Raw genomic sequence first — 81,656 nt, forward strand, 5'->3', positions numbered from 1 at the left:
AAATACTGCAGATTCTTTTCGTCCGTGCCAAAAATGGCACGTCTTTTGCGTGATATGTCACAGAACTGTTCGCGTATTCCCGAAGTCTGGTTATTACGTTCATATCCTCTCAGATTTAGAGAATTGTCTGTTGTATGCCGTGGTCCGGCTTCGAAGGCAAACCAAAGATTATTACCAACCCTTCTGCTCTCATCATCGGTAAATAAAATTAGATTGGGGCCATGTAAAAAAAGTCCACATCTGCAAAGTCACGTAGGATTTATCATCTCCAACGTGAAATACTTCCTTTATTATACAGTACATGTGTTGAATATTGAAAGTTAAAAAGCATCTGCTTTCATTCAGCAGATGCCCTAATGATTTTAAATTGTCTTGATAATTTCTTGAACTCTGCCAATTTTTCCATCCTCAAGTCTTACTTTAATTCCCCTGGGATGTTTCTGGGAGTTTGTCAGGATATCTTTGACAATACCCCGGGTCCTTTTTCCTGTCCTTCAAATAAACCATTATCCTCTTCCTTAATTACGCCTCCTCAAACTCAAAAAACATCCCTTAGGATAGTTTAATTCCCTTTATAATCTAACAAATTGAATCTTTTTATATCCGTATCACTAAGTTCTACGACTAATTCAGCATTATATAAACGATCCTTGATCTCTTCTAAAACCTCCGGAGCAGGTGGGGGAAGATCAACATTATTTCCGTCCGGGTCAATGGATCCAATTGTATAGGTAAGAGTTATTTCCGTCTCCTTACCGCCGCCGGTAAATCCGATGCCCTCAGACTGATTAAAGATATCTTCTGAAAATAAGCTGCGCAATTTTTCTTGAGGTTCAACCTTTATCTTGAGATCTCCACCAGGTTGCCTGATAGATCTGACCGGCATATTCTCAAACTTCAAACGGTAATTAATCTCTGTGCGTATAAAGTAAACTGTATCCTTTCCATCGTTGACTAAATATCCGACTTGGTCATCATTTTCTACGATATCAGCTTGAACATCCACAAGCTTCATAGGATGAAGGAATCCGTTCAAAGCAACATAAAGTAAAGAAAACCCTAAGATAAGCAGGACAACGATTTTGGCAAGGCTATACTTAACTACAGGGACAGTGTTCTGTTCGATCTCTTTTTTGACAATCGAATTTAATAATATGTATCCGCAAGCTACTCCGATTAAAGTGGTTCCCATCATATTATACTTGAGATATACCCATCTAATTAATGAATTAAGCTGCGATGACACGGAGTAATAAAATAGGATACCTGAAGCACTGATTAACAGCATAGGTATTCCGAGAATCAAGATCTTTAACCAGTTAACAGATAACGTTCCTTTCAGGGCCATTCTCCTTATAAATCCAGGCAAAGCAATATACATACCAATCATCAGGGAATAAACATAACTAAACTGCATTAATGGAAACGGATCATAGTTTCTGCCTGCTTCAATATGCAGTACGTCCTGATAATTTAAACCATAATACACAAGCAGCATCAGACCCAATCCATAGCCTAGATAGGCAATCATTTTCCTCATCCAATCCCTCCCTTTTAACTTATTATGCAACTACTCAAGTTTTTTCAGACTAACATCTAATCTTAGCTTTTCTGATTTTTCTCCGGTTGGATGATAAACCACTGGATAAGACCGCAATTTGTACATACTAAAAGGGAAGCCGATTTATTCAGCCAGTCTAAACCTAAAAAAGTAGCCCCCTGTGTATTCATTTGAGCTTCACCTTTTTCGAATAAACCATTGCTGCAATGTGGACAGACAACTTGCTTCCCCCCTGCCCGAAACTCCCCTCTTCTATCCATGGCCTGCTGGATGGCATTTTTACCACGTTTCAGTCCGTCGATGAAATCACCCAACCCATTCCCTCCTTACCACCCTTATAGATTATCTGTATAAAATTCTTATGAGCATTATGCGCCATTTTGAACAAACAAAAATAGCACCGGCTGAGTCTTTATCTTAAATGCTCACCCGTCTCTATACCTACACAATAAATGTCTGAAACAGATTGTTCTTCCCCATAAAAAAGAGAGTCTGCCCCCGGGCTTGTACCAAGGGCCAAGTTCGCTTATTGCGGCGGCTCGTATAACGTCTTGAGAGAGCCCAGGCCGGAAACGGCGACCTCCCATTGACCGTCACTCGTTTGAAGCCATTTAGCAATCTTCCGCGCCGGATGGTCCTCCGGCAGGTCTTTCCGCATGACCGCATAGTAATTGATGGCAAGGGGGTACTCCTTGGCGAAAATCGTTTCCGGCGTCGGAGCAACTCCGTTAAAGGCAAGAGTTTTGATATTCATTTCGCCTACCACACTCTGGGAAAGCTGTATGTAGTAGAAAAGGGTATAACCCAACGCATATGCGTTTTCCTCGCTGTCGTGGGCGAAATACCGGTATTCCTCCACCATTTGCAGCATTCCGTTCATGTCCCGCTCCATATAGTTCTTCTCGACGGCAGGGTTTATCTTTTTGTCCCCGAGCACCAAATTCTCCAACTGCGCCTGGGAACCGGAATCGGCATTGCGACAAATTGGTACGATCCGCCCGTTTTTACCTCCCAGCTCGAACCAGTCGGTTATCGACATATCGCCATAGATTTTCTGCACCTGAGAGGCATCAATATTGCTTGCGGGATTGTCCTCGTGTGTGATAAACACAAGGGCTTCAGCACCGACAGGGATATATTCAAGCTCCGTTCCGGCCTTTTCCGCAACCTCCGCGACCTCTTTTGATGGATCCGGGACAAGGATTAAATCAACGTCTCCCGCGATGAGCAGCTCATATGACTTCATGGTTTTGGAGGCTTTTTCCGGAAGGCCCGGCCACCTGTCTTCCATGTTGTCAGAGGTATGGAACATCCTTTTGTAAATTCTCTGTACGAGGGGCAGCGTGGAAGTCGAGCCGTCGATGCGCGGATAATTTGCCTCTGTGATGCCGATGGCGGCGGCCTCCTCCGATGGGGTCAGAGTGATTGCCTTTGGAGCCGCGCTTGGCTCTGCCGGTATCTGAGACTGTGCCGATTCTCCCAAATTCCCGGTTTCCGAACAGCCCTGTGTCAGAAAGAGGAGTATCATTACAAGCATTAAGGATATTATAACTTTCAATACCCCAGGAATTTTTTGTTGGTTTATCATCTTCTTTCCCCCTTGGTCAGTGTTCTTTCTCCTTATAGATACATCATAATCCTATTGATTATATTATTTTAGGTGAGCTTGTGTTTTAGGCGATTGTCGAGGCTGAACTGTCGATTGTGACAGATACTGCGGCTGCATTAGGAATTCAAAGTTTTAAAAAAACTATAGCCGCTGCAAGTAAGAATCCATGATTGCAATAAAGCTATACATGGGTTGTTGTTAACCTCCAATATATGTGCCATAACTTATTTCCACATTTTTCCTCAATATCCTCCCCTCGTAATTAAAAAAATCTTGCTAACAATCTGTTGTTCTTATGCCCCATGATAAGGAAAGCCCTTCTCCCCATCCATCACGAACTCAGTTTAAAAATTCGGCGGTTTAGAGGTCACTAATCTAGATTAGTCAGACCTCAAAACCGCCGAATTTTTAATCTCCTCATATATAGAGGGTACGGGCCTTGATGATTTTCTACTTGCTGGTCAAATTCAACAAGGTATGATTGAATTTTTTCAAAAGCTGCCCGAATGCTTCGCAGTCTTCAGCAGACCAATCTTTGAGCAGTTCCCCCATATCGGCCAAACGTTTTTGCTTATAGTTCATAAGTTCTTTCATGCCCAGTTCCGTGATCTGAAGTGAATACGCCCTTTTATCTAAAGGGTCCGGCATACGATAGACAAATCCTTTTTTCTCCAGGGCTGCCGCTTGTCTGCTTACGGTGGAAATATCCAACTGGAACTCCTCCGCCAAAGCTTTGACACCGGCTGGACCCTGAGAAGTAATTTGTCCGAGCAACAGATGGGCGGACCGTTCAATGGTTCCGGGCTTTTTATATTTAGCTGCCGATCCAAGACTGCGGTGAAGGACGGCTAATTCAGATAGAATGGTCTCCAGCCAATTTTCATTCATTTCAGTATTGCCTCCTTACTGCCTCGCCGAATTTATAACACGACTTATTCTATCATAATGACAAGATTTTAAAAAACGAGGAAAATCTCATTAAAAATCAGGAATTGATCATCAGACAAGTTAGTTGTATAATACAATTACATAGTTTCATCATACAACTACATTAAAAAACCTACAAGCAAAGGTTAGGAGGATTAATTATGCAGGCTCATGAAATTATGATAAGTGATGTTTATACCGTTAAAGAAAGCGATACAGTCGGTGCAGTCATTGCTAAGTTCATTACTCACAGGATCAGCGGTGTTCCGGTAATCAACAGTAAAAATAAAATTGTTGGTTACATAAGCGACGGGGATATCATGCGCTATATCGGCACCCATGAACATCGAATCTTTGATTCACTCTACTACTTTACCGTCATTAAGGATGATGAGGAGTTCCCTGAAAGAATAAAACTTCTGCTGGATTTAGAGGTACTTAGGATTGCTCAGAGTAAGGTCATTAAAGTATCCTGGGACGAAGACGTTGAAACCATCGCTACTATTCTGGGGAAAAAGAAAATTAAGAAACTGCCTGTTGAGCGAAATGGAGTATTAGTTGGCATCATTAGCCGTGGGGATGTGATCCGCCACTGCTTCAAGGATCTTCTGCAGGGCTTTGACCATTAGGGACGCAGCCAGCTTCAAACTATCCACTACATAGAAATGGATACACCCGATTAACCAGTTAGAAAGAGCAAGGAGTTATAAGAATGAAACGAAAAATAGTGCTGTATGTCATTTTAGCCTTAATGGTTGTTGCCGGAGGAGGTATTGGTTACTACTACTGGTATGAAGGGTCCCATTACGTGTCTACTGAAGACGCCCGTATTGACGGGGATACTTACCGGGTTATGCCGCGCATATCAGGAAAGCTCCTCAGCCTTCAGATAAAACAGGGTGATACGGTAGTCGCAGACCAGATTGTCGGTCAGCAGGATACGAACAATCTGGCCACAGGCTTATTGGATAACGCCAGCCTCCGGGCTCCTATCACGGGAACCGTAACCAAAACCCTGGCCAGAGAAGGGGAAGTTCTTTCCCCCGGCCAGCCCATCGCTTTAGTGGTGGATAAAAGTAACTTATACATTTCCGCTAACATTGAGGAAACCTATATCAGCCGCCTGCAAAGCGGAGAAACAGCGGAATTTACCGTGGATAGTTTTCCTGGACATACCCTGACTGGAAAAATAATCGAAATCGGTGAAGGGACGGTTTCCAGCTTTTCCTTAATGCCTTCTCTCAGCAGCAGCGGCAATTTCACTAAGGTAACCCAGAGGATTCCCATCAAACTATCCATTGATGACCAACAGGGGCTTTCATTATCTCCCGGTATGAACGTCGTCTTAAAAATCCAAGCGAAAGGGTAACCAGGTGAAAGAAACATGAACAAAGGCATGATCAACAGACTATTAGCAATTACCCTCTTATCTTCAACATTGACTTTAATAGTGACCGGCTGCGCTGTAAAGACTACATCTTCCGGCACTCCGGCACCGACAGCAATACCGGTAAAAGTAATGAAAGTCGGCAGTACCACCAATAATGCCAATTTAAGCGGCAAGATTATTGTGGACCAACAAGCGAAAGTTTTCTCCAAGGTGGCTGGCAAGGTGAACGCAATAAACGTAAAGGAAGGCACCATTGTCAAAAAAGGCGACTTGCTTGTTCAGTTGGATACTTTTGATAGTGGGAATAAAGTGATCCAAACCCAAAGCTCGTTGGAAACTTTAAAACAAACCATTGTTCAGACAAAAATTGCCCTGGACTACGCCCAAACCAATTACGATCGAACCAAAGCCCTGGCGGAAGCCGGAGTCGTTCCGCAAAGTGATTTGGATGCTGTCAACACGAAGCTAAAGACAGCTGAAGCAGCCTACGAGCAAGCAAAGGCCGGATTGCCCGGAGCCGAAGCTTCTCTAGCCCTGGCCCAAAGTGCCGTACAGGATGCGTCCATCTATTCTCACCTTAACGGCACTGTAACCGAAAAGCTGATTAACCCAGGCGAAATGTCTTCTCCCGGGGTCTCAATGCTGACGATCGTTAACATGCAGGAAGTTCTGCTGCAGGTAAGCGTTCCTCAAGATAAAGTTTTTCAGGTCAAGCCGGGGACTCCTGTAGAAGTATTTGTAGACGGGATAGACCAGAAATTTAACGGAACCATCGACTTGATCAGCCCTGTATCCGATTCAACCAACAATACCTTCCCTGTAAAAATAAGGATAGACAATACTTCAGCTGTATTACGGGTTGGCATGATTGCCAGGATCTCCCTGGATTCCATGAACGGGAAAATCTCAGAACTACCTAAGTCCTCTATTATAGAGCAGGACCAGAAATATTATGTTTACAAGGTAGATAATGATGTGGCTCGTCTCGTCCAAGTGGAAGTTAAGGAAAAAGACTCTAACTGGAATTACGTCATAAACGGAGTTGCCAATAATGATGAGATCGTCATTAATCCAGGCTCCCAATTGACCGACGGGGTTAAAGTCCAGATTAATTAGGAGGGACGACAGAATGTGGTTAGCCTTGTGCGCAGTCATATTGGGAACCTTTGTAACGGTTCTCAATAATAGCTTGATTAATGTGGCCATTCCCGAAATGACCAATGTGTTTGGATCTACCACGGATACAATGCAGTGGGTTTTAACGGGATATTCCCTGGCTGCCGCAATTGTCATACCGCTCAGTGGTTTTCTGGGTGACCGGTTTGGGACTAAGAAACTATTCATCATCTCCTTAGCCGGCTTTACCTTAACTTCGGTATTATGCGGTTTGGCCTGGAGTGATATCAGCCTGATTGCCTTTCGGGTCCTGCAGGGCATATCAGGGGGGGTACTCTCCCCTTTAAGCATGACGATCATTTACGGGATTGTTCCTAAAAACAAAATCGGCACAGCCCTGGGCATATGGGGAATCGCGGCTATGGCAGCCCCGGCAGTTGGACCTACCGTCAGTGGCTATTTAATTGATTTCTTTAGCTGGCGCTGGCTGTTTTTCATCAGTGTTCCCTTTGGGATTTTTGCCGTTACGGCCGGGATATTCCTGCTTAAAGAATCACCCCTGAAGCAAGCCAGCTTTGATCTGGGGGGAGCGGTATTATCTGTTATTTTCTTTTCCACTCTTCTTCTGGCTTTAGGTCAGGGCAATAAAGAAGGCTGGACTTCCTTATATATCGTAGGCCTGTTGTTTGTTTCTTTCTTTAGCCTGCTGCTGCTGATCTGGGTGGAAGCCGGAGCGGAAGACCCCCTCCTCGATTTACAATTATTCAAAAATCCGATTTTTACCTTAAGTGTGATCTGCGGCGGTTTGGTCATGGCAGGGTTAATGGGAGGGTCTTTTCTTGTTCCCCTCTATTTACAAAATGTGCAGGGGTTAACTCCCATTGACACGGGGATTATTATGATACCTCAAGGTGTCTTAATGGCCTTAATGATGCCCCTCAGCGGCAGGCTATTTGATAAGCTGGGGGTAGTCCCTGTTGCTATAGCCGGTTTGCTTTTAATGAGTACGACCACCTATGAGCTGCAGCACCTGGCCATTAATACACCCATTCCCTGGCTGACTGTGATTCTGGCCCTGCGGGGAATGGGAATCGGGCTATGTATGATGCCAATTACCACCGCCGGAATGAATTCGATTCCTAAAGAACTTATCGGACGGGGATCCTCCTTATCCAATGTTTTGCGTCAGGTTGCGGGGACTATGTCCATTGCCATATTTACCACGCTCATGACCAATCGTCAGATTTTTCATGTCAGGAACATCGCAGACGGTATTCCCTCTGATTCCTATCTGGCGACACAAGCTCTTAGTCAGATTTCATCAGCCCTTGCCCAAATGGGTACGGATGCTGCCACAGCGACGGGTGGTGCCAGTGCTGTTTTAGTCGGTATTATGCAAAAAGAAGCCTTAAACTCTGCCATAGCGGATACTTTTCTGATCTCCGCTATACCTTTGTTTGTCTGTATTCCCTGTGTCTTTTTATTTATCAAAAGAAAAATAGCAAAGACGAAGCAGAAAATGGTTCCCGCGAAGGAAGCGGCTCTTTAAGCGGATGACTTGAAGCGGGTTCGTAATTCTACTTAACTTTTGCGGGTTTTTCGAGCCGCATGTTCGACATTATAAAAAAGAGAGAATGCTCCGGGGCTTGTACCAAGAATCTTACGCGCGTAAGATTCTTGGTACAAGCAGTGATCTTTATGACCCTCCCATTGTTCAGTCACCCTCGACCCAATTATTCAATCGATTAATGCATAATCTGCCGCAGCATCAGCATGTAAAAGCGCCGTGTCATATACTGGTAATATACTGTCTTCCTGCTTGATTAGTAGACCAATTTCAGTGCACCCCAGAATAACCCCCTGTGCGCCTTGCCTTTGGAGTGAAATAATAATTTTCTTGAAATACTCGCGCGATGACGCTTCAACTTTACCTAATATCAGCTCTTTGTTGATAATTTCGTGGATTTTTTCAATGTGATCCTTTTCGGGAATCAGGACATTGATACCGCGATCCTCTAACACCTTTTTATAGAAATCTTTTTCCATTGTAAAGCGTGTACCCAATAACGCTACTGTTTCTATGGCATCCAAACAAAGTCGATCAGCTGTAACTTCTGCTATATGTAAAAAAGGAAGCTCAACGGCTGCCTTGATTCTTGGGGCCACAATATGCATCGTATTGGTAGCCAGTATTATAAAATCAGCAACCACCCGCTTTCAGGGATAACGCCGCTTCCGACAGTTTATATTTTCTTAAATTGATTATCCTTTGTCTCAGAATCTATTTCATTTGGTCTTAGGAATTTTACAAGTCAGGAATGTGTATCATATTTATCACTCGTTGAAATATCAAAAATCCTTATTTCGATCCATTAGGTCGAAATAAGGATTTGATTTGTAAAACGAACTTTTCCTAATCAATTTAAGTAGTCTACCGATAAAAATATGCTTACCCCAGGGAATATGGTTGCTTCTTCTACCCTATTAACAACTTTCTCCGCAATTTCCACAACTCCCGCCACAGCCTCCAGCATGGCCTATAATCTCCTTGCGTATTTCAAAACCTCCGCCATCGTTAGACTCTGAATAATCTACAATAGCTCCCTCTAAAGCCGTTGCCAGTCCTATATCCGCGATTATTGATATTCCATATTCTTCATATATCATATCATCCTCAGTTATTAACTCCTCTAAAGTCATACCAAAATTAGGTCCGCTGCACCCTTCATTTAATAGATGGATTCTAAGAAATGCGGTTCCTTTCTTCTTTACTTTTTGCATTTCCTTGACTTTTTGGGCTGCAATTTCTGTTATTGTAACCATTACCTGTCACTCCTCTTCTGAAATAATGAAGTTGAGATTTTACTTAAGTATCTTTACATAACAAGTACGCTCACGTGGACCGTCAAATTCACAAAAGTAAATGCCCTGCCACCGGCCTAAGAGCAGTTTTCCATTATGAACAATGACAGTTTGGGACGTCCCTACGGTGCTTGTTTTCAAGTGAGCTGCGGAATTTCCTTCAAGGTGCCGATCTCTATTCATCTCCCACGGGTAAATCTCATCAAGCCTCCGCAGAATATCTTTCTGAACATCGGGGTCCGCATTCTCATTGATTGTGATCCCCGCCGTAGTGTGGGAAGAAAATATTACGACTTGACCTTCTAGGATATTTTCCTGCGCCAGAAGATTTTGGACTCGAGCTGTAATGTCGAGCATTTCGTCGCGTCTTTTGGTCTTCAGATGTATCTCATGAATCATAAAATTGCTCTCCAATCATCGCACCTACTTCTCGCACGATATATGGAATTATAGCTTATTCCATATATAACCATACAATATACTAATTCTTCATAATTATTTAAATTCCTTTATAAAACAGAAAGGGAAGACACAGGGGGACGGTTCGAAACCACTGAAAAAGTAAACTTTTCACGAGCTTTTTTCTTAGTTTTTTTTTCACTTAGAATCAATTTGGGGTTTTTTAAAAAAAGAGGATAATGAAGCTGGTTTTTTCCTTATGCCAACTATATTTCTAGCCCGATCTTCTTTTTGAAGGTGTTTATGTGTCCTAGATGATGATTACCGTGCCACGCGTAAAGACTTATAGCTTTTTTATACTTACGTTTCCGATATCAGGGTGATGAAATTCAGAGTCAAGTTTGCTACCGGTCAATGATCTTATTAATCGAACCCATCTTTTGTGTAACATTCCACAAGCCTCAGAGAAACATCGACCGGCATATTCACAGCATCCTCAAGTTCAACCCATTGAACCTCGTCGAATGGTTTGATTATAGGACAATCTTCCGTAAGCGCCAATCTGAACCTAATGTACCCGTTGATATGGCTATCAGTAATATGATGAACCACTTGTCTAATTGTCCATCCCTCTGGTCTATATGAACAGTTCAATTGTTCTTTAGATAAACCTTTAATGGATTTTGAAAGTAAATCTGGCAGTACCTCTATTTGTGTAACTAAGACTGGAATTTGCTCATCACTGACCTCTTCAGAAAAATCAAATTGACCAATGGGATATTTTAGCTCATCCATTTACTTGACCTCCTCCTCATGCTATTATTCACATCCGGTAAACCTACCCCGAAATGATATCGTGAACGGCATAACCTACAATGCGGGAATTGTAACGATCAAGAAGCTGTGCGACGGATTCGGAATCAGTGTACAGGATTTTTTTGATTCTGATTTATTTTCTGATCTAGAGCAAGAAATTAAATAACTTATCCCAAGAATCTTACACGCGTAAGATTCTTTTTGCTAAAGATTACAAATACAAAATGGTGTTACCAATTGCATCTGAATGATAACGTAAAGAATCGAATTCCCAGGCCCTCGACTTGGGAATTCGATTCTTCCTATCCTCGTCAATTCAGTGTGGTTATGGAGAACTCCCATAGTACCTTGATATAAATGATAAAGGTGAGGATTATGAAGGCGGCAGAAAAACCTGCCGCCTAAAGGGCGGGTTTTTTTAGACAATCACTTTTGCAATTCTCCAGCCAGGCTGTCATGGTATTACACGAGTACCTTAGATCCAATAGCTTTACGTTGGTACATTGGATCAAGCTTTAAAATAATGGGGAAGACTGAGATCTTGGATAAGTCCGAGCTGTGTTGGCTGCCATGCCAGTTGTTCCCTGGTAAGTTGACTCAAAGCCGGAACATCCATTGCGGCAAAATTCACGAACCAGCCAAAATGATTGGCAGCTTCCTGGGGGGTTATACTGACAACCGGCAGGTTTAATTGGCGGCCAATCACACCGGCAATTTCCCGGAATGGAATACCCTCCTCGGCGACGGCATGATATCGGCTGCCCGCCACGCCTTTCTCAAGTACGAGCCTGAACAGACGGGCAGCGTCGAGCCTGTGCACGGCCGGCCAGCAATTGCTGCCTTCACCTATATATGCGGAAATCCCCTTTTCTTTTGCTAACCTTATTAATATTGGAATAAAGTTGTGATCCCCTTCGCCATGAACTGTCGGTGCCAATCGAATCACGGCTACCCTTACACCATGCTTTCCGGTCATCATTGCCGCCTCTTCGGAAGCGGCACGGAGGTGCCCTGCCGGTCCTGAAACCGACAGGGTTTCTTCCGTCGCCAAATGTCCCTGGGGAAGAATTCCTAATGCCGAAGTTACAACCAGAGGACGCTCTGAACCGGCCAATACTGTCCCAAACAATTCAATGACACGTCTGTCTGTTCCGCAGCTATCTTTAAATTTCGAAAAATCATGGTTAAAAGCTGTGTGGATTATCCCATCTGCATTTGCTGCTCCCTCACGCAAGCTTGCAAGATCTTCAAGATCACCTTTATGCACCTGCGCTCCGGCAGCCATAAGAGACTTTACCGCCGCATCTGAACGTGCGAGGCCTATTACCTCATGACCGGCACCAATTAATTCCTTTACAACTGCCGCCCCAACGAAGCCTGTTGCTCCTGTTACAAAGATACGCATATGATTCTCCTTTTCAGTTATTTTCCTGCTGCCACTGTCAGACCATCCCCTATGAGTAATAAGGTACTTAGGAATTGAGCAATGTGATTAACTTTATTATATTTGATTTTATGGAAGGATCATTGCCTGATGTTCTGCTCTTTTTGCCTAATTCTCCAGATCTTTTTTTAATATCCGGATTTAAGAAATTTATTTCAGCAGTTGCATTATATATCTAAAGGATATATAATTCGTACATCTTTTAGATATAGGAGATGTAATTGAAATGATGAATGAACTTTTTATTTTAGGCGAATTGATGGAAGAGCCGCAAAGCGGTTATGATCTGCATAAAGCATTGCAAGCTTCACTGGGCCGCCATCGTAAAATCAGCTATGGTGTAATTTATCCCCTGCTTGAAAAACTGGAAAAGAAGGGTTTTTTGGCAATAGACACCATGGAAAGATCAGACGGAAAAAACAAGAAAGTTGCTGCGATTACGGAAACAGGGCAACGACGTTTTTTTGAATTAATGAAGATGCCTGTCCCTGATGGTGCACACAATAATGACATTTATTTGATTAAGCTTGATGTGATGCAGCATCTGGCTTTGGCAGAACAAATACAATTGCTGGAACAATTCTATCAGGAGCAAAAAGACATTATCGAAGATACGCAGAATGCGTTGACAAAATTAGCCGGTGAAAATTCCAAAGATCACTGGTATGCTAGCAAGAAGTTTGAACTGCGACTGCAGCAAGCTAAAATCGCCATTGAATGGATTGACAAATTCAAATACGAATTAAGAGATAAATTATGAACAGAATGTCAAAAGAAATAAAAATAGCCCTGTTAATGGCTGCCAGTCTCTTTATGGAGATTTTGGACGGAACAATAGTAACTACCGCATTACCTAAAATGGCTCAATATTTTCAGACGAGTTCGGCAACAATTGCTTTGACCGTCAGTGTTTATTTAATTACAGTTGCCATTTTTATCCCCTTGAGCGGTTGGATGGCGAACCGGTTCGGCAAAAAGAAACTTTGGATTATTGCTGTTATCATCTTTACCCTTGCCTCATTAGGGAATGCCTTAGCACCTAATTTTACGATCCTTTTGATGATGAGAATTGTCCAGGGAATCTCCGGTGCTTTGATGACACCTACGGCAAGACTGATCGTACTAGAAAAGACACCCGCCTCACGGCTCTTGAAAATGGCCAGTTATCTCATTTGGCCTGCATTGATCGCACCTGCAATAGCACCGCTGGTTGGTGGATATATTGTTACTTATTGGAGCTGGCATTGGATTTTTCTTATAAACATTCCCATAGGCCTCTTCATTGTCTTCTGTGGAATAAAATTAATTGAGGCAGATCAGCTCAATACGACAGCAGCCTTTGACCTTTTAGGCTTTATAGAAATTGCTTTAGCATCCGGCATAATTTTAGCGGGAGCAGAGCTGGCAACTTATGGAGAAACTTATTGGTCCGGTGCTTTGGGATTATTTGTTTTCGGCATAATAATAGGCCTTTTGGTTTACAGACACTTAAAAAAAACTGCCTTTCCCTTATTTTCCCTTGACGCCTTAAAAATAACTTCTTTTCGAATCTGTCAAACAAGCGGTTCAGTTTTATGGTTATGTGTTGGGGCATTACCCTATCTGCTGACGATTTTTTTGCAGACGGTCTTTCACTGGTCCGCATTAAAAGCAGGCAGTTATGTGCTGTTTATTTTTATTGGAAATATCGGAATCAAACCCTTTACTAATCCCATTATTCGTAAATTAGGCTATCGCGGCGCACTATTGATATCCTATGGAATGGTATTTATTACATCCATTGCTTTAGCATTTATTCAAATCAATACTTTGCCTGTTTGGCTAATCCTTTTAGCTTTAATTTCCGGTATAGGACGTTCATTGGCCTTAACTGCTTACAATGGTTTAAGTTTTTCTGAAATATCTCTTCAAGACCGGAATAGCGCTAATACTTTAAATTCCGTCGCATCAACATTAGCTCAAGGGATGGGAATATCCCTGATTACAGTTGTTGTAAATCTATTGCAAGTCTTATTCTCAATTACCGTCGCTTATGAATTAGGTTTTGTCTTTCTGGGTCTATTGATGATATTCCCAATAGCTGAAACGTTGTTTTTACCGAAAAATATCGGTCAGGCCACAATCAGCTGATAATTGAACATTTCTATCTTCACTGGTTGAATGGTCCTTAGGATATCTGCGGCCAATAAAATAAAACGGGAAAAGGAGTCGTTTTCGATACGATGAGCATAACCAATGATAATTCCCTTTCCATTGAGCCGGTTAACAGCGGGAAAACATTCGCTGCTGAAATGACCCGATTGTCAGGTTTGTTAATCAACAATGCTCCCAATGACGGTATTTCAAGCCTGCCCATTCCGGGTTTATATATTGCCCGTTATTCAGAGATTGAACCTGACTTCATAAAAACCTTTTATTTACCCTCTCTGGGGATTGTAGTACAGGGAGCCAAGTCCATCACTGTCGGGCAAGAGACATCCCAACTCGGTCAGAGTCAGATGATGATGTTTCCCGTTGCTTTACCCGTTGCCCTGAAGGTCATTAAGGCCAGCGAGTCCGAACCCCTCTTAACTGTCCGGCTGGATTTAGATCCACAAAGGATTGCAGAGCTGGTTTTAAGGGTATATCCTCACGGACTCCCTCCCGTGAAGCAATGGAGTGCCGGTTATGTAGTAAATGCCGATGCCGACATTATTAATGCGGTAGCAAGACTTCTTGAATGCCTGCAAAAGCCCGGCGACGCAGAATTGCTGGGTCCACTCATTCTGGAAGAAATTTTGATTCGCCTTCTTCGCAGTCCCATTGGTGTTCATGTTGCCGAAATGGGTTTTTCCGGCTCAAGTGTTCAGCAAATCGCCGGCGCAATTGCCTGGCTTCGCAAAAATTATTCCCTGCATATAAAAGTTGCGGAACTTGCAGAGCTTACCCATATGAGTGTTTCTTCTTTTCATGAGCACTTTAAAGCCGTTACATCAATGACTCCCAGGCAATATCAAAAAGCGCTCCGTCTACAAGAGGCAAGACGCCTCATGCTATCCCGTCAAATGGATGCAGCCGCTGCCTGCAAAATGGTAGGGTATGTCAGTGATTCTCAGTTTAGTCGTGACTACAGCAGCTTTTTCGGAGCCTCACCCGGAAGGGATATGACTATGCTGCGTAAATTATCTAAAGAGTGACGTTAAACGAAAAAACAGGTAAAATTTCAATCGGATGACTTCAACTTTTCAAAGTGATCAGTTTATCGAGAGCTGCTAGCTAATCCCTCGCCCTTTCGATTAGTCTTAGTTTTTCAGTGTCCCGAACTGGAGATGAACCGAAGAATCAGGAGTACTCCCGATTAAACTGTGAGGGACTCTGATAGCCAACTTGATATGCGGCACCGGCTACTGCATAGCCCTCAAAGGCAATGAGGTTTCTAGCCTCCAAAAGCCTTAATTGCTTTTGAAATTGAATCGGGCTTAAACCCGTTGCCCGTTTAAACTGACGATGAAACGTATTTATAGCCATACCGGATTTTGATGCCATCTCACCGATGTCTATTGCCCCCGTATAGTTATCGCGAAGCCATTTTACTGTCTGAGAAATCCTAGAGAAATTACTTTCTCGCAAGCCAAGTTGCCTCAGATACCATCCCTGGGGTCTCATCAGAACGCGATATAGGATTTCCCGTTCATAAGCCGGTGCAAGAGCTGGAATATCTCTTAATGTTTTCGTTAATCGCAATAAGCGCAGCCATGCCTCCATAAATTCAATGTCTATCTCACAAGCTGGGAAAAAATCTTCAGAAGCAGTTGGTATTAGATCTTCAGGAAGATCTCTTAATAAACTCTGAAGAACCTTCTGATTCAACTCAAGACCGAGGGACATGTAAGGACGACCGTCACTGTCTGGATGTACACTCGCCGTTGCGGGAACATGCAGCGGTAACACGTAATATGAAGGTCCTTCCATGGTAGTGCTGCGCTCCCCAATCGAAAGAATCTTTGTTCCTTGAACCGTAAAACCAATCATCGGCTTGTAGAGGGCTGCAAGTTGATGGGTGGGAATGTCTCCCTTAATCATGCTCAGCCCTGGTACTCCGGTTTCCATTGGTCGAGTGCCTGCACTTTTCATCAGATCGATAATTTCATCTAATACTTTATTCATACACATATTCTATCACACGACTTCCTATTTCCCAACACGATCCTGAAACCCATCGGCATTTTTAGGCTATTTATATAATAACACAGAGGATAATACAGGCATATAAAAATCATCATTGGTGGTTTTAGGCAATCAAAAGGCACCATTGGGTCTGGGTTATTTCAGCAGAATCGACTAAAATAGAATCCAGATCGGAAAACAAAAAGGAGGATCTTATGAAAATTACAATCGTAACAGGTGGAAGTAATGGCATTGGAAAAGCGACCGCCCTTGAGCTTGGCAAGCGCGGAATTAGCGTCATTCTCACCTACAATTCCTATAAGGATAGGGCAGAAGCTGTCGTTAAGGAAATTGAGACGAATAAAGGAGTTCGGGCTGCAGCACTGAAGTTGGATCTGACTCAAATATCAACATTCGAAGGTTTCGTTCTAGAAGTGAAAAAGACCCTCAAAGAAATTTGGAACAGAACGACGTTTGACTACTTAGTCAATAATGGCGGTGTTGGTGGGCCAATGATGTTCACTGAGATGAGCGAAGAGTACTTCGACAAGATTCTAAATACCAACTTCAAGGGGCCCGTTTTTTTAACACAACTCCTCGTCCAATTCATGGATGATGCCGGAGCCATCGTAAATACCACGAGCACATCCAAAAACCAATCATTTCCAGGGTACTCCGCCTACGGCTCCATAAAAGCAGCATTCTCATCTTGGACTCGCTACGTCGCCAAGGAACTTGCCCCTCGCAAAATTCGGGTCAACGCAGTTTCTCCCGGTCCTACCCACAGCAATTTTGGCGATGGAGTATTTGATAAACATCCTAAATTCATCACGCCGCTAGCTGAGCAATCTGTGTTTGGCAGAATCGGCCAACCCGAAGATCTTGCCAAGGTAATTGTGAACCTATTGTCCAATGATTTCGGCTGGGTTACAGCCCAGGACATTGAAGTGTCTGGCGGACATTTGCTTTAAGCATGGGAGGAAAAATTCGGCGGTTCCAGCTAGAGCAATAAAAAAAGCAGACTAAAAAACCTCAGTACGAGCTTTTAGTCTGCATATTACGCCAAAAAGACATTGGCAAAACGTATAACCTCAAATGGTTACACTTCACCCCTATCTATGTCTCAATTCGCAAAATAAGCACAGCAAAAAATCCACCATTGCGGATGATATTACCGCTTTTTTGACTGTTAGGTATTGCTCCTTGAAGGTTGACAGATAAAGCGGTTTTGCCACGTGTTCCAGCACAATTTGCACGGTGTTATTCATCTCCTTGAGACCCATGAAAACTTTTCTGTATATTTAACGAAGGATAAACACTTGGCGGGAGTTACTATTTATGTCAGGGAAGATGTGGGCTTATTTGTAGTCAAGACTTTAGCTCCTTTAGTTGTTTTTGCTATTAACGAAAGCAATATTACGGCTGCCTTTTGGGATTATTTGCAGGTTCTCTTAAATAAGGAATCAAAGAGTCCCCAAAAACGAAATTTTCCTCTTACAAAATTGAAGGAAGTTGCCCACCGTTTAGAAGGAATAAATTATCTACCCGGCCGACAAAATAATAATGACGCATAATGGCATAGCCAAGGAAATTATTAAGACAGACAGAACTTATCCTTTGATTTTAGGAATTTAAAATGTCAGCACTCGAAGAACAAGTTTAACTTTTGAAAAGCATTGGGAATCTTATGGTTAATTGTACATATTTACTACAACAAACTGGACATGACAGGGTAATCTACCTCTTCCCCCGTTCCGCCGGCCATAGGCTTTAATCCGGTTTGAATGAAAGAGGATCTGAAAATCGAATTCGAACCGTAACGCTGGCGAATGAGATCGACAGCCCGGTCAAGACGCTGTTGCTTTTCATCATATTCTTGGAAGAAAGCCGTTTGAATAAAATCCTTCCCGCATAATTCCGATACACTGACCCCCATGTGCCGGAGAGGATGGCCCTCCCATAGTTCATCAAAGAGCTCACAGGCCAGCTGATGAATGGCCCTAGTACTGTCCGTGGCCGTATAAAACTTGCGCTGATGGGAGCATTGATAAAATTCCCGGGTTCGAAAAGAGATGGAAACAAGTTTGGTACAATAAGCGGCAGCACGGAGCCTGGCGCTAACTGTTTCCACGAGGGACAGGAGCAAAAGGTGAGCAGACTGCCGGTCAATAAGATCAAAAGCCGTGGTGGTGGAGTTGCCCATGCTTTTGATGACAGGGTGCCGATTTACACGAACCAGAGAAATATCCCGGCCATTAGCATAATTCCAGACCAAGCGGCCGTGGGATTTGAGAAAGAGCTCCAACCACTTGGGATCAGAGCCGGCCAAACCCCCTATGGTTTTAACACAGCGATCCCGGAGCTTTTTCGCAGTAGCCCGGCCTACCATGAAGAGCTCTTCCACCGGCAGCGGCCACATTTTCTGCTCGACTTCTTCCGGGAACAGAGTATGTACTTTGTCGGGCTTTTTAAGCTCAGAACCCATTTTAGCCAGGATCTTGTTTGAGGAAACACCAACGTTAACCGTAAATCCCAGTTCATCACGAATACGATTCTTGATGCTGTGAGCTGCCTGAACAGGATCGCCAAAGAGCTTTTTGCTCTCCGTAAAGTCAAGAAAGTATTCATCCACCGAATACTGTTCTACAAAAGGAGAGTATTCCCTTAAGATATCCCCCATAGCGATGCTGCACTGCATATAGAGGGAATAGTTGGGGGGAACGACAAGTAAACCCGGGCATTTCATCCTGGCAGTGTATAAGGTTTCACCGGTTTGGATGCCGAAAGCTTTAGCAGGGGTGGATTTAGTGAGTACAATACCGTGGCGGGTCTGTTCGTTGCCGCCAACCACGGAGGGGACGGTACGGAGATCAAGGGAATCACCATGTTGAAGACGATAAACAGCTTCCCAGGAGAGATAAGCTGAGTTAGCATCTATATGCATAATAATTCTGTTTTGCATACATACATTCGCCTCCAATAAGAACATTTGTTCTAATTATAAGCCGAATGACGGAAAATTAGTAGAGGAAAGTTTTGGAGACTGAACAGTACTTCCTATTTCAACCGTTATGAAGGTCACGAATGATAGCCTTCTCTTCGGCTTGTACCAAGAATCTTACGCGCGTAAGATTCTTGGTACAGCCCGACGGATCAGCCCTTTATTTTTTGTTTAACAAATTGTGATACTCATCACATAATTACTAGACCTGGATCACACCTCTTTTTACTTCCAAGAGTTATTATGTATCTTTCCATCTCAAGTCAGAAGATGATTTTCTTTACCCATCTCTCATTATTTCTAAAGACGAAGATCTAAAGAAAATATCACTTTCATTTAATCAGGAAATGGGTCATATCGCCCAATCCTTTTCAGACTATAAAACCAAATATATGTCAAGCACTCGAATCAAGGAAGCATGTACACAATTTACAGCAGACACACGTTCAATTATTTCAGAGCTAAGGAATCGCTTGAATAAGGAAGACAAAAAACTATACCCTATCGTAGAGCAGTTCTAAAACAAGGCCTCAGCAATACCTAATTCTACAGGCAGTCGAAGGTTCACTATCGAATCTAAATATTACAACAGCACTCCCACTCGTAATTTTGAATTATTTATGATAGAACTTGATCCTATCCTGGAACTGAGCATACATCTGTTGGCCACTCTGAGAAATCCTACGAATATATTGCAGAACATCATCCATCCCTTTCTTATGATATACTGAAGAAGTCGTTAAAATCAAAGTACAAAACGATAATACCTGAACCAGGGTAAACTTTAATAGTCTTGAGCAGGAGGCGGGCGCAATCAAAACTATCTTGATTATCGAAGATGATCTATCCTTAAGTAACGGCATATCCCTGGCCCTCAAAGACAGCGAATTCACCTTTGTTCAAGCCCAGGATTTGCGTTGTGCAGAGCAGAACATGGAGAACCTTCCTTTTGATTTGATTATTCTGGATATCAATCTGCCTGACGGAAACGGCCTCGATTTTCTGAAAAAGCTTCGCCAATCATCCCCTGTCCCCGTAATCATCCTAACCGCCAACGATCTGGAAACCGATGTGGTGACCGGTCTGGAATTGGGAGCAGACGATTATATTACCAAGCCCTTTAGCTTGATGATCTTACGAGCCAGGGTCAATGCTTGCTTAAGAAAAAGCAAGCCTGCTTCATCCGATACCCTGCAGATCGATAGTTTTCTGTTTTCCTTTGGCAGGATGGAGTTTTCCAAAAATGATGCGCCCCTTGAACTCAGCAAAACCGAACAAAAGCTGCTCCGCATTTTGATAGAAAACAGAGGCAGCACTCTGACAAGGGCTCAATTGGTGGATTCAATTTGGACAGATGGTGCCGAATATGTGGACGAAAACGCTCTCTCAGTTACAATAAAACGCTTGCGCGACAAGTTGGAAGACACCCCCTCCTCGCCTAAATATATCAAAACAATTTACGGTACCGGCTACACCTGGGCGGTGAAGTAATGGACAAGTTGAATTCGATTTGGGAGATCGCTGCCGTTGCCGCCATTGCCGCCGCGCTTGCCATCGCCACGGTGGCGATTCTTCTTGAGCGCCGGAGAATGCAGCGGATCATGGATCAACTCACTATCATGCTGGACTCCGCCATGGACGGTGATTTTTCCGAGGGCTTGTTTGACGAATCCACTCTATCAGCCCTGGAAACCAAAATGGCCCGGTTTTTGTCCTCTTCTGCAGTGTCCTCTAAAAACCTGACTAAGGAAAAGAATAACATTAAAGGTCTGATTTCAGACATATCCCACCAGACCAAAACCCCTATCTCCAACATTTTGCTTTACTCCCAGCTGCTGAGCGAACATGAATTGCCGGAGGATTGTACCCTATGTGTAAAAGCCTTAGCTTCACAAGCTGAAAAGCTGAATTTCCTCATAGGAGCCCTGGTGAAAACTTCCCGCTTGGAAACCGGAATCATCACCATCAATCTTAAAAAGGAAGCAGTCCAAAAGTTGCTGGACGCCGCTATAGCGCAAATCAAGCCAAAATCTGAGGCCAAAGAAATCACCGTTGTCCTGGATTCAACGGACTGCACCGCCTATTTTGATGCCAAATGGACAACCGAGGCCGTCTATAATATCCTCGATAATGCGGTTAAATACTCCCCTGCCCAAAGCACCATCAACATTAAAGCTACTCCCTATGAGCTGTTTAACCGCATCGACATTACCGATCAAGGTATTGGGGTTACCGAGGAGGAACAGAGCAAAATCTTCGCTCGTTTTTATCGATCGGCGGCAGTAAGCGGCCATGAAGGAGTAGGAATTGGCCTGTTTTTAGCCCGCGAGATCATTTCCTCCGGCGGTGGCTATCTCAAAGTGTCCTCAAAATTGGGGCAAGGTGCTACTTTCTCGATTTTTCTCCCGACGGAAAAACGCTGAATCTTGCAAGGGTTGAAGTGATGTCTCATGATACAGCTTTGCATAAGCTTCTAAAATTGATTCCACCGCTTTCTCTACTTCAGATTCCTGCACCATCGAATAAACTATACATTCCAAACCCTTCTCGGGGATTGTAAACTTAGCAGCTGGCAACCCTTGAATGTTGTTTTTCAACCGCAGTTTAACTTCAGTTCCGCCGATTTGTTTTGTATCAAAATCAGAGTCTGGCGTTAACACCGGAGTCGGTTCTCCGAAGGGGTTGTCTCCCTTACCTATCTCTACATCTAAATATGATGCTCCTGCAGTAGTATAGGACAATGTAAAGACTTCTGACCTTTTGTCCCCTGGGGTGCTTATTTTGGAAGATGCGACTTGGAACTTATGCCCCTGGGGAACGACGATATCTCCCGGTTGAAGGGTTTTAAAACTTAACCCCTCAGAAGCTGTAGGACCCGTTTTATTAATATAAACGTTTGCAGGAGGGTTATTCACTGGAACAACTATACTTGCGCAGATTTTTTTCAAGTCATCAAGGGAAATGCCCTCATCATATCGGGTTCCGGCCGTGTACTCAATACCATTCTTTATGAATTGAATGGCATTTACTTTGGCAATTTCACTCTCATATAGTGTTGCTGACACATCACCAATTTTGATTTCAGTTTTTGTTCCTTGATCTATACCAGCAAAATGCAAAGGATACATCCCTTCCGGGCTTGTTGTCTCGTGGATCACAAAGCTATTGTTGCTGCCATAACTTGCCCGGTAACGACTAACATTATTGCTTGGAGGAGTAATTTCCTTAAATACTGTCGAATCTGTAAGCTGGTATCCTGCGGTATAACTTGGGAGTAAGGGGGTAAAAGAGAGGGACTTGTTATAATTAAAACTTCCATCCCTTACAGAAGATAACGGATCAGACTGGGACGTTTGTTTTGGAGTACCTGCTCCCGCTGCAGGAGTAGCGTTGGATATTGAGTTAGTAAAACCAACTAAACCTAAACAAAAGGCTATAACGATCGCAGTATATCTCCATTTCGAAGTGGGTTTCTGGAAAAACTTGATCATTTTGATTCTCCTCTTAATTTGCTGATTGTTTTTGTTCCCAAAGAAACCGGTTGTTCCTGGGAGCCATGAAGATTGAGCAGGAGTTACTAAACTGATAATGGATAAGCCATAGCTCTGATACTCTTCAGGCTTTAAAACACTTAAGCTATCGGCATCACAAGCTAACTCACAGTCTTCACGCATTTTAGCAAAAGAGTACCAAATTAAGGGGTTAAACCAATGAACTATTTGTGCGGCGACGGCCAGCCAATTAATAAGTATATCCTTCCTTTTATAATGAGCTAGTTCATGGATAAAAATATGTCGGGTATTTTCTTCCGTTAGCCTATTGACTAGGGATTCGGGAAGAAGAAGTTTGGGACTAACTATTCCGTAAAGACAAGGTGCTTCTATCAAATTCGTGATTATGATCGGAAGGCTTTTTCTGATACCTAGTTTGCCGGCACATTCTTGCATGAGGTTGGACATCCTTGCGAACAGACGCAAGTCTGTTACAGAAGGTTCTCGTCTTACTTTGAAATAGAATCTGAGGTTTGTTGCAATGGTCAGAATCGCTAAAATTAAAACCCCGACTAACCATATAATTGCTAATATGTAGATGTAGTCATTAGACAAATCCTAAGCAATAGGTTCTTCTGATTTAGTATTGCTTTGTTTGTCGGGAATAGCTTGATCATTCGTTAACTGAATTTCTTGCCCTGATCTATCGATTTGAGTATCGATCTCTGATATCCTATTATTTGCTTGATTGACCATCAGACTTGGGACTGAATTATTGGGTAATAAACTGTAAATGCTCCACGGACTTTGAATATCGTAAGGTATTAGTAAGCGAAGGATCACCAGCATCCAGATCGCATATTGCCACTTTGCATCCAGTTTATTTCGCAGTGCATAGTTTACCAGCAAAATTAGGACTGCCAAAATACTAGCCATAAGAGAGGATTTAATAACCCAATTGAAGACTAACCCTAATTCCATAAAATAACCCCCTTTCGGATTACTTATCTTCTAAAAGTTTCTTAAGCTCTTCTATTTCTTCTGTCGATAACTCTTTATTTTCGATGAAGTTTTTAACGAGTAGATTAAGAGAACCGTTATAAACACGACCTAAAAAAGACCTCGCTTCTTCTTTAGCACATTGGTTTTCAGAAACTAAAGGATAATATGAATATCCTCGGCTTCCAACCTCATAGGATAAAGCTTTTTTAGTAACCAATCGACTAAGCAATGTTTTAATCGTTTTTGGTTTCCAGTCAGTTGTCCCTTTCAATCCATTAATGACATCGCTGGAACCGAGAGGAGACTCCTTCCATAATACTTTCATTACCAGCCATTCAGCATCGGATATTTGCGGAATGTTTTTCATTTTCTTCACCTGCCTACATTCGTAATCCCTTTAATAATTAAAGCTTACATTTGTAGGCGGTTTTTGTCAAGTATTTCCTCAAAAAAATGCCAGTAGTTGATTCGATCAAAATGGATGTTATCTCTGTATCTCTACCGCCAGTCAGGCGATGCCACATCCTCTGAATTCCACCTAGGCCTAATGCCAACAAAACAAAATCCCAGACCGTTAAAGCCTAGGACTAATTTATGATATAAAAGGTAACCAATGGGTTCTACTCCGCATTTTAGTGCGCTTTTAAGACTTTAATGAAATTTTTTTGGCAATATAATAGCCTATAAGAACTATGAAAGGCACCATCACTAGCGCCCCGAACCATGATTGTGTCTTAGCTGCCACCACAACACCGAGAATAAGTTGCCCCGGCAAAGCCATAAGAAATATGGCTTTGCTCATCGCCGCAATCTTCGATTCTGGGAGCCAGGGGAATAAACTAATAAAGGGGTCCTTAATAACCTCTTGCCAAAACAACCAAACGACGTTGGATATCATGATTGAAAAAACAATCCAGAGAAGCCATCCATAATCCGGGGGAAAGACTAATATCGCTAAAATACTTACCCCAACCATTTTAAGATAAAACTCAACATCTTTCTCATTACGCAACTCATATTTAAGACACATTTCCACCAAAGCATTCACCGGATTACGTTTCTTAAAGAGCAGATTAGAGCTTCTGAATAATAAGGGGCGTTTTCTGGAGAATCTTGGCCTTTTCACATAGGTTCCGGCATTCTGTAGCATGTACTTAGCTAGTCTGAGCTTCGCAGTTTCCTCCCTGGCAACATCTTCAAAGAAAATCCCCTTTAATTTAGCCCGTTTATATAAGAGCTTACTTAAGATGATCAAGAGTATTAAAATTGACAGATAAAACAGACCGTTGAAACTCAACAAAAGAGCCACACTTTGACTCACATACACACCTGTTACTAAAAAAATAATCAGTTTCACTATGCGCTTGGCCCAACCCTTGAAACGAAGTTCGACAAGTTGTTTGCCAAGACCCAGACAGTTCTTAAGGAGAAAGACTAAAACGGTTAGCCATACCACACCTAGCAAGGAAAAACCGTAATGTAATAATAAAAGTGGCACCAGAATAGTCAGCAACACTAAGGTTACCACAAGGTTATAAACAACAGCATACACTAAACTATACTTGATAATCCGGCTAATCCACACTTTGCGCTGTAAAAGGAAGAGCTGATCCGCACCCTCCACGAAAATACGTATTGTACCTGACCAAGCAAAGATGACAATAATTGCTGACAGAGCATTGAGAGGAATATAGTCCAGCCACCCAGGAACCGCCCTCCACCAGGAAAGATAGTAATATATGAAACCAGCCGAAAAAGGGATGACAATATAAAGAGCTACAATCCAATCAACGCCAGTTCTCCATACTTGATACTGATAGTTCCAGTCTGCAGTAATTCGCTGAAAAAACAGCCTAGTTACGGTAATCATTAGCTATTCTCCAGGAGTTTATCAAAACATTCCAATAGAGAGCCCTTGGGTAACTGACATTGTTGCCTGATTTCTTTAAGATCTCCCCGAGCCACAACTCCCCCAGAGTTCATTAAGACAAAGGAACTACAGATTCGTTCCGCAGTATCCAAGATATGTGTACACATCAATACTCCTGCACCTTTGGCTCTAGCCTGGTTTAAATAAGCCAGGAAGTCCTTCGTACCCCTGGGGTCCAGCCCCACAAAAGGCTCATCCACCACAAAAACTGAGGGCTCTAGTAAAAAACCCACAATCAGCATGACCTTTTGCTGCATGCCCTTAGAAAAGCTGCCCGGCAGATGGTGCTTGACTTCCGTAAGGCGGAAGAGTTTGAGAAGTTCCTCAGCTTTTGGTACAAATACTTTTCGCTCGATTTCATAGGCAGCGGCAGCTAGTTCTAAATGTTCCCAAAGTGTTAACCCTTCATATAATATGGGCTGTTCTGGGATATAGGCAAAGTTTTTCCTCGCCCCGGCGAATTCCACCTTACCGTCCATCACCGGCAGCAGCCCCATGATGGCTTTAATCGTAGTGCTTTTCCCAGCTCCGTTAGGACCAATCAGTCCTAAGAGTTCTCCCGGTTTCAGAGATAAGGTCACATTTTTGATGACCTCCGTGTTGTCAGAATAACCTGCGTGTTTAATATCTACGGTTAGTAATTCCATCGATTCATCCTCATTTGTCGTCGATTTTCATGATTATACTCTAAAATTCTCTTCTTCTATAAACCCCTAAAGAAAGGCGAGCCGAAGCGGCCATCCTTATTCCTCCTCTTTCCTGTTTCTCAAATTCCAGTATTCGTCAGCGAGAATGTTATTATTCCTCCAATAGCAGTTTGAACATTGCAGAACCACGCCCTGCTGCTTTACAGTGCCATCGAGATTGCCACCGCCTGACGGAAGCCAAGTCCGTGGTCAATCATGGCGAATGGCTGGCATGGTTTACTGTCTTCTTTTTATCTATTAGACAATTTCTCATTCTGCTCTTCCCAATTGCGCATATAACTATCGAAATCCTCGATCAAACTATCCCAATCGGTACCAACAGGATATAATTGTTTCATCTCATAACATAATTATCACTTAGGATTTTCCATTGATTAGCATCTTTTATCAAAATAATCTCGTGCAATGCATCTGCAGATTAACAGCTTTTTCTCTTTCTATGACCCTCATAAATCTCTAGAAGTTAGATGAAGTCGGATGCTAATCGAGAAAGGTTGACAAAAACCTTGTCAACCTTTTGCTATCAGTATTAAATCGTCTAATTTAGGTTCCATAACATCGGGGCATGAATTATAAAGTTCTTCTGGATCAAGATCCAAGCATTCAGTTGGGTCAAATTTCCCCGCAATATCCCAAGCTAATGTATGGTTCAAAACTGTGCATGTATCTTTAAAAACACTAATATCCTGAAGTTTTTGAAATACTCCCTTAGTGGTTAAACTAGCCGCATCAAATAGCTTTATCTTTCCATCTTCAAAATAGACATATACCCTGAAATCGTTAGTCGGCATCACCTGTACAACTTTATGGAACATAATAACACCTCCTGTTAAATTAGAGGATTAATCTTTTGGATGTCTTGATGCTCTTTTGCCGCTTCCCAATTCCTCATTAATTCATCTTTATGAATCTCACACCACGCAAGTACCAGTCTTAGTTGTTTTGATGGAAATATTCCTTCATTACAGAACCATTGACTATATCCACAATTATCTTATGTTCACCATACTCGGCATGAAAATGTGCAAGCATGTGGTCATTCCAATGCATCATAATCTTTATTCCGTAGAACTCTGAAACTATAGGCATGTCCTATTACTCCTTCCCAGACTCTCACTATTCATTATAAACGATCAAAACCCCTTTGCAAACTCACTTGCTTGAAGGTAACGCTGACATCCGCACGATTCAAGTTCTTATGGGGCATAGCAATATTTCTACGACTTCTAAGTATATCCATCTATCCAAGAAGCACCTTGCCTGGTTATCAGTCCTCTGGATGGAGGCGATTCTGTTGACTGAACTCCAGGATATTTTTAAATCGGTTCAACTTAAGCGTCTTTCTCCTGTCAAGCTAAGGCCTTTCACCGGATTCGCCTTTGTAGAACCTCCGCCCTTGGTGCCCATGCTTTGGTTTGCTCGGAATGTGGTTCAAAGGATGTTTCGTTTAATTCCTGCCGGGACCGGCATTGTCCTAAATGTCAGCATTCGGTTCAACAGGTATAGATTGAGGCTCAGATGTCTAAGCTTTTACCCGTCAGGTATTTTCATATTGTTTTTACGATTCCTCAGGAACTAAACACTATGGTTCTACATATGCAGTAGTCCGACTTCGAAGGCAATCATAGATTATATCCTACTGTCCTAGTCTTATTATCTGTAAACAATATAAGTTTTGGACCACTCATCAATCCCTGCCCATTATAATCATTGATTAATGGAGTTTTTGTGTATGTTAGAATAGTTCTTTTTTGTCCTGGAGGTAATATAAACTCTGATGAAGAGTCTACTCCTGTCAAAATCAAATCCTTTGAAAACCATTTCTGTTTTATATCGCCTTCTGAAGGAATCTTTATACCTAGGTACAATAGATCGTTTCCATAATTAGTAAGGGTAATTGCACCAATTATCTCTATATACCTTCTATCCTCTGAGCATCTAATATTAAATTGTGTATTTGTCGAGTCATATTCAACTGTATCTAGACCATTATGGATTTTATAATAAACAGGTTTTGCTAGAGCCACAGCCGAAGGCACAGTTATAAATAATAAAAGTAATACTACAATAATCTGTCGACGAGACATTACCCTTCTTGCCTCAATACATCCGATAATAAACAAAACAAAATAGATTATTATAGGATAGTGAAACCCTGTTTGACCATTCGTCATTGGGGATATCCCTAACCCCCTAAAAATATTGTCACCGATTGAAAATCCTGTTTCAGTAGTATGTGCTAAGAAAATAGCAAAGAAAATAAGTATTACGGAAATTATTGTATGTCTTGTAATCTTCAATTTATATCCTCCTTTATTCTTGAAAAATCCATTCTTTAAAGGAAAGCTCTGAAACGGACTATTTCATATAACGTTATAATAGAGTATCTTGCCATTTTATTAAATTCGTAGGCTCTTGATTTATTTCACTCATAACACCCAAAAGTTCTTTACATTTTGCAAGTTTGGTCTTTTGATTCCGATTATACTTAGAAAACCATAATACCGAATTTTTACGAACTTATCTGGAAGTACATGCATTAAGAAACGTCGAATGAATTCTGATGCATCTAGTGTCATTACTTTATTCACCGCGAAGCGGTTTAGTTTAACCGGCGATGACTTAGATGAATATATAAATGAGCTTTCAACATGGATGGAAAAAAGATTTACTGATTAAGCAGATCCTGAGTTGAAACTAGGGGCTTTACGGCAACTAGTGGTAATCTACGAAGTGTGTGTCTTAAGGTTAATGATAACCCTGCCGTTTTCATATTCTATAAACCGGCTGATCTTGACAGCTGCCGGTACGGTCTCGTCTTTGACCAGGTTCCCCGTACGGAAGACGGAAAGCAAAAAGCCGATCAGGAACATGTTAGTCAGCAGACCTCTTCCCCCATAAGACAATAAGGGTAAGGACAGCGGGGCAAAAAGTAAAATACCGAAATTAGCAAGGATATAGGTCAGGCACTGGACGGCGAGGGTGAGAATAACCGCCAGGGAAACCAGAAACCCAAGTACACTTTTTTGCCGCCGGCAAAGCAGGAAGGCCCGCACCATAAAAGCGAAAAACAAAGCCAGAACTGCCAGCATGACCAGCCACCCGCAATGGTAGGTCAGATAGGTCAGAACAAAATCAGTATTAGCAGCCGGCAAAAGCGCCCCGCTGTAGTCGCCCAGAGGCAATCCCTGTCCGATGAAACGGGAATGCAGCAAATGCTGCCGGAGCAGTGTTCCCATATAACCAAACCCTGAGGGGTCCAGCGCCGGATTTATCATCACTTGTATTAGCTCCGGGTTCAGTATCACTTCCAGGCTTCTTTCCGCATAAACACCGGCCGGAATCAACCCCAAGGGAATCGCTAAAACGGCGGTGATTGTCGTGATATAGATCAGAAACAAAGCGATAGGCTTGCGCACATTAAACCAGCCTTTGACTAGGGCAGCCGTCAGGATCACCAGGAAGGAAACACCCAGCAGCAAAAGAACGGTGATCCTGGGTAAAAGCCAGGCAAACCAGACCGGGATAAGCAAAGCCGCCCCGCAAAGCATAAGCCCTTTATATCCCTGGTTACGCATCCCGTAGACGAGCCCGGCAAAAGCCGTGGGAAAAAACATAAGCAGGTAAATCGTTCCCATTCTAAAGTAGCTGTGGCCTGCGCCTAGATAATAGACTGCCGTAAGGACGCTGAGTGCCCCGAAGAACAGTTTGGGGTATTTAGCCATGATCGTAAAATCTAAAAAATAGGCTGCCAGCATGGCGAGAACGGATAACCCCGCCCAAAGAAGCTGCCTGAAGAATACCTCCCTTCCATCATAAAGGTCCGGACCCATCAGGAATTGAAAGAACAGCCCCAGCAAAAGCAAAACAGCCGTCAGCACCAGCAGCTGCCAGTCGGGTTGGGGTCTGTGGTTACGGTCCAACTGCTGACCGGCGGTGACGGGGTCCCCCATTTCTGCCACAGCCCTGGCCGTTGCCGTTTCCTCGTCAAGTCCTTGGCTGAGGAAGGCGTTTTTCTGGTCGGTGATATGGTTTTCGAGTTCCCGCAAGACCGGGGCCTGTGCTTTTTTCCAGCGGATCTGCTGGCGGACAGCCACCAAATAAGCATCTGCCACGTTCTGTTGCTGCAAATTCTCAGGCTCTGGCAAAACTTGCACCCCCCAAAACTTGATTCACGGCGGCAGTGTATTCCTGCCATTCTTCTCTTTTCTCCTCTAAACGCTTACGGCCTTTGGGGGTAATGCTGTAGTATTTGCGAACCCTGGCCTTTTCTACGGTCTCTTCATAAGAAGTCAGCAGTTCCTTTTGCTCCAGGGAATGAAGCAACGGGTATAAGGTACCGGCTTTCAGTTCGAATACGTTGTTGGATTTGCGGTTTAATTCCTCAATCATTTGGTAGCCATACATATCCTCACTTTCCAGCAGTTTCAGGATCAGCATAGTGGTACTTCCGGTGAGAAGGCTTTTATCAACCGACATGTTCAAACCTCCATATATAGATAATCTACATCAATATTATATCGACCATCTATACATGTCAAGGAACTTTTCTCGTACCTAACAGTCCATGTCAAGCTACTTTCCTTTTCTGAATGGCTGAACCAGAAGACATCGGAGGTAAACAAGTCTTGGAGGTCCCGGGAGGTCAAAGCAGGAACAGTACTATACCCGTCGCCCAAAGGCCGGACAGCAGTTTTAGCCCCATCACCTCGTTATCTTCCCTGTCCTCAGGAGTTATATTACATTTGTAGTAGGTTTTCTCAAGAGCCATTCCCCCATTCCTGTTTAAAATTTTGGCTATTTAAGGATCTTACTAATCTAGCTTAGTAAGGCTCAAATAGCCAAATTTTCAAATAAGGTGTATTTGCAATAAGTTCTCCTATGGTCCAAAATTTTCGTTATTTCTTAAGTTCAATCTTAATCTTTAAATCCTCCCTAAAATCCATATGGGTAAACTGAGATGTACCGACACTGTACCCTTGACTTAAATCCAAGGCCGGAAATACCATGGTAAAGTCATTCGGGGAATTTTCATCCCTCCTGATATCATATCTTTGGGGATGGATATATTCCCCGGCGGTATTTTTTAAATATAAGTTGGTTCCCTGAAAATAAGGCGCTTTGCCCTCAGCCGTATAACGGACCACAGTTTCTTCCTTCTCTGTGGTGATATCTTTAATGATTAATTTCCCCATCTTCCCTTGGGAAAGCTCCAGCGGATAATTGCCATCAATTAATTGGAGGCTTTCGGAAGGCTTCTCTGTTTTCGCACTATCGCCGCTGATAACCGGAAACCTACAGGGAACGATCGTAAGAGAGCGGGGAATGGTTTTAACTGCCTGGAATTTTGCTGTCCCCTGGAAATCCTTACCGTAAGGAGCCTCATTGCCGCCGAAAGTGCCGCCTCCCGAGGAGAGCTCTATTCCCTGGTCATCAAAAACAAACCACCTATAAACGACTGTATCCATGGCTTTTGTTGCAGCGTTTTGGTCTTTGTAGTTTCCACTGAAATAAATCGTACTGTCAATTGGTGTAAGCACTATCTTATCTACCGTCACCAAGCCTTCCGGTAAATCCACCTGGTTGTTAGCCTTAAATACCCTGGTCTTCTGGACCAGTTCAGTTTTGGATACCGTGAAGGAAAAATTCCAATGACCTTTCTCGCCCATAAACTGGTCTACAGTCAAATCGATTTTCAATAAATCCGAAGTCGACGGAGAATGATAAGTTATTCTGGCAATGCTGACGTAAGTTTTTTCGTCCAGATATTCTCCTGAAAAGCCTACTCCTTTAGGGGAGCTGCCGTTAATTAGTAACCCTCCCATAATATTGGTTCCAGCCATCTGTAAATCCTCATTTCGGCTGTCACTTTTGATGGTATACCCTAAAATCAGGGTGGAATCGTCAGCCAAAGCTTCATTAATGGTCAGGGTTATGCCGTTGTCGGTGACGCTCTTGTCCACCAACTGGGAATAAGGAATATACTCTTGATAGGTTCCGAATTTATCATTAAAGATCTCAAATATCGAATGAAGAACCGGAATATTCCTGGCTAAGGCCGGAGACACCGTCCCGATGCCTATCAATATAACCAGCAACACGGCTGCAGCCATTAAACTTCTTTTTACGCTCTTCAGATAATTTTTGTTCCTGACTTCTTTCAACACATTTTTCCTGATCTTGTCTTTAAGGATTTCCGGCATCTCATCAGTCACTGGCTCCCACTCGCTTTGATCAAACCGGACTCCATTCAACAGCCCATAGATATCCTTTTCTTCCAGATTAAGATTCGGGTGATTCATCAGAGTCTCTCTCCCTTCGCGACCAGTTTTTGCTTTAAAAACTTCCGGCCCCTGGACAGCCTTTGATCCACAACATTCCTGTCCACAGAAAACGTCCTGGCAATATTTTCGATATCTTCCGAAAGAAAGTAACGCCGGATGAAAATCTCCCTGTCCTGGTCATTCATCTCCCGGATAGCCGCCAAAAGCTCTTTCCTGTTTTCCTTAGAAACCAGAATATTTTCCGGGGTAAGCTCAGCCGATAATTCCCTGTCGGTAGTCCATTCTACAGAATCCCGTTTACTTAGCTTCCTCTGATAATCAATAGCCTTATATTTAGAGACGGCTGCAATCCAGATTTTGAAATTGCCTTTGGTCTCGTCAAAACTTGCCATGTTGTTCCAAACGGATAGAAAAACATCGTTCAGACATTCTTCAACATAAGAGTTGCCGAAGCCTGTCTGAAGTACTTTGCGCACAATACTGTAAACCAGATTCCCATAGGCTTCCATGGCAAATTCCAGTGCCCTTCTGTTTTTCTTTTTCAATTGAGCCACAAAATTGGTATCATTGATCTCCACATCTTTCCGCCACCTTCATTCATTCCTTAAGAAGCTCTCAACAGTTAATTCGAAGCACTTTAGATTTTCTGACATAAATATTAAATATTTTCAGCCTGAAATCCTCCGGATTTCCGGCTGAAGATGGTTGACTATAAAAACTAATAAGCCGCCATTCATATGGCAGCTAAGAAAGGGGCTATATTTAGGTTCGGGGCCTTCAAATTCAAAGTTCCAAAACTCCAAGGATCTCCACTATTGACAATGCTTTTTTTAACCACTCTCTTTTTAATTATGAAGAAACTGCTCTTTGGACCTTTTCTTAAGTCTGATATCGCTATTGGTCAACGATTCGTGCGAACTTGAGTATCTTAGCTTAGATATCAGGCCCCATCTTATTTAGCATTAGGATTTGGAAAAGCAAGTTCCGGTATAATCTCCTGAATTGGAATCTCAAACCTGTTGCTCTTTTCATCTTGATAATGTCGATTGTTCTAAAGCCTTAACGATCTCATTGGCGGTACATGGAGTTGCTTTCAGCCAACAAATCTGCATAACTTCCCACTCTGCATCGGATATTTTGGGTGTTTCTGACAACATTAAGGTTCCTCCTCAACTATAAATTACATACGTAGTTGATATTTATATTACACTTGTAAACCATAGCTGTCAAATGAAATCTTTCCCACTCCGTTGGGTTATTACTGAATGCGATTTCAATAACATTAGAGTTTCTGAATAATAAGGGGCGTTTTCTGGAGAATCTTGGCCTTTTCACATAGGTTCCGGCATTCTGTAGCATGTACTTAGCTAGTCTGAGCCTAGCAATTTGCTCCCTGGCAACATCTTCAAAGAAAATTTTTGATGACCTCCGTGTTGTCAGAATAACCTGCGTGTCTAATATCTACGGTTAGTAATTCCATCGATTCATCCTCATTTGTCGTCGATTTTCATGATTATATCTCTAAAATTCCCTTCTTCTATAAAACTCTAAAGAAAGGCGAGCCGAAGCGGCCATCAAAATCAAGGCTAAGGCTAAGAAATAAGTGGCGATTTGCCAATCAGCTTGAGTTTGTAGCCAGTTCTCCGCTTCTTGTAGCATAGCCAAAATATTTCGGAAAGCAGGGTTGCCCACTCCTCCAAGCTCTTGCACTGTCAATCCAACTACCATAGGTAAAAATAAGAAACAGGCCAAAAATAGGATCATGCCGATCATTCTGGATCGGAGATAACCAAACTTAAAGTAAATTGGAAAATAAATAGATATTAAGACAGCCATGGCAACCAGAGCCCCTGTAATTTTCTCTAAAGAGATCCAACCTATGGGCATAGGGATTCCTATAATAGACACCACACTTTGAGCGAGCAGGCAACCTATGATTACGAGAATAGCATAGATAAAAACGGAAAGATACTTAGCTAGGACAATGTCCTGACGACGCAAGGGAAGGCTGTTCAACATTATTTCAGACTTATTTTTGTCATCCTGGGTTAGGGCTTGAATCATGAGCATGTAGGTTGCCCCTACTGTGGCAGCACTGAGGGCTCCACCTGACATAGTTCTAAAAACAAAGAGCGCAAGGAGCACGTATAACGCAGATAACCAGAGAGAACGTTTCAAAAGCAGGAGATCTTTCCTCACTAGATTAAGCATGATGCTCCCCCCTTACTGTATAAAGCATGATGTCTTCCAAGGACGGCTTTTCTAGGAGAGCTAGACCCCTAAAGCGGCGTAGGGCCTTTTCTTTATCTCGTACCAATCCTTCAAACCCGAATTGGTTAGTCTTGATACCAACAAAAAGTCTTTTGCTTTCTTCGTCGAGCAAATCGCAAGACCCTTTGATTACCCCATATTTCTCTAAGATGTCATCTTTAGGGGCGCTCAAGACGATCTCACCCTGATTAATGAACGTCACATAGTCGGCTATCTTATCTAAATCCGGGGTAATGTGGGTAGAAAAAAAGACGGAATTCCGTTCATCCTGTATCAGGGTAGCAAGGATGTCTAAGAGCTCGCTACGCGCCATTGGATCAAGGCCGGCTGTAGGCTCATCCATGATTAAGAGCTCTGCCCCATGGGAGAGGGCGATTGCCAAAGAAAACTTCATTTTCATCCCTTTAGAGAGTTGTTTAATCTTTTGTTTAGGGTTAATGACAAAGTCTTTCAAGCACTTTTCAAAGGTCTGGGGTTCCCAGTGTCTGTAAAAGGGAGCTATGATTCGGGCCATATCTCTGATAGATAGTTCTTCATAAAAGTGGTTTTCGTCAAAGACGAAGGCCATGCGATTCTTTATAGCAAGTTCATGTTCTAGGTTATCAAGACCGAATACGTTGATCTGACCACTGTCTTTACACAGCAAATTCAAAATCAGTTTGATCGTGGTGCTTTTCCCCGAGCCGTTCGGCCCGATAAAGCCCATAACATAGCCGCGTGGCAGCCGAAAACTAACATTTTTCAAGGAGAAATCCTTAAAATGCTTAGTTAGTTTATTAACAGTCAGTATGTTGTCCGTATCGACCATCCTTATTCCTCCTCTTTCCTGTTTCTCAGATTCCAGTAGTCGTCAGGGAGGATGTTATTGTTCCTCCAATAGCAGTTTGAACATTGCAAGAAGTTCTTCTCGCTCCATGCCTGCGTTTCTGGCAGCAACGATGGCTTCAGTTACTTTTTCTTCAACGACACGCAGTCGCTTCTCATATAATAATTCCTTGTTTTGGGCGGACACGAAAGATCCTTTACCACCCACGGTCTCAATATAGCCTTCCCGTTCCAGTTCCTCATAGGCCCTCTTCGTAGTTATTACGCTGATCTGTAATTCCTTAGCAAGAATACGAATAGAGGGCAACCCCTCTGCTTCCGTCAGATCGCCCTTTAGGATAAGATTTTTCATTTGGGTAACAATCTGTTGATAGATTGGCTCAGGTGAAGAATTGGCAATAATAATATTCATAGCAAGACGGCCTCCTCCTTTCTTTGATGTGACTGAACTAGCTTACAAAAAGGCTCCCTTTTGGAGGGTGCATGATTCAATGTGCCACTGGCTCGTTGGTCGGCTCCTACACCCTGCAATATGCACTGAATAAACCTATAATCGAAATCAACTTAAATAGTAAAGCCAACGTTTCTGTATATATACAGTATATACAGAAGGCGCATGAGTGTCAACCAAGGGATGCTATCTAAAGTTTGAATCTACGTGGCTGTTAACTATTAAAAAAGGCCAGACCGTCCAATACGATATGCTCCCCTCAAGGTAGACAGATTAAATAATAAAAATCAGTTAACGTTAAGGGGAGCATTTTATGGCCAAAAGCAACCAATATATAGCAGAAGAAAAATATCAAATTATAAAAGCATATGAAGATGATGATACAATTCTGTGCCTACCTTTGCATTCAACCCGTTTTTGCCACTTTGCATATAGGCGTCGCCATTCATTAAGAAAAGATAATAATCCTGCATCGTATTTAAATTTTTGCTGCTATAGATTACTCGCAGCATATAGCACACATCAAAAGACTCTATATCCTGTGGAGGATATAGGGTAGACTTTATCAAGTAACTGAATACGGTATGTTCCGCAAGCCGCCTGTCTGTACCTTCCAACGGGGAAAGCAGACTTAACGCCTTCCCATGTTTACCCAATTTCATCAAACCATATGTGGTCGTAATCCCTGTAACACGTTCGAAAAAACCACTGGGAAGCGAAGCATCACCTTTAAAATTTTTAAAACTGCTTGCCAGCCACGAACTATTTGCACTGAAATACCCGTCATCAATGACAAGATAAGTGTTTCTAAATTTTGAAAAGATTTGCCGGACTAGATTTCCCGGATAGATAAAACAAAATTAAAGGTAGTAGCTGATATTGTCTCAGTGGTAATCTTGGTCCAAGCTTACCACTGACCAATAAACATAAATAAAGTAATTAAGCCTTCCTCAAAAAAGGTTGGCTTAATGTATATTCCAACAAAAATCAGATTTACAGTTTCTTCATATGAATTGCGATAACTGATGACGGCAGGGTTAATTGGAAAGTTGTCATGCCAAAATGAACACTGTACAACTTTTACCTCATTTTTTTCTTTCTTCCCAAACGCCAATGCTGATCACGTGATTGTCTGCGTTGATAATAATTTTATCAGCGATCTCCAGCATTTCTTGCTTGGTAAAATCGGTGGTATTCAACTGATAGATGGCAAGATCGCTTAAGTTAGGCGTTTCTGTCAGAGTTAAGTTGACACGATCGATGCTATCGGTTGCCGCAGCAAGATCATAGATTTTGCTTTCTTGCTCGTTTCCATTGGCCCCGTCCAGCACCGTAAAATAGGCATTGTCATTGCCGGTAAGCTCTTCCACACGTAAAGCTCCGCTCTCTCTGCTGGTCGGGGATTTTGGAAGTCAATCAACGAAACTCCGCCCATCCCGTGACCGGAATTCGCTATCAGCCACGGCTTGCTTTCATTCTCCCTGATTAACGTAAATCCTATATACTTGTTCTCCCCAAATCATTAACTGAGGCTTCCTACCCCTAGGGATCACCTCGTTTATCCAGATATTGTACATTCCCTCACCAAACATTATCCCTTGTGAATTTGCAAATAAATACTTCGCAAAAGCGTTGCTAACTACTTGCTTAAACTCAGGATAGAAAATTTGATCATGATTCTGAATGAAATCATCGTTGTTTTGTACTTTAGTGACTTCCCCGTCAACCTCAACATATATGGGATATACTATCTGTTCGGCCAGTTTAGCCTTATTGTCGCTAAGGATATAGCCAAAGGCAGCACGCATCGAAGGAATCAATATCGTATCCCGGCGCTTTTAGCTCTATATCCTTATCAACCGACCGACCTGTTCGCTGGCAAGGCAAAACAATCCCTATATGGAAAACACTTCGGCGATCCAGAGCTTCCCGCTGCTGCCAAACGACAACCGTATCCAGCTGCTTTCACAGTATATCCGCAGCTCATAAAACCCTAAGTTTGTGATATACTCCAAGCTCGCGCTATTCGGCTTGCCGTACTCGCCGTAGAGCTGGTCGATCGTCCATCTCCGCGGCGTCCGGTTCCCGGGCAGGGACTTAAGAGTGTCCTCTATCCTATCGCCAAGCTCGATATCCCGGAGCACGCTGAGCGGCTCGCGATTCGCACAGAAGATCGTCTCCCCATAGTATATGTGTTGAAGAATATAGTTGTCGAAATGATCGGCGACGGCATCCGGTCCAGGCTTGAACTCATAACCCATGTTTCCTACATAGATATAGAGGTTCGGTGCCTCCGGCGTCCATCTGCCAATTGCGTAGTCTATCATATTTTTCGGGATTTCCCATACTTGCTGCGTTTCAGCGAAGGTCATGCCGATCGAATAGCCGTGCAGCGAAATCAGTTCCTCCTCCCGCACCCGATCATCGGGACGGAACTCCGGCCTCTCGGCGAGGGAAACCGGCGTCTCCTGGACGGTGGTATTCTTCTCGCTAACCTGATCTGCCGTGGACGGGGTAGGGGCCGACTCGGTCGAAGGTTTTGCCGTTGGCTCGGTGGTCGGCGGTGCGGTCGAAGTCGGCGGTGTTGTCGGGGCGATAGTTGCCGACGACGAGAGCGGCGGGATCACGGTCGCAGTCATATCGTCGTCTGGCGTACCGCTTGAGCAAGCTGATAATGTCAAAAGCAAAAGCGCCATGACAGGGGCCATTATCCTTGTGTGTTTCATCTTCTATATATTCCTCTTTTCTGTCCGCCGCTTAGCGGCAACTCTCGAAGCTGGAAGCACTGATAATACCCTTGCTTGCAAGGCAAGCCAAACCAGCATGGAATGGCAGCATCTTCGTGAGATAATACCTGATTTGTTTCATAAGCAGCTCCGGAACGTTACCGTCGTATTCCCTGTAAAGCCAGGAATGCTGTGATGGCATTTTGTTCGGCGTCGGCTGTCTTTAAATCGGCGTAAGCAATCAGTTTCTCCCCGTCAAAAGCAAACAGGTAAAAGGTCCTATAATTTGTTTTGAAATTGTTGATATGATAATTTACCGTAACACGATAAGGCTCGCTGTCGGTTTTAAGCGTAATGGATTTAAAAGGCACATCGATATAAGTAAGCATATGGACAATTGCAGTGACCTTTGAATTATCACCTGGATACGTATCCCGGTGTTGATATAATTTTTTCGCATACTCCTTTGGCTGGGCCAAGCGTAGAGCCTTGGCTATTCTGACCAGCGGATTGAGAATTTAAATCCTACTTTGCTGTTTTGTCACGATATACCATCAGAGCAATCCCATTTAATATGATGGTAACGATGAGAAGAACTGCCGCTACGAACGCCACAGCACCCGTTGTGTCCATTAGAGCAGACCAATCCTCAATCTTTACCAGATGATAGTTATAGAAAATCTGGAAACATAGCGAAATAGCACAAGCACTGATGCTCATAATGGAAAGAGTGACCCAACTCCTAGGGTCATGCTTTTTATATCCCATGAGATTTACAACTGGAAGTGTCCAAGCAATTAGGCCAAGCACGAGGCTGCCAAGATTAAGCAAACCAAACATAATATACTCCTTTCAGGATCAATTTGTAAGCTAAACTCACGCAAATAATGTATCTTTTATGAATTCGTAAGCACACTGATTCCCGTGTTTGGCTTTCCAACTTTCAAACATCACTGAGCCTTAACCCCCGACGGAACGTTGCCAAAAGACAGTCAAGCTTTCCGTCTGATTCAGGGGAAAAAAGTATTCACCTGGGGGATTTTCAATTCCTTCACTAGGCACCGTCATCTATGATTTGAAACTGCATGCTCGCTGTATTTGACCAAGCGTGTCTTAAGGTCGTCACCGTCTGCATAAAGCTCGGGTGTTCCATCCAACCATGAATATCTCTCAAAGAAGCGGTCAGCTGACGACGGGCCAAAGGAATATTCTCCGCCTTCGCTGCTCAGGAGAAGGGTACTCGTGCCGAGCAACGCATTCACTTCCTCCGCAAAAGCGATCATTTTAGGCGCATCCAGAGCACTGTCAGGGCACAGCACTGTCAGGGAGACGGTCAGGGGACGGTTCTTGAGACTGTCAGGGGACGGTTCTTTGTCACATTCTGATACGCTTGACCATCCTTCTATTTATCATAAGGAGCGCTGCAATTTTCTCTGACTGATAGCTCCAAATTTCCTTTTATGTCGTGGTTTTTTTTATGCTTGTGTTCCAAAGTTTTAATTAAAGTAGTATTAAGGTCCAGTTCCAGAACAATTGACTTTCCATCGGGCCGGCGCCCAAATACTTATCTACAATCTGCTCCTCCTGACCCACAGTCGATTGTTTCTACCCACCGAGATCCTGTTTGAAGTTGCGTGATTCGAATATTTTCGTTCCATCCGCAAACTGCCCTTCGTATACTTCAATTTTCTCCTTGCCGTCGGCTGTGACAAAACACAAAAAAGCACCAGTATCCGTTTGGTCATGGTTTGTATTACCCTTCACTTCAGGTTATTCAGGAATAAAGACAACAAAGCATGGTTTTTGCAACATTTATGATACGGTCTGCTCCGATTATCATTTGAAAAATGAACCGTTCACCGTTTTGCCGTCGCAGCGTACAAGGGATTTCTCCAGTTGCCGAATACGCCTTGCATTTTTGCGACTCCTCAGGGTTTTTAGACTGGACATTTTGTTTATTTCATTTTTCAGACTACCCATCAACTGCTGAAGGTCCGCGCTGTCTGTGAGAATTACCGGCCTTTTGCCGCCGCGGTAATCGCTGAGGGTGATCAGTTTTATATCCTTCGGGACCGCCCTTTTGTAACGGATAATGAAAGCTCAGTTTTTGGTCCATTCATTCTGATCAAATAGCACCTTCCCGTTTTTATCGCTGATGATCACATTGGTCAATTTTCTTGCTTCCTGCCTGAGCAATTCCGCCTTTTCCTGCGGTAAGGGAATAATGAAGGCCTTCTGATTATCGACCGGCGTCGTTGTTGTTATGTTGTTAGCGTAATAGCACGTTATCCTATCAGCATTTTTTGAAAGATTACTGTCATTAATAATCACTCTGGCATACATAATGCGGCCATACTGAGAACTGCCGCCGCTTACACCGATGGACACGGGCACAATATCCGAATTGTCGTTTCCGCTGCCTCCGCCATCATGAATGATGTTTCCATCCTGATCGGCAGTCAGACGCCTCGTTTCTATCAGGGTGCTTATGTTTTCCGGAACAATATTTTTTTCCTGGTCACTTTTATCCTCACGTTTGATTTTATAGAGCACGACAGTAAAATTGCCGATGTTTTGAACCGCCAGCGGCAATATCTTGTTCTCCGCCAAATATTGGTTAAGCTGGGCCTCCGTAAGCGGGGAATATACCTTGTCTCCGATTTCATCAATGACCTTGGACATCTTTTGGCCTGGAGCGCTGTCGGTTTTAATAATGGCCCATCCCTGATTATAAGCGATCGTGTGCAAATGATTGGTACCGTCGGCCTTTTTTTGCAGAATGTAGCCGCTCTGGCCGTCCTGTTTTAAATAGGCGCTCGGTTTGATATCCCCGTAATCCAGAGTTCTTCTAACCTGGGACAAAACGCCCAGCAGAGTTGAATCAGACTGTTCTTCCTGTTGATCGTACAGTGGTTGTTCATCGACTTTTTTCAGATCCGCCAAAGATAACTGGAATGAACCAGCAATATCCTTGTCCACATCCAGCATGTGCGATTCGTATGCTTTCAAGGCTGCATCTGCCGTATCCTCACCGTTCATTGTTTGAGCGTTTGTCAGCAAAACGGCACCTAAGACAAGGATCAGCGCTACAGATAAAACCGACCATTTATAAGAACCCTTGCCGAATAAGGAAATCATGGTTATCCTCCTTTGTATTTGAGACTTACGCCCAAGCAGGCCGACAGTACCATAAGCGTTTTTGCGGGAGCAGTTCTCCAGCAGTTTAATAATAACCCGTCCGTAGTCGCCGGAATGGTTGGCTCCTATTTTGGACAAAACGTAGGCGTCGCAGGCTATTTCACTATCCTGACGCCAGCGAGAAAATGCAACCCACAGCATGGGATTGAACCAGTGAATAATCTGCATGATGCTTATTAAAAAATAGACAGCCGTATCTTTTCGTTTGAAGTGAGCCAGTTCGTGGAGTATGACATACTCGAGTTCAGCATAGGTCAGCTGAGTTCCGATTCCCGCAGGCATCAGCAATTTGGGGTGGATTAAGCCGCAAACTGATGGGGATTTGCGGTTATCCGTTTCGAGGATAACCAGGCTGCCCGACAAGCCCAGCCTGCATTGACAGGAGGCGCAAAGGGCTAAGATTTTTTCGTCCGCGCAAGGCCGGTAATTTTTCAGTTCGCGTATAAACTTTCTTTCTTTCACCAGGGTCAAAAAAACCAAATCCCGCTATTCCCGTCAACCAGATGGCACAGAAGAGCAGTAAGTAAAAATCATGCGTATTCATGCTGTTTGGCGAACCGGAACTGTCCGGCAGAGTGGTTCCGATGACTCCGTTATGTAAATCAGGCTGATTACCGCCGTTATTTTGCGCTGATCTTGAATTGTCAATAAGATTAATCTGCTGTTCAGACATCGTATAATTGGGTGCGCCGGAAAAAAAGCCCCCAAGATTAAAGACGCTGAAAGGAGTCTCCGGCGCATAGGGTACCAGCAAACGGATTATGACCAAAAACCAGACCCAGGAGTGCCACTTTACATTTAATTTATTGCCCAACAGCAGCTTGAGCAAAATGATTACGATCGTCAGAATGCCGGCCATGACTGAAACGTTAAGCACCCATTGAAAAACCGGGAGCAAGAAACTCATGAAAAATCCGTCCTCTCCCTACTTTGTCTTTTATTTTGTTTTTACTTTGCTTTTTACGTTGTCTTTTTCTGTTCCTTTTCTTCGAGGATTTGCTTCAATCCGGCGATATCTTCTCGACTTAATTCGCATTCCTCAATAAAGTTGGCCAGCATGATATGGGGTAAACCGTCGAAGACGCGATGCAAAAATGATTGGCTTTCTGCTCTGACGCATTCCTTTTCTGAGAGTAGCGGGTAGTAATGGTAGGTTTTTTTATCCTGCGGATCAATTTTAAATCCCAGGACTTTTTTCTTCAGCAGCCTATTAATCATCGTCTTGATTGTTTTGGGCTGCCAGGTTACAATTTCGGACAAATATTCAATAACCTGATTGGCCGTACAAGGCGCTTGAGACCATATTGCTTTCATGACTTGCCATTCGGCATCCGATATCTGCGGTAGTTTCTGCATAATATACCCACCTCTTATTATGTATGACTTAAGCAAAATGGTATTACATCCGTAATCTATTTGAATACATATTACATAAGTAATCGTTGTTTGTCAATGGTTCCCAATCTAATATTCATATAGGGGTAGTAGTTAACTTCTGGGGCAATTGGATAACTGAAGAATCCATTGCTTTTTTTATATTATTTCCATGTTCCAGCCACCTTCATCGATTCCTTGAGATGTTTTGATTCATCTCCGACAATTAGACAGAATATTTTCGTCTTTACTATTGTTTATTAAACAGTAGTTAGGTATACTGCGCCGCTTGAACGCCACTGGCTATACCCAAATCGCGGAAAGAAAATCTTTAAACGGGCCGGCGCGCAAATACTATCGCCTTACGCCGACAGGTTTGGAATACCTGGACCAGATGCTGGCTGAATGGGGCGAGATCCTGCATAGCGTTTCTGCCTTAGGAATCAGGATCTAACATAATTTCAGCAGGCGTTCTTATTGTAATGCATTTATCTGCCCCAAAATTTATGTGCCCGTTTATGTCGGCGAGGCCGATCTTTCCTATATATTGGAACATGAACGCACTCATATCCGCAGGCGCGATTATCTCATTAAGACCCTTGCTTTCCTGGTGCTTAGCCTTCATTGGTTCAATCCGCTGATGTGACCGCCCTTTCCCCTCATGAGCCGGGATATGGAGATGTCCTGCGACAAAAGCGTGCTGCGCAGGCTGGGCGACGATGTCTAGGGTGGTTACTCTGGCTCTTTGCTGTCATTGTCGCAAAGAAAAGGACACATATACTGTTTGGTCCTTAATCTGATACAAAATTAAATACCTTTTTTTCTACCTAGTATTGGCTTCCTTTTCTATACTCGAAATTAAAATCAGAGTCTGATTGGAAATTACTTTACCTTCCTCAGCCGCCGCTGAATGAGCAGAATGAATCATAATCCCAAAGGATTTCGCCCTTTTCATTTAACCCATAAATCTGGTAATGTTCCTTATTCCACGGCTGACGATAAAAAGCAGTAAACCTGCGCTGGTTCACCTCAACTATCTTCAATGAGACCTTATTCCCTGCCTGGTATTCGTAGACAAGGCACGGAATCGCCGGATCCATTATTTCTAAAAGGTGATAAAATTGATTTCCGCCTACTCCTCTCACCTTATCTACAGTCTGCTCCCCCTGACCCATAGTCGCTTGTTCCCACCCACCGAGATCGTGTTTGAAGTTACGTGATTCGAATATTTTCGTTCCGTCAGCAAACTGCCCTTCGTATACTTCAATTTTCTCCTTGCCGTCGGGTGTGACAAAACGCAAGAAGGCACCGGTATCCGTATTGGCGTCGATAGTGAAGTCCATATCCAAAAACATCTCTTCCTCCGAAGTGGAACGGGAATGGGAGTATAGCATTCCCGCAGTTGCTACGGCTATAAGTACGATAAGCATAAGCATCAAGACAATCCGTTTGGAAATCAAATAGGTCAAGCCAATCACCTCAACTTCACCTTCTTCACTTGATGATCCAAAGTGTTCTGCTTACTTTGTGATGCATACCCCGTTTTCGCTGGGATTAAGGCTATACCAAAATACGATGCCTCCGTCAGTCAGAACGCCCAGGATGACACGTTCGAAAAAACCATCGAGAATGACACAAGCCTATCTTTGAAGAATCTTTTTATCTCGCTATTATGAGATTTACTAACACATTAAAATCAGGTCTGTTTTGCTTAGGGTCTTTCATTCCAGCATCAAGCCAATAACCGACTACTTTATTTTCAGCTAGGAATAGGACTACGTCATAATTTGATTTGGGGTCACCGGTTTCAATTTGAGCCGTATACATTTTGACTCTTTGACCTGTTGATTGCTATCTACTAACCTAACCTGGTAGGTTGGCTTCTCTAAACCCGCAACCTCGTCAGCCTTGAACTCAATCCGTGATTCTGGCTTAAGCACACTGACTGGTAATTTCATTGCTTCGTCAATTCCTAAACCGAAATTTGTATTACCAATCAACAGTCCTAGCTGGGAAGTGTAGTTGGCGTCTCCCCTAGTCCAAATGAGCTTGGTCGTTCCACCGATAATTTCCAGTTTAGGATAACGGGAAAGATACTCGGCTTGCCCGGCGGTTAAGTCCCCAGGGGGTTGTGCGACGTCTATGTTGGACGTATCAGCATCGGCATTGTCATAAATTTTTGTTACAATATTTTTTATTTGTGGATTTTCAGCTATATATTCACCTTTGTTTCACCGTTATGTCGAGATCCCCTTATTTCATTACCGTTAACTGCAAAATCTAGTGTTCTTCCGCTTCCGTCATTGAAGGCGAATAGAACAACCGAGCTGTGATTTACCTCAAGATTTCGGACACGTGTGATTTTGGAATTATTGAACTCCTGAATTATTGAAGACCAATCTTGATCGTTAATCTTTTTCTCTGTACCATTCATAGAAATGCGAATTTCTTTAAGATCACTTTGATTAACTGGTATATGGTAGTCCGGTAGATTCTTAACATTGGTGAAAACCACAACGGCTATCAAAGCGATCACTGATAATCCTATCAAAGACCATTTAACGGAAGACGTTCTGAACTCTTTAATCATGGTTATTCTCCTCTTGATCTGAGATTTTGAGCCAGATAAACTTGCCAATCCTCGGGCGAAAAGTCACAGTCCCATTGCCGTGGAACGGGCTTGCCGGACCAGTCCATGCTTTGCAAGCTCCTGGTCCAAAGCGTGGAGGTAAAGTAGACCGTCTGGACGCAAACGATTTTGCCGTCCACCTCAACATCTACGCCACCACCGTAAGTGCAGTACAGGTCTTTGCCCCAATACTGAACTTTAACGCTGGGCCGTTGATACTTCACGCCGTCAGGAACCGTTCTTGCTCATCCCGTGCATTGTCTTCCATTGCCAGCCGATAATTCTCCCGAATCTGAACAGTTGCTTTTGCTTTTGTTCTGAGCTCTCCATAGTTATATGAGGTACCCGTAGATTTACTGGAACATTTATTCACAATTTCTAATATAGAAAATGGCCAGCTGGGTTCTGTCCCTGAAGCCCAGTTTTTCCAGCAAGCCGGTGACATAATTTCTCGTAGTACCTTCGCTTAAGTTTAGGCTTTCGGCAATTTCTCTATTTGAAAGGCCCTCTCCCACCAGTTTTAAGATTCCAAGTTCACGTTGTGAAATATCAAGACGTTCGGGAGTCACCTTTTTACCTTCCTTGAGCATGGCAGAAAGGGCATTTGCCACTTCTCGCTCCAAAACGATATTGCCTTTACCAACAGCCCGCAAACTTTCAATAATAGTGTCCGCGGGTTGATTTTTAAGGATATACCCTTCCGCTCCGCTTTTTAAGGCCTCTTTTATGTATTCGTCATCCTTAAAGGTCGTAAGTATCACAACTTTGATATCCTGGAAATGGCTTTTTATGAGCTTGGTCCCCAACACTCCATCCATAACGGGCATCCTTATATCCATAAGCACCAAATCGGGCTTTTCCTTCCGGCACATTTCCAGAGCCTCCTGCCCATTGCTTGCTGTACCTACAACCAGGAAATCCTCTTCAATCTCCAAGAGGATCTTCAGTCCTTCTCTGATTAAAGCGTCATCATCCACGATAAGAACGTTCAAACAACCCCCCACCCTTCTTGAGGAGCCATTGGCAAAAGACAAACTATCAAGAAGCCATCCGTTGAACTAATGGATATAGTCCCCCCTATATTCAGGACCCTTTCTTTCATACCGCTTATACCTAAGCCTTCCTTTAATTTATCACTGCCTATTCCATTATCTTTTATATATAGCCTTGCGAATTTGTCATTTATATCTATGGAAATATCTATCCTTGTTGCCTTAGAGTGCTTGGCAGCATTAGTAAGAGCCTCCTTCAAGATCAACCCTAATATTTCTAATTGACTTGAAGCAAGCAGGCCAAAATCACCATAAAACTTAAGCTCAACCGGGCAAAAACCAAAATTATTGATAACGCTTTTTAAATATTCCACACCGAGGGTCTCCTTGGGTTTTATATTATGTACTGTATTTCTCAGCAGGGTCAAAGCATCAGAAAGGTTCTCAATGGATCTTTCCAGTATTTCTTGAGACTTTTTCTCGTCCCGGTCCAAGAGCTTATAGGCCGCTTGCAGTTGGATAAGGATACCGGCAATGCCATGACCTACATTGTCGTGGATTTCCCTGGCGATCCGATTTCTTTCACTGACCTCCGTAAGATGGGCGATATCCTTGGCAGAGTTAAGCAGCTTAGACTTTGTCCGCTCAAGCTCATACCTTAAGCGTCTTTCCTCATCAAATTTATGCTTGTAGTTTGATTCCTTCTCCTCGGCTTTTTCCATTACCAAGGCCAGGATTCCGCATAGGCCCATGCTCAAAATCAGGGCGGGAAGTCTGGATTCCACCGCGAAATACAGGCCCAATAACCCCACCGGTAATACACCGCCATAGGCCTTTTGATAGGTGAAATCGAACAAAGGGATACAGAGCAATAAGGCAAAATTCCTGTCAATCCAGATACCTACACAGATAAGGATAAACGAAGCAAGCGTAGTATAGACAGTATCATAGAATCTTTCTTTAAATACATTAACCCCTATTATTAGAATTATAACCAGTACCGCTAAATATGGCACCTCGCCATTTATGGCGAACAAAGCAATGATGTAGATCAGAAAAAGAAGTTTAAGTAAAGATTTCACGGCCACCTCATCGATTTTCGGGTTATATGCACCCCAACTTCTTATCATCTTACATTCCACATCTTCCTATCTAACTCCTCCCCTATGGAAAAGATGACGGCAATGATCTCTCTTACTTTTCATATTGGCATCCTCCTTCGGTCTCCATTAAATTCCCTTAAAAAACTCAAGTATTCGCTTGTTGACAAAGTCTGCATTTTCAATATTCATCCCATGGCTTACCTCGGCCATCACCTCTAATTGAAGATTAGGAATCATTTTAACCGCACGGTCGATATCTTTTTGTTTGTTGAAAGTAGGATCGCTTCTACTCACAAATAACAAGGTCGGGGCCGTGATCTGTTTAAGTTTCTCATTTGAAAACTTTGCAGCCCAAGCGTATTTAGTACGGCAGTTCATATTCACGAAGACATATTCAGCCAAAATTTCGTAAACTAATAGGCTATTGCCTAGAGCCCAGCGAAAAAAATTTTCTTTGTCTACATCTGTTGGCTTAAGACCCATCATTAACAGAGTTCGAAATACAAACCCTAGGAGAGAGGCTATTCCTACAGGAGCCAGAAGTGCAATTCCCTTGACTCTTTCCGGAGCATAGATAGAGAGGTTCATCGCTATCCAACCTCCCCTTGATTCCCCAATCATAAAAGCTTGGTTAATACTAAGTTTATTGTATACGTCTCCAAGCCACTCGCTATAAGCCTGACCATTTTTCGGGTACTTATCCAGGTCATCTAATTCACTCTTACCTAAATCACCGATCGTATCAATAGCATAAACCCGATATTCACAACTTAGGGCAAGAATATTCGGTAACCACATTGTGGCCGTGCCCCCTTGTCCGTGAAGCAATACAAGCGGAGGAGCATCTTTAGGTCCGCTGACAATGATATGTGTATTGCCATATCTCGTTGATACATTAAGAGACTCGTAGGGTACAGGCCACTGAGAAAGATGTTTAGCGTAAATGGACATTATTGCTGCCTTGTTTTCTGGATTAACGTAAATTGACGAAATCTTAGCCAAAATAACCCCTCCGATCATTAAGATAAAATTAGACTATTAGTTTGCTAAATCAAGCTAATACTTGCCGCAAAAATCAATCCGCAGCTATTTAGCGATATCTTCTTTTTTCCATGTCCCTAAGAAAAAGAACACCATCGCAAACAAAAGTATGATTAAAATATTCCCACTTATAGCAAATAAGCCTTGGTCCTTTAAGAGTTTGCTAACCCCATCCATAATCCAATAAACCGGGGTAAACTTACCAATCGTGTTCAGTAAAACTGATGCCGTTTCATGTTCCCAAAGACAACCACCGATAAGGCCCATGACAAATGCTATAAACATACCAGCGAAAGAAGCCTGTAATACACTTTTAGAAATTGAACTTAAAGCAACGCCCATGGAAACAGATAAAACTGAAGCTGTCAGAAAAAGCAAAAACATGTTTAATAGGGAATTCCCCATGTAAATCCCTATTAAACCCTTGAACGCCATAAATACTATAGTTACCTGAATAACCGAAACAAGTAAAAAACTTAAAATGTTCTGGAACATATAGTTTCTTATCGATACCGGAGCAGTGAGAGTTCTAAAGAAGGTCTTATTTCCTTTATCAGTTAGGATCAGGGTTGTGAACATTACCGTAGTCATCAGGATGATTTCGAGAAATACTCCAAGTGTAAAATAGGATTTCTGCCTTTCAACTCCCGTAAGCACTTTATAGTCCAATTGTAGATCAGCATCGTTACTACTCTTAAGACCTTCATAAAATCTTTGTTCGTCGCCACCAGAAGCCTGGGCGATTCTCTTGGCAGAACTGAAATAACTATCCACATAATATTGAACAGGCAACGACTGGATGGAGTCCTTAAGATAATACCCCTTTGCCTCCGCGTCCTCACCTTTAATTAATTTCTCAGTAAAACCCTTATCCAAGACGACAACGTAATCAACCTTCGAATTGAATAGTTCATTCAGAATTTGGTCTTGAGCTACTTCCTTGCTATTGGTTTGTAAAGCGAGACGATTTGTGAGCATAGTCGTGTAATCCGTTTTATCCAGATCCACTAGGCCAATATTTAAGATTGGCCTAGTGGCAATTATAGACGTACTCACGAGTAGTAAAAGAATTGCAGGTAAAATTATGATCACCAAAACTTGAAGCTTGTTTTTGAATATCCTCCTTAAATTATTGAATAATATCGTCATACTGCTTTCCTCCTTCCCAAAAATAGGGTTACTGCTGTTAAGGCGGTCACAGCCATGGCCAGAGAAATTAAGGACACTTGTATTCTAGAGGTAAAACCCTCAAATATCGTATCGGCAACAATTACATAGACATAATATTGCGGACTAAGGAAGACAAACCATTTCAAGAAACCGTGAGCTGTACCCATCATCCACACAAAAGCTGCGCCTGAAAGTAAGGCGTTTAAGCACACACTGATAATGGCACCCAAGCCTGTTTTTTTTGTCAAGTAGCCGACAATCATACCCAGAGCCGTTATGATACCAGTCAACAGCAAGAAGGTCAGGATGATGTTGAGAATATTCCCCTGCATGGATGACCCCCATATAAAGTATGTAAAGGCGATGAACAATCCGCTACTGGGACAAAGGGTTAGATAGTTACCTAAAAATTGCCCGCTAACATAGGCTAAGTCGTTGATCGGAGAGATATTAAATCTGAGCAGAGTATTCTTTTTCATACTGTTAATGACAGAAAGGCATCCCAATAAAGCTCCATAAGAGAGCATCTCCAGCAAGCCAATAAACGCACTTTTGTCAGCATCGTTAAATGTTTTTCCTGTGGATGAAATTGCGATTTGTTGGATACCACTGGAAACTTCCGTTACGTTGATATCCCCTGCGATTTTTTTGATAGCCGAAGAAGTGTTTACTGTGTTAATAAAGCCTTCGACCAGTAGTCGGGTCGCTGAGATACTTTTATTGCTAAATATCTCTATATTTGTTTTTTCGCCCTGCTTAAGGCTTTGGGAAAAATCATTTTTAAGATAAATTAAGGCTTCTATTTTTCCGTCTTTAACCATCTGCTTCCCGTTATCTAAAGAGTCTACCTTCTGAATATCAAAAGCAGTCAGAATCTCTTTTGTTTGAAGGAACCCCTCAAACTGTTGCGCTGTTGGCCCACCATCAGCATCAAAATAAGCTAGCTTGAACTTTTCAAGGTTTATACCTTGATTCACATTTGTTGTTACATTCGCAATAATCAAGTAGAACACTAATGGTGCCCCTATCAGTAAGAGAAATAATTTCCAGTCTCTAATGTTTCTTAGAACGGTGTAGTAGGCAATCTGTAAAACATTCAATCCATCCGCCCCCTTCCTTAATCCCTCAAAGACCTGCCTGTCAAGGTCAGGAACACCGTTTCCAGGCTGGGTTGTTCTACGTTGAGTGATATAATTTCACTATTTTCGGATACCTGGGCAATGATCCCATTAAGGTTCTTACTATTCTTCTGGGATATAACTGTCAACTCGGTCCCGTTAATATAGGCATCTTTTACTCCCGATAGTTTCTTAATATTGTCAACCAAGGTATAATTCGCACTGGAAAGCTCTACGACTACCCTTTCATCACTTGTCATCAATGCCTTAAGTTCTTCTTTTGTCCCCTTGGCGATAACCCTGCCCTGATCCATGATGACGATTCTGGTACAGATCTCTTCAATTTCCTCCATATAATGGGAAATATAAATGATGGTGGAACCCATTTCATTGAGTTTCTTGATTGATTGGATGATGTGGTTTCTTGACTGCGGATCGATACCTACTGTCGGTTCATCCATGATAATCAGCTTCGGATGATGGACTAGGGCGCAAGCTATGTTCAGCCTTCTTTTCATTCCATTGGAAAACTTTTTAGGGTACTGCTTCTTCCTATCAAGAAGACCCGTAAACTCCAGGGCTTCTTCCACCCGTTCCTTGAGGAGTGATCCTTTTAAGCCATAGAGTTTTCCGAAATAGCAGAGGTTTTCATAGGCTGTGAGATCTTCAAAGATTGCGATATCCTGAGGGACAACACCCAAATCCCGTTTGATCTCTAACTCGTGATTATTGAAATTCTTGCCGAAGATTAGGATTTCACCGCTATCCGGCCTTGTCAGCCCAATCATGGCGTTGATGGTCGTGGTCTTGCCCGCACCGTTTGGCCCCAGCAGTCCAAGTATCTCACCTTCTTCGATGGACAGACTGACATTATCTACTGCAAGGACATCTTTGTAGCGTTTTACCAAATTTTTTACTTCAACTAACATTGACTTACCTCCCGTCTTCAAAGCAGAATTCATATGCGCTTATGGTTATAGGTTAATATAAAACTCAATAAGACGGTAGTGAGTAGAAGCATACATACATATGACAAATGTCATATCTCAGAAGGTCATCAGTTCGATAAGTCCCTCTCAAGAACCGCAAATGTGGTCTGAAATTGAATAGGAGGCTACCCATTATTTGAGTTGCCTCCTATCCGAATCTTATTCAGTTGTCCAAACAAATCATTCTGCGTCAATATCTACCTTCGTCCCAGTATCTTCGCTAAGTTTGTGGGTTAGTCAGCGGTAATCAGGGTAGTCTTTTTCGAAATCAAAACCAATTGTTATCTGATTATTTCAATTTAAGTTGCTTAATCAACCTTTGGGAATATAAGATATTTCTCTTCAACCCAAAAATACCATCCTCCCGGTGAGTCAAGATAGGCAAAAGTTTCTTGTCTCTGGTTAATCCTTCCCCTAACATCATGGGTAAGATTAGTTGAAGCTACTGATTTTATTTCATTAAACTGCTCAACTTCATAAATTGGAGTACCTTCTTTTAGAAATACATCGCCCTGGATAAGTTTGATATTATCTTTGGATAATTTAACTGTTTCTGATTCTGGCATCCATCCTTTAGAATTAATTGGAGTGTCGTGGACTGGCACAGCTACATATAACCACAATTGTTGATCTTGACATTGTGCGGCATCTAATACTTGAATAACCGTATTTGCTTCTATTGGACGCAATATTTTTAAATCCTGAATTGGAAGCGCAGTAATCTGAGATGCTTTCGGAACAAACCTTTGCTTATCTTCATAAGATTGATAGGCTATCGATAATGTATTGACTTGAGCTATCTTTGACCGCAGCTCTGTATTTTCATTTTCTAAGGATTGAATCTTACTATTTAAATTGGCTTGATTCGAACATCCAGTAATTAAGAAAACATTCATTAAAATAAAAATTAAGGCCAATAATTTCCTCAACGATAATTCCTCCCATGGGTTACGTCCACTAATCAGTTCACTCCCCTATTTCAGCATCAGTTAATTCATCGATCTTCATTATTTTCCAAATTCCATCTTCTTTTGCCAAAGAAAACTCGGTAATAAAGACCGAACCCGAATTGCCCTCGTTACGCACGATTTTTTCCTGTCTCATTATATCTGCCGTGGCCGTGTCGCCGGCAACCGTGAAGATGGGATCTTGGCCCGTTGGTAAGACCCTCAACCAACGCAGGCATCCAGGCTTCATTTCCATAGTTATATGGATTGACCAGCATCAGAGAGCTATTTTTTCTTTTTATAGTGTATAGGCCAGAATCAACCTATCATCAACTTTACCCAACATTGAAAGCTCTTCCATCTGCCGTGCTGCCTGAATCCCAGATGAGCCACGGTGAATTTTTTGACTATGCCCCCGCAATTCAGTAACAACCATGTATGGGAGTCCTTATACAGCCGCCCCACCTCTGTAATTGCTGGTCTTAGGGACTAACTAAAGGAATTTGAAGAGTTTCGATACGATCATACAATTCTAAGCCTACCTTTGCATTCAAGCCGCCTTTGCCAGTTTGCATATAGGCGTCACCATTCATTATGAAAAGATAATAATCATGCGTCGTATTTGAATTTTTGCTACTATAAGATTACTCGCACCATATAACACCCATCTAAAGCTACAAACGGCCCCCTAAGATAATCTCCAACCGAAACGGATATAAGGATAACAGATGCTTTGCCGCAGTCAGATCATCGGCGGCAAATTCAGGCCATCGCCTTCACAGGCTGCTGATCTCCATATACAATCACTCCGTTTCTAAATATCGTGCGCTCAATCGTGGGTGGTAATGTTCTGCGCTGTTCAAAAGGTCATTGCAGTTATTTTTTTATATAGGGCATTTTAGTAATTACAAATGGAACGGTTAAATCTGCATTTGGAATTTGTTGTGGTCCACATTCACCTGGTATAGACTGAAGATTCTTAACCTCTGGTGGCAAAGGGTCATATACAGAATCCCTAACAATGATTTTCCGTTTGAATTGTTCTATACCTGCAAAAGAAGTATTTGGATTTTTTTCGTTAATAAGTGATTTTTCTTCTGTAATATTAAAACCATGCAAAACAAAGCTCAATGTCAAAGTTATCAAAACTAAAACTAACTTCTTCAAATCATAACACCCCCATACTTATTATATAATATTGGTCGAACTAATATATTAAGAAAAATCTAAATTTTTATATGTACGGGTTTAATAGACATAATTAACCTCCGAACTTCTACTTCATCTTCTGTCGTGGCCAGTTGTCCTTCTTCAGAAATGCCAATACTGGAAAACTTGATGTGAGAAAGGTTATCGTGGTCATTCATATTCTTCTCCCCCTAAATTTTATTATATTTGGCAAAAACATAACCCGATTAGACAAAAAACTAGTATGTCTCTACCAATCTGATGAGCGTATAAGAATAATCCTTGGATTGTTCAACATTAAGTTGGTCCATGGCTAAAGCGTCACAAGATATTTCCTAGTCTACCCTCATTCGGTAAAAGACGTACCTATTAACGAGTTAAACCAGTGGATGATGACCAATACCTTGGTTAGCCAATTTACTATGATGTCTCTGCGGCTGAAACGTAATAACTCATGTAGAACTATGTGTTTTATTTGTCCACACTAAATGTTTGCTCAATTCCAAGAGGTAACAGTAACCTTGGGTAGATTACGCCTAATAAAGATGGAGTGTTTACATGTCTGGTCTTAATCAATGGAATCCCAGCTTTAATTATCTGCTTTGATCTCCGCCCACAACCAAACCAGTAGAACTATCAACATAAACCTTCATTGTATTACCAAGCTTACTTCTAGAGTTTTTGTAAGTGACCACCCATACCAAAGTAACGTAGTCTTCTCTCTTAGTTGAGGAACCTTCCAAATAATTGCTTGGTTGCTCTACCTCTAATTTTGCATCTATAATAGCTATTAAAGCCTTTAGTTTCAGCTATCGTTTTTGCCGTATTTACTGCTTGATCCTGTGTGACCTTTACTTCCAAAGATTTTGCTGGTGTGTTAAACAAATTGTACCCCATCAATTCTCCATTATCAGAAGAGAACATGAGATTAACAGACTCGTATTTTGAAAAAACACCTGATATAACTTCCTTCTGCCAGGTGGTAGTCCAGAAATCTCCTCCATTGGTCGTTTTCAAACTTGTTAGTTTGTATTCAGGTGGGGACTGAAGCTTGTAATAAAGCTCCCGTGCAACTTTCTCTGCGAAGTTTTTATCTTTAATAGTAAATTGTTCTGCAGATACCCTTTTAAGAAAGGGAGATATTGCTAACACAGTTCCACTTGCTGAATCGATATTTACCGAAATTCCTTCAAACTGAACATCCCAGTATTCGCTCATATTAAACTCATTATTAACTAATTCGACCTTCTTGACCTCACCAATCTTGATATTTAGCAGTGAAAGCAGATTTTGCTGCGCTTTAGCTACGGCCTGTTCTTTGGTTATTCTCATAATTGGAGCCACCACTTGCTCTAATTGATTGTTTGAGGACCCTTCAGAATTTGCTTTTTCATTTTGCTGGGTTTTTGGCGTAGCTTGCTCAACATTTGTCGCGCATCCTGTAACGATGAGTGGAAAAACTATCAATAGAATACTGGCAAAGGCAGACTTTTTCACAAATACGCCTCCTGTAAGTTTTAGTAATGAGCGAAACTCTTATTTGTGGAAAGCTAATTATGATTATATAGACGAAAAAAATCGGGAAGTCTGACTCCGGAGTTTCCATCTCCTTGTTCAGCACATCGGAGCCATTCTCCAGTACTCTCACCGCCTAATAATTTTTTACCACATATTACCTTGTTTTTTCATATTATGTAACTTACTGTCATCTCCTGCAGTCATCTTTTATCCGGCTTAATATAAGGTACAATTTGTGCAGTAGCACCTACAGAGGCACCACGAATAAAATCCTGATTTTCTAAGGCTTTAAAATTTTCGGTTTGGCCAGTTAGCATTACTCCTAAAATTTTAGCTTCATCAAACGGTACCTTTACCAATCACCCTTCTGCCGCTGAGATTGCTCAAATTAAAAAAATAGGAATTTGGACGTATGACCTTAAGCTCAGAACAGAGGAGCAAGTCGTTATTCCGCTGCGGTAAACCCTAGCTCGAACAAGACGCCGCCAATAATGGTAAACAGCCGCCGGTCGTTGGTCAGGATAAACCCTGACCCGATTCCGTCTTCCGTTTCCTGTCGGTAATTGGCAACATTGATTTCCGTCACGGTATCGTCCGTTACTTCCAGACTGTCGAACTGTATTAGCCAGTTGTTGTAAAGTTGTTCGTTAGTCACACTACTTTCTTCATAGTGCGGATTCTCGATGGTTCCTTTGCCGGTGCGAATTTGCTTGGCATTGACGGTGATCTCCTGCCCGAGATAGCCGTCAATTTGCTCCTGGCTTAAGGCGGTCACATTCGGTGTTGGAATCTGTTTTTTGATGACCCAGGTTCCGAAATAGGCAGGCTCACCCGGGTCTTGTGTTCCTTTTTTCCAAAGGCCGATACTTATACTATGATTATCGGCACTGATAACGATTTTATCGGCTATTTCCGACATCTCCTGCTTGGTGAAGTCCGTAGTGTTCATTTGATAAACAGCCAGCTTGGTAAGGTTGGGAATTCCAGCCAGCAATAAGTTGGCGGCATCGATACTGTCGAACGCCTTACCTAGATCATAAATCTCGCTTTCCGCTCTGTTCTTGTTTATACCATTTGTATCATCGTTCAATACTGTAAAGTAGGTATTGTCATTTCCGGTAAACGCTCTGTTTTTCCAGACATAAAGCTCCGCGCTCCTCTTCGGGTTGAGGTTATTAAAATCAATATACCTAACCCCGCCCATGCCCTGTCCGGAATTCGCTATAATCCAGGGAGTGCTTTTATCCTTACGGACCAGCGCAAAGCCGATATACTGGTTCTCTCCGCCGCCGGTAGGAACCTTTGTATTATCATATTGAGCATTGACATAGGCGTCGACCAAGGCAATATTATCTTCTGTTAGCCCCATTTTGACAGCGTCTTCATCGCCAAGAATATTTTTTATATGCTGGGCGTTATGAACTTCCTGGACACTATTGACAGAAAAGCTGATCACACCAAAATCATTTTTCTTATCATCCAAGTACTGCTTGACAACCTCCACTGCTCCGCTGCGATCAATGCCGTCAGAGCTGTCTGTGTTTTTGTTTTTAGTCCAGAGCAGAATAACCGCGATAATTGCAACTAAAAATATACTTATCCATAGCTTGTTTCGTTTCAAATTCTCACTTAATATCACTTATCCTAATCCTCCTTTTCCCCAATAGTCCCTCTGGGAAAGCAAAGACAATAAAGCGGTAACCGGGAACGATAAAGCGAGTCCGCATCCTAACGACGTTACAGAGAAAAAGAACATCCCAGTCGGAAATACTTTTTTCCGACCCTTAATATTCGCTACACACCCAAATGGAAGTAAAAAGGCAGCTGATGCCATAAGATAACTGGTCACGATCCAGCTTAGTCCAAATTGGTCGAGTCCATATTCTCGACCGATCTGCGGAATACCCAGATTGATGGCATTGCCAGTAAAGGGAGTAATAAACGCTGTTATCATAACGATAGCCGTGGTTATTTTAACAATTGATCGATTCTGCTCCATCACCAAGTTAATCCAACCAACATACTACTCTCACACATATGCCCACTCCTCCAGTTTTGAATGATTTAATCGTAATAACCCTTGTGTATTACATCTTCCACATTTCTCCTAGATTTCCTTCTGCAAATTAAACTCTTTAAGCAACGATTACCCTCGATTTCGCCGTATCGACAGTTTTGCGGAACAGCGTCTTGACGGTCGGAATCTCGCTGTTTATTATGATTGGGCAATTCTATGATTGAAGCTACGCCTAAAATGGATGCGTTGAAACACCTGCCCTTTTCCAACAGCGACATTAGTCTCCTTTCTCCCACTGTCAAGGAAGCCGGTCCGGCAGCCTGCAGTTCCAGAAGAAGCTGTTCCAGCGTATCATTATGGGTTGAGCCCGGTGCCGGATCCGCCGTATTAAAGTTGGGTTTCAGAAGAACAGTTTTCCCCCCATAGGCCAGGGGACCAAACAGAGCCAGGCATCTTTTTACGCCCGATTGTTCTGTAATAGGGCAATTGGCCAAATTAGAGTGTTATTCTCTATCGAACGGGAATAGTCATCTCAAAGTCTTCATAGGCCTTAATTTGTTGACAATACTTCTGGAATACCACCATGTATTCCCCCTTATAACTTGGTTCCTTGTCAAATTCCGAACTAATGTTTTGCCATGATGTCGCATTCTTTAGTCGCTCTTCTGTAGCTGGGTTATACCACATGGGATTAAAATTCAGGATCTTCGTGTTATCGTGAGGATTGTCAACTTTTGGACACACCCCGATAGAATTACGGATGAAATCTGCGTATTTGCCATCAATACCTTTACTCGGAGAAAAAAAACGTGGAATCGCTTATCGCAAGCCCAGAAAACGTGGCGGTGTCGCCAAGTTTAGAGGCATTAGCAAAGAAACTTATAGGTCGTTGCGTTTGTCAGAATTCACAGTTGCATAAAGTCGTCAGAATATAGCTTGATATTACGTCTGTATAAATACAGGAGTGAGATAATATGAATAAATTAAGAATCGTTTTTGCGATGCTCATCCTTGCATTAGTAGTGTCTGGTTGCTCTAATTCAGGAACAACTGGACAAGTAAAACCAAAAGAACCTAAGGTCGTGCAAGGTCATATCGTCGTCAGCCAATTTCGAGAAAAAACAGATGTTAAGGATTTGGATAGCTTTTTAGAGGCTGTTAACAATGGGCAACAAGCAAAGCTTCAAATAAGGCAGACTACCGATGAAGGTGACCCTATCATTACAACTTTGGAATATAATAATGGTCTTATTAAGGCTACCTATGATAACTCACAAGATGGATTTTCAGGAACTGACAAAGGTATCAAAATATCTGAGTATGTTAAAGTAATTAAAAAAGAGAACGATAATGGCATATATGTTTCCCTCATTGATAAAAGTGGAGGCAAAAGGCAAGTTTATTTATCCTCTAAATAGGGGTTAGAAAGAAACCCCTATTATAATGCCAAAAAACAACAGTAGGCTTTAACTGAGCCAATATAATAAATAGATGAATATCATCGAAAATAGATATATAGCACTAAGAAGTCTATAATTGGTAATCCAATTCGCATGAATGTTTTAATCTTCATAAAGTTGTGAAGATTGAAACATAATGGTGTAAATTACACTACCAATTCATATGCGAATTGAATTACCGCTACTTACAGGTGAAAATAACTCCTATTTCATGTATATTATTAATATCAGATACACTACTAACCTATTTTCATTATCCTAGTTAGTCCGTAACACGGTCGCCTTACCTAGAATTGGACGGGACAGTTGTTGGACTTCGCAATCATTGATAGAAAGGAATCGATACAGAAGCTTATTTCCAATCCTATTAATGAATACTTTTTTCCATCCCCGAACAGGCCAGATGCAAGAGGCAAGGTAATCGAAATAGTCAGAGAGTCAACTAATTATATTCGCTGGAATCCCATGTGGGAGACCGAGTTGAAGCCTTCTTCTTACGAACGTTTGGGAGAGATTCAGCTCCCAGTTCTGATCATTCCTGCTGATAAGGATAGTGAAATAATCCTTGAAATAGGGGAGTATTATAATGTACCCAGGGGGTTGGACACGGAACTGAAAAAATAAGATAATAAAGGTATGAGTAAGAAAAGAAAAACCTACAGTCCAGCTGAAAAAGCAAAGATCGTATTAGAGGTTCTCAGAGAGGAAATACTAGCTTCGGTGCCCTCTCCTTGCAGGAATGGAAGCGGGGTCACGAGAACCCTTACCCATACTGTGATTTAGGTCTGCCTGACCGGCTCATCCTGCCCGCTCGCGTAGTCTCCCCGTCTAGACGAAGAGACTACCCTCGTTGAGATTTCCTTTGCAGTCCTAGTATATCCGCTGCGGGTGATCTGGCCTCATCCGACCAGCTTCCCTTAACTATGTGCGCGTTTATCCGGCCCGCAGCCACACATTCCCTCATAATTTCGGGAATCCACGGCTACGTGTGATAAGCCGCACCTTCCCTCCTGTTCGTCGGGAACAAGCGTACGGGAACAACAGCCACGGCATATCACGCCTGTTACCCCACCAACGCAAAATCTTATCTTTCACGCTAACCTCCATTCCGCCGCTACCGCTGGCGGCACAAATAGTAAGTTGTAACTTTGCGCAAGCTCACTTCCTATGTACCTCGCTTTGATGCCCTGGGTTTCTTCCTCTGAAACCGCCACCTTCTCAATGCTTAGGCTTCGTCACCTCAATGCCGTTGTCTGCCTTTATTATTTAAAAGAGTCTCCGATTTAAAAATTGGCGTTTTTGAGATTGACTAATCTAGATTATCCAATCTCAAACCGCCGAATTTTCAATCATCTCCTCAGACACGCCTTCTTCAACATCTTTCCATTGCCGGGCCAGTTCCTGCCCCGGTTCGGCCACAATCCTTTAGACCAGTTTACTGAAGGCTTTGATCTAAACTCAACTTGAATCATACACGAGGCTTTCAGATTCCGGATCTTCGACTACTTCCTCTCTGGACTTATACAACCTTTTGATCCTCTCACCGTCATCCTTCGAATTCTCAAGCAGATATAACTCAGGGTCGATACCAAGCTCTATCTCCAAGTTTTTTTCCTTTTGAGCTTGTTGTTTCGTGGATCACAAATCTATTGTGGCTGCCATAATTGGCCAGGTAACGACTAACCTTATTGCTCGGTTAATTTACATCCAATTGCTAAAAGCAACCGGCTTCTACAATGATCTATTATTTAATCTTCAGAGTCCAATTACCGTTTACCACAAACTTCGGCCAGCCCACATTAAACTTAGCATCTTTTAATTTTTCGTCAAAACTGATACGCATTGTGCATACGTCACCTTGCCAAGTGCTGTCACCTCTTTGCACATCTTTACTGTAAAGGTTAACCGCTCGAACAGCAACCCCTTCTGTGTCTCCCGTGTTCAAAGCAAATTTTAACTCGGCTGTTGTTGCGGAGGTTCTTTTAATACTTTCCAAGGAGATTTTTTGTAATTTCAGGTCGATATCCTGGCCGATTCTTTTTTCTTCATTCAACCCCGGAATTGCGACATCAATATCACCAAAGTTCTTTTCATAACCAACGAGCAAACTTGGTATTTGCAGCTCAATTTCTTTGTCGACAGGAGCCTGGGATTCGAATTCGGTGATGGGTCTTCCCACAGCATTTTTAGCCTGATTGTAGGTGTAAACGTTTTTATCTTTGTCATACCCAAGGAGGGGCATTGTGGTCATTGAGGAAGTCTCGTTGCTTATCATGTCCTTTTCATTTTTAAACATGTTCGTCACAGTATTTTGAGCCAGTTCACCAATGCCGATCAGTTTCAAGTCTTTGTCTGTAAAGCTCGTTAAAATCTGCACACCCTGGTTAGTCTTTTGATAACCAACATTTACCCAACCAATATCCGTTTGTTCAGCAGGTTTAATTTCGCCGTTGCCAACTACAGACGCACCTTCTGCTAAATGAATACTATAACTTTTATCTCCAATCATCAATTTCAATTCTTTCGATGGCGAGAACACGTAGTTCTGCTCTGCTTCATTCCTAAAACTGAGGAACAGCCGATCATTGTCGTAACCGTAACCGCCCGGTTTATATATTTTGCCGTTTTCCGCAGCAACCGATATTTCCGGAAGTTTATCTTCTGTTAAAGGAAAAGTTAAATTCATTTCCAACTTATCCTTTGAAAAAATAACGTTCTCCAGTTTACTTTCCTTATCCAACTGCAAGGGGGATTCCAAATAGTAGGCACTTCCGTCTATCACCGTTGAATAAATTGCTCTTTGATTGAAAAAAGATCTGACAAAATCCGAAATCTCTCCGGCATAAGCGTTTGATACACCGACAAACATAATTAAACACGCCGCCACAATAGGATAAATTCTATTTCTTTTCACTTTTAACTGCTCCTTATTTAGCTTATTGAATGCTTTTTGGGTAATAGAGTCCTGATCGACTTCCAAGTCACTCATTAAATCATCCAGTTCCTTAGCCAACAAATCGTTATCGAGATTTTGCATTAGAGTCTGAATTTGCTTTTCAGTCACAGGATAAAACCTCCTTGATTCTTTTTCTGCCTCTTAACAGTCTGTTGTCCAGCGCCGAACGGCTCAACCCCAAAGATTGCATGATATCGCTAATTTTCTCGTTATAAAAATATCTACGGATAAAAAGTTCCTTGTCCTTTTCATTAAAGCTATGAATTGTTTCCAGTAGTTTTTTCTGTGTTTCTCTGTCAACAATCTGCTTTTCAACGGTATCAGGCTCCTCAAGTTGGTAATCATCAATGCTTACGACGTCATTTTTTTTAAGAAGTTTGCGCCTATATGTAAGAGCTTTAAATTTTGTGAGGATTAAAATCCAGGTTTTGAAATTGCTTCTCTCGCTGTTAAATTCGTTGATTTTTAGCCAGACCTCCAAAAAGACATCGGCTACGCACTCTTCTATGTCTTCTTTACTGTTGCCAATGTTTAAAATGTTATAGGTTAAATAATAAACATACTTGGTATACTCTTTGATTAAGAATCCATAAGCGTTCAAATTTCGCTTTTTGATTTCAGATATGAGCTCGCTCTCTGAAATGTTCATTTTTTCATCTCCTTTCATAGAATACTACGTTTTCTATCTGCAATTTCTCTCAAAAATTTTGATACACTAAGGTGGCAAGCACAATAACGATCATCCAGCAACAGGCCCAGCAATCTCTTTATTGAGGCTTTTGTGTTTTTGGGGATATCCGTCATCATCAAAAGCACACTGCAATTTTGCAATGTGCTAATTTGATAGTATTAATAGCTAAGAGCAGAATCCAAAAAGTTCAGTCAGCGAATGACAAGACAGTGACGATTGATTTAACCCAATGGGAACCCGGCGAAATCAACATTTGGCCGGTCGTGAAAAACGGAGAAAGCGGCATAATTCAAATTGAGCAGCATTTTTAGGCCAAGACCTATGTCCTCAAGGCTTCAACGACTTCAATTTTCCCCTTGTCATCAAGTTTCACGTTTAATGATTCAAAAAACTTTTTTCTCGTGTTGGAGTAAATGCAGTAATCACTACTTAGTACTTTTAAGTTCTCTTCAAACTTATCATAATAACCGTGGTTATTCATTTGCCCCTTCAGACTTTTCACTATTCTAGAATTTTTCAGCAACGCCGATTGCATATCAGTATCGCTATTCATCTTGTTCATATTCTCAAAAAATTGTGTTCTTTCAACAAGCAGTTCTTCATCTGTTATTTTAGTCCATTTTCTAGCTTCTTTAGCAAAAAAATCCTCAAATTTTTCCATATCTTGATTAGTCAAATTTTCATACATCTCTTTCATTTCTTCCGGATACTCAATGCCTTCAACTTCATCCAGAAATTCAACCATATTGAGCCATGCTTCCTCTTTTTCTTTTGTATTTATAGGAGCATTTAGAAAAGGACTATAGTTAATGACCAGCATTTTACCGAAATTACCAGGAAAAATGCGTTGTATTTGTCTTTTCATGAATCCTTCTCTTTCTCGTTCATCCATTTCCAGTGATTTATGTAAAAATAATAACTGTTTTGTTAAGTCTGAAAGTCCATAATTAGAATCCGTAATGCTATTCAAACAAGACATAAGAACGTTTTTGCTTTTTTCGAGTCTATTTATTTCTTCATTAAGATTTATTAAGTGTTGCTCCAACTTATCTTTCAACCTTTTAGGATCTGATATAATATCATTAATTTCTTTAATGGATATATCCAATTGTCTCAGAACGGATATTTGTACCAATTTATCAACTATGCTTTGTGAATACTCCCGATAATTGTTTTTCGGATTGACCTCAGGCTTTATTAACCCCTCTTCCTCATAATAATTTATTGCTTTTTTAGTAAGCATTGTAATCTCCATGACTTCACTTATTTTCATTGAAATCCCCTCCTCTACTAAACTATAAGCTAATACCCAAGGGAACAGTCAAGTGCAAATAGTTTCAATCTTAATAACTCATAAGCTCAAATGTCGTAGCGTCACTAGACTATTGAATTAGGGTTTGTAATTCCACAAGGGTGGATGTTCCTGACTTGGTGAGTTGAACCAGCTCAGCGCCATCGGCAGAGATATAATTTTCATCACCCTGCAATTTATTCTCCGTAAGATGACCGTCTGTAATGATATAGGCTGTTTGATTGTCATAGACGATTACCTGCCCCTTCGCTCCAATAAGAGCACAACTATTTTCATCAAAGGGAATCGAGCCTTCCCATTCGGTTTTCAGCCCAGGGTTATCCTTCATTAATTCAAGGTCGGCTGTGGTTTTAATCTTTACGAGTTGATTATCGACTACTTCTTCTATATATACTCTTCCTTTTCTAACCCCAATAATTCTATCGTTGGTATTATTAGAGATGACGAGACGCTTATCATTTTTTAAGGCTTCTACATATTGAATAGCCACCACTTGCTGGATAGTCCCCACTTTACTGTCAATATAAAGTGTTGAGAACCGATCAGAGGTGGCCATATTATTGATAAGCTCTCTTGGTTTGTTTAGGCTACTTACTTTTTTCATAACATCAATTTTCAGGAGCTGTTGTGTCGAGCCATTCGCGACAGTTAAGTACATCAAATTAGTGGCGGTTGCGACAACAAATTTTTCTAGCCTTCCAGCTGCGGAAATCTCTTCACTGCCACTCGGTGGATCAAATGAATTAGAACGATCTTCAGGAGCGCTATCTTCATCACTATTCGGAAGTTCCAGCGAAAACAGTTCGGTAAGTTGTGGACTTCCATACCGCTTTTCATACCTTGGTTCGGCCGGAACCTTTGGGGTCACAATTTCTTCTTGGGTTGGGTCTTCTGTTTTACGCACAATTGAAGGGTTTGAGGCAATAGTCAGAGGGGGGTATACTTTGACGGTTGTCACCTCATTAGGGTTTTTCTTGGCATAAAAATAGAGTAAGATATTTCGATCCGGCAACCATTGATACGTTAAAACTCCCAGTTTCTTATCCGCGGTCGACGGCGATGTTTTCTCAAAAACAATCTTTTCCTTTTTTAAGTTGAAAATTTTAAGTGTACCCTTCTCCATATAAGCCAAGTAATCCTTGGCGTAAGAAACCTGAATATTAGTAAGCTCAGAACCAGGGATGGTCGCTTTAAGCTGAAGTGTGATCGGTGGTTCAATTTCCAGCGGAGTCAGTCCCATAACTCTTTGAACTTGGATGTTCAAAAGCGAGTGCCCTCCAATTTGTAAAACGAGTGAAACTAATATCCAAACTAACAAAATACGCAGTTTCTTCTTCATGTCTAACTTCTCCTTCTATAACGGGTATTAATTTGTTTCTTTAAGAGGGAGCTGCAAAAGTCGCTAGATTCGTTGATACTATTCCGGCATGACCACAATTCCCGTTGGCAGGTAGCGTTCACCAGCCCAATTCCAAAGTTTATTAATCACTTTTCCGTTATAAAAGAGTTCTGTAGAAGAACCGCCATCCAGATTGGCCGCATTCACAGCATCATAATCCCTAAAAAGGTTATAGAGGTCGCTCATTTTTGCTCCCCAACTCCAGGTCGGTTGTCGACCATCGATTACGACAAGAATAATCGTGCCATCTGCTTTCTGTCCGATGGCCGTTCGAGGGGCAACTGACCAAACTGAGTCTTGAAATACACCCTTTTTTCCGTCCTGGATTAAGGTCGGCCAGAACGATACCGCTTCCTGAATGTTTTTCTTTTTAACGTCATCAGCCTGTATTTGTCCAACGATCAGTTTGCCTTCTTTATCGAGGGCCACAATGTCTGTACTCTTATTGCCAATATTGTTATGGACGATTTCTCCATTATGCACGGTTAACCCGTCAGGAAAAGCTCCGTTTCCTGCTCCGTTCGGGTCATAAAATCCTCCGCCATTTATTCCAGCAATAGCCCCTGTGTCTTTAACGAAGTCACTTACCCGTTCTCCTGTGACCTCTAATTCTTTTGTCACAGCCACTTTTATCCGTTTCGGATCCTTTATGAGCATTACTTTTCCTTTAAATGCCTTACCATTAATATCTTCAATCGTGATACCAGCAGATGCATCGAATACAGTACGCCGGATTGGACTATTAGACGGCGCAGCTGCACTGTCATACTTGTTTACAATTTCGCTAATTTCTTCATCCGAGAGAAATGCCTTAACAACCTGTGGATGCCTCGATGTGAGAATAGAACCGACCGCCAAAGTTTTCGTTCCTTCGAACGGTCCCCAAAAAATAGTAAATGGAGCTAAGACTACGGAGAAAACTAGATTGAAGATAAAAAAAGTAATAATCCTTTTCAAACGTATTTTTCGTATTTTCCTCATGTTGCCTCCATTAATATCACGTTAAAAAGACCCCCTCACTCTCTAAGGAGTAACCACAAAGGCTGTGGGAACATAGCGTTCTCCAAAAACGTTCGGAAGCTTATTTAGGACTTTGCCTTGATAGACCATTTCCGAGGAAGAACCACCATCCAGATTGACTGCGTTCACTGCCTCATAATCTTCGAAAACCTGCCTAAGGTCACTTAAAGTCGCCCCGATACTCCAAGTAGGTTGGCGTCCGTCAATAACAACGAAAATTACAGTACCATCCGCCCTCTGACCGATACCAGTCCGAGGGGCAATTCCCCAGCCACCATCCCCTGTAATTACGGATTTGCCTTCTACAATAAGATTAGGCGCAAACGTAACCGCTTCACGAATCTGTCGCGCTTCCAATTGATTGGCCGTCATCTTGCCAAGGACCAGTTTTCCCAAGTTATCAAATCCAACAATATTGACTTCTTTTTCTTCCATATTATTGTGGACCAGGTTCCCATCCTGCATCGTTAATCCGTCTGGGAAAGCTCCGTTTCCTATTCCATTCGGGTCATAAAAACCTCCGGCATTAATTCCGGCAAGGCCTCCCCTATCTTTGACGAGCTCGCTTACCCGCTCTCCCATAACTCCCATATCTTTAGTAACGGCTAATTTTACTCGGGTTGGGTCCTTGATCAACATCACTTTGCCCTTGAAATTTGGTCCTGCAATATCCTCGACCGTGATTCCCGCGCTGGTATCGACAATCCCCTCGGGGAGTCCAATTGCTTGTTCTCCACTTACCCCTTGAGATAGATTAGCGGTTTTACCTTCTCTTAAGGTGGGGCTGGCATCCGTTTGAGGGCTGGTGAAAGCCGCAAAGGCTATTAGCCCTATGGCTACAACTCCCAGCAACGACCATTTAGCCGAAGATAGCTTATCCTCTCTGCTTTTAATCATGATTAGTCTCTTCTTGATTTGTGAATTTGAGCCGCACAAACTTGCCAGGCTCGCCATTTGGGGAGCTTGAGAGTAGGTCTCTGCCAGCATGACAAGTGTATAAGCATAGTTGTTGCGTTGCTCAGTATCAATTCGCGCTGTCACTAAAGCGTCACACGATATCTCCTGGTCTTCCCTCATTCGATAAAAGGCGTACCAAATTAGTGGATTAAACCAGTGTCCGATCATCAATACCTGGCATAACCAATTTATCCAGATGTCCTTACGTTTAAAGTGCATCAACTCATGTAAATATATATGGTTTACCTGTTCCAAGCTAAATGTTTGCTCAATCCCCATCGGTAATAGTAATCTGGGGTGGATCAAGCCTAATAATGATGGGCTGTTTACGTGCCTCGACTTAAACAGAGGAATCTCCGTATTTATCTTTAATTCTGCTTTAAGTTTATTGAACACAGCAAGTAATCCTTGGTCAGTTACCAAAGCATGTCCAATGTTTTTAGAAAACCGTTTGTTAACCTGGACTGTGAGAATCGTCAGGGTCAGAACCCCTAATAACCATATGTAAGACATTAGTCGATAAACAAACGGGGAAGCGCTCCACGTATTTGAATTTCCCTCACTTGGGCCCAGGGTTTCTGAGCTTACAACAGCTATCTGAGAATAACTATCCGTGACAGCTGTTGGGTCCCAAGCAGGTTGTAGATTTGCAACGTTGGCTGAGGATGATGGTGTGGTTTGGTCAATGATCGAGGTTATCATCTGCTGTAGGTGGGAAGAGTCGAGGTAATTATAAACACTTATCGGACTGTTTGGAGTCCACGGCAACACCAAACCAATGATTAAAACAGACCATAGCAGATACTGAAAACCTGCCCCGATTTTATGTCTAAGTACAGCTTTCACTCCGAGGAGAAAAACGATGAAAATGCTTGCCTTGGCAGATGTAAGCAAAACCCAGTTAAATAAACTAAGATAATTTTCCTGTAATAGAGTTAGCATCTTTACGCCTTCCTTTCTTCAAGGAGCTGCTTTAATTCTTCAATGTCCTCCTGAGAGAGTTTTTCTTCTTGAAGAAAGGTAACAAGCATGGGCTTTAGCGCTCCTCCAAAAACTCGAGTAAGAAAGGATTTACTCTCTGCTTGGATACAATCTTGCTCTGTCACTAATTGATTGTACATATAAACCCGGCCCTCTTCTTTAAAACCGAGTGCCCCCTTTTTCACAAGTCTCCCAATTAAAGTCTTAATCGTGTTTGGTTTCCAATCCGTCGATTGTTCTAAAGCCTTAACGATTTCATTTGCGGTACATGGCGCCGACTTCAACCAGCAGATCTTCATAACTTCCCATTCTGCAGCGGATATGTTGGGTGTATTTTTCAAAATTATAGTCCTCTCTCGCCTTATGTTTACACGCGTAATTAATAGTATACTACAACTGTAAACTATTACTGTCAAGGCAAATATTTAATTAATTTACAATATTCCCCTTAGCAATTTCTTTAAAGTTCGAGGTACGAGGCATAGTTCTACGTTAAGTGATATTATTTCACTACTTTCAGATACATGGTTAATGATCCCATTCAGGTTCTTACTGTTCTTCTGGGATATAACTGTCAACTCGGTCCCGTTAACAAAGGCATCTTTTACTCCCGATAGTTTCTTAATATTGTCAACTACGGTATAGTTCGCAGTAGAAAGCTCTACGACTACCCTTTTATCACTTGTCATCAAGGCCTTAAGTTCTTCTTTTGTCCCCTTGGCGATAACCCTTCCCTGGTCCATGATGAGGATTCTGGTACAGATCTCTTCAATTTCCTCCATATAATGTGAAATATAAATGATGGTGGAACCCATTTTGGTAAGTTTCTTGATTGATTGGATGATGTGGTTTCTGGACTGCGGATCGATACCTACTGTCGGTTCATCCATGATAATCAGCTTCGGATGATGGACTAGGGCGGGCGCAAGCTATGTTCAGCCTTCTTTTCATTCCATTGGAAAACTTTTTAGGGTACTGCTTCTGCTTATCAAGCAGACCCGTAAACTCCAGGGCTTCTTCCACTCGTTCCTTCAGCAGTGCACCTTTTAAGCCGTAGAGCTTTCCGAAATACGACAGGTTTTCATAGGCCGTGAGATCTTCAAAGATTGCGATATCCTGAGGGACAACACCCAAATCCCGCTTGATCTCTAACTCGTGCTCCTTGAAGTTCTTACTGAAGATTAGGATTTCACCGCTATCCGGCCTTGTCAGCCCGATCATGGCGTTGATGGTCGTGGTTTTGCCTGCCCCGTTTGGACCCAGCAGTCCAAGAATCTCACCTTCTTCGATGGACAGACTGACGTTGTCTACAGCAAGGACATCTTTGTAGCGTTTTACCAGATTTTTTACTTCAACTAACATTTACTAACCTCCCGTCTTCTAAGCAGAGTTCATATGCGCTTATGGTTATAGGTTAATACAAAACTCAAAAAGACGGTAGTGAGTAGAAGCATACGTACATATGACAAATGTCATATTGAGAAACAAGACATCACAGCGAATTCCATCCAAAATGAGGATACCAGACTTGTAATCAATACCAGTTTCAACTCAGTTTCTCGATCCTTGATAGTATCTATCCACCTTGTAGTCCAGACCAGGAAAAAAGATGCGGACTGTGTTCCTTCTCTGACCGGCTGGTCTGTTCTGCAGATCGCGCCCCATATTTTTCCACCTGAATGCTTTTTATATTAATAAAATGATAAAAGGACGTAGGTATCGGCACAATTCATGAAGACCGATATTATATACCTCATCCAGCTGATGTAAGGCAACATACCTGTCCCCATTTAAAGAACGAGCCTGTTTAAGCATCAAATTCTTTATAATCCATTGATTGTAAGGCCTTCTATTCTTAAAAAGGTAAAAACACTCTCCTTGAATTTTTTCTTCAAAAGAGTGTAAGTGAGAAATATCTACTTTTTATTAACTTGTAATGAAAAAGTTACTGCTACTTTCGCACCACTGTCTTTTGTGTTTGCCAAAGAAATGCTTCCACCATGCTTTTGACAGAGAATTTTACAGATATTCAGTCCCAACCCATAATGATCGCTATCCAGCAGGTTTGTCTTTATAAAAGGGTTCCGTGCCTGCCTTTTCGGTGAGTGTCTGCCCCAGCTCTCGCTGGCTCATGTTTTCCACATCATCGTCCGCTATAAATTGACCCCGGTCCTTTAGCGGAATTCCAAGGAGAATGAGCCCTTGGGTCTAGTTCAAATGGTGCACCGGTGCACCATTTGGGGGCTCTCCCGTCGGGGGAGGAGAGTATAGCCATACTCCCGGAAGGTTTTCATCAATTCTTAGGGTCAAAACCATTGTATACTTGTTATAAGATCGCCACTTAAGGTGTCGACAATTTCAGCTCCGGCAGAATTTTGGGAGTTTGTATCTTCCGATGCCTTTATATCAAACAACCTGTATATCCTATCACCGCGTACATAGGTAAATGTGCCCAGCGTCCAGTCGGAAGTATGGAGATAGCCATATTCACTCGTGCCCAATTTGACAGCCTTATAACTGTAAAGCCCAAGTTGTTGTGAATCAACCACATCTTCAATCGGAATAAAATTGCTGCCAAATCGATCACTCATGCGTTCATAGGGCATTTCTTGCAGGGTATTGTCTGAAACGGTATAGACGTACATATTATTACTGCTCATGCGATGGAGTTGCACAGTGTTCCCATCTGTGCTAACCGTAACATCGCAATAATCGTCGCCCTGTATCGCGGTACATTTAAGCGGTTTTAAATCCAGGCTTCGCATGATCTTAAGCGAATTGAGGTCATATATAAATAGCCCGAAATAGCCGTGGAAAATCACCATGTCCTCCGAAGCATAATCCAATTCTGCCATCCCAACAGCATCAATACTCTGTCCGGGTGACCATTTGACGGCCAGCGGTTCCAGTGAAGTCTGCTGAGGGGCATAAGGTGCGAGGCCCCGTCCGCCGCCGCCCGTACCGGTACTTATAATTTCAAACTTATTTCCCTCGATATTCCTGACTCGGATCTCCAGAGAATTGTCGGGCCAGGTTCCCTTGCCTTTGGCACCGCGTGAGGGATTTACATAGCTCTCGTTATCGGTGGTAAAATTATAATTCAGAGCAACGCAGAACTCATTGATATTGCCGGCCACAACAAAGATGTCGTTCAGCTGATAAGCTGCGATCCGATCGCTGACCGGCAGGTTGTCCCTCGTTAAGGTTGCCATATGGGCATCAAAGGCGATTGTTCCGAGCCTGTTGAGGTCTGTTTCCGTGCTGATGAAGGTAAGACCGGACTGAGTTCCATTGACCCGGCCGGAAAGGATCGCCGTGATGGCCTGCATCGTTGCCGAGTTGATTTTATTAATACGGCTGTAGGGCTTCTCAATATAGCTCTTCTCACCTTGGCTGTAAACATAGTACGTTATGGTCTGACTATCTTCAAAGTACTTAAAATCGATGCGCATATAGTCAGAGACGGGAGGTATATCCTCTACAGTCACAGATGGTTTTTCCTGATCACCGTTCAGAACCAGAACCGACATACGCTTAATAGCCTCCAGATCCGTGACGGTAACAGAGGCGGCAGCTTTTCTATTCTGATAGTCGGTCAGTACAATGTTCTGAACATGCCTACTTCCCAATAAGGTTACTTCTTCCATCCCCTTGTAATCCTCTTCTGGAATATTGTAATACCGTTTCTCATCGCCATACATCACAAGGGCAAGGGAAGGATCGGAAGCAAAAAAGCAAATACTATGATCAATGGCATCTGGAATAAACACTTCAATCGTGGTTTCCGGTTCTTCGGGCGGGGGTATGAGCTTTTTGCTCCAGTCGTTTTCAGCATTGTCCAGCCATTTAGCCAGTTCGGAGCCCGATACATAGGTTGCGCCATATTCAGCTGAAGTGACTTTGATTTGCTTAATCTCGGAAATAAGAGCAATGAGATTAGCGGGGTTCAAAAATGACAAATCCGGCTCATCGTCAACAGGGTTCACCAGCAGGCCAATTCCAAGGACGATTACGGCGATGACCGCCACAGCCATCATCCAAAACCTGGGTTTTCGATAATTAAGCACATTTTTGATTCTGCCCTTCACGTTGCCCTCACCGAAGGCAAGCGGGCTGCCATTCAGGATGCGCTTTCCGATTGCCAGGGATAAAAGCGAAGCGGCATAAGGCTTTTTGATCTCGCCGCCCATTTCCTTGATCACTTTCTCATCACAGGAAAGTTCCATATCTGCACCCATCTGTACAAAGGCAATCCACACCAGAGGATTGAACCAATGAATGCTCAGAACCATAAAGGCAAAAGGCTTTATAATATGGTCGAGCCTGCGGATATGGGTCTGCTCATGGCGGACGATATAGCTTTTTTCCTCTCTCGTCAGTCCGGTGGGAATGAAAATTCTCGGTTTGAAAACGCCAAGCATAAAGGGTGTTTTTAGGTTATCAGCCTCATAAATGTTCTGCTCAACATTCTGTGCGCTTTTCAGGCGGTTTTTCAAAATCAGTACCGAAGCGATACTGTAAATCAGCATCGCCGCGATGCCGAAAAGCCACAGGAACGTAGCCATCGCCATGGTTGCTTCCAGCGGATCGGCAACTGTCTGTTCACCACCCTGGGGCAGGGTTTCCTTGATGACTTGGCTGATACCTGGAAGCGGCAAATCCACCTGTGGGTTTGCCGTGTGAACGATATCGGTGGGGATATAGGTGATGCTGCCGTTGGTTACGGCTGGAGAATGAAAGATGCCCAAGAGCGAAAAGTCCGTGGAAAACGATATGGGACAGAGAAGCCGAAATAATACGACTGCCCACAGCGCATAGGAAAATACTCTCGGCGCTTTTTTCAGCGGCAGACGGGCAAGCAGCACCAGAACGATAACAATCCCCGCAGTAAGACTCATATTCAGAATTATAGGAAACAGCGTATAGCACCACATAAGCATTAACCTCGGTTCTCGTCGATCAGCTTTTTCAGTTCTTCTGCCTGACGGTCGCTGAGCTTTTTGCCACCGATAAAAGCTGTCAGGAATTTGGGTAGTGAACCTCCAAAGGTATCCTCCACAAAACGCCTACTCTGCTTTGCGTAAAACTCATCCTTTTTTAATAATGATGTAACAACAGCATTTTGATTTTGAAAAATACCCTTTTCACATAGATTCTTTAGAACTGTATAAGTCGTGGACTTTTTCCACTCCATTTCGTTTTCACATAACTTCACCAACTCGCCGGAGCCGATTGGTTCATGCTGCCAAATCATTTCTGCAAATCTCGTTTCGCTCTGTGATAATCTATAGTCTTTCATGGCAATTCCTCCTTAGTCTATATGGTATAGACCTATATTTTCAGTCTATATAGTATAGACCTGTTTGTCAATATAGACATTTTTCAATATTGAAGGAGTATTAGGGGCTTTGCCCCGAACAAGCGAATTTGGGGAGACAAAATTCAGTGCTTGCTGCAACACAAGACAGCAGTCTTGTGTTGGGGGTGGGTTACGATTGTTCTCCAATAAAGAGACTACGAATTCACTCTCTACCCATTTGGCATTGGGATAAGTTTGCCAGACATCTTCCTCGCTGCTCCCAATTTGTATTCCACGTGGATTGCTGCCAGTGTTTTTATTGGTAATGATGATAAAAAACACAGGATCACCTCCTACTGTAAGTCTATGGCTGGAATACTCCCATTGTGGTGCACCGTTGCATTCATAAAGCACGTAGACCATTGATTGGCCAATCTTTCTTCAAAATTTGGATATTTGGATATAAAAAAACGACCAAACATTATTGTCCAATCGTGTTAATTTGAAATAGTATTTTCTGTTTAAACTTCGTTAAGCAAATCCTCAAGTTGCTCCAATAGCAACGGAACCTCTTTTTGCGATAAATTCCAGACAAGTTCCATTCTTAATTCGCCATACCCGTGTGCTACGATATTTCTAAGGTCAACGATCTTTCGCCATTGAATATCCTTATACTCCATCCATAACTCCCGTGACAATACGTTAGCATGTTCACCTATGTTAAGAAGCGACATTGCAGTTGCCTTCTGATAAACATCATTTTCGAGGAATCCTTTTTTACCGATTTCATTAGAATACCTTATAATGTCTTTGCATTCGGATATGATCTTTTTCAGTAATCGAATATCTCTATGCTTCATATATCCTTACCATCTTGTTAATGGTTAAATAGCTATTTTCCTTTAAGGGGCCGGCAACCACATCCACCTTGGCGTTCAATTTCTCTTGAATATCAAACTTAAGCCCGGACATATCAAATAAACTGGCAACGTTTTCATCAAAGTATACAAGTAAATCCACGTCTGACTCCTCCGTATTCTCACCATTTGCAAACGAGCCAAACAAGTCGATGCTAAGCACCGGATACGCAGGTGCAACCTGACCGACCACATCTCGTATATCTGTAATTGTCACGCTTTATCACCTCTTAAAGACCTTAAACAAAATTAAGGCAATGATTAGATATCTGAATAGATTATACCTTAAAAACTGGTCACAATCAAAAGGCTTATTAGTCCAATGTGAGAAATATCCTCGTTGTAGGGAATTCCATTGGGCACGTGTAAATATCATAATAGAAATAATATCCTAACGTTTGACTTGGGCAGTCCATTGAGGATGCCGGATGGAAATTAGTGGTCCCTTCCACTGTTCACTTTTGCTTGGGATGTTTTTGATCAGACTTCTTGGATTCAATCCCATTTTTTGGCCATTTTCACGATCTCTTCATTCAGTCTGCATTTCTTTTTTGCTTCAGCCCATTCAACATCCTTGTTGTTATTACTGGCCATACCATTGTCCTTTTTTGGGGAAGGTCCAACACCTAGATAATTCATGCTCCGCAGGATCTTAATGGCATTATTTGGGTCATTCCGCCAGATTAACTGATACCAGACAGAATCATTAACCTTCCAGTATATTTCTGTGGTAGGGTGGTTGGCACCAATATAAAGGAAATAAAGTTTCCCAGGAAAATCCGAAAGAGCCAGGCCGTCTACTCCAATAGTTTTGATGATCTCGGAGGCATAATTTCTGGTGCTACCCTCTTGTTGGCCCGGTCGAGCCGCAACAAAGTAACTCCAATAACCCATTTTCCATGATATTATCCTAAAAGCATCAAGGTCCATAATATATTCCTTGCCTTCAATTCCATTAGGAAGGGTAATCGTTTTTACTTCTTTATTTTCATTAATAAACTGCTCTACTATTGGTGGTCCTAGAGGGTTCTCAATGTTACCGGAAAGTGTCCCTGCATATGTACCGGTACCGATTCTTTGATCTGGAGTCCACTGCTCGATTTCAATCGTGAATTTATTCTTGCTGGTTTCGAGATTAAGATGCCACTTATTTTCCTGATAAGGGGGAGGAAGGTAAGATGGTAAATAAACAGGGCAATTGCTGGTTTCTAACAACAACTTTCCAGAAATAAGTTTAAATGGCGCGATTTTGAAAGATGAGTTAAGGGTTGGGTTGCTTGAACAATCAGAAGCGCTAATTATTAGCAAAACTGTAAAAATAATACTTGAAATGACTAATTTCCAGCTCAATCTGCTCAAGGCGATAGGACCTCTTTTCATTTAACGTAACCCTCCTTATCTTAAGGCTGAAACCAAGTGAAGTCATCGTGGCAAATATCGCCATAAAACCCGAACTGGTCTTTTTCCCAACCCGGGAAGGGTCCTAAAATCTTTTCCGGATTCTCACCGTTTGCCCCAATTATCCATAAGGAATTGTCTCGAACATACATTATTCGGGTTCCATCTTTAGACCATACTGGCTGGTACACACCTGTGCCAGCAACTTTTAAGGAGTGTGCTCCAGAGCCATTGACGTTTTCAATCCACAAAGTTCGCGAAGCTATCCAGTTCGCAAGTTCTTCGGGTTTGCTGAAACCCCATACACTATTCCCTAAGTTTTTTGCAGAAACAAAGGCAATATTATTTCCGTCTTTAGATAACGAAGGATCAATGGCAACATCTCCCTCTGGATTCGGAAGCTCCCTGGTCGTCCCCGCTTCAACATTAATAATTGATAGAGTTTTCTGTGCCCAGACTACACGACCACCGCCAGTTACCGCCAGCAATTGACCTTGTGGCGAAACAGATAGCCAGCTTCGATATGTTAAACTAGTGGTTAGGAGTTTAGCCTCTTTATCACCTAGCCGAAGACTCATCAGACCCAACCCGTCAGCAGCCAACGAGGCTGAATGAAGTGGATCTGACCAATATAATAATCCATCCCCGTTTGGCCACCAACGAGCAATCTGAATTCCGGCATTCGAAGCAGTGGTTTGCCTAACCGTATTACCACTATTCAAGGTTAGTGTATAAAGAGCATCGTTACGTTTTTCCGAGTTATTCTTATCAAAAGGAAGCGTAACGCTGTAGGCAATAGATTTACCATCCGGCGACCAACTAGGGTATGAAACTAAACCCTTAATCTCAAGTTTTGCTTTTCCTTCTACTGGCACCAGCCACAAACCATTTGTACCACTTGCCGCTAAAACATCAGAGGTAGGTGACCAAGAAAAGCTTTGTCCTTCAACTTGATGAGCATTCTGTCCGTCCCGCCGAACAATCCAAATTTGGCCACTGTTATTATTGGGACTGTTAGTGGAAATATACGCAATCCATTCGCCATCATGTGACCAGGCCGGATGTTGTACATCGCCTGAATTTGTTAGTTGCTTTACTTCACCGGTTTTACCATCGAGAACGTATAGTAACCCTTGCCAAACAAATGCCAAGTCACCTTGATTTTTAAATACTTGCGTATTTAGGTTCATCGAACTAAGAATAGAGGTTGTGTTTGGGGATTGGTTTGAATTAGTAGAAGAATTGCCATTGTCATTTGATTTTTGAGCCATTTGTGTTGACTCACACCCTGTTAAAGTCGTTACTAGACATAAACTGACTATTATTAAACGAGTCAATAATTTAACCATACCTTTTCGCCCCCTAACTCAAATCTGAGACTTTTTTACTAAGTTATTGTATTTTTAGCTAGGCGTTATTTAATATCTATATTAAATGCATTATCTTTAAATATTACAGATTGAGCCAGTGAAATAGTATCTTCTTTATTAAACAATATATCCAAAAATGGCTACTACCCTTTGACAATAAGCTCTCTGATTTCTGCTTCAAGCCTTTCTAGATTGGCATTTCCCTGGGCTATCATGTGTTCAAGCTTAGCAACAATATTCAGAACCTGACTTTTCACTCGCTCAACGCTTGCCTGAGATTCATTGATTTTTGATTGCATAAACCAATCTGCAATTAACCCATCAAAGAAGAAATCTGCAAATTTCGCAAACCCTTCTGTTTCAATGACAATTTCTGAGCTGATACTCACATCGGTTAACTCTATCTTAAATTGGCGCAGTAACCTCTGTATATTCTCTGTTTCCACTTTGGCATCGTCAATATGAGAATGTTTTGCCAGATCGGATATAAGTCCTCCCCCCAAAAGATCCCAAGTTCCCCATCCTTCGGCGCTTTCAAGAGTGCTTAGAACACTGTCCAGACTGTCAAGCACTCTGTTTCCCGCTGATAGTGCTTCATTTATTTCTTGGAGATTGATTCTTGTAAGATTTGCTTTGTCTGTTAGCTCAAGTATTTTTTGTGCCGTTTCTCCGTTTTCTCGCATTAGTTCTTCTTTCTTTTTAGCACAGAGGTGGTCGTATTCCTTTTGGCAATCGACATAGCCTAAGCGTTCAGAGGACAGTTTTGAAATCTGATAGTTAACATCCTTCAAATCTTTTGCGGCCTGATCGTATCTTAGTTTTGCAGCAAGAGCTTCTCTTCGTTCCTTCTCAACGTGTTCATTCAAACTACCCAGTATCGAATAGAAAACCGAGGCAACGCTCTTATGTTCAAGTCTCTCTGCGTCATAATTTTCTTTTTCCAAGATAACTTTTAGCCCACTCTCTTTGCTTTCTAGATTATCCTGTTCCAATTCCAGTTGTTTCAGAATGGAATCAATTCTATGCAGGCGGGCAATGCCCCGCTGGGTTTGCTCTAACTTTTCGTTTATTTCCAAATTCATTTTATTCTCCTCTTGAGTTTAATTTAGACCTCTTCGCTAAACGTCCATTAAACCTATCATGAATCTCTATTTTCTTTTCGTCCATAGCTTGTAATACTACTTATTAATCCCGTCGATAATCCAAAACCTATTGTGAAATATAAATCATTTCTTATGTCAGATGAAAACCAAAAGTTTTTAGTCATAAATAAGATCATTATTCCTGCGCCACAGGCTAAGCCAACCTCAAATTCTTTTCCCTTGGGTATCAAATGTCTAAATCTCCAACCCAAAAAGTAAGCCAGTGCATAACAGATTATTAAAATCGTGAAAAGTAAAACAAATGGCAAATTGCCTCCCTCCCTATCATGACATACTGCCGCACCCCTGGAATTGCTCACATCGAAGCTAATTAAAGGAATTAAGAAGAGTATCTTTTCTCTAAACTCCCAAGTGCCTTTATCCATTTTGTGATGAGTGTTTTTTACAGTATTCCGTTACCAGTCAACCTGAGAATTTACACGGCTCGACAGCTGAAATAATGTTTTTGAGCTGGAAAGCCCGTAATATCAGCGCAGATAGCATTCTTGTTAGCAGCTTGTCCGCTGCCAACAAGAAGAATAAATTTCAGGAGTTTCTTTCTACAATATCAAGCACTAGAAGTAAGTGCTTTACAAAAAATTTAAGAAAGGTTACGAAAAACTTACAGGTAAGAACATTAAATGAAATTGCCTGCTACTGCATCTCAAACATAAACATTCCAGCAATAGTCGCCTAGCAGGTTTTCCTTTAGGAACAACAATTTCAACGAAAATCATGCTCTAAGTGAGGATGATTTAGTATGGCTCTTTTCTCATATCGCGAAATATTCACTAATCAAGAATTTTAACAGGAATGTCAAATAAAATACAGAATTAGTAATTGATTTAAGCGTGTTTCAGCGTAGTATCGTCTGAAATTTATTCATAATAATGGAGGGGATCGAAGTGATTAAAAAAGTAGCCGTGGTGTTATTCATGACACTTGTTCTACTGGGTTTGATTGGAGGATGTGGAAGTAAAAGCAGTGAGGTTAAGACAAGCGCTCCAGCGGGGTCTATGGATATGGCTGGGCAAATAAACTCTGGTTTTTCTAATAGTGTTTCGGATAAAGCAACACAAGCTGTGCCGACATCACCACATACTGCGACAGAGACGAGTGCCAATGATTCATCACCAACCGCTGTTACCCAAGAAAAGCTTGTTGATGGTCATAAAATCATTCAGACAGGGACTATTTCCATGGAGTCACTTAAATTCGATGAGTCTGTTTCGAAAACGCTAGATTACGTGACATCCATAGGGGGCTATGCAGAAAGCTCAAATATTCAAGGGCAGGGTATTAGCTCGGGAAACACAGCCTTGAAAAGAACGGCTAATTATATATTTAGAGTACCAGCTGATAAATACACGGATTTTTTCACCAAAATGAAAGGTTATGGCGTAGTAACTTTGGAACAATCACAGGGGCAGGATATTACGGATCAATATTTTGATACGGATGCTCGATTAAAGACGCTCAAAATACAAGAAGAAAGGGAATTAATGCTTCTTCAACAGGCAATCAAGTTATCAGATATTCTTGAATTGGAAAAGGAACTCAACAGTGTAAGATACCAAATTGAGAGCTACACTGGGACATTGAGAAAATGGGATAGCCTTGTCAGTTATTCCACCGTAAAAGTTACCATTAGAGAAGTCGATGAAGCCATAATTATTGTTCCCACTAAAGAAAAGGGATTGTGGGCAAGAATGGCATATTCGTTTACATCTTCGATGAAGCAATTGGGCGAGCTAACCCAAGGATTCATAGTGTTACTCGTTGCATTGTTACCCTTCATTGTGGTATTGGGAGTAATCCTAATTGTAGTCCTATATATTAGAAAGAATTTTAAGAAATGGCTCTCTATCGTGAAGAAAGACAAAAGGTAATCCACAGTTCCCATAGGTAAGGACATCCCTCAGCATCGCCAGTAGGGTTCAAGTCGCGAAGATTGCCAACAAACAGCTGCATTGCATCAACTACGGCTTGATGACGAAGGGGGGTGCTTTAGGCTATGGCTAAAATTCCTGGCGTGAAAAGTAAACAAATGGCAACTTGCCTTCCTCCCTATCATGACATATTGCCACACCCCTGGAATTGCTCACATCGAAGGCTAATTAAAAGGTAGTGCATTATTGATAGCAGTAATCATTAACTTAGGCATACTACCCATAGAAATCACCTCGTTTATCCACATATCGTACATTCCCTCACCAAACATTATCCCTTGTGAATTTGCAAATAAATACTTCGTAAAAGCGTTGCTAACTACTTGCTTAAACTCAGGATAAAAAAAGCGTGCTGTCGCACGCGCTTGCATAATCCAATTTTAAAAATATCATATCAAGCATGCCTACTCAGGCATGCGTTCTTGTTTCTTTAACCACCATTCAGGGTACATTTCTGTCCCACACGTTTCACACGAAAAGACATGAGGCCCAGTTAGTGGATTCCTTGGATTAACAAAATCGAACTATTCAAGAGCATCTTCGGGGATAATCTCTTTCTTCCC

Annotated in this window: 86 protein-coding genes and 8 pseudogenes; 19 read left to right on the top strand and 75 right to left on the bottom strand. The window is 42.2% G+C overall.

The features are described 5' to 3' along the window. Positions 1 to 362: 362 nt before the first annotated feature. The 5 genes and pseudogenes from LJE72_RS07345 to LJE72_RS07365 form a co-directional block, all read right to left on the bottom strand. A pseudogene (locus LJE72_RS07345) lies at positions 363 to 494 on the bottom strand (YwbE family protein); the annotation flags it as partial. A gap of 68 nt (positions 495 to 562) precedes the next feature. Continuing rightward, a complete protein-coding gene (locus LJE72_RS07350; protein ID WP_229246971.1) occupies positions 563 to 1,540 on the bottom strand; it encodes a hypothetical protein in 978 nt (325 codons plus the stop codon). 62 nt (positions 1,541 to 1,602) lie between these two features. Then, positions 1,603 to 1,875 carry a hypothetical protein gene (locus LJE72_RS07355; protein ID WP_229246972.1) on the bottom strand — a complete coding sequence of 91 codons (273 nt, stop codon included), beginning with the start codon at positions 1,873 to 1,875 and terminating at the stop codon, positions 1,603 to 1,605. 212 nt (positions 1,876 to 2,087) lie between these two features. Next, positions 2,088 to 3,149 carry a PstS family phosphate ABC transporter substrate-binding protein gene (locus LJE72_RS07360; RefSeq protein WP_229246973.1) on the bottom strand — a complete coding sequence of 354 codons (1,062 nt, stop codon included), beginning with the start codon at positions 3,147 to 3,149 and terminating at the stop codon, positions 2,088 to 2,090. Between the two features lie 471 nt (positions 3,150 to 3,620). Beyond that, positions 3,621 to 4,058, bottom strand: coding sequence for a MarR family winged helix-turn-helix transcriptional regulator (locus tag LJE72_RS07365; RefSeq protein ID WP_229246974.1), 438 nt, complete (start codon positions 4,056 to 4,058; stop codon positions 3,621 to 3,623). A gap of 200 nt (positions 4,059 to 4,258) precedes the next feature. On the opposite strand from LJE72_RS07365, the gene LJE72_RS07370 reads away from it, so the two are divergent. The 4 genes from LJE72_RS07370 (at position 4,259) to LJE72_RS07385 (ending at position 8,152) form a co-directional block, all read left to right on the top strand. Next, positions 4,259 to 4,726 carry a CBS domain-containing protein gene (locus LJE72_RS07370; protein ID WP_229246975.1) on the top strand — a complete coding sequence of 156 codons (468 nt, stop codon included), beginning with the start codon at positions 4,259 to 4,261 and terminating at the stop codon, positions 4,724 to 4,726. 83 nt (positions 4,727 to 4,809) lie between these two features. Further along, positions 4,810 to 5,466, top strand: coding sequence for an HlyD family efflux transporter periplasmic adaptor subunit (locus LJE72_RS07375; protein ID WP_014902718.1), 657 nt, complete (start codon positions 4,810 to 4,812; stop codon positions 5,464 to 5,466). Between the two features lie 15 nt (positions 5,467 to 5,481). Further along, positions 5,482 to 6,603, top strand: coding sequence for an efflux RND transporter periplasmic adaptor subunit (locus tag LJE72_RS07380; protein WP_229246976.1), 1,122 nt, complete (start codon positions 5,482 to 5,484; stop codon positions 6,601 to 6,603). 13 nt (positions 6,604 to 6,616) lie between these two features. After that, positions 6,617 to 8,152, top strand: coding sequence for a DHA2 family efflux MFS transporter permease subunit (locus LJE72_RS07385; RefSeq protein WP_229246977.1), 1,536 nt, complete (start codon positions 6,617 to 6,619; stop codon positions 8,150 to 8,152). A gap of 188 nt (positions 8,153 to 8,340) precedes the next feature. Here LJE72_RS07385 and LJE72_RS07390 read toward each other — a convergent pair whose 3' ends face one another. The 5 genes from LJE72_RS07390 to LJE72_RS07410 all read right to left on the bottom strand — a co-directional run bounded on the left by LJE72_RS07390 (position 8,341) and on the right by LJE72_RS07410 (position 12,085). Then, positions 8,341 to 8,769 carry an aspartate/glutamate racemase family protein gene (locus tag LJE72_RS07390; protein ID WP_229246978.1) on the bottom strand — a complete coding sequence of 143 codons (429 nt, stop codon included), beginning with the start codon at positions 8,767 to 8,769 and terminating at the stop codon, positions 8,341 to 8,343. 318 nt (positions 8,770 to 9,087) lie between these two features. Further along, a complete protein-coding gene (locus LJE72_RS07395) occupies positions 9,088 to 9,426 on the bottom strand; it encodes a HesB/IscA family protein (protein ID WP_229246979.1) in 339 nt (112 codons plus the stop codon). Positions 9,427 to 9,465: 39 nt separating this feature from the next. Then, positions 9,466 to 9,864: a secondary thiamine-phosphate synthase enzyme YjbQ gene (locus LJE72_RS07400; RefSeq protein WP_014902713.1), complete on the bottom strand. Its 399-nt coding sequence runs from the start codon at positions 9,862 to 9,864 to the stop codon at positions 9,466 to 9,468. A gap of 423 nt (positions 9,865 to 10,287) precedes the next feature. Continuing rightward, positions 10,288 to 10,659, bottom strand: a complete 372-nt coding sequence (locus LJE72_RS07405; protein WP_229246980.1) for a DinB family protein — start codon at positions 10,657 to 10,659, stop codon at positions 10,288 to 10,290. Between the two features lie 529 nt (positions 10,660 to 11,188). Further along, positions 11,189 to 12,085 carry an SDR family oxidoreductase gene (locus tag LJE72_RS07410; RefSeq protein ID WP_229246981.1) on the bottom strand — a complete coding sequence of 299 codons (897 nt, stop codon included), beginning with the start codon at positions 12,083 to 12,085 and terminating at the stop codon, positions 11,189 to 11,191. A gap of 265 nt (positions 12,086 to 12,350) precedes the next feature. Between LJE72_RS07410 and LJE72_RS07415 the strand changes: the two genes are divergently transcribed. The 3 genes from LJE72_RS07415 to LJE72_RS07425 all read left to right on the top strand — a co-directional run bounded on the left by LJE72_RS07415 (position 12,351) and on the right by LJE72_RS07425 (position 15,300). Then, complete coding sequence (locus LJE72_RS07415) at positions 12,351 to 12,884, top strand: PadR family transcriptional regulator (RefSeq protein ID WP_229246982.1); 534 nt, start codon at positions 12,351 to 12,353, stop codon at positions 12,882 to 12,884. A gap of 5 nt (positions 12,885 to 12,889) precedes the next feature. After that, positions 12,890 to 14,254: an MFS transporter gene (locus LJE72_RS07420; protein ID WP_312038901.1), complete on the top strand. Its 1,365-nt coding sequence runs from the start codon at positions 12,890 to 12,892 to the stop codon at positions 14,252 to 14,254. Between the two features lie 92 nt (positions 14,255 to 14,346). Beyond that, on the top strand, positions 14,347 to 15,300 hold the full coding sequence (locus tag LJE72_RS07425; protein WP_229246984.1) for an AraC family transcriptional regulator: 954 nt from the start codon (positions 14,347 to 14,349) through the stop codon (positions 15,298 to 15,300). Positions 15,301 to 15,445: 145 nt separating this feature from the next. Here LJE72_RS07425 and LJE72_RS07430 read toward each other — a convergent pair whose 3' ends face one another. Then, positions 15,446 to 16,270 carry an AraC family transcriptional regulator gene (locus tag LJE72_RS07430; protein ID WP_229246985.1) on the bottom strand — a complete coding sequence of 275 codons (825 nt, stop codon included), beginning with the start codon at positions 16,268 to 16,270 and terminating at the stop codon, positions 15,446 to 15,448. Positions 16,271 to 16,485: 215 nt separating this feature from the next. On the opposite strand from LJE72_RS07430, the gene LJE72_RS07435 reads away from it, so the two are divergent. Then, positions 16,486 to 17,241, top strand: coding sequence for an SDR family NAD(P)-dependent oxidoreductase (locus LJE72_RS07435; RefSeq protein ID WP_229246986.1), 756 nt, complete (start codon positions 16,486 to 16,488; stop codon positions 17,239 to 17,241). 264 nt (positions 17,242 to 17,505) lie between these two features. Beyond that, positions 17,506 to 17,844: a hypothetical protein gene (locus tag LJE72_RS07440; RefSeq protein WP_229246987.1), complete on the top strand. Its 339-nt coding sequence runs from the start codon at positions 17,506 to 17,508 to the stop codon at positions 17,842 to 17,844. Positions 17,845 to 17,978: 134 nt separating this feature from the next. Here LJE72_RS07440 and LJE72_RS07445 read toward each other — a convergent pair whose 3' ends face one another. Beyond that, entirely contained in the window at positions 17,979 to 19,232 is a 1,254-nt protein-coding gene (locus LJE72_RS07445) for a DNA polymerase Y family protein (RefSeq protein WP_229246988.1), read from the bottom strand. 852 nt (positions 19,233 to 20,084) lie between these two features. Here LJE72_RS07445 and LJE72_RS07450 point away from each other — a divergent pair. Both LJE72_RS07450 and LJE72_RS07455 read left to right on the top strand, forming a co-directional pair. Further along, a complete protein-coding gene (locus tag LJE72_RS07450) occupies positions 20,085 to 20,762 on the top strand; it encodes a response regulator transcription factor (protein WP_229247051.1) in 678 nt (225 codons plus the stop codon). Continuing rightward, on the top strand, positions 20,762 to 21,694 hold the full coding sequence (locus LJE72_RS07455; protein ID WP_229246989.1) for a sensor histidine kinase: 933 nt from the start codon (positions 20,762 to 20,764) through the stop codon (positions 21,692 to 21,694). The genes LJE72_RS07450 and LJE72_RS07455 overlap by 1 nt, the downstream gene beginning before the upstream one ends. Here the strand turns inward: LJE72_RS07455 and LJE72_RS07460 are convergent. The 6 genes and pseudogenes from LJE72_RS07460 to LJE72_RS07485 all read right to left on the bottom strand — a co-directional run bounded on the left by LJE72_RS07460 (position 21,638) and on the right by LJE72_RS07485 (position 27,490). Beyond that, positions 21,638 to 23,743, bottom strand: a pseudogene (locus LJE72_RS07460) (M56 family metallopeptidase). The gene LJE72_RS07455 and the pseudogene LJE72_RS07460 sit on opposite strands and share 57 nt — an antisense overlap. A 19-nt stretch (positions 23,744 to 23,762) precedes the next feature. Beyond that, on the bottom strand, positions 23,763 to 24,131 hold the full coding sequence (locus tag LJE72_RS07465) for a BlaI/MecI/CopY family transcriptional regulator (protein WP_229246990.1): 369 nt from the start codon (positions 24,129 to 24,131) through the stop codon (positions 23,763 to 23,765). A 276-nt stretch (positions 24,132 to 24,407) separates the two neighbouring features. Further along, the gene (locus tag LJE72_RS07470) at positions 24,408 to 25,634 is read right to left on the bottom strand and encodes an ABC transporter permease (RefSeq protein ID WP_229246991.1); all 1,227 of its coding nucleotides are present in this window, start codon (positions 25,632 to 25,634) and stop codon (positions 24,408 to 24,410) included. Further along, complete coding sequence (locus LJE72_RS07475; protein ID WP_229246992.1) at positions 25,634 to 26,341, bottom strand: ABC transporter ATP-binding protein; 708 nt, start codon at positions 26,339 to 26,341, stop codon at positions 25,634 to 25,636. Before LJE72_RS07475 ends, LJE72_RS07470 begins: the two co-directional genes overlap by 1 nt. Positions 26,342 to 26,910: 569 nt before the next feature. Further along, on the bottom strand, positions 26,911 to 27,216 hold the full coding sequence (locus tag LJE72_RS07480) for a DUF2442 domain-containing protein (protein WP_229246993.1): 306 nt from the start codon (positions 27,214 to 27,216) through the stop codon (positions 26,911 to 26,913). Between the two features lie 14 nt (positions 27,217 to 27,230). Then, positions 27,231 to 27,490, bottom strand: a pseudogene (locus LJE72_RS07485) (DUF4160 domain-containing protein). Positions 27,491 to 27,557: 67 nt separating this feature from the next. On the opposite strand from LJE72_RS07485, the pseudogene LJE72_RS26705 reads away from it, so the two are divergent. Then, positions 27,558 to 27,644: pseudogene (locus LJE72_RS26705) on the top strand (tyrosine-type recombinase/integrase); the annotation flags it as partial. 51 nt (positions 27,645 to 27,695) lie between these two features. Further along, positions 27,696 to 28,003, top strand: a pseudogene (locus tag LJE72_RS26920) (transposase zinc-binding domain-containing protein); the annotation flags it as partial. 20 nt (positions 28,004 to 28,023) lie between these two features. Here LJE72_RS26920 and LJE72_RS07495 read toward each other — a convergent pair. From LJE72_RS07495 to LJE72_RS07540, 10 genes and pseudogenes are all read right to left on the bottom strand, one after another. Further along, on the bottom strand, positions 28,024 to 28,701 hold the full coding sequence (locus tag LJE72_RS07495) for a hypothetical protein (RefSeq protein ID WP_229246994.1): 678 nt from the start codon (positions 28,699 to 28,701) through the stop codon (positions 28,024 to 28,026). Between the two features lie 141 nt (positions 28,702 to 28,842). Next, positions 28,843 to 28,986 (bottom strand): annotated as a pseudogene (locus LJE72_RS07500) (transposase); the annotation flags it as partial. Between the two features lie 141 nt (positions 28,987 to 29,127). Further along, positions 29,128 to 30,549, bottom strand: coding sequence for an FtsW/RodA/SpoVE family cell cycle protein (locus LJE72_RS07505; RefSeq protein ID WP_229246995.1), 1,422 nt, complete (start codon positions 30,547 to 30,549; stop codon positions 29,128 to 29,130). Continuing rightward, positions 30,536 to 30,880, bottom strand: a complete 345-nt coding sequence (locus tag LJE72_RS07510) for a PadR family transcriptional regulator (RefSeq protein WP_229246996.1) — start codon at positions 30,878 to 30,880, stop codon at positions 30,536 to 30,538. The genes LJE72_RS07505 and LJE72_RS07510 overlap by 14 nt, the downstream gene beginning before the upstream one ends. A gap of 419 nt (positions 30,881 to 31,299) precedes the next feature. Next, the gene (locus LJE72_RS07515) at positions 31,300 to 32,703 is read right to left on the bottom strand and encodes a DUF4179 domain-containing protein (RefSeq protein WP_229246997.1); all 1,404 of its coding nucleotides are present in this window, start codon (positions 32,701 to 32,703) and stop codon (positions 31,300 to 31,302) included. Beyond that, complete coding sequence (locus LJE72_RS07520) at positions 32,703 to 33,263, bottom strand: sigma-70 family RNA polymerase sigma factor (protein WP_229246998.1); 561 nt, start codon at positions 33,261 to 33,263, stop codon at positions 32,703 to 32,705. The genes LJE72_RS07515 and LJE72_RS07520 overlap by 1 nt, the downstream gene beginning before the upstream one ends. 462 nt (positions 33,264 to 33,725) lie before the next feature. Then, a pseudogene (locus LJE72_RS07525) lies at positions 33,726 to 33,839 on the bottom strand (BlaI/MecI/CopY family transcriptional regulator); the annotation flags it as partial. Between the two features lie 367 nt (positions 33,840 to 34,206). Further along, entirely contained in the window at positions 34,207 to 34,896 is a 690-nt protein-coding gene (locus LJE72_RS07530; protein ID WP_229246999.1) for an ABC-2 transporter permease, read from the bottom strand. Further along, positions 34,889 to 35,764 carry an ABC transporter ATP-binding protein gene (locus tag LJE72_RS07535; protein ID WP_229247000.1) on the bottom strand — a complete coding sequence of 292 codons (876 nt, stop codon included), beginning with the start codon at positions 35,762 to 35,764 and terminating at the stop codon, positions 34,889 to 34,891. Before LJE72_RS07535 ends, LJE72_RS07530 begins: the two co-directional genes overlap by 8 nt. A 54-nt stretch (positions 35,765 to 35,818) precedes the next feature. Further along, positions 35,819 to 36,193 (bottom strand): GntR family transcriptional regulator, encoded by a 375-nt coding sequence (locus LJE72_RS07540; RefSeq protein WP_229247001.1) that lies wholly within the window; start codon positions 36,191 to 36,193, stop codon positions 35,819 to 35,821. A gap of 352 nt (positions 36,194 to 36,545) precedes the next feature. Between LJE72_RS07540 and LJE72_RS07545 the strand changes: the two genes are divergently transcribed. After that, positions 36,546 to 36,791 carry a hypothetical protein gene (locus LJE72_RS07545; RefSeq protein WP_229247002.1) on the top strand — a complete coding sequence of 82 codons (246 nt, stop codon included), beginning with the start codon at positions 36,546 to 36,548 and terminating at the stop codon, positions 36,789 to 36,791. A 526-nt stretch (positions 36,792 to 37,317) separates the two neighbouring features. On the opposite strand, the gene LJE72_RS07550 is transcribed toward LJE72_RS07545, so the two are convergent. The 10 genes from LJE72_RS07550 to LJE72_RS07590 all read right to left on the bottom strand — a co-directional run bounded on the left by LJE72_RS07550 (position 37,318) and on the right by LJE72_RS07590 (position 43,512). Beyond that, positions 37,318 to 37,602, bottom strand: a complete 285-nt coding sequence (locus LJE72_RS07550; RefSeq protein WP_229247003.1) for a hypothetical protein — start codon at positions 37,600 to 37,602, stop codon at positions 37,318 to 37,320. A gap of 102 nt (positions 37,603 to 37,704) precedes the next feature. Then, positions 37,705 to 38,052, bottom strand: coding sequence for a hypothetical protein (locus tag LJE72_RS07555; protein WP_229247004.1), 348 nt, complete (start codon positions 38,050 to 38,052; stop codon positions 37,705 to 37,707). A gap of 75 nt (positions 38,053 to 38,127) precedes the next feature. Beyond that, positions 38,128 to 38,958 (bottom strand): hypothetical protein, encoded by an 831-nt coding sequence (locus LJE72_RS07560; RefSeq protein WP_229247005.1) that lies wholly within the window; start codon positions 38,956 to 38,958, stop codon positions 38,128 to 38,130. A gap of 158 nt (positions 38,959 to 39,116) precedes the next feature. Continuing rightward, on the bottom strand, positions 39,117 to 39,437 hold the full coding sequence (locus LJE72_RS07565) for a DUF4825 domain-containing protein (protein WP_229247006.1): 321 nt from the start codon (positions 39,435 to 39,437) through the stop codon (positions 39,117 to 39,119). A gap of 46 nt (positions 39,438 to 39,483) precedes the next feature. Beyond that, complete coding sequence (locus LJE72_RS07570; protein WP_229247007.1) at positions 39,484 to 39,798, bottom strand: hypothetical protein; 315 nt, start codon at positions 39,796 to 39,798, stop codon at positions 39,484 to 39,486. Positions 39,799 to 40,022: 224 nt separating this feature from the next. Continuing rightward, positions 40,023 to 40,211 carry a hypothetical protein gene (locus tag LJE72_RS07575; RefSeq protein WP_229247008.1) on the bottom strand — a complete coding sequence of 63 codons (189 nt, stop codon included), beginning with the start codon at positions 40,209 to 40,211 and terminating at the stop codon, positions 40,023 to 40,025. Between the two features lie 352 nt (positions 40,212 to 40,563). After that, a complete protein-coding gene (locus LJE72_RS07580) occupies positions 40,564 to 40,722 on the bottom strand; it encodes a hypothetical protein (protein WP_229247009.1) in 159 nt (52 codons plus the stop codon). Positions 40,723 to 41,058: 336 nt separating this feature from the next. After that, the gene (locus LJE72_RS07585) at positions 41,059 to 42,600 is read right to left on the bottom strand and encodes a M56 family metallopeptidase (RefSeq protein ID WP_312038902.1); all 1,542 of its coding nucleotides are present in this window, start codon (positions 42,598 to 42,600) and stop codon (positions 41,059 to 41,061) included. After that, entirely contained in the window at positions 42,485 to 43,063 is a 579-nt protein-coding gene (locus LJE72_RS26185; protein ID WP_282437860.1) for a M56 family metallopeptidase, read from the bottom strand. The genes LJE72_RS07585 and LJE72_RS26185 overlap by 116 nt, the downstream gene beginning before the upstream one ends. Positions 43,064 to 43,116: 53 nt before the next feature. Then, the gene (locus tag LJE72_RS07590; RefSeq protein WP_229247010.1) at positions 43,117 to 43,512 is read right to left on the bottom strand and encodes a BlaI/MecI/CopY family transcriptional regulator; all 396 of its coding nucleotides are present in this window, start codon (positions 43,510 to 43,512) and stop codon (positions 43,117 to 43,119) included. 307 nt (positions 43,513 to 43,819) lie between these two features. Between LJE72_RS07590 and LJE72_RS26715 the strand changes: the two genes are divergently transcribed. Both LJE72_RS26715 and LJE72_RS07595 read left to right on the top strand, forming a co-directional pair. Further along, the gene (locus LJE72_RS26715; RefSeq protein ID WP_396390633.1) at positions 43,820 to 43,984 is read left to right on the top strand and encodes a PadR family transcriptional regulator; all 165 of its coding nucleotides are present in this window, start codon (positions 43,820 to 43,822) and stop codon (positions 43,982 to 43,984) included. A gap of 48 nt (positions 43,985 to 44,032) precedes the next feature. Continuing rightward, on the top strand, positions 44,033 to 44,176 hold the full coding sequence (locus LJE72_RS07595) for a M56 family metallopeptidase (RefSeq protein ID WP_312038903.1): 144 nt from the start codon (positions 44,033 to 44,035) through the stop codon (positions 44,174 to 44,176). A gap of 250 nt (positions 44,177 to 44,426) precedes the next feature. On the opposite strand, the gene LJE72_RS07600 is transcribed toward LJE72_RS07595, so the two are convergent. The 19 genes from LJE72_RS07600 to LJE72_RS07690 all read right to left on the bottom strand — a co-directional run bounded on the left by LJE72_RS07600 (position 44,427) and on the right by LJE72_RS07690 (position 58,736). Beyond that, on the bottom strand, positions 44,427 to 45,008 hold the full coding sequence (locus tag LJE72_RS07600; RefSeq protein ID WP_229247012.1) for a hypothetical protein: 582 nt from the start codon (positions 45,006 to 45,008) through the stop codon (positions 44,427 to 44,429). 297 nt (positions 45,009 to 45,305) lie between these two features. Next, complete coding sequence (locus tag LJE72_RS07605; RefSeq protein WP_229247013.1) at positions 45,306 to 45,488, bottom strand: hypothetical protein; 183 nt, start codon at positions 45,486 to 45,488, stop codon at positions 45,306 to 45,308. Positions 45,489 to 45,742: 254 nt separating this feature from the next. After that, positions 45,743 to 46,120: a hypothetical protein gene (locus LJE72_RS07610; RefSeq protein WP_229247014.1), complete on the bottom strand. Its 378-nt coding sequence runs from the start codon at positions 46,118 to 46,120 to the stop codon at positions 45,743 to 45,745. A 404-nt stretch (positions 46,121 to 46,524) separates the two neighbouring features. Next, a complete protein-coding gene (locus LJE72_RS07615; protein WP_229247015.1) occupies positions 46,525 to 47,151 on the bottom strand; it encodes a response regulator transcription factor in 627 nt (208 codons plus the stop codon). After that, positions 47,148 to 48,281, bottom strand: a complete 1,134-nt coding sequence (locus LJE72_RS07620; RefSeq protein WP_229247016.1) for a sensor histidine kinase — start codon at positions 48,279 to 48,281, stop codon at positions 47,148 to 47,150. The genes LJE72_RS07615 and LJE72_RS07620 overlap by 4 nt, the downstream gene beginning before the upstream one ends. A gap of 99 nt (positions 48,282 to 48,380) precedes the next feature. After that, positions 48,381 to 49,256, bottom strand: coding sequence for an alpha/beta fold hydrolase (locus LJE72_RS07625; protein ID WP_229247017.1), 876 nt, complete (start codon positions 49,254 to 49,256; stop codon positions 48,381 to 48,383). A gap of 84 nt (positions 49,257 to 49,340) precedes the next feature. After that, complete coding sequence (locus tag LJE72_RS07630) at positions 49,341 to 50,444, bottom strand: ABC transporter permease (RefSeq protein WP_229247018.1); 1,104 nt, start codon at positions 50,442 to 50,444, stop codon at positions 49,341 to 49,343. Further along, positions 50,441 to 51,565 carry an ABC transporter permease gene (locus LJE72_RS07635; protein ID WP_282437862.1) on the bottom strand — a complete coding sequence of 375 codons (1,125 nt, stop codon included), beginning with the start codon at positions 51,563 to 51,565 and terminating at the stop codon, positions 50,441 to 50,443. The genes LJE72_RS07630 and LJE72_RS07635 overlap by 4 nt, the downstream gene beginning before the upstream one ends. Positions 51,566 to 51,582: 17 nt before the next feature. Then, on the bottom strand, positions 51,583 to 52,512 hold the full coding sequence (locus LJE72_RS07640) for an ABC transporter ATP-binding protein (protein ID WP_229247019.1): 930 nt from the start codon (positions 52,510 to 52,512) through the stop codon (positions 51,583 to 51,585). Between the two features lie 368 nt (positions 52,513 to 52,880). After that, on the bottom strand, positions 52,881 to 53,501 hold the full coding sequence (locus LJE72_RS07645; RefSeq protein ID WP_229247020.1) for a hypothetical protein: 621 nt from the start codon (positions 53,499 to 53,501) through the stop codon (positions 52,881 to 52,883). Between the two features lie 37 nt (positions 53,502 to 53,538). Then, complete coding sequence (locus LJE72_RS07650) at positions 53,539 to 53,745, bottom strand: nuclear transport factor 2 family protein (RefSeq protein WP_229247021.1); 207 nt, start codon at positions 53,743 to 53,745, stop codon at positions 53,539 to 53,541. A gap of 650 nt (positions 53,746 to 54,395) precedes the next feature. Then, complete coding sequence (locus LJE72_RS07655; RefSeq protein WP_229247022.1) at positions 54,396 to 54,686, bottom strand: hypothetical protein; 291 nt, start codon at positions 54,684 to 54,686, stop codon at positions 54,396 to 54,398. 59 nt (positions 54,687 to 54,745) lie between these two features. Continuing rightward, positions 54,746 to 54,886, bottom strand: coding sequence for a hypothetical protein (locus tag LJE72_RS07660; protein WP_229247023.1), 141 nt, complete (start codon positions 54,884 to 54,886; stop codon positions 54,746 to 54,748). Positions 54,887 to 55,053: 167 nt separating this feature from the next. Then, positions 55,054 to 55,182, bottom strand: a complete 129-nt coding sequence (locus LJE72_RS26485; protein ID WP_312038904.1) for a M56 family metallopeptidase — start codon at positions 55,180 to 55,182, stop codon at positions 55,054 to 55,056. Positions 55,183 to 55,430: 248 nt separating this feature from the next. Beyond that, complete coding sequence (locus tag LJE72_RS07670; protein ID WP_229247024.1) at positions 55,431 to 56,204, bottom strand: hypothetical protein; 774 nt, start codon at positions 56,202 to 56,204, stop codon at positions 55,431 to 55,433. Between the two features lie 221 nt (positions 56,205 to 56,425). Next, complete coding sequence (locus tag LJE72_RS07675; RefSeq protein ID WP_229247025.1) at positions 56,426 to 56,584, bottom strand: anti sigma factor C-terminal domain-containing protein; 159 nt, start codon at positions 56,582 to 56,584, stop codon at positions 56,426 to 56,428. An 86-nt stretch (positions 56,585 to 56,670) separates the two neighbouring features. Next, positions 56,671 to 57,864 carry a DUF4829 domain-containing protein gene (locus LJE72_RS07680; RefSeq protein ID WP_229247026.1) on the bottom strand — a complete coding sequence of 398 codons (1,194 nt, stop codon included), beginning with the start codon at positions 57,862 to 57,864 and terminating at the stop codon, positions 56,671 to 56,673. Beyond that, positions 57,865 to 58,224, bottom strand: a complete 360-nt coding sequence (locus LJE72_RS07685; protein WP_229247027.1) for an MFS transporter — start codon at positions 58,222 to 58,224, stop codon at positions 57,865 to 57,867. It lies immediately after the preceding gene. A gap of 65 nt (positions 58,225 to 58,289) precedes the next feature. After that, entirely contained in the window at positions 58,290 to 58,736 is a 447-nt protein-coding gene (locus tag LJE72_RS07690; protein ID WP_229247028.1) for a hypothetical protein, read from the bottom strand. 480 nt (positions 58,737 to 59,216) lie between these two features. Here LJE72_RS07690 and LJE72_RS07695 point away from each other — a divergent pair, with 480 nt between their 5' ends. Next, positions 59,217 to 59,660: a DUF4362 domain-containing protein gene (locus LJE72_RS07695; protein ID WP_229247029.1), complete on the top strand. Its 444-nt coding sequence runs from the start codon at positions 59,217 to 59,219 to the stop codon at positions 59,658 to 59,660. 351 nt (positions 59,661 to 60,011) lie between these two features. Then, positions 60,012 to 60,326: a hypothetical protein gene (locus tag LJE72_RS07700; RefSeq protein WP_229247030.1), complete on the top strand. Its 315-nt coding sequence runs from the start codon at positions 60,012 to 60,014 to the stop codon at positions 60,324 to 60,326. 1,120 nt (positions 60,327 to 61,446) lie between these two features. Here LJE72_RS07700 and LJE72_RS07705 read toward each other — a convergent pair. From LJE72_RS07705 to LJE72_RS07790, 18 genes and pseudogenes are all read right to left on the bottom strand, one after another. Next, the gene (locus LJE72_RS07705; RefSeq protein WP_229247031.1) at positions 61,447 to 62,766 is read right to left on the bottom strand and encodes a hypothetical protein; all 1,320 of its coding nucleotides are present in this window, start codon (positions 62,764 to 62,766) and stop codon (positions 61,447 to 61,449) included. Further along, entirely contained in the window at positions 62,759 to 63,307 is a 549-nt protein-coding gene (locus tag LJE72_RS07710; protein ID WP_229247032.1) for a sigma-70 family RNA polymerase sigma factor, read from the bottom strand. The genes LJE72_RS07705 and LJE72_RS07710 overlap by 8 nt, the downstream gene beginning before the upstream one ends. 361 nt (positions 63,308 to 63,668) lie before the next feature. Continuing rightward, the gene (locus LJE72_RS07715) at positions 63,669 to 64,622 is read right to left on the bottom strand and encodes a MerR family transcriptional regulator (protein ID WP_229247033.1); all 954 of its coding nucleotides are present in this window, start codon (positions 64,620 to 64,622) and stop codon (positions 63,669 to 63,671) included. A gap of 109 nt (positions 64,623 to 64,731) precedes the next feature. Next, complete coding sequence (locus tag LJE72_RS07720; protein ID WP_229247034.1) at positions 64,732 to 66,000, bottom strand: hypothetical protein; 1,269 nt, start codon at positions 65,998 to 66,000, stop codon at positions 64,732 to 64,734. 78 nt (positions 66,001 to 66,078) lie between these two features. Further along, positions 66,079 to 67,041 carry a phosphodiester glycosidase family protein gene (locus tag LJE72_RS07725; RefSeq protein WP_229247035.1) on the bottom strand — a complete coding sequence of 321 codons (963 nt, stop codon included), beginning with the start codon at positions 67,039 to 67,041 and terminating at the stop codon, positions 66,079 to 66,081. Positions 67,042 to 67,083: 42 nt separating this feature from the next. Then, positions 67,084 to 68,979, bottom strand: coding sequence for a M56 family metallopeptidase (locus LJE72_RS26490; RefSeq protein ID WP_312038899.1), 1,896 nt, complete (start codon positions 68,977 to 68,979; stop codon positions 67,084 to 67,086). A 2-nt stretch (positions 68,980 to 68,981) separates the two neighbouring features. Next, positions 68,982 to 69,359 (bottom strand): BlaI/MecI/CopY family transcriptional regulator, encoded by a 378-nt coding sequence (locus tag LJE72_RS07740; RefSeq protein ID WP_229247036.1) that lies wholly within the window; start codon positions 69,357 to 69,359, stop codon positions 68,982 to 68,984. A gap of 93 nt (positions 69,360 to 69,452) precedes the next feature. Further along, positions 69,453 to 70,380 (bottom strand): annotated as a pseudogene (locus tag LJE72_RS07745) (ABC transporter ATP-binding protein). Positions 70,381 to 71,070: 690 nt separating this feature from the next. Further along, complete coding sequence (locus LJE72_RS26495) at positions 71,071 to 71,214, bottom strand: DUF3102 domain-containing protein (protein WP_312038905.1); 144 nt, start codon at positions 71,212 to 71,214, stop codon at positions 71,071 to 71,073. Positions 71,215 to 71,324: 110 nt separating this feature from the next. Then, the gene (locus tag LJE72_RS07750) at positions 71,325 to 73,952 is read right to left on the bottom strand and encodes a DUF5301 domain-containing protein (protein WP_229247037.1); all 2,628 of its coding nucleotides are present in this window, start codon (positions 73,950 to 73,952) and stop codon (positions 71,325 to 71,327) included. Between the two features lie 5 nt (positions 73,953 to 73,957). Next, positions 73,958 to 74,317, bottom strand: a complete 360-nt coding sequence (locus tag LJE72_RS07755) for a BlaI/MecI/CopY family transcriptional regulator (protein WP_229247038.1) — start codon at positions 74,315 to 74,317, stop codon at positions 73,958 to 73,960. Between the two features lie 45 nt (positions 74,318 to 74,362). Then, entirely contained in the window at positions 74,363 to 74,659 is a 297-nt protein-coding gene (locus tag LJE72_RS07760) for a hypothetical protein (protein WP_229247039.1), read from the bottom strand. A 179-nt stretch (positions 74,660 to 74,838) separates the two neighbouring features. Beyond that, positions 74,839 to 75,177 carry a HepT-like ribonuclease domain-containing protein gene (locus LJE72_RS07765; RefSeq protein WP_229247040.1) on the bottom strand — a complete coding sequence of 113 codons (339 nt, stop codon included), beginning with the start codon at positions 75,175 to 75,177 and terminating at the stop codon, positions 74,839 to 74,841. Further along, entirely contained in the window at positions 75,167 to 75,451 is a 285-nt protein-coding gene (locus tag LJE72_RS07770; RefSeq protein WP_229247041.1) for a nucleotidyltransferase family protein, read from the bottom strand. The genes LJE72_RS07765 and LJE72_RS07770 overlap by 11 nt, the downstream gene beginning before the upstream one ends. A gap of 278 nt (positions 75,452 to 75,729) precedes the next feature. Beyond that, positions 75,730 to 76,614, bottom strand: coding sequence for a hypothetical protein (locus LJE72_RS07775; protein WP_229247042.1), 885 nt, complete (start codon positions 76,612 to 76,614; stop codon positions 75,730 to 75,732). 20 nt (positions 76,615 to 76,634) lie between these two features. Further along, a complete protein-coding gene (locus tag LJE72_RS07780) occupies positions 76,635 to 77,981 on the bottom strand; it encodes a biopolymer transporter Tol (protein WP_229247043.1) in 1,347 nt (448 codons plus the stop codon). A 164-nt stretch (positions 77,982 to 78,145) separates the two neighbouring features. Continuing rightward, on the bottom strand, positions 78,146 to 79,084 hold the full coding sequence (locus LJE72_RS07785; RefSeq protein WP_229247044.1) for a hypothetical protein: 939 nt from the start codon (positions 79,082 to 79,084) through the stop codon (positions 78,146 to 78,148). Between the two features lie 56 nt (positions 79,085 to 79,140). Next, positions 79,141 to 79,413 carry a hypothetical protein gene (locus LJE72_RS07790; RefSeq protein WP_229247045.1) on the bottom strand — a complete coding sequence of 91 codons (273 nt, stop codon included), beginning with the start codon at positions 79,411 to 79,413 and terminating at the stop codon, positions 79,141 to 79,143. Between the two features lie 636 nt (positions 79,414 to 80,049). Here LJE72_RS07790 and LJE72_RS07795 point away from each other — a divergent pair. Then, the gene (locus LJE72_RS07795) at positions 80,050 to 81,033 is read left to right on the top strand and encodes a DUF4349 domain-containing protein (RefSeq protein ID WP_229247046.1); all 984 of its coding nucleotides are present in this window, start codon (positions 80,050 to 80,052) and stop codon (positions 81,031 to 81,033) included. Positions 81,034 to 81,656 lie beyond the last annotated feature (623 nt).

The organism is Desulfosporosinus shakirovi (assembly GCF_020595055.1).
Classification (GTDB): domain Bacteria; phylum Bacillota; class Desulfitobacteriia; order Desulfitobacteriales; family Desulfitobacteriaceae; genus Desulfosporosinus; species Desulfosporosinus shakirovi.

Bases quoted from the DNA above. Each gene is read 5' to 3' on its own strand.
- LJE72_RS07470 (WP_229246991.1), bottom strand. From the start codon at position 25,634: ATGATTACCGTAACTAGGCTGTTTTTTCAGCGAATTACTGCAGACTGG.
- LJE72_RS07780 (WP_229247043.1), bottom strand. From the start codon at position 77,981: ATGGTTAAATTATTGACTCGTTTAATAATAGTCAGTTTATGTCTAGTA.
- LJE72_RS07515 (WP_229246997.1), bottom strand. From the start codon at position 32,703: ATGAATCACCCGAATCTTAATCTGGAAGAAAAGGATATCTATGGGCTG.
- LJE72_RS07415 (WP_229246982.1), top strand. From the start codon at position 12,351: ATGATGAATGAACTTTTTATTTTAGGCGAATTGATGGAAGAGCCGCAA.
- LJE72_RS07570 (WP_229247007.1), bottom strand. From the start codon at position 39,798: ATGTTTGGTTTGCTTAATCTTGGCAGCCTCGTGCTTGGCCTAATTGCT.
- LJE72_RS07630 (WP_229247018.1), bottom strand. From the start codon at position 50,444: ATGACGATATTATTCAATAATTTAAGGAGGATATTCAAAAACAAGCTT.
- LJE72_RS07395 (WP_229246979.1), bottom strand. From the start codon at position 9,426: ATGGTTACAATAACAGAAATTGCAGCCCAAAAAGTCAAGGAAATGCAA.
- LJE72_RS07410 (WP_229246981.1), bottom strand. From the start codon at position 12,085: ATGCGTATCTTTGTAACAGGAGCAACAGGCTTCGTTGGGGCGGCAGTT.
- LJE72_RS07765 (WP_229247040.1), bottom strand. From the start codon at position 75,177: ATGAAGCATAGAGATATTCGATTACTGAAAAAGATCATATCCGAATGC.
- LJE72_RS07530 (WP_229246999.1), bottom strand. From the start codon at position 34,896: ATGCTTAATCTAGTGAGGAAAGATCTCCTGCTTTTGAAACGTTCTCTC.
- LJE72_RS07540 (WP_229247001.1), bottom strand. From the start codon at position 36,193: ATGAATATTATTATTGCCAATTCTTCACCTGAGCCAATCTATCAACAG.
- LJE72_RS07725 (WP_229247035.1), bottom strand. From the start codon at position 67,041: ATGAGGAAAATACGAAAAATACGTTTGAAAAGGATTATTACTTTTTTT.
- LJE72_RS07620 (WP_229247016.1), bottom strand. From the start codon at position 48,281: ATGATAAGAAGTTGGGGTGCATATAACCCGAAAATCGATGAGGTGGCC.
- LJE72_RS07545 (WP_229247002.1), top strand. From the start codon at position 36,546: ATGGCCAAAAGCAACCAATATATAGCAGAAGAAAAATATCAAATTATA.
- LJE72_RS07360 (WP_229246973.1), bottom strand. From the start codon at position 3,149: ATGATAAACCAACAAAAAATTCCTGGGGTATTGAAAGTTATAATATCC.
- LJE72_RS26490 (WP_312038899.1), bottom strand. From the start codon at position 68,979: ATGCTAACTCTATTACAGGAAAATTATCTTAGTTTATTTAACTGGGTT.
- LJE72_RS07785 (WP_229247044.1), bottom strand. From the start codon at position 79,084: ATGAATTTGGAAATAAACGAAAAGTTAGAGCAAACCCAGCGGGGCATT.
- LJE72_RS07375 (WP_014902718.1), top strand. From the start codon at position 4,810: ATGAAACGAAAAATAGTGCTGTATGTCATTTTAGCCTTAATGGTTGTT.
- LJE72_RS07510 (WP_229246996.1), bottom strand. From the start codon at position 30,880: ATGTCGGTTGATAAAAGCCTTCTCACCGGAAGTACCACTATGCTGATC.
- LJE72_RS07710 (WP_229247032.1), bottom strand. From the start codon at position 63,307: ATGAACATTTCAGAGAGCGAGCTCATATCTGAAATCAAAAAGCGAAAT.
- LJE72_RS07605 (WP_229247013.1), bottom strand. From the start codon at position 45,488: ATGAAATTACCAGTCAGTGTGCTTAAGCCAGAATCACGGATTGAGTTC.
- LJE72_RS07480 (WP_229246993.1), bottom strand. From the start codon at position 27,216: ATGTTCCATAAAGTTGTACAGGTGATGCCGACTAACGATTTCAGGGTA.
- LJE72_RS07560 (WP_229247005.1), bottom strand. From the start codon at position 38,958: ATGAAACACACAAGGATAATGGCCCCTGTCATGGCGCTTTTGCTTTTG.
- LJE72_RS07425 (WP_229246984.1), top strand. From the start codon at position 14,347: ATGAGCATAACCAATGATAATTCCCTTTCCATTGAGCCGGTTAACAGC.
- LJE72_RS07445 (WP_229246988.1), bottom strand. From the start codon at position 19,232: ATGCAAAACAGAATTATTATGCATATAGATGCTAACTCAGCTTATCTC.
- LJE72_RS07435 (WP_229246986.1), top strand. From the start codon at position 16,486: ATGAAAATTACAATCGTAACAGGTGGAAGTAATGGCATTGGAAAAGCG.
- LJE72_RS07405 (WP_229246980.1), bottom strand. From the start codon at position 10,659: ATGGATGAGCTAAAATATCCCATTGGTCAATTTGATTTTTCTGAAGAG.
- LJE72_RS26185 (WP_282437860.1), bottom strand. From the start codon at position 43,063: ATGAGTTTCTTGCTCCCGGTTTTTCAATGGGTGCTTAACGTTTCAGTC.
- LJE72_RS07685 (WP_229247027.1), bottom strand. From the start codon at position 58,224: ATGGAGCAGAATCGATCAATTGTTAAAATAACCACGGCTATCGTTATG.
- LJE72_RS07750 (WP_229247037.1), bottom strand. From the start codon at position 73,952: ATGTGGTGCTATACGCTGTTTCCTATAATTCTGAATATGAGTCTTACT.
- LJE72_RS07610 (WP_229247014.1), bottom strand. From the start codon at position 46,120: ATGATTAAAGAGTTCAGAACGTCTTCCGTTAAATGGTCTTTGATAGGA.
- LJE72_RS07365 (WP_229246974.1), bottom strand. From the start codon at position 4,058: ATGAATGAAAATTGGCTGGAGACCATTCTATCTGAATTAGCCGTCCTT.
- LJE72_RS07755 (WP_229247038.1), bottom strand. From the start codon at position 74,317: ATGAAAGACTATAGATTATCACAGAGCGAAACGAGATTTGCAGAAATG.
- LJE72_RS07720 (WP_229247034.1), bottom strand. From the start codon at position 66,000: ATGAAGAAGAAACTGCGTATTTTGTTAGTTTGGATATTAGTTTCACTC.
- LJE72_RS07370 (WP_229246975.1), top strand. From the start codon at position 4,259: ATGCAGGCTCATGAAATTATGATAAGTGATGTTTATACCGTTAAAGAA.
- LJE72_RS07420 (WP_312038901.1), top strand. From the start codon at position 12,890: ATGTCAAAAGAAATAAAAATAGCCCTGTTAATGGCTGCCAGTCTCTTT.
- LJE72_RS07400 (WP_014902713.1), bottom strand. From the start codon at position 9,864: ATGATTCATGAGATACATCTGAAGACCAAAAGACGCGACGAAATGCTC.
- LJE72_RS07385 (WP_229246977.1), top strand. From the start codon at position 6,617: ATGTGGTTAGCCTTGTGCGCAGTCATATTGGGAACCTTTGTAACGGTT.
- LJE72_RS07695 (WP_229247029.1), top strand. From the start codon at position 59,217: ATGAATAAATTAAGAATCGTTTTTGCGATGCTCATCCTTGCATTAGTA.
- LJE72_RS07640 (WP_229247019.1), bottom strand. From the start codon at position 52,512: ATGTTAGTTGAAGTAAAAAATTTGGTAAAACGCTACAAAGATGTCCTT.
- LJE72_RS07465 (WP_229246990.1), bottom strand. From the start codon at position 24,131: ATGAAAAACATTCCGCAAATATCCGATGCTGAATGGCTGGTAATGAAA.
- LJE72_RS07350 (WP_229246971.1), bottom strand. From the start codon at position 1,540: ATGAGGAAAATGATTGCCTATCTAGGCTATGGATTGGGTCTGATGCTG.
- LJE72_RS07590 (WP_229247010.1), bottom strand. From the start codon at position 43,512: ATGCAGAAACTACCGCAGATATCGGATGCCGAATGGCAAGTCATGAAA.
- LJE72_RS07535 (WP_229247000.1), bottom strand. From the start codon at position 35,764: ATGGTCGATACGGACAACATACTGACTGTTAATAAACTAACTAAGCAT.
- LJE72_RS07430 (WP_229246985.1), bottom strand. From the start codon at position 16,270: ATGAATAAAGTATTAGATGAAATTATCGATCTGATGAAAAGTGCAGGC.
- LJE72_RS07455 (WP_229246989.1), top strand. From the start codon at position 20,762: ATGGACAAGTTGAATTCGATTTGGGAGATCGCTGCCGTTGCCGCCATT.
- LJE72_RS07380 (WP_229246976.1), top strand. From the start codon at position 5,482: ATGAACAAAGGCATGATCAACAGACTATTAGCAATTACCCTCTTATCT.
- LJE72_RS07775 (WP_229247042.1), bottom strand. From the start codon at position 76,614: ATGAAAAGAGGTCCTATCGCCTTGAGCAGATTGAGCTGGAAATTAGTC.
- LJE72_RS07475 (WP_229246992.1), bottom strand. From the start codon at position 26,341: ATGGAATTACTAACCGTAGATATTAAACACGCAGGTTATTCTGACAAC.
- LJE72_RS07715 (WP_229247033.1), bottom strand. From the start codon at position 64,622: ATGAAAATAAGTGAAGTCATGGAGATTACAATGCTTACTAAAAAAGCA.
- LJE72_RS07660 (WP_229247023.1), bottom strand. From the start codon at position 54,886: ATGAATGACCACGATAACCTTTCTCACATCAAGTTTTCCAGTATTGGC.